Source organism: Cyclobacterium salsum (assembly GCF_010119245.1).
Taxonomy (GTDB): domain Bacteria; phylum Bacteroidota; class Bacteroidia; order Cytophagales; family Cyclobacteriaceae; genus Cyclobacterium; species Cyclobacterium salsum.
In genome coordinates this window covers 1-115,343 of sequence record NZ_WNKG01000006.1, presented here as the reverse complement: position 1 = coordinate 115,343, position 115,343 = coordinate 1, and the positions used below count along the sequence as shown (strand labels likewise).

The window sequence follows — 115,343 nt, the reverse complement described above, 5'->3', positions numbered from 1 at the left end:
ACCCGAAGTGGACTGTGCCGTGGATTGCGTGGGATTCGAAGCCAAAGGCCATGGAGCGGATGCAGATAAGGAAGCACCTGCTACGGTACTCAATTCGGTAATGGATGTGACCCGTGCCGGTGGCGGTATCGGTATTCCAGGCTTATATGTGACAGGCGATCCCGGAGCGGTCGATGAGGCGGCCAAAAAAGGAAGCCTGAGCATCCGCTTGGGATTGGGCTGGGCAAAGTCCCATAGCTTTCATACCGGACAGTGCCCCGTGATGAAATACCACCGGCAACTGATGCAGGCCATTTTGTACGACAAGGTGCAGATTGCCAAAGCAGTGAATGTACAAATTATATCGCTGAAGGAATCTGTCCAGGGATATAAGGATTTTGACGGGGGAGCGGCCAAAAAATTTGTGATCGATCCCCATGGGCTGATCCCAAATTGATCCAATCGCCTACCGGGCGGCATTGCGCCTGGTAGGTTTTTTTTTAAAGAAACAGAATAGCCGCAATCCAGGTGATTTTTTCGATCCGGGTTTTTAAACCCAACCAAATAGCCGCTCACACCCATGCGCTGTGCTTTCCGTTAAATTGTAACCAAATTGCTTTACTTTAGCACGAAAACCGACTAATAGGAAATTATGAAAATACGATTACTCCTAACCAGCCTGCCGCTAGTTGCGCTCACTTTTTTTGCTTGCGAAAATCCGGAGGCAAAAAATGAAAAACTCAACGTGCTGTTTATTGCGGTAGACGATTTACGCCCGGAACTGGGTTGTTACGGCGTTGATTACGTCCATACACCGAACATCGACCAATTGGCCTCGGAAGGACGGACTTTTTTCAATCACTTTGTCCATGCGGCCGCATGCGGGCCATCCCGGTCCACCCTGCTTTCGGGCACGCGGACCACCGACTGGGACATTTTCAAAACCATCCGGGAATCCGGAACGAAACCGACCGGAATTTTTTCCCTGCCCCAACTCTTTAAAGAAAACGGGTGCCGTACCGTAGGTATCGGTAAGATTTCCCACCAGCCCGGTGGGGTGATGGATTCACTACAAACCCTGCACGAGGTTCCTTATAGTTGGGATGAATCCTATGCGCCGGTGGGAGAATGGAGGGAACCTTGGAGTGCCTTTTTCTCCTACGCCGGAGGGAAAGCGCGAACAAGCTATTACGACCGGCCAACCAACCGCAGCCTGCCCCCCTTTGAAGCTGCGCCGGTGGACGATGAGGGCTACGCGGATGGGCACAACGCCGCAGCAGCCATCCAACAATTGCGGAACCTCAAAGACTCCACGTTTTTTCTGGCTGTGGGATTCTACAAACCCCACCTCCCCTTTAATGCTCCCAAACACTACTGGGACTTGTACGATCCCGAAAGCATCCCCGCTTCCGACTACCAGGGCATGCCGGAAAATGTTACCTCCGACCTAAGCCTTCACTACGGCCGCAGCAGCTACGAACCCCGGGGAACCTACACCTGGCCGGGCGATACCCTGGGCTGGAAGATCACACCGGAACGGGAAAAAATCCTCAAACACGGCTACCTGGCAGCGGTTAGCTATGTCGATGCGCAAATAGGTAAAGTCTTAGATGAGTTGACACGGCTGGGACTGGATGAAAACACCATTGTGGTTTTGTGGGGGGATCATGGCTGGCACCTGGGGGATTACGGCATCTGGGGCAAGCATACCAATTTCGATATCGCCCTCAATAGCCCGCTTATTGTCCGGCAGCCCGGGATGACTCAACCCGGTGTGGCAGCTCATGGGCTGGTGGAGACCGTGGATATATTCCCTACACTTGCCGATTTGTGCGGAATTCCGACCCCTGTGCATCTGGAGGGAAAAAGCTTCAAATCCGCTATAAAAAACCCGGAGGCCCCACTCAAGGAGTACGTGGTTGGAGAGCGAGATGCCTGGGGGGTGCTTGGAAAAACGGTTCGCACCCGGGATCACCGATTGATGGTATGGATCGACAAAGCGAGCGGAGATACCCTGGGAATCAATCTGTTTGACAATCAAGAGAAACCGCTACCCCATCAAAATATCCGGGAAAGTCACCCCCATATTGTCAGCGACCTGGAAAAAAAACTAACGGCCATCGACCAGGAAAAATCGGACTTATTCTCCGGGCTATAAACGGGTCGGGATTCAATCCAACAGGGAAGGGTCACCCAATTTCCCCATAAAAAGGATGGCCCCACTGTGGTTTTCCTGAATGAAAAACACGAACGGTTTATCCAGCTTATACTCTGAAAAAGAGGGTCCTCCGCCGGCACTTGTTTCTCTAATTTCTACAATGGTAGCTGCTGCCGCTTCACTTCCTTTTTCATCCACTTCAATCAGCGCCTCGTGGATTACCCGGCTTATTTCCAAGGGACCGGTAGTATTGGCAAACAGACGGGTAAAATTACCTGGATGACTTTCAAAAGGAAGTGTAAGCCCCATGCTTATCAAATCTTCTTTGAGATTAGCCACTTTATAGCGCATTTTAAATTTCGGCATGTGCAGCAGAAAATTCATTTCCCTGGCCTCTTCCCGGAACTGCCCCAACGATTCCAGATCCAGCCCTTCCAGCTTTTCTTGCAACCCTTCATCCGTTGTCAAAATCCCCAGGCTATACTGCCCGGTGCTGTAGGGGATTTCCAGGTAATCCATCCCATTTCTCCTCCGGAATTTTAGGGTAGTGGCCTCCGCTAATTGCATCATATCGACCTGCACCTCAGACCCATCGGAGGTGGTGAAAGGAGCTTTTTTGGTTTGCTTCTCATCGAATCGGTACTTCCAGTCTGCCTTAAAGTAGATGGCATTGACCAGGTACATGACCGCACTGGCCGGAACCTGATCCAACATATCCCTGATCAGTCCTTCCGTATTCGTTTCAATCCACTGATTGATGATGTCGGCTGCCTGAGGATTGGACATGTCCAGGGAAGCCAATTCGGCATCATAAGCTTCACGGAGCCTACTGCCAAAACCTTCATCAAGGGTATAGCCTTGCTTGTACCAAATGGCATTGGCTATGGATAAACGGACCTTTGGATCCAATTCCATCAAAAACCGGGTAAGGGTACCGGCCGCCTCATTTGCCTCTTCTATGTCCATCCCCTCAAAATGGAGAACTTGTCTGAATTGCTCCAAAGTCTCTCCCTCATTCCCGTTCATCGCCATGGCAAGTGCCAGGTGAATGCTGAAAGGACTGAAAAATTGGTTGGGTCCTTCCTGGATTTGTAGCTGCTGAAAGAGGTCCATTGCAAAAGCAGAGCTGCTGTTTACCAGAGAATTCTCTGCCAGTTGAAGGGTCCGAATCCTGGGTTCCAGTGGTTCATCTTCCCCGGTCAAACTGTTACAGGACCAAAAAAACCAGCAAAATGAAGCGAAAAGAAAGCAGTAATTTTTCATGGTAACATCGGGTTTTGGTTATTCCCGAGACGCAAAACGAACCTCATGTGCTACAATGCTTACCGGAAAAAGTAACGTTCATGGTCATTTTTTTCCCTGGAAGGTATAAATGGGCTGCCGGAATCAGGAAGGCAAAATTCATTTGAAAGGCCTACTTTTCCCCAGACTCCAAAGGCTTCACGGTTAATTCGATGGATTTATTCATCAGTTTTTCAGCCATCCATCTTAAAAATAACCAGACCAAAAAAAATCCTACTGCATCAGCCAACCCGTTGAGCATGATAAAATCAAGCTGCTCATGCCAATCCAGGTGGCGTTGGTGGAGAAACCAATCGTAAATCCCTGTACCCAAAGAAAAGAGGACCAAAACCCAAAGGATAGTACTGATAGCTGACCAATAAGGTAACTTTCCGGTATTAAATTTAAAATGCATCATTTTGTCATCCACTTAGTTAGATACAAAATAAAGCATGCCCATTCACTCCTGCATTGACCTATGTTAAGTTTAGAAAATAACTTTTTACCGGCCTTGATTGATTCAGGCCTTCTTTAAAAAAAATATCAGGCCAACTTTATGATCTCAGCATTTAAGTTAATCCTGGATTTAATTCAGCAGGGAAGGATCACCCAGTTTTCCCATAAAAAGAATGGCGCCGCTGTGCTTATCCTGGATTAAGAAAACAATTGGCACAAGTCAGATGGCGTTATCTGTTCATCATCAGCCGGATTTGGTTTCTTTGTCCATATGTAGAAAATCAGGAAAATGTGACAAGTCCGACCCTATTTTTTATGATTTTAATACAGCAATGAGGCCTATCGGGTATTGCCTTTCAAGTAGGAATTTGATCAGCCATAATTTTTTTTACAGAAAAAACCAATTATCTAATCTATTCGTATAGTTTATAATATAACGCTATCCCCTAAACCATTGGAAAACATGAACGTACGGCTATTCTTATTCGTCCTCCTCTCCATTTCCTTTACCATTCAGAAAGGGAATGCGCAGCAATTAATGGGTGGCATCCATCTGAAATCAGGTATTCCCACCGGAACATTCGACAGGGAGTCAGGGATAAGTGTTATACCGGAATGGAGTGCCAGCGGCTTGCATCGCATAAAAAGCACTCCACTTTTCATTGGTGCAGAACTAGGGTATGGGCGCTATGGAACGGCAGTGATCAAAAGAAGGGATATTTTCCCTGGCGTAAACCAACGATTCCGCATCCGAAGAAACAACAATTATGTCAACCTCATGGGAGTAATCAGGTTGATGCCGGATTTGAATTGGAAATTCCGTCCCTTTTTGGAAGGGCAGGTTGGAGGAATGCATACGTTTACCCGGTCACGCATCCGGGAAAACAGGTTGGCCGATCCCATAACCTCGGGGACGGAGCATTACGATTGGGCCATGATGATGCAGGCAGGTGCTGGGGTCATGGTTGCGTTGAATTCCAGCAGGGATACGTTTCTGGAGCTAAAAGTGAATTATGTGAATTCGGGGGAAATAAATTACCTAACCAGAGACAGTGCTACGTATACTGAGCAGGGAGATTTAATGCTCGCTCCTATTAGGTCAGGGTTCTCGCTTATTCAGCCTTCTCTGGCATTGAGATTCCAATTTAACTGAATTCACGCACAGGCACCTATTGGCAGTGCCGGGTTTACTGTAATCCGGGAATTAGAATAGAAGGCTTCCCTTCTTTTCACCGCATTACATTTGCATTTTTGAGGATTTTTTAGAAGATTATACGAAATTTACCCAAATAACCCATGCAACGAAGACAGTTTTTAAAACTGGGTTCCCTTGGGACCATGGCCACCTTGTCTGGCCTTCCCTTTGTATCCCAGGCCCGCTCTGATTTTAAAATCAAAAAAATCCGCTACTACGCCGCCCCCGGTTACAACAAACCGTTATTTAATCAGGCAAGAGGCATCGTGGAAGTAGAAACCGACTCCGGCCTGATAGGTATTGGGGAAGGCGGTACTCCTGATATGGTACGGCAATGTGCAGAAATGCTGATCGGGGAGGACCCTTTCCGCATCGAACACCTCTGGCAATACCTGTACCGGGGCATGTTTTATCCGCCCGGAAAAGAAAAACTTCATGGGCTGGGTGCCATTGAAATGGCCCTATGGGACTTGAAAGGTAAGGCCTTGGATGTTCCTGTCTACGAACTACTGGGCGGAAAAACCCGAAATTACGTGGAATGTTATGCTACGGGTTTTCGAAGATCCAATGCCCCTACCATGGAAGGAAGAGCACAGGACTGCCTGGAGGCCGGACTGAGGTGCTACCGCATCGGGCCTACCGGAGGCAATGGAGAACTGCCCTTTGATTTCTACGAACACAGCAAAAAGACCATCGCCCTCTGTGAGCAACTGGACAAGGCAGTCGGAGGCAACGGCAACTGGGCGGTGGACCTGCACACCCGGTTTGATACCCCGGAAGCCATCAAAATCTGCGATGCCCTGGAAGAATTGGAGCCCTATTTTGTGGAAGACATCATCCGATCGGAGAACCCGGAAGTGTACCGGACCATCCGTAACATGACCAAAGTGCCCATTGCAGTGGGTGAACAATTTGGCGACCGCTGGGACAGCAATGTACTGATGGAAAACCACCTGATCGATTACAGCCGGGTGACGCTTCCCAATACCGGTGGCATTTCGGAGCTGAAAAAAATCATCGCCATCGGCGAAACCCATTACGTGGGTATCATCCCCCACTTTACCGGCCCCCTTTCCACGGCGGCGCTGGTGCATGTGCTGGGCTCCTCCAGTCCAACGCGCTGCATGATCGAACTGGCTGGCGGAGAACCGGAAAAAGCCGCTTATTTTAATGAAGATTTCATAGATTTCAGAGAAGGAAAAGTGCACCTCAATGACCGACCCGGATTGGGGGTCACTTTTGATCCGGAAAAAGCCGATTTCCTGTTTGAGGTTAGCAAAAATACCGAATTTACTCATCCTTATTTAAAGAGTCCGGACGGAGCCATTCATAACTGGTAAATATCGCGTGCACTGAACCAAACATTTCCCAACCCTATGAAACACCCACTAAACAAAACCAGTAGCAAAAATCCCAACTCCGTGTCCCGGCGGACAGCTATACAGTCGGTGCTGGGGCTGGCCGGTACCGGCCTGATGCTTCCCCTATCCTCCTATGCGCGGCAGCCCGATCCACAGAACCTGCGAAAAAATGAGGTAAGGATCACCAAACTGGAAACCTTTCTGGTCAAACCCCGGTGGATATTCCTGAAAATCCATACGGATGCGGGCGTTACCGGACTAGGTGAACCTTTGCTGGAAGGACGGGCCCTGACCATTCAGACGGCCATCAAGGAAATTGAACCCTACCTGATTGGGAAAGACCCCCGCCGGGTGGTACATCATTGGCAGGCCATCTACCGGCATGCCTTTTACCGGGGTGGTCCGATCCTGACCTCTGCATTGAGCGGCATCGACCAGGCCCTTTGGGATATCAAGGGTAAATTGCTGGGGATCCCCGTTTACGAACTATTCGGTGGCCCAACCCGGGACCGGGTGCGGATTTACGGTCGGGCCAGCAATGCCAAAGAAATGAAGAAACGCAAGGCCGAAGGCTACACGGTCATCAAAACCGGGGTAGCCAAAAAACAGCCCGCCCGGATGGTGGAAAACCCGGCGTTTATTGACCATGCCGTGGATAATTTTGCCGCACTCAGGGAAGCGGGTGGACCGGAAATGGACATTGGCATTGATTTTCACGGGGCCATTTCTCCGCAGACCGCCAAAGTATTGATCAAGGCCCTGGAACCGTACCAACCCATGTTTATCGAAGAGCCCTGCCAGGCCCAAAATGTAGATGTATTGGTGGACATTGCCCAAAGCACGCATTTACCCATTGCCACCGGCGAACGAATCTTTACCAAATGGGGCTTCCGGGAATTGTTGGAAAAAGGGGCTGCCGGCATTTTACAGCCGGACCTCTGTCATGCAGGGGGGCTTACGGAAGGCAGGTTAATTGCGGGAATGGCAGAAGCCTATTATGCAGCTATCGCCCCGCACAATCCCATGGGCCCCATTTCCCTGGCCTCCGGGATTCAATTGGCCGCCAGTATTCCCAACTTTCTGGTTCAAGAGCAGGTTTCCTTGGGCGAAGGATACCTGAAAGAACCGTTTCAACTTGAATCCGACGGCACGGTTTTGCTTCCCCAGGGACCGGGACTGGGCATAGCCTTGGACGAAGATGCACTGGCGGATAAAATCGGACACAACTGGACCAATCCCGAAACCTACGATCCGAGAGACGGATCCGTGGTGGACTGGTGAAATTAATCGCTGCAAACTTAGCATTTTACTCTATTTGAATAAACCCATCAACAACATGTTTCAGACAAACACTACCCGAAGAAAATTACTCAAAGGACTGGGCCTGGGTGCTGCCGCTGGATTACTAGGCATGCCTCCGAAAGCGAATGCCCGGACAGACAGCGAAAGACCGGCTTCTCTAAATGGTCTTCCGCCCTTAAAAATCACCAATGTACGCGCCATCGGTACGGCTCCCAGCGGCTCTAATCTGATTGTGGTAAAGGTAGAAACCTCCGAACCCGGCCTGTATGGATTGGGTTGCGCCACCTTTACGCAGCGGGCCTTTGCTGTCATTACAGCGATTGAAAAATACCTGCAGGATTTCTGCGTGGGCAAGGATGTAGACAATATTGAAGACATGTGGCAATCCGCCTTTGTCAGTTCCTACTGGCGCAACGGCCCCGTCCTGAACAACGCCATCAGCGGTCTGGACCAGGCCCTTTGGGACATCAAAGGCAAGCGGGCCAATATGCCTGTTTACCAACTATTAGGTGGGAAATCTCGTTTCGCAGTTCCCTGCTATACCCATGCCAGTGGCAATACCCCGGAAGCTGCTGCCGACCAGGTATCCGGTTACATGGAGGAGGGATACCGCTATGTACGCATTCAGCAAGGAGGCTATGGTGGAACCGGCCTTACCGGAGAGCCGGATTTCAAAAAACAAAGTTATGGGCGGGAAAGCGACCAGTACATGGATCAGGGCAAATACATTCGAGATGTACCGAAGCTTTTTGAGACCGTGCGCCGGCAATGTGGTGAAGAAGTAGAATTGCTGCACGATATCCACGAGCGACTGGAGCCCATGGATGCCATACGGGTGGTCAAAAGTACCGAACCCTACCATCCCTTTTTTATCGAGGACCCCTTTTCTCCGGAGCAGATGGAGTGGTTTGAAGCCCTTCGCGAAGCTACGACGGTTCCGCTAGCCATGGGCGAACTCTTTAACAATATCAACGAATTTAAGGAGCCCATTACCAACCGGATGTTTGATTATATCCGGATCCACATTTCCCAAATCGGAGGCATCAGTCCGGCCATGAAAGTAGCGCGTCTGGGAGAATTTTACGGAGTAAAAACTGCCTGGCATGGCCCGGGGGATGTATCGCCCGTAGGGCATGCCGCCAATGCACACATTGACCTGGCGGTATGGAATTTTGGCATTCAGGAAGCGGCGCGTATTTCCGACCTTTCCCGGGAAATCTTCCCTGGTTCACCGACCATGAAAGACGGCTACATGTGGGTAAACGAAGCTCCGGGACTGGGTGTGGACATCAACGAGGACCTGGCCAAAAAGTACCCCATGCATACCCGCTCCAACTGGACGGTAAGGAAGTTTGACGGGACGATTATACGGCCTTAGATTGAGGGGAGATTGGCCTTCGACAGGCTCGGGCGTCAGATTGAGGGGAGATTGAAAGGGAGATTGGGCCTTGTTCGGTGCCGGGTTGAGGGGATTGCCTTCGACAGGCTCAGGTGTCAGATTGATGGGAGATTGAGGGGAGATTGGCCTATTTTTCAATCTTGTTCAATCTATTTTCTTCAATCTATTTCAATCTCTTTTCTCCAATCTTTATCAATCTATTTCAATCTATTTTCTTCAATCTTAAATCCGATTAGGATGGAAAACAGCAATTGGGTCAACTACAAAATCCTTTCAAATTTGGTTGAAAATTTCGAATTGTCGGCTAACTTGCAGGGGTTCTTCGCTGCAGTAACCCTATAAATCTATGTCTTCCTCAAACATTCACCTGAACCCCATCAAACTGGATATTCAGCTTGAAAACATGCCTCATGGGGTGTACAGAAAACTATTGGTTCCCGATTACATCAACATGATGCAACTTCACGGCATCCTTCAAATTGCAATGGGCTGGACATTTAGTCACCTTTTTCAATTTGTAGACACCCGGCAGCGACCGAAACTTATTGCCAGCTTCGGAGAAATCGATGGTTTTGAGGAACTGCCCCCGAATGAGTTTGAGGCCCACAGGATTCTTCTTAAAAGAGATTTCATGGAAATGCTGGGAAGAAAAAACCTTTGGTACTGGTATGATTTTGGGGATGATTGGTGGCATAAGATCAGCCTTTTTAAACCTACCAAACAGGAGCTTCTGCATTTTGAGGGATTTCCCGTTTGCCTGGATGCCTTTGGTAAGTGTCCTCCGGAAGATGTAGGCGGGCCCTGGGGTTATCAGGAATTTTGTGATGCCATTGACAATAAAAAACATCCGGAATACCGTTCCTACCGGGAGTGGCTGGGACTGGACATGAAAACGCCCTATGAAGTGGAAAAGGTGTCTATCTCTCCGATAAACGAAACATTAAAGGCCTATTTCCATTCCAGTGAATGGAGTCGGGATACCCGCCAATCGTTTGAGGAGGGATGGATGGAATTTTTATGAAAGGATAGCCCTATTACTGAAAATAGCTACGGATACACCCGGTATTCAGCAGGAGGCAGCAGACCTGGCAACAAAGATCTATTCCACTTACTCCAGATTAACTGCGCTCAGGGCTGAATTAAGGTCCGCCGGTTTAATCAGCGTTTAGGAAATCTTCGGACTTTACAACATGTTATTTCCTTCGTAAAAGGATGGCGACCTGATTTAAGACAAAAAGGTTGTAACAAATCAATTTGATAGCGCCTACAAAACAAAATAACCTATCGTATATAGTCTTCGTGAATTCCAATAGTGTATCATCCCAATATTTCCTATTCCCTTTCCTATCATGATGCGGATATTGGTAGTATTGGGGAAAGCTTTTTTATAAATCAGCTATCCGTACATCATCCTAATGAGTATTCCACTGCCGGTGATTTCAGGATAGGTAAGCAACTATTTGAAATCGGCGGAAAGTCTAAAACTCAAAAACAAATTAGCTAAGAACAAAATGCCTATATTGTAGCAGATAGTATTGAAATTGGCCACAAAAATAAAATTCCCTTGTGGTTATTCTGATTTCTATATTGAGCCATGAACATCACCGGTACCCATATTGCCTACCTGCACACCTGTCAGCGCAAACTCTGGCTATTTGCAACCCTAAGGCCTGCCCTTGCACTCTTTCTTCCCAAACCGTAGTTTTACCTCATGCAAACCCGTCCCTACACTTACCTGTTTCGGATACAGTATCTGGGCCTGCGCTACCATGGCTGGCAGGTCCAAAAAGGAGTGAAAACCATACAGGGCACCCTGCACCGAAGGTTCCGCTACCTGCTTGGCCATGAAGATTTCACGCTGCTGGGAGCCAGCCGAACGGATAGTGGCGTTTCTTGCCTTAATGGAGCCTTTGAGCTTTTTTTAAAACATCCACTCGACACAGCTTCCTTCCTGTTCCATGCCAATGAAAACCTACCTCCGGATATTCGGCTGCTGAGTTGCCAGCCTGTACCTGCTTCTTTCAACATCATTCAGGATGTGTGTCGCAAACAGTACGGTTACTTTTTTTCGGTCGGCGAAAAACCCCATCCCTTTCTGACCGGAACCCTGGCCTACGCGGGCAAAAACCCGAACTTGCCCCTAATGGAACAAGGGGCGTCGCTTTTTCAGGGCCAACATGATTTTCGCCGCTTTTGCAGCCCCGGGAAAAATACCGAAAATTTTATCCGGCAAATCGATTACGCCGCTATCCATCCTGTAAAGGAGGATTTACCCTGGCTTCCAACAGAAAACACCTGGGTATTTAGGGTAAAAGGAGCGGGTTTTCTGATGCATCAGGTGAGAAGAATGGCAGCATCCCTTTTTATGCTTGGCAACGGTGAACTTAGCCTGGATAGGCTTGAAAAAGCCTTGCAAAGTACTGAAAAAAGTCCCTTATGCCCAAAACCACCTGCCGTAGGACTGGTACTGGAGGAGGTGACTTTCAGAACCGAAAGCCTGGACATTTCTTAAATTCTCAGCGGTATTAGGCGAATTCATGACCTCAACGCACATATACCCAATAAATCAGCGAATAGGCAGCAATCCACAGCAGTAGTATTGCAAGCAAATTCAATACAATGCCTACTTTCATCATTTCCCGCATGCCAATATACCCGCTACTAAACAGAATGGCGTTGGGAGGAGTGGAAATGGGAAGCATAAAGGCAAAACTACTTGCCATGGTCACCGGTATCGCAAATAACAATACCTCCTCCCCCAACCCATTAGCAATCCCCATGACCACCGGAAGGAAGATGGTTACCAGTGCTACATTACTCATCACTTCGGTTAGAAACAAGGAAACGGCTGTGAGGGCCAGTACCAGTACCGCGACGGAAAACCATTGATTTTCGGAAATGTACCCACCAATTCCCTGAATGATCCCGGCAGCTTCCATGCCCTTAGCGAGCGACATCCCTCCTCCGAAAAGCAGTAAAATCCCCCAGGGAAGCTGCTGCATGCTCTTCCAATCCAGCAACCGCCTTCCTTGAAGGCGCGATGCCGGGATTAAAAACACCAACACGCCCCCTATCATCGCAATAATGGTATCGTTTAAAAAAGCATTTGGCAAAAGTTTGTTTAAAGGATTCCGGAGAATCCAAAGTAGTGCCGTCATCACCAGCACGCCCGCGGTCCGGATTTCGGCAGTGCTCACCGGCCCCAGCGCCTGCAACTGCTCCTGAATGACTTTCGCTGACCCGGCAATATGTCCCAGTTTATTGGGATAAGCCACTTTCACCAGTAGCACATACATCAGCAAGCCCATGATAAGACCGATCGGCAAACCAATCAGTAACCAGCGGCTGAAATCAATGGAAACCCCGTACAATTCCTGCATGTATCCTACCAATACCACATTGGGAGGAGTACCGATAATGGTGATCACTCCGCCAATATTGGCAGCATAGGCGATGCCCAACATCAGGGCAAAGGCAAAATTGGAAAAGCCCTTTTTCCCGGCCAGATCCGGATTGGTAGACTGAATTAACTGCAAAATGGACAGGGCAATGGGCAACATCATCACCGCAGTGGCCGTATTGCTAATCCACATGCTCAAAAACAGGGTTGCCAGGTAAAAACCCAGAATGATCCCATCCGGTCGGGTTCCGGTGAATTTGATCAAATTTAGTGCAATCCGCAGGTGCAATTGGTTGCGTTCCATAGCCAGGGCAATGATGAACCCTCCCATAAACAAATAAATGATCGGATTGGCATAGGGAGCGGTAGCTTCGCTCATTTCGAAAACGCCCATCAAGGGCAATAAAATCATGGGCAATAGGGCCGTAACAGGTATGGGTACCGCCTCTGTAACCCACCAACACAACATCCAAACTCCAAGCGCAATGACGCTTCCGCTGTCACCCAAGGTCCAGATCGCAGCATACTCCCCGACAAAAAATACAGCAAACAGAAAAGGTCCCAAAAAAAGACCGAAATTATTGGCAGCAGATACGCCACTGGCATTCCCTGATACATTCATCACTGGCACTTGGTGGTTGGAAAAGCACCAAAATAAGCTGAATTTTCAAGAACTACTGTAAAAAAGCGAATGATTTGGCAATAAAGTAAAGGATTTAATTATTAGGAAGGGTTGCAAACGATTTGAAAAAAACCTTTTTTTGTTTTAGGGATTTCGGTTTACCTTCGTGGCTCCAAAGCAATTCTGAAGCGAACGAATTATGAGAACCTGGTTTTTGTGTAAAGTAAAATATGCCAAAGAAAACGAGCAGGGCTTGCTCAAAAATGTATCCGAACAATACCTGGTAGATGCTGTCTCCTTTACGGAGGCCGAAGCCCGCATATACGACATGCTCGGCAGCGTTATCCGCGGTGACTTTCAGGTAACGAGTATCGGTAAAAGCAATATTGTGGATGTGTTTTTCTACGATGATATTGACGTTTGGCACAAATGCAAGATTACCTACATCGTGGCGGATGCAGATAGTGGCAAGGAAAAAAAGGTGACCCAATACATGCTTGTCACTGCCCACCATGTAAAAGAGGCCTACGAACGAATTTACGAGAGCCTGAACAACATGCTGGTTAGTTTTAATGTGCCTGAAGTAAGCGAAAGTCCGATCGTGGAGATATTTCCCTATGAAAAAGACGATGAGGAACTCAATCCTGCTATCCCGGATAACTTAAAACCATTGGAGAACCGGAATCCTGAGGAAGAAGAGGGGCAATAGAAACCATGTGCCTCAGTTTCCTCTGAACCCTTATTTTAAATCCTCCTGGTATTTGGCCAGGTAAGCTTTAATACCTCCCTCCAGATTAAACAGATTGGAAAACCCAAAATTATCTTCCAGCTGCTTGATGGCCTGTTCACTCCTCCCCCCCATTTCACAGTGGACGATCACTTTGTTATCCCTGACAATCTGTTTCGCGTAGGAATCAATGCGTGCCAAGGGCACCAACTCACCCCCTAGGTTGGACCGTTCGTATTCATAGGGTTCCCTAACGTCAATTAGCTGATATTTTTCGCCTTGGGCTTGTAACGACCGAAAGGCCTCGACGGAAAGTTGCTTCACTTTGTATGCTGTATTTACCCCACAAAATGCTTCGTAATCGATCAATTTGTTGATCGTGGGCCGTTCGCCATTCAGGGGGTTTCCGCTCTTCCTCTTGATGGTAAAGTTCCTGCTGACTAAGGTTAAGGCATCGAAAAGAACTATTTTCCCACTACTAACCTCTCCGACTCCAGTTATGATTTTGATCACCTCCAGTGCTTGTATGCTCCCAATAATCCCCGGAAGCACTCCCAGTACACCACTTTCTGCACAGTTGGGCACCAATCCCGCCGGTGGGGGGCTGGGATATAAATCCCGATAATTCGGTCCCGTATTCCCCTCTTTATCCCGGTAATTAAATACCGCCACCTGGCCTTCAAATTGATAGACCGAACCGTACACATTCGGTTTTCCAGTCAATACACAAGCGTCATTTACCAGGTACCGGGTTGGGAAATTATCCGTCCCATCGGCCACCACATCGTATCCGGATATGATTTCCAGGGCATTGCCCGAGGTTAGCCGCTGTTCGTAGGTTTCAATCCGTATAAAAGGATTGATGCCTTCAAGCCTCTTTTTTGCTGCCAGTACCTTGGCATCGCCAATCTGAGATCCATCAAAAAGCACCTGCCGGTGTAAATTAGAAGGGTCTACCCGGTCGAAATCTATAATTCCGATCTGTCCTACTCCTGCCGCGGCCAGGTACAAGAGCAGGGGACTTCCCAAACCGCCGGAACCAACGACCAACACCCGGGATTTTTTTAGCTTTTCCTGGGCCTCAATTCCGAATCCGGGCAAGGCAAAATGCCGGCTGTAGTGTTCAAATTCCTTATCAGAAAAAATGTTGTTGCTCATAAGCCAATTTTCAATGCTAAATTTCTCCCTCACCTCAACCAATCTGATTAAAGAATGTACTTTAAATCTTACTTGGGATAGGAAATCCAAAATACATCGAACCACGTACCTATCTATACGCAATGAATGGGTAGAAATTCACTTAAAATTAAACCAAAAATTCTATTTCCAGGTTTCAAATACAGATTCTTTTATACATTGAGGTGATTTTACTAACTTGCGTGTTAAAACCGAAACTCGAATGAAAACAATTTTATTAACTTTTGTCGGCATCCTATTCTTTTTTTCGCTATCCTCCTTTGCTCAGGATAATAGGACGGACAGATTGGGCATTGGTATCGGCCCCGCTAAGATGTACGGAGACAATACGGGCGTTCACAGCAAGTTCAAATTTAAGGTGCTTCCTGTTCTGAGTTTGGATTATAGCAAAAAAATTGAAACGTTCTTTGATGTGAAAGCAACGGTTGGCTGGCAAATGATAAATAGTGGTGATTTTTACAATGCGGAACAAATAGACAAGATAGCCGAATCAAATTTGCCTCATGCCTTCAAAGGAAACCTCTATTTTGCGGATATCATGCCCATTTACCATTTCAACCCTAATCAGAGCGGTTACCTACCTTCATTGATAAAGGTATATACGGGATTAGGCCTGGGGTATTACTATTCCCAAAGAACCGATGAGAAATTAATACTAAATGATCCTTCCAGAAGAACCGAGACCTATTCTGCTTCCGACGCTGGAATCTACATTCCCTTTAGGGTGGGTATTTTCAAGGATTTGAAGTCAGATGCGGACATCGGAGTAGAAGCAACACTAGTAGTAAGCCCCTTTTCTGAACTGGAAGGGAATAATCAACAGCAGAAGAGAATCAAGGCCGACATGCTCATGCAGCTCCAATTTTACTACCGGATTTTTATTGGTAAGTAAAAACCAGCGGCAGCAATACTGACCAGCTTCTCTTTTTGTTTTCTATTTCGAGATAAATTCTGTTTTCTCTTTTTAAAAAGCACATATCTGTTTAGATTTAAAAGTTATTATCGTTAGTAATTACTTTATGAAAATCAACAGTTATGTACTATTTCTTTCCGTTGTTGCGGCATTGGGAGGATTTTTATTCGGTTTTGATACCGCCGTTATTTCAGGTGCTGAAAGACAGATTCAGGAAGTTTGGGCACTGAGTGACTGGAGCCATGGCATGGCGGTGGCCATTGCCCTGTACGGCACGGTGATCGGTGCTTTATTTGGAGGCATTCCTGCCGATCGTTACGGGCGAAAATCATCGTTGATAGGTATTGGTGTCTTGTACTTCATTTCTGCCCTCGGTTCCGCACTGGCACCGGAAGTCTATTCTTTTATGGTATTCCGTTTCATCGGAGGCATAGGGGTGGGAGCTTCTTCGGTAGTAGCCCCGATGTACATCAGTGAAATATCACCGGCAAAAAATCGAGGTCAGCTGGTGGCCCTGTTTCAATTTAATTTGGTTTTTGGTATTCTGGTAGCTTATTTTTCTAATTACCTGATTGATATAAGCATAGCAGTAGATAGCTGGCGCTGGATGTTGGGTGTGGAAGCCATTCCAGCTCTCATCTATACCTTGTTGGTATTAAAGGTACCACTGAGTCCCCGTTGGTTAATTGCTAAAAGGGATGACTTTGAAAACGCCGAGCGGATTTTGAAACGCACGGATCCGGAAGGGGTTTCAGAAGCCATTCGGCTAGCGCTGGAAGAGAAAAAGCTCAATAGGCTAAAAGTGAGTTTTTCTGCCTTGTTTCATGCTAAATACCTAAAAATAACCTTACTAGCGATCTTCATTGCGATGTTCAATCAGCTATCAGGGATCAACGCCATCATTTATTTTGCCCCCAGGATATTTGAAATGGCCGGTATTAGTGCCGAAAGTGCCTTGCTTTCCACCGTAGGTATCGGTGCAGTTAATATGGTGGCGACCATGCTGGGTTTATTTTTAATTGATCGGATCGGTCGTAAAAAATTGATGTACACAGGATCCGTCGGATACATCATTTCCTTGTGTTTGATCGCGTATTCATTTTCAGGTGGTCAAATAAATAGTAGTTATTTGCCAATCTTTGTTTTTATGTTTATCGCCTCTCATGCCATCGGACAAGGTGCAGTAATCTGGGTATTTATCTCCGAAATCTTTCCCAATGAAATACGAGCTTATGGCCAATCCATCGGATGTTTTACCCATTGGATTCTTGCTGCCCTAATTGCCAATGTATTTCCATTCTTTGCCAACCAATTTGGCCCGGTAATCATCTTTGGTTTCTTTGCCCTGATGATGGTATTGCAGCTATTGTGGGTGCAATTTAAAATGCCTGAAACCAAAGGCAGATCCCTGGAAGAAATTCAACAAGAATTTAGTAAAGAAAATGCCTAAAAAAATTATCTGTTTCGGAGAAATGCTGTGGGATATTTTTCCAAAAGAAAGTATCGCCGGAGGAGCTCCCATGAACGTAGCCCTCCAATTACACCATTTAGGAATGACCGTGGAAATGATTTCTAGAATTGGTGATGACAAGCTTGGAAATAAATTGATCAGCTTTGTTAAGGATTTCGGGCTCTCGGATCGCTTTATTCAGAAAGACCCTGTCCACCCCACAGGAACCGTAGTCGTGAACGATCAGGACAAGGAAAACATTCGGTACGAAATCGTAAAGCCTGCTGCCTGGGACTACATTCAATGGACCGAAAGCATGGAGAAGGGGGTGAAAAATGCCGACGCTTTTATATTCGGCACCCTTGCTGCAAGAGGGGAGGAAAGTAAAGCCACCCTTGATAAATTGCTGGAAACCCCAGCCCTAAAAATTGTGGACATAAACTTAAGGCCGCCTTTCTATACTGCCGATTTAATCGAGCATTTGTTAACGAAGGCCGACGTATTGAAGATCAATGAAGACGAACTTACCCTTTTGGCTGATTTCTATGACCTTCCCAGCAAAATGGAGGCCGCATTGGAAAAATTAAATGAGCTTTTTGATTTTGAACTAATTTGCATCACATTGGGCAGTAAAGGGGCTGCCCTTTATCAGGACGGAGAAATTATCAGCCATCCGGGGTATCCCGTTACGGTTAAGGATACGGTAGGTGCAGGAGATGCCTTTCTGGCTGGCTTCGTGTACAAATACCTGGCGAATGATTCTCCCGAAAAGATATTGGACTTCGCCTGTGCATTGGGTGCTCTCGTTGCCACCTATTCCGGGGGTACGCCCGTTTACAAAATGGAGGACATCCAGCACATTCAAAACCTGTAACTGCAAGCCCTCCCTTAGCTTTGTCTGGGGATTAAAAACTGATTCCTACACTTACTTTAAACCCCCTGTTATATACATTGGCATCCGAATCTTCAAATACCGGCACTAACCCAAAATCATAACTTGCCTGAAAATTCAGTCCTTTTGGGGGATTGTAACCTAGCCCGACGACCACTCCTGCATCAAAGTCATTGATTGCATCGGTTTCCCAGCCATAGGTATTCCCGAGCGCATCTGCCTCAAAAGAGGAACCTAGCAGTAACGATGCCTGTGGCCCTAAAAACAAATTAACGCCGTCAGTGGCATAAAGCCGAAACAATATAGGCGCATCCAGGTAATTCAATACTGCTCTGGAATTAACCATGTCGTCATTCTGCGTTCCCTTCACGGAATAATACAAGCCTGGCTCTACAGAAAATCGATCCCCAATGAAACTGTTGCCATATACACCGGCATGAAACCCCGTGCGGTTGGTGTAATCATTACCAGTGATATCCTCGCCACCCCAGTTAAAAAAGCTGGCACCGCCACGTATTCCGAAACCCGAATCCATTTTTTGGCTGGTTTGTGCCATTCCATGTACTTGCAGACCAAGTACGGCTATGATCATTATGATTCCTATTTTTCTCATGATTGGTATAAAGTTGGTTTGTTCAATAGCATAGTAAACCAATTTTATGCCAAAAAGAGCCGACCCTAAGAAAGCCTTTCTTCTGAGTTGTCGAAATACGATCTCCGGACCCTATTTCGGAAAGTCGTATTCCTCCCCAATTAGGTCAAACCACCCGTTTTTCGATGTAGCTGGAGTTAAGAATGGCCAACGCTCCCATGTATTTAAGTCGGAATTTGATTAAATCACCTACCTTGTATTTTTCCGGATTTTCTCCCAGGTTGATGATAAGCATATCCGAACTCGCTCCCAATATTTCAAATTCGCCGTCATCGGCAATCATGTACTTGGGATCCACGTCTAGTAGACCCAAATCCAAAATGGCTCTAAACGAAGATTTTCCATACAGCGACTCATCAATATCTACCGTTTCACCTTGCGGATTGTTCGCCAGATTTCCGGAAGGTAACAAGGGTTTCTCCTGCATTTCGATAATCTCCGCAAAAAGTTCAAAAACATCCGGATTCATGCCTTCGATGGTTTTTTCCTCGAAAAGGTCTACTCCAAAATACAGGGTTTCCCCCACGCGAAAATGATTAACGCCCTTTGGCAGCTGTTTGTGAAGCATGAGCGGAATGGTAACAGAAGTACCTGCTGACACCCAGGGAATCTTTTTATTGAATTTCAATTCAATAATCTGTTTGTACAAGGACAATTGGATCAATTTATCAGCAGAGGGCATCACTCCGTTCAGGCAATTAAGATTGGTGCCCAAACCAATAATTTCCAGATTGGGCAGTTCAAATACTTTGGCATAAAAGTCTATCAGGTGATCTCCCATGACGCCCTCCCGGAGGTCGCCTGTTTCCACCATAATAATGATCTTATGCTTTTTATTTTGCTTAACGGCTTCCTCACTTATCCACCGGATGGTATTTAGCTCACTATTTAGGCTGACATCCGCATACTTGACCATATCCGCCAAGTTTCGCTTGGACGGAGGCTTGATGTAGACGGTTTGAACCTCGGGATTGATTTCCTTTACCTTTGCCAAATTACTGATCCGGGAATCATGAATTTCGTCTGCTCCCATGTCTATCAACTCCTTAATGTATTTACGGTTGCCGCAGAGAACTTTCGAAACCACTCCCCACGATACCTCATTGGTGTCAAATTCCTTTTTCAGGAAATCAAAATTCTCTTTAAGTTTATTACGATAAAGGTTTAAGAAAGCCATATTATTTTTTCAGTCTCATTTCCAGGTATTTATTAGTAAACCCCAGTTTTTCGTACAGTATTCTAGCCGGATTATCCGGCTCCACGTGAAGGGCAATGTCTCCCTCGGCCATATCAATGGCCCTTTTCATGAGTTTTTTGCCCAACCCTTTTCCTCTTTGGGAGGCATCTACGGCAATGTACACCAGAATATTTTCCGGTATATAGCCTGCCATTCCGGTCCGATTTAACACGGCCGTTCCCACTATCTTACCATCCTCCCTTGCCAGGACTGCAAAACCTCCTTTTTCATCCGACTGATCCAATGCATAATCCAGACAACGCATGATATCCTCTTTCGGATCTCCGTATTGATCCAGGTGTTGAAACAAAAAATCGGCTACTTCGTGCTTTTGTGAAGCCGTGGCATGATCTGCTGCTGAAAGTGTTTCTATTGTAGACATTTATCCGATCGCGTTTAGTTTATCTTTTCATTTTTTTCTAACCTATAAATAAGCAAAAACACTGCTAAAGATGCTAAAACTCCAAAAAAGTTGGGATCCAGACCTAATGGCAGTTCCAGGTTTAACATGGAGAGAACCGCAGTGGTTCCGCCACCGAGGATCATGGATGAAATCGCTGCCAGTGGAGAGCGCATATTCCAAAACAACCCTGCAATGATGGGCACCAACAGCCCGGACACCATAAAGGCATAAGAATAAAGCATCAACTCTAGCACGTTTGTCATCTGTATGGCAATGATCAGCGCCACAATACCAATTAAAAGGGTAAACAACTGACTTATGCGCATCACAAACCCATCCTTCTTAGTCTTCAGGTACCTGCCAAAAATATCGGTGGTGAGGTTTCCGGACGCAGCCATCAGACAGGAGTCCGCTGTTGAAAGAACGGCGGAAAAATAAGCCGACATCATCAAACCCATAATCCCGGGAGGAAGCACCGTACTCAACAAAATGGGAAGGCCCATTTCCGGGTCCAGGTTTTCCTGACTCACTGCAATAAGCCCTTGTTCGAAGGCTACTTTGGCCAATAGTCCCAGGGAAACGCCCATAAAAGCCATGATGGGCCATTCAAATAAGCCCGCGATAAACCAGGCTTTTTTGGCAGATTTCACATCCGTGCTGGCAAAAATCCGCTGGTAGAGCGTCATTCCCACAAACCAAATCGGTAAGATGGTAATTCCCCAATTAGCCAGATCCTGCCAGCGCAAATTTGTCAGTGAGAAGTATTCTGCTGGCAGCGTGTCACGAATGGCCTCCCACCCTCCTACGTGAAAATAAGATACCGGCAGCCCAATAAAGATAAATCCCATCATCAATACGATCCATTGTACCGTATCCGTGTAAATTACCGCCTTAAGTCCTCCCAGCACCGTATACACCACTGCAATGATCCCCATGATCAGCAGGGCAAGATCCAAATCCAGGGGTTTAAATGTTCCAGCTGCCAGTTTGGCACCTGCCAGCAGTTGTGATGAAGTAAAACCCAAATACCCGGCAAAACTGATCACCGCGGCTACCACACCCACTTTTCTATCAAACAAGTATTGGAAAATCTGTGGGAGTGTATAAAAGTTTTTAAATGCGGGGTCGGCCCGAACTCTGGGGATTAGAAGAACCGCTGCCATCCAGGCACCCAAAAGGCCGGTGAACAGCATCCAACTGCCTGAAAGTCCCATCAAAAAACCCAAACCACCCAGACCTACCGAAAAGCCACCTCCTACATCCGTGGCTACTACCGAAAGACCAATGTGCCAGCTCCCGATGTTTCTTCCCCCCACGTAATAATCATCCTGACCGGTATTTTTTCGCATGAAGTAAAAGCCTACTCCAAGCATTAATATCATGTAAATGATAAAGATGGATAAATCTACTAAAGCCATTTTTTACTGGTTAAGTCAAGAAATTGCTTCCCATTAATGTAATAAAAACTGAAAATTCCTAATCTTTTGCTCATGTTTGACGATTGGGAAAAGCAATTGTCATTGGAAAGTGAATAAAAAAAAAGACCGGTTACCCGGTCTTTTTAAGTTTTTATCTGAGAATCTCACACTTCTTCTGTGCTTACAGAAGCGGAGAAATATTCCCTGTTCATTCGTGCAATATTACTTTGCTTAATTTCCTTAGGACACTCAGCCGAACATGCTCCCGTGTTGGTACAGGCACCAAAACCTTCTGCATCCATCTGTGCCACCATTTTTTCAGCACGTCCTCTTTTTTCCACCTTCCCTTGAGGCAATAAGGCCAGTTGGGAAATCTTGGCAGATACGAAAAGCATGGCAGAAGCATTTTTACAAGCCGCCACGCAAGCACCACATCCGATACAGGTAGCCGAATCAAACGATTCGTCCGCAATTACCTTTGGTATCGGAATTTCGTTCGCATCCGGCACCCCCCCGGTATTCACCGAAACGTAGCCGCCCGATTGAATAATCCGGTCAAAGGCACTTCTGTCCACCACCAGGTCTTTTACGATCGGAAACGCACTGGCTCTCCAGGGTTCAATCGTAATGGTTTCTCCATCTTTAAAAGAACGCATATGCAATTGGCAAGTGGTCGTCTGCTGGGGGCCATGTGGTTGCCCGTTTATGTACAAGGAACACATACCGCAGATTCCCTCCCGGCAGTCATGATCAAAATGAACCGGATCTTCTCCCTTGCCGGAAAGATCTTCGTTCAGCACATCCAACATCTCCAAAAAGGACATATCTGCCGAAATACCACTAATTTTATATGTTTTAAAAGCACCTTTGTCAGAGGTGTTTTTCTGTCTCCACACTTTTAACGTTAGATTCATGTTGTAATGAATTTTTTAGGTTCAATGAATTATTTATAGCTTCGTTGGGTAAGTTTGACATTTTCGAATACCAGCGCTTCTTTATGAAGTGCTTCGTCTTTACCCTCTCCCAAATATTCCCAGGCAGCTACATAGGCAAAGTTTTCGTCGTCCCTCAAAGCTTCCCCTTCCGGAGTTTGGTATTCGTCCCTGAAGTGACCACCACAAGATTCGTTTCGGTGCAAGGCATCGTCTACCATTAATTCTCCCAATTCCAGAAAATCGGCTACCCGATGAGCTTTCTCCAACGAGAGATTTAATTCTTCCCCGGTTCCCAGTACGTTTACATCGGACCAGAATTCTTCTTTCAGAGCCCGGATCATTTCTTTGGCTTTCGTCAGGCCGGCCGCATTTCTAGCCATCCCACAGTGATTCCACATGATTTTCCCCAATTTCTTGTGGAAGTGATCCACTGTTTTACTCCCATTGATCTCCAAGAGTTGCTTCACTCTGGATTTTACCTCTTCTTCCGCTTTTTGGAATTCCGGATGGTCTTCCGGTACCTTATCATAGGACAATCCTGCGATGTAATCACCAACGGTGTAGGGGGCTACGAAATAACCATCCGCCAATCCCTGCATCAAGGCAGATGCTCCCAAACGATTGGCACCGTGGTCTGAAAAATTCGCTTCACCCAAGGCATACAGGCCCGGAACGGTGGTCATCAGGTTATAATCTACCCATAGCCCGCCCATGGTATAATGGACCGCCGGGTAAATCATCATGGGCGTTTTATAGGGGTTTTCTCCGGTAATTTGTTGGTACATATCGAATAGATTACCATACTTCCCTCTTACGGCATCTTCTCCGTCTCTCAAGATAGCGTCTCTAAAATCCAGAAATACCGCCTCACCCGTCTCATTTACTCCCCTACCGTCATCACAGACATGCTTCGCGTTTCGGGAAGCCACATCTCTGGGAACCAGGTTTCCGAAAGAAGGATATTTTGTTTCCAGGTAATAATCCCGATCCTCCTCTTTGATATCCTTTGGTGCCATTTCTCTTTTCCGCAGCTTTTCTGCTACCTCAACGGTTTTAGGAACCCAAACCCTTCCGTCGTTTCTCAAAGACTCGGACATCAATGTCAATTTGGATTGGTGATCTCCGGACACGGGGATACAGGTCGGGTGGATTTGCGTGTAACATGGATTGCTAAAAAAGGCTCCCTTTTTGTGTGCACGCCAGGCGGCAGTGACGTTTGAACCCATCGCGTTGGTAGATAAGAAAAAAACATTTCCATACCCACCGGTGCATAGCAACACTGCATGGGCACTGTGAGATTCAATGGCTCCGGTAATAAGGTTACGGGTCACAATACCCCTGGCCTTACCATCCACTACTACCACGTCCATCATCTCTGTTCTTGGGTATAGCTTTACCTTTCCGTTGGCGACCTGCCTGCTCAATGCGGAATAGGCTCCCAGAAGCAATTGCTGTCCGGTTTGGCCTCGGGCATAAAAGGTCCGGGATACCTGAGCACCACCAAAGGACCTGTTGGCCAATAAGCCGCCATATTCCCTGGCAAAGGGAACCCCCTGAGCCACGCATTGATCAATAATATTTACCGATACTTGCGCAAGCCGATACACATTTGCTTCTCTGGAGCGGTAGTCTCCTCCCTTAATCGTGTCATAAAACAAACGAAAAACCGAATCTCCGTCATTTTGATAATTTTTGGCTGCATTAATCCCGCCCTGGGCTGCAATAGAGTGGGCTCTCCTGGGACTATCCTGAAAACAAAACGCTTTCACATTGTATCCCAATTCGGCTAATGAGGCCGCTGCAGAAGCTCCCGCCAAACCCGTTCCAACGACAATTATTTCGTATTTTCGCTTATTGGCTGGATTGACCAATTTTACATTGAATTTATGACTCGTCCATTTTTCGGCCAAAGAACCACTGGGTATTTTTGAATTAAGCTTCATTAATATTCAAATTTAAATTCCCTTTAATTTCAATTTTTTAGTCACCTTAATTGTTTTGTAAAAACATGATGATAGGTATTAGTGCAAATAACGCCGGAACAATAATGGCAAACCCCAATCCCAATTTCTTGATGAAGGGAGTGTACTTGCTGTGATTAATGCCAAGCGTCTGGAAGGCACTGGCAAACCCATGAGATAAATGAAAAGCTAATACGCCCATACTTACCACATAAAAAATAACATACAAAATGTTTTCAAAGGCAGCCGCAACTATCGTGTAACCATCTTTGTAAGTCACGCCGTCATACGTCACATATGGAATTTCACCAAACTTAAACTCATACCAAAAACCTCGTAGGTGTACCAAAATAAATATGAGAATGAGGGTTCCCAAAATACCCATATTTCTGGAACTCCAGCCGCTATTAGCAGAGGCGTTTGTAACCGCATATCCCACTGGCCTTGATTTTTTATTATGTCGGGTCAAGATGGCAGAATAGATAGCATGTAACGCGATAAAGCCAAAATTCAAAATCCCTACCACCCGGATCAACGGGTTGGAAGCCATTGTTTCTGCGTAAATATTAAAGGCTTTCCCATCGTCTGGAAGAAGTAATTGCAGGTTTCCGGCTAAGTGAACCACCAAAAACAAAATAAGGAATAAGCCGGTAAGGGCCATTAATAATTTCTTGCCAAGTGTACTATTCAAGGTTTTGGATACCCAACTCATAGAATTTTTCGTTATTACGGTCTGATCTAAATTATTCGATCCAAATTTACATTTGGATTCAATAGTAAACAATCAAACCACAATCAATGCTCTTATTTTAAATAGTTCTAAATAAATCGCTTAAATTTAACTGTAGAATTAACCAGTAGCTAGGTTTCTTTGTTTGATAAAATATATAAACTTCCGCAATGAAGCGTTAAAGGGTTTGGGGGAGAGGATGTACGTCTTCAAACGTTTACTTTTGAGACAACAGACACCAGAATCCCGTTACCTGGCATTTCGGGATTTAGCATGGATCAATAGACAGCACATTGCATACAGAAGGTTCTCCTGTCCTTGCCAGATCGGGAGGGCAATGGGTAATAATATCGTCCGGAAAATGAAATATTCCTAAGAAAGATATAATTTAGGGTAACCATTGAAAAAATAAAAACGTTTTGTTGGTATATCCCTGCATTAGCGTAAAAGAGACTTTGTATAAACGTAACCCTAATGATTGGAAATCAACCTCGGATTAACTTGCGCAAATCCACCGAAATAATGAAATACGTTCCGTTTATTGTGGGGCTTTTTGTCCTCATGATTGCCTCGGTTACCACCTCCCAGGCCACCCACATCCGGGCTGGGGAAATCATTGCTGAAAGAATTTCCACCCAAACGCTGACCTACCGGATCACAGTGGTGGGATATACGGATACCCGATCTACAGTTGTTTTTGGTCCGGGGGAGATCGATTTTGGCGATGGCCGCTCAGAAGTCCTTAACACAGAAAGTGACATCACAGAGGTTGAGAACCTTGGAAACAATATCGAGAAAAACACTTTTGTGATCACCCATACGTACCAGGGTCCCGGCAATTATACCATTCGGTTTATGGAATTTAACCGAAACGCCAACACCTTAAACATGGACCAGTCGGTGGACACTCCTTTTTATATAGAGACCATGATCAGCATTGATCCATTTTTAGGTGTCAATAATTCCCCCATACTCACCATCGCTCCGGTAGATAATGGTGCGGTAAATCAAACCTACATCCACAATCCGGGAGCTTATGATCCGGACGGGGATAGCCTCGCATACGTTTTGGATGTCCCGAAACAAGCTTTCCAACGAGAAGTTAATAATTACCGGAGCCCGGCTTCGGGAGAATTTAGCTTTACACGGCAGGACGGTACCACCCCTCCTTTTCTGGAACTGGACCCCGTCACGGGCGACCTGATCTGGGATGCCCCCGGAATCGCAGGTCAATACAATGTGGCTTTTCGAATTGAGGAATGGCGCATGGTGGCAGGAGAATGGCAGCGCATAGGTTATGTACTACGGGACATGCAGATCATCATTGAAAATACGGATAATCGAAGGCCCGAATTGATCATGCCTGAGGACATCTGTGTAGAAGCAGGTACCGAGATCACTGAAATCTTCCAGGGAATGGATCCGGATGGGGACCCAATCATGATTGAAGTCTTTGGGGATCCGGTAGAAATCACCTCTTCACCAGCTTCATACAGTCCCGAATCGACGTTCCAACCCTCGCCTGGTATTATTAGTTTTGAATGGCAGACGGTATGTAATCATGTTAGGGCAAGAACGTATCAAGTCCGCGTCCGGATAAAGGATCAGCCGGATTCGGGACCTGCATTAGTGGATATTCAAACCTGGAATATCACGGTAGTGGCCCCTCCCCCCACACCTTATGCCATCGAGCAGCAGCAAGGCCGCTCAGCTCTTCTGGAATGGGATCCCTATGTTTGCTCTAATGCAGCCGAAACCATGCAGGTCTGGCGCAGGATCAACAGCGACCCCTATGAGCCTGATTCCTGTGAAACGGGCATTCGCGAGGGATATACGCTGGTAGGAGAGACGAACATGGAAACGTTTGATTTTCAGGATACCAACCAGGGGATGGGATTAAGTCCAGGCAATACCTACTGCTACCGCCTGGTAGCTGCCTTTCCTTCTCCCAGATCGGGTGAAAGTTACGTTTCTGAAGAAATATGTATTACCGTAGACGTGGACGTACCCTTGATTACCAATGTGAGCGTAGAAGAAACCAGCTCAGAGTCCGGTGAAATCCTGGTGAGATGGACTCCACCGTACGATATTGATACCGACATCTATCCGGGACCTTTTACGTATGAGCTAATTCGTAATCAGGGTTTTGCCGGAACAAGTAGCACCACATCATTGATTACCACTTCCGATACCGTATTTAGGGATAGTCAGTTAAATACCGAAAATCTGGTCTATAACTACAAAGTCATCCTCCTTTCGGATGGGGAAAAAATAGATACCAGCAGTGTTGCTTCTTCGGTTAGAGTTGATCCTACGATCATCAATGAAGCCATCGAACTTCAATGGGAATTTCAGGTTCCGTGGAACAACGAGGATGCAAGTTTTCCCCATTTGGTATACCGAAACCGTACCGATGCAGCGGGTGAAGACACTGAAAATTTCACGCTTATAGCAGAAGTAAATGTAACGGAAGATGGGTTTGTTTACCTGGATGACGGTAGTCATAATGGCATTCCGCTGGATACCGAAAAGGAGTATTGCTATTACGTGGTAACAAACGGGAGTTACAACCTGGATATTCTGGAATATCCATTGGCAAACAATTCCCAAATCGTGTGTGCCCGGCCTGATGACGACCGGCTTCCCTGTCCTCCGGTACTGAGCTATGAGGGCCCCGAATGCACTGATTTCTTAGCGGACAAACCATGTAATTTTAGTGATTTTTACCACGACCTGAGTTGGGAACCCGATTTTACCGGGGAATGTGATTCGGAGCTAAACGGTTATCGCATATACTTTTCCAACACCGGTGAAGATGGAACGTTTAATTTGGTATCAACTGTTCCGGTAATTCAAATGGAAACCCGCATTGAAGGACTGATGGAATTGAAGGGTTGCTATTACATCACGGCAGTCGACAGATCTGGTAATGAAAGTGAACCCAGCAACGTCGTTTGCATAGACAATTGCCCTAATTATGAATTACCCAATGTATTTACTCCTAATGGGGATAATATTAATGACACCTTTCAGGCATTTGACAACCCGTATGACAAGTGTCCTCGATTTGTGGAGGCGGTAGAAATCAATATTTACAATCGCTGGGGTACCTTGGTACATTCCTATAACAGCACGCTGGCAACTGAAAACGATATTTACATTAATTGGGATGGCAGGGATACGGAAGGCAATGACTTGCCATCAGGAACCTATTACTATGAAGCGACCGTTTACTTCAATGTGTTGGATGAAAACCTTCGCCAAAAGAAAAGTAAAGGTACTATTCAGTTGATGAAATAACGCAAAATCACTAATTTAGTGGTTATTGAAAAAAATCAATTTAATTAAATTTTAGACCGATAAAGTAACAAGGATTTTATGAAAGCCCATACTAAAACGACCCAAGATAGCCTTTCCCCACAAGATGCGCTGACTTTTTTAAAGGAGGGGAATAAACGATTTATCAGCAATCTGAGCACCAATAAAAACCTGCTCCAAATGGTCAACGAGACCCGGGATGGCCAATGGCCCTTCGCGGTTGTGTTGAGTTGTATCGACTCCAGAACATCTGCGGAGTTGATCTTTGACCAGGGATTAGGTGATATTTTTAGTGCCAGGGTAGCCGGTAATGTCGTCAACGAAGATATTTTGGGTAGCATGGAATATGCAGTGAAATACGCTGGTTCGAAATTGGTATTGGTATTGGGGCATACCAAATGTGGTGCCGTTACCAGTGCCTGTAAAAAGGTGAAAGACGGAAACATAACGGCACTTCTGCATAAAATCAAGCCAGCACTAGACAGGGCTACAAAAGAGTCCAATGGGGCCACAGACGATCCGGTTTTCATAGAGAAAGTGGCTACCTTTAATGTGCTCGAGGCGATGGAAGAAATTAGGGAACGAAGTCCGATCATCAATAACCTGGAAAAAAAGGGTGAAATAATGGTGGTAGGAGCCGTTTACGATGTAGAAACAGGCCAGGTGCAGTTTTTCGAAAATTAAGCAGCTAAGCGAATTGATTTTAAGGCAGCTTCGGACCATCGGTTGAAGCTGCCTTAATTTTTTGATTACCTTTGTACCCTTAACCAACAAAACCGCCTTTTATCATGGTAGCTTACGTATTTCCGGGCCAGGGAGCCCAGTATCCAGGAATGGGAAAAGAACTGTACACCCAAAAACCCGAAGCAAAAAAACTATTTGAACTGGCCAATGAAATTTTAGATTTCAAGATTACAGATATCATGTTTGAAGGTACTGCCGATGCCTTGAAACAAACCAATGTCACCCAGCCAGCGGTGTTCCTTCATTCGGTAATAACAGCCTTGACATCTGAGAAATTCCAGCCTGACATGGTTGCCGGGCACTCCCTGGGTGAATTTTCCGCATTGGTGGCCAATAAGGCCTTGCGGTTTGAAGATGGATTACGGTTGGTCCATCAGCGGGCACTGGCCATGCAAGAGGCTTGTGAAATTAACCCGTCCACCATGGCAGCCATTCTCGGACTGCCCGATGAACAGGTAGAAGCCATTTGTTCCTCGATTGAAGGACAAGTAGTCGTTCCTGCTAATTACAACTGTCCCGGGCAGCTAGTCATCTCGGGAAGCCTGGAAGGAATACAAATCGCCTGTGAGAAAATGAAAGCTGCCGGGGCGAAACGAGCCCTTCCACTACCTGTAGGCGGTGCTTTTCATTCGCCACTGATGGAACCAGCCCGGGTCAAGCTCGAATCAGCCATCCATTCCACACTTTTTTCAACTCCTAATTGTCCCATTTACCAGAACGTTAGCACTACTGCCGTAAAGGATGTGGAAACCATCAAAAGAAACCTTATTGCACAGCTCACAGCACCTGTCAAATGGACACAATCTGTGCAGCAAATGGTGCAAGATGGCGCAGTGAAATTTATCGAATGCGGACCCGGAAAGGTCCTCCAGGGGTTGGTTAAAAAAATACACAAAGAAGCCGAAGTCGACTCAATGGAGTAGATCGAAACCAAACCATTAACCGTCGGAATAGACACCGACGGTTAACGGATCCTTACACCTTTTCAGTAGTTCTTTATTGCTTCTTTTTTCCAACGGGTGAATATACTCGGGCAGTACCTCTGCCAAAGGCACCAATACAAACTTTCGAAAGCTCAACTGAGGATGGGGTACCTGCAATACCTCTGAATGGATAACCGCTTCATCAAAATAAAGGATATCGATATCCATGGTCCGGTCCCCCCATTTAGTTTCCCTTTTTCTACCCAGGTGCCCCTCTATTTGCTGGATACATGCGAGGGTTTCCTCAGGATCCATTTTTGTTTGGAGCACCAGTACCTGATTTAGATAAGGGCTAAGTGATTCCCCTCCCCAGGCTTCTGTTTCGTAAATAGCTGAAGCGCGCACTAACTTCATCTCTTGTAGCAACCCATTTACTGCTTCATTCAATAAAAACAGCCTGTCGCCCTCATTTCCACCCAAGCCCAGAACCACTGTATGCATAACCAATTTAATTAATTCAAAATACGCAGTTTTGGCAAAAATAGGTTATTTTTGGAACTTACTAAAACAGAGGGTGTCTATGAAATTTTTAAGCAACGTTTTAGCGGTGATCGTCGGAATGCTGGTTTTTTGGGTCCTTGCCTTTTTTATTATGGCGGGAATCATCGCCGTCAGTGCCGGTTCTGGTGAAATAGAAGTAGAAGAAAATTCACTCCTTCACCTTAATTTAAATGGCGTAGTGCTGGTAGAACAAGCTCCGGAGGACGACATGTCCCTACCTCCCTTACCTTTCGTTGGAAATGTTTCCAATGTTGGACTAAATCAGGTCATCCGTGCCATTGAAACGGCCAAAGAAAATTCGGATATCAAAGGGATCTACCTGGAAAGCGGCATTCTTTCCGCCGGTCAATCGCACATCCTCGAAATTCGAAATGCATTAAAATCATTTAAAGAAAGTGGAAAATTTATCGTCGCTTATGGCGAATATTTTTCAGAAACGGGCTATTTCCTATGTTCCGTAGCGGACGAAATTTACCTCAATCCCATCGGCGATCTGGAGTTTAATGGCTTTTCCGCCAACCCCATTTTCCTAAAGGGCCTGCTGGATAAAATCGAAGTAGAACCGGTGATATTCCGGGTGGGGGAATTTAAAAGTGCTATTGAACCCTTCATCCTGGAAAAGATGAGTGAGGAAAACCGCTTGCAAACAAGCGTTTACTTAGAAGACCTGAATCAGGTAGTCGTGAAGGAAGTGGCAGAAAGCCGTTCACTGGAGCTGGAAACCGTTCAGGAAATCAACGACAATATGTCCGTTCGCACCAGCCAGGATGCCGTTACCCTGGGATTGATAGATGCTCTTTGGTACGACGATCAGGTCAAAGGAAGGCTCCGAGAAAAGCTGGGCCTGGAAGAAGAGGAAGATATCAATAGTATAAATATAAGCGGAATCAATCAGACAGCGAAAGAGAAAAACAGGCTTTCCCGGAATCAAATAGCGATAATCATGGCGGATGGTGAGATCGTTGGTGGCCAAAATCCAGACCAGATCAGTTCAGACCTCTTCCTGAAGGAAATCCGAAAAGCACGAAAAAACGAGGACGTAAAAGCCATCGTATTACGAATAAATTCTCCTGGAGGCTCCGTAGTAGCTTCCGAAGTACTCTGGAGGGAATTATCCGAAGCGCAAAAGGAAAAACCCCTCATCGCATCCATGTCTAACTATGCCGCTTCCGGTGGCTATTACCTGGCCGCACCAGCCGATACCATTGTAGCGCAGCCCAATACCATTACGGGTTCTATTGGTATTTTTGGCATTCTATTTAATACACAGGGACTACTCAACAACAAACTAGGAATTACGACTGATGTGGTCAGCACCGGGACTTATTCCGACTTCCTGAACCCTACCAAGGCCATGTCCGAAGAAGAAAAAGCCATCATGCAAAAAAAGGTGGAGGAAGGCTACGATACGTTTATTCAACGCGTGGCTGATGGCCGAGAAATGAGCCGGGAGGAAGTCATTGCCATTGCCGGTGGCAGGGTTTGGTCCGGATCCATGGCCAAAACGATTGGCCTGGTAGATGTCATCGGCGGCTTCGAAGATGCCATTCTCATCGCGGCTCAAAAGGCCGGTCTGGAAGATGATTATCGGGTCGTTCTTTATCCCAAACAAAAAACCCTGCTGGAACAACTTCTGTCCGACTTTGGCACCGATGTACAAAGCACCTACAATCGCGTAAAATATGGGGCTTCCTACGAGGTATTCCAGATGATGGAACGAATGAAAAGACTGGAAGGGAGAATGGCCATCCTCCCATTCTTACTGGAGATTGACTAATTAAATCTAAATCATCAACAACCTAAGCAATTAAAATACCGGTATACATCTCACTTTATCCATGTCATTCCCCTTATCAAAATATTACCTGTTCTTGCTGCTGCTCCCCTATTTAAAGATCACCGGACTATGGGCTCAGGAATCGGATTCCATCGCTACATACAATGTCAGGTTGGACATCCCATCTGATTCAGGCAATCTCTGGGAAGATCGGGTCTCTCAGCTTATTAACCTGATCCGAATCCACGAAATGGATATTATCGGAAGAAACGGAGGCTTGTACACGCAGGTGGAAGACTTTAACAGGGACCTCGATTTCCCTTCCATAGGTGAAGGCAGGGAATCTGGAGATTCTTGTGCCGTTTTTTACAATCCTGAAAAATTTCAGCTTTTAGATAGGGGGACGTTCTGGCTTGCTCCGACTCCGGAAAAACCTGTGAATGGCGGGGATGTCGCACTTAACAGAACCTGCTCCTGGGGTAAATTCAAAACGTCAAGCGATGAATTATTTTATGTGTTTAACGTGCACTACCATCCCATCGATCCATCTGCCATAGAGGAAAGTAAAAAGCGACTACATGAAAAAATCACCGAGATAAATAAGGAGCACCTGCCCTGCATCCTGACAGGAGATTTCAATGGAGAGGAATACAACCCTGCCTACCAGAACTCAATAGAGGACACCATTCAAAACGACGAAGACCAGTCGTACTCCCCTCCCCATTCCGGTACCAGAGGAATTTCCTTTCCGCTTCTTAGGGCCTTCTATCCGGAAAAGAGCATCGGAACTGTTTTTTTCAATGCTGATTTTTCCGTTGAGCAACTTGTCCCTGGTGGTTTTAATTGCGGCAAAATATCACCAAGCGCACATTTCCCGCTACTGGCCCATCTGAAATAGCTAAGGCGGCGCTAGACAGTGCCTGCCCTGGATCCGCTCAATTGGTGGATTTTTTGGAATTCAGAAGGTGAAAAAGTATACCTTCAGCCTTTTTTGTATTATTTTTGCCCCCTAAAATAAATCAGCATGTCACTTTCTACCAAATACGACTCCCAAAGCTCTGAATCCAAATGGTACCAATACTGGATGGATCACGGCATGTTTCATTCCGAACCGGATGATCAACGGGAGGCTTATTCCATTGTCATACCACCGCCTAATGTAACCGGTGTGCTCCACATGGGCCACATGCTTAACAATACCATTCAGGACATCCTGATTCGAAAAGCACGGATGGAAGGTAAAAACGCCTGCTGGGTGCCGGGGACGGACCATGCTTCCATAGCTACTGAAGCCAAAGTAGTGGCGATGTTGAAAGAGAAAGGAATCGAGAAAAAATCCATCAGTAGGGAAGCTTTTTTAGACCATGCCTGGGAATGGAAAGAAAAATACGGGGGGATTATCCTGGAGCAACTAAAAAAATTAGGAGCTTCCTGTGACTGGGACCGAACCCGATTCACCATGGACCCCTCCTTGAGCGAAGCCGTTACCAATGTATTTGTAGATTTACATCAGAAAGGAAAAATCTATAGGGGAATCCGAATGGTCAATTGGGATCCCAAAGGAAAAACGGCCCTTTCCGACGATGAAGTTATTTTTAAGGAAGTGCCATCAACCCTTTACCATATTGCCTATAAAATTGAGGGTTCGGACGAGTCGCTGACCATAGCCACCACCCGTCCGGAGACCATCATGGCAGATGTTGCCATATGCATCCACCCGGAGGACAGTAGGTACCGCCATCTAAAAGGAAAAAAAGCATTGATTCCCTTGATCGACCGGGCGATTCCGATCATCGAAGATGAATACGTGGATCCAGAGTTTGGAACCGGGTGTCTTAAAATCACGCCCGCACACGATATCAACGATTATGAAATTGGCTTAAAGCACAAATTAGAAGTCATTGACATTTTGAACGATGATGGGACTTTGAATGAAAAAGCCACTATTTTGATCGGCGAAGACCGTTTTGTTGCCCGAAAAAAAATAGCGAAACTACTCAAGGAGGCCGGACAGCTGACCCGGGAGGAGGCCTATGCTTCCAACATGGGGCATTCCGAGCGAACCGATGCCGTCATCGAACCGAGGCTTTCCCTGCAATGGTTCTTGAAAATGGAAGAAATCACCCAACCAGCCCTGAAGGCGGTGATGGACGATACGGTTCAGCTTTTCCCTCCCAAGTTCAAAAACATGTATAAGAGCTGGATGGAAAATGTACGAGACTGGTGCATTTCTCGCCAACTTTGGTGGGGCCACCGAATTCCGGCCTATTACCTACCCAATGGGGAGTATGTCGTTGCCAATAGTCCTGAAGAAGCCCTTACCCTTGCCAGGGATACGTTTAATGAAAAGTTTACCAAGGAAGATTTAAAGCAGGACGAAGATGTACTGGACACTTGGTTTTCGTCTTGGCTGTGGCCCATTTCCGTCTTTGATCCTGATTTCTTCAAAACGGGCAAAAAGAACCAGGATCTTGCTTATTATTACCCGACTAATGATCTGGTAACTGCCCCGGAAATATTGTTTTTCTGGGTAGCCAGAATGATTATTGCAGGCTACGAATATACCGGTGAAAAACCATTTAGGAACGTTTACCTGACCGGAATCGTACGGGACAAGTTGGGTAGGAAAATGTCTAAATCGCTGGGTAATTCTCCGGACCCTCTCGCCCTGATAGCTACCTATGGCGCTGACGGGGTACGGACAGGCATGTTGTTTAGCAGCCCTGCGGGCAATGACTTGCCTTTTGATGAAAAATTAGTGGAGCAAGGCAGAAACTTTTGCAATAAAATCTGGAATGCCTACAGACTGATCGAAGGATGGGAAGTAACCTCCAACCCAAATCCTACAAACGAAACCGCTATCGCCTGGTTTGAAAGTAAATTTCAGCAGTCATTGGCGGAGCTCACTGACCATTTTGAAAAGTTCCGGATCTCTGATGCCCTGATGACGGTATATAAATTGGTTTGGGATGACTTCTGCTCCTGGTATCTGGAAATGATAAAGCCTGCCTACCAGGCACCAATAGATGCTCACTCAAAAGCACGCACCGTTGCTTTTTTCGAGGATTTATTGAAAATTCTCCACCCTTTCATGCCCTTTATTACGGAAGAACTTTGGCAGCAAATTGGAGAGCGGAGAGAGGGAGAAGCAATCATGCTTTCTCCATGGCCAAAAAGCAGTCCCTATGACGGACAAATTGTTTCCGAGGCACAACAGATTTTTGAAGTAATTTCACAGATCAGAAATATCCGCGCATCGAAGGGACTCTCCCCCAAGCTGCCTTTGCAACTATACATTCACACGGAAACGCAAGGTCTGTATACCCGATTTGAAGAAATCATAAAAAAATTGGCCACTATTTCGGACATAGATTTTAGTGATCCCGAAGGAAATGCCGTCAGCTTTGTAGTGAAGGCGGATGAGATCTACGTTCCACTGGAGGAGGAAATAGATCTGGCGCAAGAAAAGGAAGACCTGATGAAAGAATTAGATTACACCAAAGGGTTTTTGAATTCCGTTTCGAAAAAGCTGGCCAACGAAAAATTTGTTTCCAACGCCCCGGAAGCGGTAGTGGAAAAAGAAAAGAAAAAAATGGCAGATGCTCAGTCTAAGGTGAAAGCACTGGAGGAAAGTTTGAAGAAATTAGAAAACTAACCATAACGATGTAAAATCAAAGGAAAAGGGGCAAGTTGCGTCGTGAATGATTACAAAAAAAGAGCCGGTAAATGCCTGCTCTTCAAAATAATACTTCTTAAAATAGGTGGTTCCGATTACTTATTTATTTTTTATAGGTCTAATGGTTCGGTCGTAAAGGGCGATCGCATCATTGATGATTCTCATGGCATCTTTCTTACCTAGAAAATCCTCCACCTTTACTTCTTTGTTTTCCAGCTTTTTATAATCTTCAAAAAAACGGTGCGTTTCCTTCATCAAATGGGGAGGCAACTCTGAAATATCGTCTATGTAGTTGACCGATTGGTCGTCCGCAGCTACGGCAATAATCTTATCATCGGCTTCTCCCCCGTCTACCATTCGCATTACTCCTATGACTTTTGCCTTCACCAACGTCATGGATGGAATGTCGATTTGGGAAATGATCAAGATATCCAGCGGATCGTGATCCTCGCAAAAGGTTTGGGGTATAAACCCATAATTAGCCGGATAATGAACCGCAGAAAAAAGCACCCTGTCGAGCAATAACATTCCGGATTTTTTGTCCAATTCGTATTTTCCCTTACTCCCTTTGGGAATTTCTATTACTCCCATTACGTATTCTGGAGAATCTTCACCTATGCTGACATCATGCCAAGGATTAATCATATAAAAAACAATTTAATTAACATTATTGAGCATGCAAATTAGCTCCATTTTGCCGGTCAACAAAGTAAACCGGATAAAATTTCAGGACAACCAATATTAATATTGAAGCCAGTACTTAGGAAGTCTATTTTCACCAAAAACCCCTTTGAATTAATTCAAATGAAGATAATTGCTACCGATCTGCTTCAGGTGTATCTGATTCGGGGGCTCCCAGGTTGGGTAAGTCCACGCAAATCACCGTACCCTTACCCACATCGGAGGAAAGGATTACATTTCCCTTGAGTTGCTCTACAGATTCTTTCACCATATACAACCCCAACCCGGAGCCTACATTGCGCTGGGTGGCACGATGAAACAGGTTAAACACGTCGGTTTGATGTTTTTCTTCGATTCCAATTCCATTATCGGCCACTTCCAAATTCGCATTTTTGGTACCCGCTTTAATTTTGATTCGAATCCACCCTTTTTCACCTTCTTTTTGAAACTTATATGCGTTACTAAAAAGATTATTGATGATCACCCGTATTTTTGACTCGTCTGAATAGAATAACCCTTGCTGGGCTACATCGAGCTTCATTTCAAGTAAATTCAAGTCCCATTTTTCTTTATATTCCGTTACTAATTGATCCAGGATATCTTTGAAATTTATGGGTACTACTTTATTCTCGATTTTGGTAGACCGGTAAAAGTCCAGCATTTTATAAATAAAATCGTCTAGTTTTAGGGTAGCCGAGTCGATCATTTCAAAATATTCTATAATTCCCGGTTCGAGGACTTCCGTTTTTGCCAGCTTGGAAATACCGGAAATGCTCATCAATGGGCCTCTGAGTTCATGAGAAAGACTATAAACAAACTGGTTCATCTCGGAGTGCAGCTTTTGCAAACGCTGGTTTTTTTCCTTTAGCTCTTTTCGCGCAAAATAAATTTCGGCAGCATTGATTATCGCATTTTTGATTTGTTCCAGATTCCAGGGCTTATCGATAAACCGGTATACTTCCCCCCTATTAATGGCATCAATTACGCTGGAAATATCCGAATAGCCCGTTAGCAATATGCGAATGGGATCCGGATTAATCTCTACCAGTTTTTCAAAAAACTCCACTCCCGTAAGGCCTGGCATCCGCTGATCGGCAATGACCACTTCAATTTCTTTGGTTCTGGCTATTTCCAGTCCTTCTTCTGCATCCAGTGCGGTATAGACTTTAAACTCCCTTCTCAATGCTGCCTTAAACGAATTCAGATTATTATCTTCATCATCAATGTACAGCACATTGATTTTCTGTTTCATCAGCTGTTATTTTTGATCTATCGGTAAATCAATTATAAAAATAGTCCCTACATTCTCTTCTGAATCAACTTTTAAAGTACCCTTATGGTTTTCGATAATCGTGTACACAATGGACAAACCCAGCCCCGTTCCTTTTCCAACCGCCTTGGTTGTAAAGAAAGGTTCAAATATTTTGTCCTTTACATGCGGGGGCATACCCGGTCCATTGTCCTGGATTTTGATGATCACCCGTTGGTTTTCGAAAGCCGTACTGATGGTAAGTTCGGGTTCTCTGCCTTCGATGGGATGATCCATAAGGGCATGGATGGCATTACTAATAATGTTCATAAAAACCTGGTTAATTTTCCCTGCCAGGCATTCTACCATGGGAATCGACCCATAATTCTTCGTCAATTTAATCCTCCCGGACATGTTGCTGTTCAATAGAATCAAGGTGCTGTCGATACCGTCATGCAAATCGACTTTTTTAACATCCTGTTCATCCACTCTGGAGAACAACTTCAGCCCCCGTACGATTTCAACGGTCCGCCTGGCACCATCTTCCATGCCATTGAGCAACTGTTCGACTTCCTCCAACAGGTATTCGATTTCAATGTCCTCCTCCAACTCTTCAATTTCAGATTTGGTTTCTTCAGTAAACTCCTCTTTTCCTTTCTCCCGGTAGGTTTCCATTAATTCCAAAATATCTTTCAGATCCCGTTTTAAGGGAGAAATATTGGAACTCACGAAATTAATTGGGTTATTAATTTCATGGGCAATTCCGGCGGTTAGCTGACCTAAGGATGCCATTTTTTCCTGATTGACGAGCTGTGTTTGAGTATTTTGCAAGTTTTTCAGCGTTTTTTCCAATTCTTCGGTCCTGGATTTTACCATTTCCTCCAAATAAAGATTCTGCTCTTTAATAAGGCGCTCGTTTTCTTTCAGCGCTTCCAATTTGTCCAGCTGCTCGTGTTCCTTTTCCTTTTTTAATAAATTGATCTTGTCAGCCAATGCAAAGGAAAGTAACAAGGCTTCGATTGCGGTACCTGCCAACAGCGGGAAATTAGCATAGGAACCCAAATCAATGACACGCTGATTATGCAGGATGAATACCACTAAACCAAAAAGTAAAAAACTCCAGGCCAGCAAGAAAAAATAGGCAGACCGATACCCCTTTCTGGCGGCGATTATCCCAATGGAAAAAAAACAAATGGCCAATACCATCCCATTAAGGTCCGTCAGGGAATAACTCCACTGAACAAATCCAAAAACCCTAAAGATCAGGGCTAATACGTATGATAATGGAATAAGGTAAAGAAATTTATCGTATTTGGGGATATAGACATCCGTTTTTAAAAACAATTGAATGAAAGGAATGACGAAGATGCTCGAAAGCGCTGTAAATCCAATGATACTTACCTCATACAGAAAGGCATTTTCCATCAGGAAAAAATACGAATACCCCGACAGCGACAGTTGGGCCAGGGCGATAAAAAGAATGTAAAAACAATAAAAAAGATAAACTTTATCCTTGACAGAAAAATAGAGGATCAGATTATACAAAAATAAAGCGATCATGATCCCAAAATAGGTGCTGATGATAATCAGTCGCAGGCTGTAATTTTGAAAAAAAATAATGGAGGGAGAAATCGAAACATCAAATTCTACTGGAACGCTGGATCTGATTTTAAAAACCAGGGTGGAACTGCGTTCTTCACCCGGAATAATTCTAAAGAACGGATTAGGGTTCTTTAAGGGATTCGTTTTTGAAAATCCGGTTCCTGCCCTATTTCGGGAGGTGATTTCACCCAAAGCATTAAAACGAAGCAATTCTACCTCTCGAAATGAAGGATTACTGATTTCAACCACATAGAGACTGTCTTGAATGAGTCCATCTATTTCGTTCAAATCCATTTTTACGTACAAATCTTCTTCCAAAACCCCCAAATCGATGTTTTGAAAGGCTTCTTTATCAAACAATTCCCTCTCTAATGAGGAATAAGTAAAATCCTCCTCAGCAGTGAAATAACTGAAATTCTGGAAACGCATGCCCTCATCCTGGCTAAAGACTCCCAAATAATAGATAATCGGTAGGGTAACGAACAAAATCAGAAACAGGGACAAACCTATACTCCTGAGGTAATTGTATAAATGTTTCATTTATCAGGCTTTGGTATCTGTAGTTCAAACTGCAATTCCATCTCCCCTTTCGGACCACTTTCGATCGTATTGAAATTTATTTTTTTTCTTAAATCAAAAATATAGGATCTTTCAGTATCCTGAGCGTGTGAAAGCTCGTTAATATCGTTAATTTCTAACGCAGTGGCAATGAGCCCCTCTTTAGGGTAGTAAAAGGAACCATTGTCTCCTAAAATGGAAATCACCTGGTATCCGACACTTTTGGAAATACTCAGGGTCACAGGCGAACTCAGTCCAAAGAGTTTTTTCAGATTCAACTGCGGAAGAATCGCAATTCCTACCCTCACCAGGTAAATGCTACCTATCCCGTATCCGGCGACCTCCCGGCTATTCCACAATCCGCAATATTCGGCCACCTCCAAATCCTTAAATTCCGAAAGGTAATCATTGATTTGAGGATCAATTTCTCTTATTGCCAGTTCAAAAGGAAGGGGAAAGTTTTCGGTTCTGAGCTGAATTCGTCCGCCACCCAAAATTCTCAAATCCTCCATGGACTCAAACAAAATCAGGTAAACGTGCGGATTCAAGGCCCAGGAACGATCCGCAGAAGTCACTTTTGTAATCCCGTACGACTCCAGGACCTTATGATGCCCAAATATATATTTTTCCGTGGCTTCAATGTCGTCAATAGCCCTGACTATCCTAACTCTAACCTTCATTCAGATTGATTATTTGGTCCAAATCAACATAAAACCTTCCGGATGCTACGGGTAGCCCGAGTAGTATCATTCTGGCATAATGGCAGCAAGCCGCTCCTCCCAACACAACCGAGGAGGCAAGTTGAGGCCAGGAAGTTATGGATTTTCCAAGTTCCGAAAAACTGTACTGTACCCGTTGGGATAGGTTATCAAATTGCAACAATGCCATCATAATGTCCTTACCTTTATCCGGAAGCTTTGCTATTAAATCGGCTTCCTTACCAAAATCGGCTAAAAGGCCATGAAAAATGGGCCTTTCCGGCTCCTTGTCGAATCGTTCTATGTCCATCATTCCCCTATCACTGGTATCCATTATTACCGGTATACCCAAACTTTTTGCTTTCATTCTACTTTGGATTTTTACCGGCAAGCTATCGCATTCTTCGATCAGTAAATCTAGTTTCTTTCCGTTCCAGGTAAGAAATTCCTCCAAATTTGCTTCAGAAATGCCGTCATTAAACAGACTGACTTTCAAGTAGGGATCTATTTCCGCAATTTCCCTGGCCACAATCCAGGACTTTTTCAGTCCCAGATTAAATAGACCTGTACGGATCCGATTCATATTACTCAAATCCAGCGTATCAAAATCAGCGATGCGCAACTCTCCAAAACATCTTTCCATCGCCAGACAAAGCGCTACACTTTGACCTACCGACAGACCAATTACTCCAATAGACTGCTCCTGAAGCTTCTGTTGTTCTTCTTCTGTAATTTTATACTTATTTCTGACGGTACGTAACCGGATAAAGTCTTTTTCCTCTAAAATGCGGACCAGCGTTTTCCTCCAGGGATAGTATATCCAATTACCGCTTTCCTGAGCACTATTGCCAGAAGCAGTGTAAAATTCCACCTTCTTCTCCGACAACTCCTCTAGGCTCAAACTCCTTTTGGGATTCGAAGTTTTTATCAGCTCGGTCAATTGCAGTTCAAAAGTATCAAAAAACATTACTTTACCTGTATCCTTCAGTTTTGTTACTACATCCTTATCCACCTGGTCTCTAGGTGATAATATTACAGGTTTCCATGCATGATCTAACTCATTTTTATCAGTTGAGTCGTCCATAATTTTATGACTAAAATAGGTGATAATATTGGTAAAGTTATATTTTTGCGTTCATAAACAATCAAAAATACAGAATTAATTTATTATATTATTTTTTGTATTTTAGGTTTAAATCCTTAATTTATAAAATAAACTTTTGAATATAAATAAATTACGATTAAACTAATGAATAATATTTGAAAAAGACCGTTATTTTATTTAAAATTAAAAATCAAATTTTTATTCTTTTCAAATTTCAGAGCAATTACGATATTTAAGGCATGGAAAAAGACAAGATCACGATACTATATGTGGATGACGAGGTAAATAACCTTAAGGCGTTTAAGGCTACTTTTAGGAGGGATTATAAGATCTATCTGGCAGAATCGGCTGATGAGGGGAGGGATATATTATTACAGCAGGACATTGATATTATAATTACCGATCAACGCATGCCAAAAGAAAACGGGGTGGATTTTTTGGAATCCATTATCCCGATGCACCCCGATCCCATGCGGATTTTACTCACCGGCTACACCGATATTCAGGCAGTTATTGATGCCATCAATAAAGGTAAAGTCTACCATTACCTGACCAAACCCTGGGAAGAGGATTATTTGCGTACCGTGGTGAAAAATGCTTTTGAGGTCTACTCCCTGAGACGGGAAAACAAACAGCTTACCGATAGTTTGCTCAAGGCCAATGACCAATTAGAATTTCTACTCCGACAGAACTTACTCTCCTAAGCCTGTCAAGGCTAATACCTCGCTGCCAGTAACAATTGAAGCTCTTTGTGGGCCATTTGAAACTTTCTCCCCAGATGAGCATTGGTGAGGCTACCCCGGTAGGTATAGACTCCTTTCATAAACCACTTGTAATTGAAAATCATTTCTTCAGCACCTCCCAAATCTGCCATCTGAAGCAAAATCGGGGTGAAAATATTGCTTAAGGAATAAGAAGCTGTTCTGGAAACCCTGGCGGCAATGTTCGGCACACAATAGTGGATCACCCCGTGTTTCTCATATACCGGATCGCTATGATTGGTCATTTCTGCAGTGGCAATACAGCCCCCCTGATCAATACTCACGTCTATAACAATGCTGCCATCCATCATTTGGGCAACCATTTCTTCTGAAACGACTACTTTTGGTCTACCTTTTTCCGCCCGAAGCGCACCGATCACCACGTCCGATTCCTTTAAGGCCTGCCCTAGTACAAAATTATCGATGGTAGATGTAAAAACCTGTTGTCCCAAGACTTGTTTGATCCTGCGCAACTTATAAATGTGGTTATCAAAAATTTTGATATTGGCTCCCAGGCCCAAAGCGGCTCTTGCAGCATATTCTGCCACGGTACCCGCTCCTATAATCACCACCTGAGTAGGCGGCACACCGGTGATACCTCCCAATACCAGCCCTTTCCCTTCGCTTACACTACTTAGGTACTCAGCAGCGATGAGCATCACCGTACTTCCCGCGATCTCACTCATAGCCCGAACTACGGGCATTCCACCTACCTTATCTTCCAGGTGCTCGAATGCCACCGCCGTTACCTTTTTTCGATTCAGTTCCTGAATAAATGCGGCCTTTTGCTTGCCCAATTGGAGCGCGGAAATCAGGCAGGAGCCCTGGCGCATGTAATCGATTTCTTCGAGCGTTGGTGGCTCTACTTTTAAAACCACGTCCGCATCAAATACCTCCTTAGGGGAATAAACCACCGAAGCACCTGCCTCCGAATAATCCTTATCCGAAAACTTGGCCAGTTTACCAGCATTGGTTTCAACTTTTACCCGTTGGCCGTTTTGAACCAGCAGGGAAACTGCTTCCGGAGTCAATACCACCCTTTTTTCCTGGTCGGCTACCTCTCTGGGTATGCCTATTAATACCTGCGAACCCTTCTTCTTTACCCTGGCTACTGATTCCTGGGTAAACACTCCCGTTTCCTTAGCTATTTCAGAAAATCCTGATCCCGTTATCATTGATGGCTGATTTTTACCCTTAGATGCCTCATTTCTTCCATTCCTTTTTTGATTTCTATTAATGCAAAGGTATCGGGCAAAAAACCAGGAATTTTTTCCGCCCATTCTACAAAACAGTAATTACCACTGTAGAAATACTCCTCCACGCCTATTTCGATTGCCTCCATAGGGTCTTCTATTCTATAAAAGTCAAAATGATAGATGATTTCTCCATTTTTGGTTTCGTATTCATTTACCAGGGAAAAGGTAGGACTACTTACCGGATCTACTACCGCCAGCAAGTGGCAAATTTCCTTAATCAAGGTCGTTTTGCCTGCCCCCATCTCCCCCTTGAATACCCAAACCGTGTAATCCCTGCATAAATCTAGGATTAATTCGGCGGAATTTGAAATTTCATCCAACTGTTTGCATTCCCAGGATTCCAAATGATCGCTATTTTGGCTGTAAATGAACGATGGGAATAATCATCTCTTCAAGAGAAACCCCACCATGTTGAAACGTATCCTTATAGAAGTTTACGTAATAATTGTAATTATTCGGATAAGCAAAGAAGTAGTCTTCCACAGCAAACACATAGCTGGAGGAAATATTTAACTGAGGAAGACGGGCTTCCTCTGGTTTTTTGATTTCAAATACCTTTCCGGATTCAAAATTAAGGTTTTTCCCTTGTTTGTACCTCAAATTTGTCGTCACATTCCGATCGCCCACAATCTTGTAGGGCTTATTAACCCGCTTGGTACCATGATCGGTAGTCACAACCACTTCTGCTCCCGCCTGGCTGATTTTTTTAAACAACTCAAACAGCGAGCTATGCTGAAACCAACTGGTCGTCAACGAGCGATAAGCTGACTCATCAGGGGCTAATTCCCGGATCATTTTCATGTCGGTCCTGGCATGAGACATCATGTCCACAAAATTATATACCAACACGTTCAGATCATTTTTAATTAAGTTTGGAAACTGATCGAGCACTGCTTTACCTTGATTGGTTTGCAGGATCTTGTGATAGCTGGAGCGAATGGAAAGCCGGTTTTTCTTAAGGTTTATTTTCAAAAATTCGGCTTCCTTGTTATTCTTACCTTCATCCGTATCTTCCTCCTCCCATAAATCAGGATGGGATTTGGCCATATCCAATGGCATCATGCCACTGAAAAGGGCATTTCTTGAAAACGCGGTGGTAGTTGGTAGAATACTATAATAGGTCTCGTCTTCCTTTACCGTAAAGTAATCCCGCAATTGATTTTCAATCATTTCCCATTGGTCAAGTCGTAAGTTATCGATGACAATGAAAAACAAGGGCTTCCCTTCTGCCAATTTAGGGAATACGTGCTGTTTCATCACCTGATGAGACAGTACGGGTTTGCTTATATTGGGTACATTCAACCAATCCAGGTAATTTTCTTTGATAAACCGGGCAAAATTGACATTGGCTTCCACTTTTTGGGATTCCAATACCTCCTGCATGCTTTTATTCTCCGTCTCGTCAATTTCCAATTCCCAATAGGTCAACTTCTTAAATATATCCGCCCATTCTTCATGATCAATGGCATCGTTATAGGCCATGCTGATATTCCGAAAGTCTTGCTGGTAGGAAAGGTTGGTTTTCTCACTAATTAACTGTTTGTTTTGGAGGATTTTTTTTGCCGACAACAGAATCTGATTAGGGTTAATGGGTTTGATGAGGTAATCAGCTATTTTTCCGCCAATCGCATCATCCATTATATGCTCCTCTTCACTCTTTGTGATCATTACTACCGGAATTTGAGGCTTTAAACTCTTGATCTGTTGCAAGGCCTCTAAGCCTGTCATCCCAGGCATCATCTCATCGAGAAAAATAAGATCGTAGTTTTCCTCTTCTACTTTTTCCACTGCGTCCAGACCACTATTTACGGTGACGATGTCATAGCCCTTTTGTTGTAAAAATAAAATATGGGGCTTCAGGAGATCAATCTCATCATCGGCCCATAAAATTTTGAAGTTTTGCATATCAATTGGTTTAATTCTTTTTAAGTTTACTTAACTTTTAGCACGTTGTCTTAATGAACAGGACATTGAAGAGCCATAAAATAATCAATGACCCGGTTTACGGGTTTATCAACATCCACAGTGAACTGATCTTTGCCGTTATTGATCATCCCTATTTCCAAAGGTTACGCAGAATCAAACAGCTAGGTTTGACAGATATGGTGTACCCGGGAGCCCTACATACCCGATTTCACCATGCCATAGGTGCCATGCATCTGATGAGCATTACACTGGACCAATTACGTAACAAAGGGATTGAAATCAGCGACAATGAGTATGAAGCCTCCCAAATTGCCATACTGCTTCATGACATTGGACACGGGCCATTTTCCCATGCGCTGGAATCCATCCTTCTGAAAGGGTTTCACCATGAATCCTTATCACTCTTGTTTTTTGATGAGTTAAACAAGCAATTTCACGGCCAGCTTTCATTGGCTAAAGCGATTTTTGTCGGAAGTTACGAAAGAAAATTCTTTCACCAATTAGTTTCCAGCCAGTTAGACATTGACCGCCTGGACTATCTGCAAAGAGACTGTTTTTTTACCGGTGTTTCGGAAGGTACCATCGGTGCTGATCGCATCATAAAAATGATGACCATAGTGGATGATCACCTGGTAATAGAAGAAAAGGGAATTTACAGCATCGAGAATTTTCTAAATGCCCGCAGGCTGATGTACTGGCAGGTTTATTTACACAAAACCACTGTCTGCGCAGAAAAAATGCTAATTAACCTCATTATTAGGGCAAAAGACCTGGTGTACTCGGGTGAACAGCTAGCAGGCTCGGTCGAATTGCTGGAATTTCTTCAACGTGACCTGTCGGTAGGACCGGCCGCAGGAATTCCCGATTGGCTGGAAGATTTTTCCCAATTAGATGACTATGATGTATGGGGGGCTATCAAATTATGGAAAAACAGCGGAGATCTGGTCCTTCGGGAAATTTCCCACATGTTTTTGACTCGAAAATTATTCAAAATCCAGCTCGTAAATAGCGCCTTCTCGGAGGATGAGATCCTCCGAATGAAGTCCGGAGTGCAATCCAAACTTGGCCTCTCTGATCGCGACATGCCGTATTTTTTTTCATCAGGAGAAATAAGCAATTATGGATACCTGGCGGAAGACAAAATCTATATTTTAACCAAAAAGGGTGAGGTAATGGATGTGGCACTGGCTGCGGATCTGCCAAACATAAAGGCTATGAGTAAAATTGTTAAAAAATATTATGCTTGTCATGCTAAAGATTTAACTTTACGGTAAAACAAACTAAACCTCATGGAATTTACCATCGATCAAATTGCGCAACTTTTAGATGGAAATGTGGAAGGAGATGGTTCGATAAAAATCAGCCGCCTTGAAAAAATACAAGAAGGGACAGTAGGAAGCATCGGGTTTTTATCCAACCTGAAATACGAGCAATTCATCTATACTACTCAATGTTCCGCAATCATTGTTTCGAATGATTTTACCCCTCAAAAAAATATACAAACGACTCTTATACGAGTAAAAGACCCCTACATTGGTTTTACGAAACTATTAGAAGCTTACAAAGAAATAACAACGTCAGAACTGATAGGCACGGAAATGCCTAGCCATATGCACGAAAGCAGCACGATTGGCAAAAATTTTTTCCGGGGCGCTTTTTCCTACATAGGCAAAGGATGTTCCATCGGCACTAATGTCAAAATTCATCCTCAAGTATACATCGGAGACCAGGTAACGATTGGAGATAATTGTGTTTTTTATCCAGGAGTAAAATTATATTCCGGGACAATCATCGGCAACCATTGCGAAATTCACGCCGGAAGCGTCATTGGTTCGGATGGCTTTGGTTTTGCCCCACAGGAAGACGGGACCTATAAAAATATTCCACAGTTAGGAAACGTAATCCTGGAAGACAATGTGAGCATTGGTGCCAATACGACCATTGACTGTGCAACAATGGGATCAACCCGAATTGGCAAAGGAGTGAAAATAGATAATCAGGTTCAAATTGCACACAACGTCATTCTGGGTGAAAATACGGTAATCGCTTCTCAGGCTGGTGTAGCTGGATCTACCACCCTGGGAAAAAATTGCGTTCTGGCTGGAAAAAGTGCTGTTGTGGGCCACATCCAGCTTGCAGACCGAACAACCGTCGGCGGAAACACCGGTGTTATGAAGTCTATTACAGAACCGGGACAAACTATTTTTGGTTATATAGGCTTTGATATTAAAGCATTCTTAAAATCATACACTATATTCAAAAAATTACCCATACTTCAGGACAAATTAAGAGAGCTGGAAAAAAAACTATAAATTTGTCAGTCGTTCGGCAGATCTCAGTTACTAGTTAGTTATTTTAATGAAAGTAAAACAACATACCATAAAAAAGCAGGTGACCATATCCGGGGTAGGATTACATACCGGGATAGAGGCCAACATGACTTTTTTGCCAGCAAATCCGAATCACGGATATAAATTTCAGCGAATGGACCTGGAGGGGCAGCCAATCATAGACGCAGATGTAGACAACGTGGTGGATGTTTCGCGAGGCACCACCCTGGAGCAAAGTGGTGCGAGGGTTTTTACAGTAGAACATGTATTGGCAGCTTTGGTTGGTATGGAAATAGACAATGTGCTGATCCAACTGAGCGGACCGGAACCACCTATATTAGACGGCAGCAGCATCCAGTTTATTGACATCTTGGAAGACGCAGGCCTGGAAGAGCAAAATGCGCTGCGTCGTTTCTTTGAGGTACCGGAAAGCATTCATTATAAGGACAGTGCCAGAGAAGTAGAGATGGCTGCACTACCCCTGGATGATTTCCGGGTAACGGTCATGGTGGATTACAACTCCCCTGTCCTGGGAAGTCAGCATGCTTCCATCACAGACATTAGCCAGTTTCGGCAGGAAATAGCTTCCTGCAGGACCTTTTGTTTCCTCCACGAATTGGAGATGCTTTACAACAACAATTTAATCAAAGGGGGAGACCTGAACAATGCCATTGTGGTAGTGGATCGGGTGGTAGAAGAGGCGGAATTATCCAATCTTGCCAAAATGTTCAACAAGCAGAAAGTGGAAGTCAAAAAGGAGGGAATCCTTAATAATGTGGAGCTGCGGTATAAAAACGAACCCGCACGCCACAAGCTCCTGGATGTTATTGGTGACCTGGCGCTGGTAGGCAGGCCGCTAAAAGCTCAAATACTGGCAGCAAGACCCGGACACGCTGCCAACGTAGCATTTGCCAAGAAAATTAAGCGTGCCATGGAAAAAGCCGGGCCGATGAACATCCCTTATTACGACCCAAAATCTCCCCCAGTTCTCGATATTAACCAAATTAGCAACATTTTACCGCACCGGTATCCCTTTCAGTTAGTGGATAAAATCATCTATCTCGACAGCAAGGTGGTAGCGGGAGTAAAAAACGTCACCATCAACGAACCGTTCTTTATGGGCCATTTTCCTAATAACCCGGTCATGCCAGGCGTACTTCAAGTGGAAGCTATGGCGCAGACGGGTGGAATTTTGGTTTTGAGTACCGTAGAAGACCCTGAGAATTATTGGACCTATTTCCTTAGCATCGAAAACTGCAAATTCAGAAAAATGGTGCTGCCCGGTGATACCTTAATATTTAAATGTGAATTGCTGAACCCCATTCGCAGAGGAATCGCAAAAATGAAAGGCGAAGCGTTTGTTGGTAACGCCCTGGTTTGTGAAGCCGTAATGACCGCCAGTATCGTAAGAAAAGACGCATGATCAATAAATTATCCGAAATAAGTGAAAAGGCCCAACTAGGGAAGAACGTTTCTGTCGAAGCGTTCTCCTCCATCCATGCCAATGTGGAAATCGGGGATGGTACTTGGATTGGTTCCAATGTGACCATTTATCCCGGGGCCCGAATTGGAAAAAATTGCCGGATTTTCCCAGGAGCCGTAATCGCGGCCATTCCGCAAGACCTTAAATTCAAAGGAGAAGATTCACTAGTTGAAATAGGTGACGAAACGACTATCAGGGAATTTGTAACCATAAATCGGGGCACCGCTGATAAGCAAACCACCAAGATCGGAAAACAATGTCTTTTAATGGCTTATGTTCACATTGCCCATGACTGCCTGATCCATGACCGGGTGATCATCGCCAATTCGGTACAAGTTGCCGGGCATGTGACCATAGATGATTGGGCCTTTATCGGTGGAAGCAGTGCCATCCATCAATTCGTTAAAATCGGCATGCACAGTATGGTATCCGGTGGTTCGCTGGTCCGAAAAGACGTACCCCCTTTTACCAAGGCAGCACGGGAACCGTTGAGTTATGCAGGTGTAAACTCCCTGGGCCTTCGAAGGAGGGGATTTGAAGGAAAAACGATTAGTGAAATTCAGGAAGTTTACCGATACCTTTTTTTAAACAGCTGGAACAACAGCCGGGCACTGGAAGAGATCGAGATCAATCTACCCGCAACCAAGGAGCGGGATGAAATAGTGAATTTTATCCGATCCTCCGAAAGGGGGGTCATGAAAGGGTATATTCAATAACATGTTTTCTGTAGACCTTAGCCTGGGAGGGAAAAAATTTCAAAGAGAATGGATTTTTAAAGGCTTAAGCCTGCGGGTTTCCAGCGGAGAAAAATTGGCTATCACCGGTGCAAATGGTTCTGGGAAGTCCACCTTGGTCAAATGTCTTTCCGGCCAAATGCCGCTGACAGAGGGGGAATTGAGCTTCACTTCTGGGGTATCACGTATAGCAACGGATGATATTTACAAGCATTTAGTGATCAGTGCTCCTTACCTGGAACTCCCTGAAGAGTTCACCCTTGAAGAATTTCTTCGCTTTCATTTTTCCTTTAAATCACTGGATGCCCCGCTTCGGATGGAAGAATTAGCGGATTTGCTCCATCTTAGAAAAGCCGTCAACAAACCTATTTCCCTCTTTTCTTCCGGGATGAAACAACGATTGAAGCTTGGAATATGCTTTTTTTCACGAAGCCCGCTGGTGCTGTTGGATGAACCCACCTCCAATCTGGATGAAAAAGGAATCCAATGGTATCGTAACCTGATAGCTGATTTCGGAAAATCAAAATGCCTGCTTATAGCATCCAATGACTCCAGAGAGTATGACTTTTGTGAACAAATCCTTTGTCTTGAAGATTATAAAAAGCAAGGATTACTTTGATTAATTTTGGAATTGATTAATTTTACTTCTTTAGGAATAGTCTATGAAAATGGTAGTGAAATTTTATTGGACAGCACTGTTTTTAGTCGGGTTGATGGCATGCAATGGTAACGGTACCGATGAACCGGAAAAGACAGCCGAGCAACTTGCAATCGAAGAACTAGCCGGAACCTCCGGCAGCGAAACCTGGACCGTAAGAAACGGAGGCTCGGTTTCAAAAGACGGAACACTGCAAAACGACACCTACACGGATTTCGAGATCCAATTTATCTCCAACAATACCGGGAAAAACTACCTCACCGAAAACAGCAACCTGCTATTTGACAGCAATGGCAACTGGGCCTTCGAGGGTGAAAATTACGATAAAATCATCCTTTCCGGCATCCAACCCGCCGCTAACAGAGAGATATCTTTTACCCGAACTCAAAACCGACTTCGGCTGGAATGGAATGTACCTGCCCCTCAAAATGCCCGGGTAAGTGCTTTAGCCGGCTTCTATGTGTTCGATCTGGTTTTAATGGAGTAATCCCTACCTTAAACAACTAAACCCATGCACAAATACCTGCTTATTGTTTTTTTCTTTTCCCTTTCTGCATTATATGCCCAGAGTAAAGAGGTGGTAGCCGTAGAAAAGGCGGTGGATGATCTAATGGAGGCCATGGTAAATGCCAACGAATCTCAGTTAAGAAAACTGACAGATCCCCAATTGACCTACGGGCACTCAAATGGTTTGATCGAAAACCAGTCCGAATACATCCTCGCATTGAGTTCCGGAGAATCGAATTTTACGGAAATCAATATTGAAAATCAGACCGTCGACCTTAAGGGAAACATCGCATTGGTCAGGCATTTTCTCATCGGAAAAACTCACAATCGAAACAGCGACCCGGCTCCTGTAAACCTGGGGGTTTTGACCGTTTGGCACAAAAAAGGTAAAAACTGGACCTTATTGGCCCGGCAGGCTTACAAACGGTAAAAAAATACCAACCATTATCCCTTAAGTTGGACAAGGGTGATCCCAGATCCACCCCTATCGGCATGCTCATCGGAAAATCCAACTACCGAGGGCATTTTGCTGATCAGGTTTCGGGTCAATCCCCTTAGAATCCCATCCCCTTTGCCGTGAATGATCTTGAGATCATTCATGCCAAGCATATATCCTTCGTCAATGAAATTTTGGATCAAGGGAAGCACCTCTTCCCCCCTCTTTCCGCGAATATCCAAATTAGGGGAGAAATCCGCCATTTTGGACATGGTATCATAGCTTATCCGCTTCTCAACCGCTTTCTTTTCCTTTTTCAAGGAGGTATTGGAAATCTTTTCCAGACGATTCAATTTAACTTTAGATTTAAGATCTCCAATAAGAATGGATGCCTGCGTTCCCCGGATATCCAACACTTCAGCCAGTGCACCATTGTCTTTCACCCGCACCTGATCTCCTGGCTTCACGTCTCCTTCCAGCACTTTTATTGCTTTTGGCGGCTCCACAGCCTGCTTTTCGGGTTTAATGGTAGTCTTGTGTGCCTCTAGCTCGTTTCTTAGCTGACGGGTAGCAGCTTTATCGGCCTGAGATTCCTTTATGGACCGAATGGTATGTTCAATCTTTCTATTCGCATCGTCCAAAAGTAGCTTCGCCTGAGCCTTGGCTTCGTTAATAATGGCCTTTCGCTGATCATCCAGTGTCGCTTTGAGTGAATTGTATTCTTGAAGTCTTTGGCTGAGAAGCCGATCTTTCCGTTGGGCTTCGGCCATCAGGGTTTCGTATTTGCTCTTTTCACTTTCTACCCTAAGTAAGAGTTTGTCGTATTTTACGCGAGTTTCCCCTACCTGTGCCTTGGCATGCAGAATTATCTCCGTTGGTATTCCAATTTTCCCGGCTATTTCAAAGGCAAACGAGCTTCCCGGTTTTCCAATCTCTAGTTCATACAAGGGCTCCAACTTGTCCACATCGTAGCGCATGGCCCCATTGACCATCCCCGGACTCTTGGAGGCCAGTTGCTTCAGGTTTCCATAGTGAGTGGTAACAATTCCATAGGAACCCGACTTATTAAGATCTGTCAATATTGCCTCGGCGATCGCCCCGCCAAATTGCGGTTCGGTGCCGGTTCCAAACTCATCTATGAAAAACACCGTTTTCTTATTCGCATGAAACGTAAAATGTTTCATATTCATTAAATGAGAACTATAGGTACTCAAGTCATTTTCGATATTTTGCTCGTCTCCGATATCGATAAAGAATTGGTCAAAAATACTACAGGTTGAGTTGGCCTCCATGGGTACCAACAGTCCGCATTGGTACATGTATTGTACCAATGCTACGGTCTTCAAGGTAACGGACTTCCCCCCTGCATTGGGTCCGGATATAACCAAAAGCCGATGATTGGGGTCCAGTCGCAAACTGACCGGAACGATGGCCTTTTTTTGTTGGTTAAGAGCCATTTCCAGCAGCGGGTGTCTGGCTTTTTCCCAGGACATTTCCCTGACAGTAGCCATTCTCGGGTTCACTCCATTAATTTTTAAGGCGAATTTTGCTTTAGCCCGTATAAAATCGACCATCCCTAGAAAATAAAATGCCCTGCGGAGGGCCGGAATGTAAATCCTCAACTCGTCGGTGAGTTTCGTCAGTATCTTCTGCACTTCGCGACGCTCCATGTATTCGAGGTCCCGGATCTCATTGTTAATATCCAAAACCTCTGCTGGCTCCAGGTATACCGTTTGACCCGTAGCCGATTCGTCGTGAATAAAGCCCTTGATGCGTTTTTTATATTCTGCCAATACCGGAATGACCATGCGACCACCCCGGATCGTAACCGAAGCATCTTCAGGAGTGAAGCCCTGGGCCTTTACGGAACGGTATATTTGATCCAGCACTTTTCGTATCCGGCTTTCCTCATAAGCCAGCTGTGTTCGAATCAGGTTCAATTCCTGTGAGGCGTTATTTTTAATCTTCCCTCGCTCGTCCAGCACCTGCCCAATACGCTTTTCCAGGGGAATGTCTTCCTCCACCATTCCCAGTAATTGTGATAGCTGAGGGTATTCTTCCTGAAATTTAGTCAAGAATGAAACACATCCTTCCAAGGTATTCAGTCCCAAACGGACTTCATGAAACTCATCTTCAAACAGGAAGGTACCTTCAATTTTAGCCTTGTCCAGGTAAGGATATATATTGATAAAATTGGAAGCCGGAAAGGGTTCTCCCGAAACCAGGATTTTCCGGAATTCTTCCGTTTGAGCCAATAGTTTCGTCAGCAGCTTTCGATCTTTGGAAAAGGAGACTTTTTTTACAAAATCAGCGCCCAGACTACCAGTGCATTCTTCCCTGATCAATTCTTTAATTTTATCAAAATCGATCTTTTCTTCCAGATTTGCAGGGTATAATTTCATTAATTATTGTACGATTTTTTCTCTTAAGGTTAGCGAATCAATCGTTCGCTCGTAAAGGTATTCCATTTTGGCGGCATCCAGCAGGTAATGTTCCAGACTGTTGATATACACGGTATCGGCAATTCCGTGTTTTTCAAAAATTTGCTTTTCGAGAACAGGATAAAGGACTTTTGAGGAATCATAGGGAATGGAAAGGGATTGGACAAAACCCTCTGCCAAGTGAATGTCTACTAATATTTCCACCATCTTATCCTCTGACAAGAGTTCCTCGGGTTTCTCATCGCCTCCGCAGGAAACCAGCGCTATGAAAAGGGCAACTATACTATAATTAAATCTCACAGCACAAAATTACCCAATTCCTTTTACAATTGGCAATAAGTAAAGGCGAAGTCGTTTTATTATTCAAGGGAGACTGCTAAATTAGGCTTTTCATTGAAACTGAAAAATGAACCAACTGATTAAAAAATTGAGAAGGTATGAAATCACCTTGAGAAAAGTGGCCAATAGCCACCTCCAGGGTGACCATCAGTCCATTTTTAAAGGGGCCGGTCTGGAATTTGACGATCTCAGGCCCTATCAGTATGGTGACGATATCCGTACAGTGGAATGGAAGGTCTCTGCCAAAGGTCACGGAACCTTCGTGAAGACCTTCAAGGAAGATAAAGATCAATCCGTCTACTTTCTTTTAGACACCAGCGGATCCCAGGACATCGGCAGTAAGGATCGAAAAAAAATCGACCAGGGCAGAGAAATTGCCGGGGTTCTAACGCTTGCGGCCGTACATGAGGGGTCTCAGGTAGGATTAATAAGTTATTCGGACGAAAAGGAGAAAATAATACTACCTGGAAAAGGTAGCAGGCAAGCAGTAAAAATCATCAAGGGGATCTTTGACCAGGAAAAAAAATCCCAAGGCACTGACCTCAATGGCATGTTTACCTTTTGCCTCAACCTGATCAAGAAGCGAAGTATTCTTTTTGTGATTTCCGATTTTATTGATTCAGATTACGAACGGCCGCTCAAAGCATTGGCCAAGAAACACGATTTAGTGGTCTTGCAAATGACCGATCCGATCGAATCAGCCCTCCCTTCTTTGGGAATCATTCCCGTATTTGACAAAGAGGGTGGAAAGACCACTTGGGTAAATACTGCTTTTGGCGGTTTTTCCCGAAAAATAGCATCCTCTTTTGGTTCCGAAAGAGACCATCTTAGGGAATTTTGTAAAAGAAACCAGATCAATTACCTTCAGATAGACACCCGGCAGGATATCGTCCTTCCATTAATGGAATTATTCAAGTTGAGAAACAAAACCATGAAACGTGGATAAAATAGTGAAGCTGTTTGTCTTGGTGGTATTCCTGATGGCGCAGCCTTACCGGATACAGGGCCAGGAAATATCCGTTGAAGGGTACTTTATGGAGGATTCGGCCAGATTGGGGGAAAGAGTGGGCTACGTGCTCAAAGCTCGATACCCAAGCGACTTGCCGGTATTGTTTCCGGATTCTACTTACCGTTTCGAGGATTTCGAGTTGCTGGAAAAACAATCCTTCTCCTCCATTTCTGACGATCAAACCACGTTGGATAGTGCTGTTTATTGGCTGGCTAACTTTTCTCTTGATTCTGTTCAAAATTACCGCATTCCGGTATTTGAGATTCTCAGATATGACAGCATAAGCCATTTTCCAGAAGCCGCTTCGTTGAATCTGAAGTTGACTATTGATGAAATTCCGGAAGAGTTGGCCTTTCGCCAAAACGACAGTTACCAGCACCTCCCTTCCTTTTTTAACTACCCTTATCTCATTATGGCCTTGGTAGCAGCCTTGATTCTTTTGGCTGGGGCTATCTATTTCTTTGGCGATGGCTTGAAAAGACGCTGGCAAGTTCGTCGGGAGAAAAAGAAATGGAAACGGTTCTTGGATAATTGGGAGCTTTCCATGAAAAAATTAGTAGAAAATCCCCAGATCCAGGAAGCAGACGAACTGCTGGGACTTTGGAAAAGTTATTTGGAAACCCTTACCGGAAGGCCTATCAAAGAGTGGACCAGTACCGAAATTTCTATCTTCCTTCGGCAACCCGGCGTTATTAAAGACTTCCGGAAGGTCGAATTAATCATTTATGCCAATCGGGTAGATAGCAATATCCGGGAAGCTTGCGAAAATTTACTTCAGATTTCAAAGCGGCAATTGGAAGAAAAAATTGAAAAAATTCAACATCATGAATGACCTCTCTTCCTATATCTCCTGGAATTGGTTTTTACCAGAAACCCTCCAGTCATTTGAATGGGAGAATTTTTTCCTGCTTCATTTGATTTGGGCGATTCCCTTGTTTTTTCTACTTCGAAAATTCATCAAATTTCTAAAAAAACCTGTACTAGAGCTTTCTCTTCCAAAAAAGGCTTCGCAGAAAAATTTCTGGACCTATTTAAGACTCATCCCTTCCCTTTTCTTTTTGTTTGCCCTATGGATGGTAGTGATCGCCCTCGCCCGCCCTCAGCGCACCAATGAAAAAGTGGAACAATACACCGAAGGGATAGACATCATGCTGGTATTGGATATTTCCGAATCCATGGATCTACAGGATTTTTCTCCCAATCGCCTGGAAGCAGCAAAAGAAACCGCTATTGATTTTATCAACGGCCGCATCGCTGACCGGATCGGCATGGTCATCTTTTCCGGTGAAGCCTTCTCCCTGGCTCCGCTTACCACTGACTACGAACTGTTAACGGACCTGGTAGGAAGTATTACTTTCAATATGATGGATGCGAAGGGGACAGCCATTGGTAGTGCTGTCTCCACTGGTACCAACCGAATGAGGGAATCAGAAGCCAAATCAAAGGTTATGGTGCTTCTCAGCGACGGTGACAACAATGCCGGTAACGTAGATCCGGTTTTTGCAGCCCAGCTTGCTGAGGCCATGGATATTAAAATTTACACCATTGCGGTTGGAAAAGACGGAATGGTCCCCTACGGAACAGATTTTTTTGGCCGGCCCCAAATGATTGAGAGCTACCTGAATGAAGAAACCCTCCGGAACATCGCCCGCATTACCGAAGGAGAGTTTTTCAGAGCTTCTGACGATGGTGCCCTGGAAACCATATTTACTAAAATCGATGAATTGGAAAAAGCAGAAATCATCGAGTCCCGGTACAAAGAGACCATGGACTATTACAGGCCTTACCTCTTTTGGGGGATCTTGTTCTTCTTTGTATGGATGCTTTTAAAAAGCACCTTTTTAAACAACTTTTTGCTGGACTAAGAAAAAAACCGGGCTTTCTAAATAAACGAAGCCCGGTCCAATTCAGACCGGGCCTGATAGGTGCCTGATAGGCAAGGCATTAATTAACCCATCTCCCAACCGGGACGGACCGATTCGCGGATGTATGGGTCTGCCACGTCTAATCCTTTTGCTTTGATATTTTCGGAATCCCAATGAATTTTCTGTCCCCCCATTCTCAGAGACAAGACTCCCAGAAGGGTGATCTCTGTAAGATGGGCCCCGTATTCAAAATTGGCACTGGCTGCCGGGCCACCTTTAATGGCATCCACCCAATCTCTAAAATGACCATTCGACCTGGGAATGAATTCTTCTGGTACTTTCATGCTTGTTGCCAGGCTTTCCGGAAATACCTGGGGTACCCGGTCACCGCCGTTAACAATGATTCCCTTATCCCCTACAAACAAGGTTCCTCGGGAAGGCCATTGATAGCCTGCTGGAAGTGAAGGGTGTAACGGAGGTTTTACTCCGCCCGAATACCAGGTTAGCGTTATGGGTTTCCCCGTATTGTTCTCTGGGAAATGATAATAGCCAATCTCTCCATAAGGAGCTATGTGCTCGTTACTAAATCCTGCCGGAAAAACTTCGATGGTTTCCGGATAACCCAGTTCGAATGCCCAGGTAGCCGCATCCATGTCGTGGCAGCCAAAATCCCCTAAAGCACCGCAGCCAAAGTCCCAAAAATCCCGCCAGGTAACTGGCGAATACCACTCGTGATAGGGCCTGTTAGCAGAAGGACCTAGCCAGAGGTCCCAGTCCAAACCGTGGGGTTTGGGCGTACCTTCATCAGGAACACCTTTCATCTCGGGAATCCAGCGGGATGCAGGTACCCAGGAATGAGTTTCCCTTACCTTTCCGATCACCCCGGCTCTTAAGTACTCTACCGTCTGCCGGATACCATCTGTACTATGGCCCACATTTCCCATTTGGGTGGCCAAACCGGTTTCTTGCGTCAATTGCTTGACCATCCGGGCTTCCCAAATATTATGTGTCAGGGGCTTTTCGCAATAAACATGTTTTCCGGATTTCATCGCAGCATAGGTCACATAGGCGTGGGTATTGTCCGGAGTGGAGCAACAAATGGCATCCAATCCATTTTCTTTTTCCAGCATTTCCCGAAAATCCAGGTACTCACTGAGTTTGTAATTTTCCGTTTTATCTTCGTAATGCCCTTCTACCAATCGCTTTACTGGCCCTCTGCCCGCAATGGAGCGGTAATAAAAATTCGCCAAATCCCAATATTCTCCCGGGTCGGCAATGGAAGTAATCTGAACATCATCCAGTTTCATCAGGTCTAGCGCATTTTGACGGCCCTTTCCCCCTACTCCGATCATTCCCACATTGACCTTATCACTGGGTGCCACATGTCCCTTTCCTCCAAGCACAAACCTTGGAACGATAAAAAAACCGGCTGCACTGAGAGAGGCTGCTTTGACAAATTGCCTCCGGGAATCATTCGTTTCGCCTTTATTCGGTTGTTTACTCATCTTTAGCTATTTTTCTGTGAATTAAAATTAAAAAAACAATTCTTATTCTCCTTATATTAAAGTAGATTCCATCCCTCAATTTTAACCAAAGCAGCTACTCATTTTAAAGATCATAGACTTTTTCAGCGTTTCGATAGTATAATTTTTCTTTTTCTTCCGGAGATAAGTGTTGAGACAAAGAATAAAAGGCTGCCATCCAATCGCTATAGGTGCCCGCTCGAAGTACCACCGGCCAGTCGCCACCGAATACTACCCTATCCGGACCAAAAACCTCCATAACAGTATCAAAATAGGGTTGCAGGTCGCTCAATTCCCACCCCGCCCCTGCCTTGGTGAGCATGCCGGAGACCTTGCAGTAAACCTGGTCCATGGAAGCGAAAGGAGCCAGGGCACGGGCCCAGGTTTTCCAGTCTCCCTTTGCAATATCGGGATTAGCAAGATGGTCTACTACAAATGTCTGATCCGGATAACGTTTTACCAGCGCTAATGCATCCGGTAATTGCCTGAAATTTACATTCAGGTCGTAGGACCAATCAAAACGCTTCAAAAGTTCAAGACCTCTTAAAAAACCGGAATGTCCGAATATGGGGCTCCTCCGTATGCCCCGAACAATTTTCCTTTTGGCCAATAATTCTATGGCCTCCAGACCATTATCTCCTTCTTCCAGAGGAAAATAAGCGACCATTCCTGCTATTCGCGAATCTTTTTCAGATTGGTCGACCACCCAGTCTACCTCTTGCAAATACTGTTCGGGAATCCTGCCACATTCTACAAAAACCATTTTCGAAATGGGAAAAGCGTTGCCTGCCTGCCGGAAGTCCGGCAATAAGAAATTTTTCGCTAACGGATTGTCCGCCCCCTGTAGCCAGGGATAATCCATCGCTGACAAATCCCAAAGGTGAAGGTGAGTATCCACCAGCGGTATATCCGAAGGATTTTTGCATCCTTGGTCAAAGGGAAAAAGGAATGTGGGATCCGCTACCAACGCACCGGATACCGCCATTCCTTTTTTGCAAAAACTCCTTCTCTTCATGATCTTCCTGAAAGGATCATGCCGGGATGGTAGGCGTTCCTAATTTGGCAATGGATGCATCAATTTCCTCCTGGCTCAATTCGTGTTGCCGGATCCTTCCTGCAAAATAATCGTCATACGCTTTCATGTCAAAATTGCCATGTCCGCAGAGATTAAATAAAATGGTTTTGGACACCCCTTCCTCTTTGCATTTTTTGGCTTCCTGAATGGCCGTTGCGATGCCATGGTTGGCCTCCGGTGCGGGTATAATTCCCTCAGCCCGGGAAAAAAGAACGCCGGCTTCGAAAATCTCCAGGTTATCATGAGCCCGGGCTTCGATCAGCTGATCTTTAAGCAATTGGCTGACAATGACACCAGCACCATGGTAACGAAGGCCTCCCGCATGGATCGGCGCCGGAATAAAATCATGCCCCAGCGTATACATGGGCAAAAGGGGAGTCATGCCGGCCGTATCCCCAAAATCATAGCGAAAGATTCCCCTGGTCAATTTAGGACAGGAAGAAGGCTCACTGGCAATACACCGAATCTTTTTGCCCTCTTCCAGATTCAGTCGCAGAAAGGGGAAAGATAATCCGGCAAAGTTTGATCCGCCGCCGAATGGCGCAATGACAATATCCGGCAGATCACTACCTGCTTTTTCCATTTGTTTGATGGCCTCCAGGCCTATAATCGTTTGGTGCAGCTTGACGTGGTTTAGCACACTACCCAGCGCATATTTGGTATCGTCCCTGGTAGCTGCCATTTCTACCGCCTCCGAAATCGCAATCCCCAAACTTCCGGGAGAGTCCGGATTTTCGGCGAGGATTTTTCTTCCCGCCTCCGTCCGGTCCGAAGGAGAGGGATAGACATTGGCCCCCCAGGTATTCATCATCATCTTCCGGTAGGGCTTATCATTATAGGAGAGTTTTACCATGTACACATCGCAGGCAATACCGAAGTGTTGGCAGGCAAAACTCAAGGCAGAACCCCATTGCCCTGCACCGGTTTCGGTCGTGATTCTTTTAATGCCTTCTTGCTTATTGTAATAGGCCTGAGGGATGGCCGTATTGGGCTTATGCGAACCGGAAGGACTTACACCTTCGTATTTATAGTAAATTTTGGCAGGAGTGTCGAGGGCCTTTTCAAGTCCATATGCCCGGTAAAGCGGGGTAGGTCTCCAAATGGAGTACATGTTCCGCACCTCATCCGGTATAGGTACCCATTTATCGGTGGTTACTTCCTGTTTGATTAGTGCTTCGGGAAACAAGGGTGCCAAGGCATCGGGACCAATAGGTTCCAGGGTGCCCGGATGCAGCGGCGGCAGCGGCTTGTTGGGCATGTCCGCAATAATATTGTACCATTTTTCCGGAATCTCCTTTTCTTCTAAGTTAATTTTTCTAATTTTCATGTAATAGTTAAGCGTTACGATTTACTGATTTAAATTACACTTTTTCGGATGATATCCCAACAAAACACAAACATTCCCCTCCTATTAGCAGCAATAAGTATTCACAGGCTATGAATTTTGCCAGTAGGCAATTTCACCTAAAATCTTACTTTTAGCCCCAGCCCGGAGGTACTAAGATTCACATTTTTTACCCAGGGTTCAAATTTTTTTCCGTTCTTGGATTGCAATGCGTACAAGATCCCATCAAAAACCATCAAAAATGCCCCTTGAAGAATAAGGGAATTTCCAAATCCACTCAACTGGTCGTTTTTCAATCTTTTACCCCTTTCTTTTAAATACATACCCGTTGCCATGTATCCCAAATCCAAGGCGGCATTGACCAAAAGAATTTTTTCTGTTTTTTGCTGAGCTCTCAAACTCTCCCACAAGCCAGCCTTCTCCCGCGATTTTTTGGCGTTGAAATAACCCAAGCCAGCAATCGCCAGGTTCACCGAATTCCAATAAAGGTTCATTTGATGAAAAGCCTTTGTTTTTCCTTCCTGCCTGGAAGCCTCGATCCCTCCCCATACCATGTTTCCAACTGCCCAGGTTCCCAATACCAGCATCCCTCTACTTTCAAGTACCCTTCGGTCCTGATCTATTTCACGAATGGATGCACTCTCCTGTCCTTTACAATAGCCTCCTGACACCATGCCTCCCAGCAAAAGCAATACTTTCCATTTCATACGTTTTAAGTTTAATTCAAAATTGCTCATAATAAAATTATTGATTTTCGGATCCTGGCATTCTAACTCACAAGTCGGTAAAAAGTGTGTTTTTATCAATATACCCATATCTTTGTTTCCGAACAAAATAGGAAAGCTTAGCATATGGAAAAACCGACCATCACCACTAACATCTCGGCCATTACCCGTTCGTTTGTTAACCCCGCCTGCAGGCTCGTAGCTGTCAGTAAAACCAAGCCCAGCTCAGCCATTAAAGAGGCCTATGATGCCGGAGTGCGGGACTTTGGAGAAAACAAAGTGCAGGAATTGACCGAAAAAGCGGAAGCATTGCCTACAGACATCCATTGGCACATGATTGGCCATTTGCAGCGAAATAAAGTAAAATACATCGCTCCTTTTGTTCACCTGATTCACAGCGTAGATTCCCTGCGCTTACTTAAACAAATAAATAAGGAGGGACAGAAAGTGGATCGGGTTATACCTTGCCTGCTGCAAGTACATATCGCCACTGAAGAAAGCAAATATGGTTGGGATGAAGAGGAATTAACTGCTTTTCTAAACGGAGACGAAATAAAGGAGATGCAAAATATCCGCATCATGGGCTTAATGGGCATGGCCACCAATACGGAGAATACCGAAAAGATTAGATCTGAGTTCCGGGGCCTTAAAGCCCTCTTTGAGCAGCTTAAAAGCATGGACTTACCCGATCAGGTTCAGATGAGCGAACTTTCCATGGGCATGAGCGGAGACTACCGGATTGCGCAGGAAGAAGGAAGTACCATGGTGCGAATCGGAAGTGCCGTTTTTGGAGAAAGAAATTACCATTAAATTAACTAGGAAATGAATACAAAATCCATGCTGCAACTGGCAGCCATTTTCGGGGCTTTGGCAGTTATTTTTGGGGCATTCGGGGCTCATGCCCTGGAGCCCTTATTGGTCAAAACAGGAAGGATTGATACGTACCAAACTGCCGTTGATTATCATTTCTACCACAGTCTTGCCTTGTTAATGGTGGGAATTCTTTATCAACAAAATCCTCAGCTAAAAGGTCTTCGGCTAAGTGCCTGGTTTTTCTCAGGAGGAGTGATCGTTTTTTCCGGAAGCCTCTACCTGCTCTGCCTGAGTCAAGTCACCTGGCTGGGAGCGATCACCCCGCTTGGCGGCATTGGGTTTATTTTAGGGTGGATAATGTTATTTGTCAGTATTAGCAAAAAAAATCAGTAATCACCTATGCGTAAAAGAAGCCTTCTGGGGATTTTTATTCTTTGTCTATTCGTCCATTCCTCCCATGCCCAGGAAGCCAAGGCTAACTTTTTGGGCCTGGACAAGTTGTTGGGGGATGGTTCTTTTTTTGATAATCACCTGACCGGATTTATGCTTTACGATCTGGATAGCCAAATGGTGAGGTATGAAAAAAATAGTCATCTGTACTTTATACCAGCTTCCACCACTAAATTATTCACGTTTTTTGGCTCTTTAATGGTGTTGGGAGACAGCACCACCTTCCTGAGGTTTATTAATAAAGAAGAAAAACTTGTCTTATGGGGAACGGGTGATCCTTCCTGGAAATATCCGCCGCTCCCTTCTCCAGACCTAAAAGAATTTTTGTCTGACTACGATACCGTGTATTTTTCTCATAGCAACTGGAAAGACGATCCTTTTGGCTATGGCTGGCAATGGGACGATTACTACCATTCCTATTCTCCGGAAAAATCCCCCACTCCCCTGTTTGGTAACTTGATTCGCTCCCGAAACATCAATAACCGACCCGTCATAAGCCCCACCTATTTTTCAATAGAAACGTCGGAAAAGACTCTAAAAAACGTCCAAAGGGACTGGCACAGCAATCGGTTCTTTTACAACCCCAGAACCTACAATGGTAGAGAGATGCGCCTGCCGTTCATCACTTCACACGAAACATTTGCCAGCCTGGCATCCGATGACTGGGGGGTAAAGGTGATTCTTTCTAATGAAAAACTTCCTCCGGATCACTACATTTTAAAAGGGATTCCCACGCTGTCCCTTTACAAGGAAATGTTGCTGGAAAGCGATAATTTTATCGCCGAACAGCTGCTCCTTCAAATTTCAGATGAGGTCCATCGGGAACTAAACAGTGAGAAAGCGATCGAATACATAAAAGAAACCTATTTGTACGATCTGCCCGATGAGCCACAGTGGGTAGACGGATCAGGATTGTCCAGGCACAACCTCTTTACTCCCCGAACCATGGTGACCCTGGCGGAAAAAATCTACCGCTTGTTTCCGGACGAAGACCTCTTCCGTCTATTACCTACCGGCGGCCGGACAGGCACCTTGAAATACAATTACCAGGCTCCTGTGCCTTATGTAATGGCCAAAACGGGCACGATCAGCAATAACCATAGCATGGTAGGATTTCTTAAAACCAAGAAAAACAAAGTGTATGCATTTGCTTTTATGAATAACAATTACCCCCACAAAGCTTCTCTGGTGCGTAATGAAATGGAAAAAGTATTGCTTTATATCCGGGATAATTTCTAAATTCTGCCATGAAAAAAAGAACCTTTATCAAAACGCTGGGTATGGGAATGGGATTTAGTTCTGTCGCAGGCATTCCTTCCTTTGCCAAGGATCTGCCTGCCACTAAAATGTTACTTCCCCATAGACTACGGACCGGCGACAGGGTTGGTTTGATCAGCCCCTCGGCAGCAACCGGGGACATCATGGAATTTACCTTTGCCAGGGAAGCATTGGAGGCCTTGGGGCTACAGGTGCAAGAAGGGAAGTACCTCAACAGCAGGCGAGGGCATCTGGCTGGCACGGATGCAGAAAGGGCGGCTGATCTGAATGAAATGTTCGGGAATGAGGCAATCAAAGCGATCGTTTGTATAAGAGGTGGATCCGGTGCCGCCCGAATACTACCCCTCATAAACTACCAGGTGATCAAAAACAATCCAAAGCCTATTCTCGGCTACAGTGATATCACTGCCCTGCACAATGCCATCCATGCGCAAACCGGATTGGTGACTTTCCATGGCCCCAATGGTTCGGGAAGCTGGAATCCATTTAATGCCGATCAGTTTCGAACCGTCTTTTTTGGCGAACAGAATAAAATCACCTATCAGAATGAGCAGGAGGATACCGATGATCTGGTAATTAAGAAAAACCGCATCCGGACCATTTACCCCGGCAAAGCAAGCGGAGAATTTGTGGGCGGAAACCTGACCGTTCTTACTGCTTTGGCCGGATCACCCTACCTGCCTGATTTTAAAGATAAAATCTTATTTTTGGAAGATATTGGGGAGGAGCCTTACCGAATCGACCGAATGATGAGTACCCTGATGCTAATGGGGGTTTTTAATGAAATAAAAGGCTTTGTGTTTGGGCAATGTACGGATTGTGATCCCAGCGGGGGCTATGGCAACCTCACCATAGACCAAATTCTGGACGATTACCTCCTTCACCTGAAAATTCCCGCCTACCGGGGAGCCATGATCGGACATGTTCCCAAACAGTTTTTGCTACCCTTCGGAGCAAAGATGACCATGGATGCGGAAACAGGAATTCTGGAAACCAATGGACCGATTTTTCAATAATAACATTAATGAATTTTGCTAAGTCCAGCAGCCGAATTGGCCCCGTTCCACGCTGGCTAATAGCTTACCTTTGCCTACTAACTTCCTGTATCCATCAAAACGCTATGCAGCCATTACCCCCAAAAACCGAAAATTCCGAACCGCCCCAAGAAATCAGGTATCTTGCCCTGGGAGACAGCTATACCATAGGAGAGGGAGAAAAGCGGGAATATTCTTATCCGGAACAGGTGAAAAGGATATTGGAAGTGGAGGACTGGGCATTTTCCAACACTCAGATCTTAGCCAAAACAGGATGGACAAGCGGTGAATTGCTGGAAGCCACCCTTAACCAGGGATTGAAAAAAGAGCGGTTTGACTTCGTTAGTTTGCTCATAGGAGTAAATAATCAATATCGGGGTGAATCTCCGCAAACGTTTCATACTGACCTAAAGGATCTATTGGATTTGTGCCGCACGTTAGTCGACGGTAATACCAAACGAGTTGCCGTACTATCTATTCCGGATTGGGGAGTAACTCCATTTGGTCAAAACGGGCCGCAGGAAGTGGATCGCATTGCTGCGGAGATCGATAGGTTCAATCAAATCATCGAAAGAGAAACATTAAAGAGGGGGATGGCCTTCCTGGAAATTACGGAAAGCTATCGAAGTAAAGGAGGCCTGTCGGGGCACCTGGTAGCAGATGGGCTGCACCCCAACAAATACATTTACTCGGATTGGGCCAGGGCCCTTGCTCCCATTATGAAAACGGGAATCCTTAACGATACGGACCAAAAAAAACCTGACGAAAAGTAATCGCCAGGCCGTTTTATCAAAAGCAATACTTGCTTACCTGCTGCTCTTTGGAAGCACATTGGAGATCATAGACACTTTTTCTATGGGCTCACTAGCATTGGAGTAAATGCGTACTACGCTATTTTGCTTTCCCATTTTGCCAGCCGAGTTAAAGGATACTTTAATCTCCCCTTTTTTTCCAGGTGCGATCGGCTCCTTTGGCCAGCTGGGTACCGTACATCCGCAGGTAGCTGCCACGTTGGATATAATTAGGGGTGCATTTCCTGTGTTTTCAAATTTAAACACGTTTTCGACCTTATCTCCCTGGGTGATGTCTCCAAAATCCTTCGAGGATTCTTCAAAAGAAATGACGGGCCCGTCGACGGCCTTTTCCTGTGCGATGGCGACTCCAGCGCCAACGACCATTGCCAATACGAGTGTTACTAACCTTTTCATAGCTGTTTATTATATTTAATCAATTCATTCATTTTCAAAACCTGTTATTAAAGGAAGAAATTTGGATGAAAGTTCACCAAATATAATTCTTTCTTTGCCCTGGTCACCGCCGTGTATAGCCAACGGAGGTAAGTGCTGTCCACTTGATCCTCCTTTAGGAAGCCCTGATCCACAAATACGGCATCCCATTGCCCTCCTTGAGATTTATGACAAGTCAGCGTATAGGCAAATTTCACTTGCAGCGCATTCAGGTAGGGGTCCTTCCTTAAAGCCTCTCTGATTTTGGACCTGCTGGATAAATCCAGGTAATCCTCGGTCACCAACTTGTATAATTCTTTCCATTGCTCATAACCCAACGACGGCGTGTCCGTGTGAAGGGTATCTAAAATCACCTTCGCCTCAAAAGGCAGCTCTTCCGGATAATCTATGAGCCTAAGTTCCAGCGTAGCAAACCTCAGGCCATATAATTCCTCAAATGAACGAATTTTTAGTATTTCCACAAAATCTCCATTCGCCAAAAAGCTGACCTTTTCAGACGATTCCATGTAAGTATAGTTGTTTTTAACAATCATTAACCGATCCCCGGCACTCAATTCATCCTCGTAGAAAAATAGTGAATTCCGAATGTAACGGTTGTATTGGACGGCTGCTTTGTTGGATCGGGTGATGATCATGGTATGGTCCAGTCCAAATTTATCGTAAGCATACCGCAACCCATCCTCCAACCTTTCGCCGGTCATTCTAAAAAAATCCCCAAATCCTTTCGTTCGGAAAGAGATTTTCGGAACCTTTTCCTGAATTTGTTCCCGCAGTGCGGTGGCATTTACCAGGATACCCGAATCCAATTGTTGCCGGGTAACTTCTTTCAATTCAACCTCATTGGCTTCCAGGTTAAAGCGTCGCACCAGGTAGTCCTTATCCAATGCCGGACTGGCTTCACTTCCGACCGGTGGAAGCTGGGCAAGGTCCCCGACTAATATTAGTTGGTTATCCGGGTTTTGAAAAACAAAATGGATCAGGTCTGACAGCAGCGAATTACCCGTAGATTTATCGTCCGAAAGCATGGATGCCTCATCAACGATAAAAACTGAATGCTGGTAATAATTTTTTTGAACCTCAAAGCCATACAGTCCATCGCCGGATTTCTCCTTCGGTCTGTAAATAATTTTATGAATGGTATACCCTGTTTTCTCAGCATAGGAGCTCATGACTTTGGCCGCCCTACCGGTAGGTGCCAGCATTACAGGTCTCAGTCCTAATCCGGGTAATGCACGAACCAGCGCCGCAAGGACGGAGGTTTTGCCTGTACCAGCATAGCCTTTAAGAATAAAGGATCTACCCGTACCTTTTACCAAAAGAAAATCATCCATTGCTTCAAAAAAACTATGCTGATCACGGGTAGGCTCGTGGGGGAAAAATTTCTTTATGGATTCAGAGGGCTTTGGTACCACTTGGTTATCTTTACAGATGGAGGACGAAGCTAAATGATAAATGGCGAACATAAAAAAAGATATTGCGGATAATTTCGGAAACCGGTTGAGGACCCGGGTGAATGGAATATTAATACAAAATGACAAGCTGCTCATGATCAAACACCGGATGGGCGAAAACGTCTCTTTTTGGAATGTCCCAGGTGGCGGAATGATCTATGGCCAGGATGCCCGGGAAAATCTTCGCAGGGAATTCCTGGAAGAAACCGGATTGGAAATTGAAGTCGGGTCCTATCTTTTTGTACACGAGTTGCTCGCTCCGCCCCTTCATGCCATCGAACTGTTTTTTGAAGTGCAGCTAATGGGAGGCAGGTTAGTTCTAGGAAAGGATCCGGAGTTGAGGGATGAACAGCAACTGATTGAGGAAATCCGCTTTTTAGACCTGGATGAAATCAAAAATATTCCTTATTTTGAAAAACATGCCGTGTTCCGGGGAATAAATTCACTCAATGATGTAAGAATATGGAAAGGATATTTTAATTTTGAAAATAATTCCATAAAATAGCGTTCTGGAAAAAACCATCTAACCTTCATAAATTTAATCAAGCTTTAAAAATATTGACATGACATTGAGTAAAATTTTATCGATTGTGTTTCTCCTTGCGGCTCTGGGCCTTGGTTATAGACTATACTTGGGAGTGGACGAAGTAGTGGAAGAAGAGAAAATGCTTGAGAGAACCGAAGACAGGATCATTGAGAAATTGGAAATGCTGCGGGATGCGCAGATTGCATATCAGGGTTCCAATGGTGAATATGCATCCAACTGGAACGAGCTCAAGGAGTTTATTGAAGACGGGCGGATTTACATCGTTCAAAGAACTGAAACGACTGAGCTGCTGGACTATGGCGAAGAGGTAACTACTGTTTCTGTAGATACCCTGGGTTCTGTCAATGTTCAGGACTCCCTCTTCAATGAGAATAAATACCCTGATTTTAACCTGGACCTATTGAATGTGGTCCCTGGTTCAGGAGGAAAAACGTTTGAGTTTTTTGCTGATAAAATCGAACGAAGCAATCGGGAAATCGCTGTGTTTGAAATCAGAGACCCAGCACCCATCAATCCCGAGCGAAGAAGGAACAACAATGAGAAGGCATTGAGGGTAGGATCAAGAACCGATTCTTCTACCTCAGGAAACTGGGAATAAGATTGGATAAGGATACTGCTCATACCCAACGAAAATTTATTAGCGATAAATTTGATAGCGAAAACCTATCAAGTTTATCGCTTTTCTTATATGAAAGCCTCCTGGTCGTCATCGCTCATAGCAAGTCGGGTAATGCCATATCTGCCGCTAATCTGTACACCCTTTCCGGTCAGGACGATTTGGAGCAATCCCTTGCTTCCGATGAACTAATCAACGCTCCCAATACTGCCGGAAAACTATATCATCACCATCAGGGATTCACCCTGGTGCCGGGAATGGTTTTTAACCCGGCGCATAGTAGCCTCTACCTGGGCTTTTCTACCGAGGTGGACCTGGAAAAGGACGAAGTTACCTATACAGGCATTCAAAATAACAGCATTCAGGTCCTGGGTACCAGTTCAAAACTCCTGCTCCGGCAATTGGACAGCAAGCTACCCGAACTAGAACTAGCTCACGGGGCAGCCCATGTATTGGATTTTTTTCTGAGCCATACCAAAGATTTACTCGATCAGGAACTATTTATCCATGCAGCACCAAATAGCATCTACATCGCCGGATTTAAAGCAGGAGAATTAGTGGTATTCAACCGATTTGTCGTTTACGAAGAGCCAGCTTTCCTGCGCTACGTATTTGTCGTGCTTAAGCAACTCGCTTTTGACCAGGCTCACTGCCGAATCAATCTTTATGGAAACCTGGATTGGGTTCATACCTCACTGGAAAACCTGCGTAACTATTTTAAAAATATCCACCAACCAACCCCAGCACAACAGGTGAGTTATGAAAAGGGGGCAGAAAATTTTAAGAACACACAGCTTTTGGAAGCTTTTTGGCATCAACATTAGGCCTTATGAAAAAAACCGCCCTTTTCCCGGGCTCATTTGATCCCTTTACCAAAGGACACCATGATATCGTCATGAGAGGGTTAAATCTCTTTGATGAAATCATCATAGGGATCGGGCATAATACGACCAAAAAAAACCGGTATTTTGACATTGATTTAATGGTAAGCAAAATTGAATCGCTGTATACCGGAATTTCTGGTGTAAAAGTAGTAGTATACAATGAGCTGACCTCATCACTGGCCAAGGCCCATGATGCTCAATACCTACTAAGGGGACTTCGAAACACCACGGATTTTGAGTATGAGAATACCATCAGCCAAATGAACCGTTACCTGAATGAAGAATTAGAAACTGTCTTTTTAATCACCAGCCCGGAATTTGCTGCCATAAGCTCAACGATCATCCGGGAAGTCCACCGCTATGGAGGCAATGTTGATACGTTTCTTCCTTATAAAGTCTGATAAATACCCGGATGCAGCCTTAAAAACTGCTGATACAAATAGCGCATGGAAGGGTATGAATTAATCAAGGCCACCTTGGCTTCCTGGTGATTCATCCACTTGGTGTCTACAATTCCCTCGTCCAGTTGGGGTTTCATCTTCGAATCATCGACACATTCCATACTGTACCAATAGGTCTTTTTTAAAATGCTTTTTCTGTTTTGAGTGTAGGTATGCCAGGTTTTGCAAATGGGGCCGGTTAGCTTTACCTTCACATTACATTCCTCTTCCACTTCCCTGAGGGCGCAGGCTTTGGGAGATTCCTTTTTTTCAAATTTACCTTTCGGCAAATCCCATTTCCCCAATCGGTGTATAAAAAGTACTTTTTCCCCTTTGGTTACAATCCCCCCAGCCGCCTTAATAATCAAGAACCTACTTTTTATAAACGATTTCAACGCTTTCTTTTCCTTCGTCACCAGGGTGATGCTATCCAGATTCTTCAGCTTTCGATGCCGCATCAGATATAATAAGCGTACAATAATATCCCGGGAGGGGTCTATAATCAAGACATCATCATGAAAATCCGCCGTGGCTGGCAATTCGGAGGGGTTTTCATACACACATTCAAATGTTTTCTTTGGCAGGAATTCGGAAGCGGCTACCAAATCCAGGGGCTTATCATTGATGAAAATTTTCATAATCAACGCTTATTTTTTCAAAAATGCATTTTTTTTCAAGGCCTCACAACCGTGAGTATGCATTTATTGGTTAATTTTAACTTATGGAAATTTATGATAAAGGCACTGCCCCCCTTATTGCTAAAAAGCTTTTGGAGATAAAGGCCATTAAACTTTCTCCTAAGAAACCTTTTTCCTGGGCATCTGGATGGAAATCACCTATTTACTGCGACAACCGATTGTCGTTATCCTACCCGGAAGTTCGTACGCTTATTCAGGAAAAATTAACGAAAGCCATTCAGACTCATTTTTTGAATGTAGAAGTCGTTGCTGGTGTTGCCACTGCCGGTATTCCACAGGGTGTTTTGATAGCAGACAAACTAAACCTTCCCTTTGTTTACGTGCGTTCCAAACCAAAAGATCATGGCATGGAAAACATGATTGAAGGAAAAATTACTCCGGGGCAAAAAGTAGTCGTTGTGGAAGACCTGGTATCCACCGGAGGAAGTTCGCTAAAAGCGGTACAGGATCTGCGAAACGCAGGATTTGAGGTTTTGGGAATGGTGGCGATTTTTACCTACGGCTTCGATATAGCAGCCCAAAACTTTGCTAAAGAAAAGGTGAAATTGGTATGCCTTTCCGACTATGCCTCCATGTTGCCGCAGGCATTGGAACAAGGATATGTCTCCGCCGAAGATATGTCCGCCCTGGACAGCTGGCGAAATGAACCGGATACCTGGCCGAAAAAAAACTGATGATTACTCATTAACAGGGATAAATCTAAAGAAATCGTTGCCTATTTTTCAGCAATCAGGTGCGGCGGGAATGCTCCCTGGTGCTAAGGAAGCCTTCCCCAACGAACCGGTTGCCTACAATTGTTTTAGGCTGATTAAGCTCACTTTTTATTGGTCACTTTTTCCATTACCCCCATTCCAAAGAGGGCAAAGTCATATTTAACAGGGTCTTCCGGGTCAAATTTCCTCAAATTGCGTGTTAACTCCAGGGCTGTTTGCCAATCGGTTGCTTTCCTATGGATCAGCCCGAGGGAACGTCCTACCCTGTCTACATGGAGGTCACAGGGACAAACAAGCTGTGCGGGTGAAAGGCGGTTCCAAATGCCAAAATCCACTCCACGATCATCCTTTCTCACCATCCACCGTAAGAACATGTTTAATCGCTTGCAGGCGGCCTTTCGCTTTGGCGTGGCGACATGTTTCCGGGTTCGGTGGGGAGCGTGAGCGGCATCAAAGAATAATTCATGAAAGTTTCCTAAAAGTCGCTCCATAATATCCACTTCCCCGGTCCACCCCTGGATAAAGGCGGCTTCCAGACTTTCGTGCTCCCGGTAGTGCCTGGACAAAAAATCAATAAAATACAGGGTATCCAGGTCGTTAAACGTTCGGTGCTTGAATTTCAAAAATGGCTTTAGATCACTAAGTGTATGGTGACAGAGAAAGTCGTGGGGGCAATTATCCATCATCGCCATAAGCTCCAGGCTTTTATTGATGATGGTCTTTCGTTGTCCCCAAGCCAGTGTGGCGGCAAAAAAACCAGAAATTTCGATGTCTTGTTTTTTTGCAAACCGGTGGGGTACAGATATGGGATCGTCTTCTATAAAATCGGGGCGGTTATACAAGCTCACCTTTTCTTCCAGAAATCGTTTCAGCTCTTTCATCAGGTCAGTGCCACTTCCACCTCGCCACCCTGGGTTCCGTCAAACCATTTTAAGTAGACAATGTCATCCCGCTTATCAGAAAGGTGCCAATCAAAGCACTTGATATGAGCTAATTTAACCAATTTATCCGATTCCGGCTGATACAGGCAAATATCAAAATCAGGTATTTGAGCCATTTCTGTGGTGTTCCACTTTTCCAACAGCAGGCCCTCTTCCAATACAATCACTTTTTTTCCAAAAATAAAATCATCCATCACGGAAGGTATTCCATCTTTTCTCCTGAACTGATAGCACTCCGGCCCGAAAATAATCTGCTTAAAAAGCTTCCCTTCAATCAGGTCCGACTCGGGGGATAGCTGCTTCCATTCGGACTTATTTTCCATCTCGGGTGAGGAGGTGCTAAATCTGGCCAAAAGGGTAGATATAAATGAAAAAAAATAGGTCACTCCAATGAATAATATACCAAAGGTAGCCAAAACCGGATAGGTTAAAACAAAGATGGCATTCCAAATGAACTTGAAAAACCTATGAAAGAAATGTTCGATTGTGTTCATGCATTGCCAAAGACGGAAGCAAAATTAAAGTAAATAGGGCAAACAAACAAAAATACCCCCAAGGGTCATAAAATTGGCCACCAACTGGGTTCCGATCACACATTCTCGACTGATTTACCTACCTTTGCAGCCTGAAAACACCTTTGCCCCATGAGTTTGATTCAAGAGATTGCAAAAAGAAAAACCTTTGGTATCATCGCACACCCCGATGCAGGAAAAACCACCCTCACCGAAAAAATGCTGCTTTTTGGAGGAGCGATAAAAACGGCCGGTGCTGTTAAATCCAATAAAATCGATACGGCTACCAAATCCGATTGGATGGAAATTGAAAAACAGCGGGGAATATCAGTGGCAACCTCAGTGATGGGTTTTGAATACAAAGGACAAAAAATAAACTTATTAGATACACCCGGTCACCAGGACTTTGCGGAGGACACCTATCGGACCCTCACCGCAGTGGACTCCGTCATCATGGTCATTGACTGTGTCAAGGGGGTGGAGATACAGACGGAAAAATTAATGGAAGTCTGCCGGATGAGAAATACGCCGGTCATTTGTTTCATCAATAAGCTGGACCGGGAAGGACAAGACCCCTACGACCTGTTGGATGAGGTGGAGCAAAAATTAAACATCAAGGTGCGACCCCTTTCCTGGCCCATTTCCATGGGTAAATCTTTTAAGGGCGTTTACAATCTCTACGACAAGCAACTAAACCTATTCACCCCTAGCCAGCGAAAAGTAAGTGATGACCGAATCATCATAGAAGACCTTAGCGATACCCAGTTGGACGAAATAATTGGCAGTAACCTGGCGGAGCAATTGCGGGAAGACGTGGAATTAATTGAGGGAGTTTATCCTGATTTTGACCCCAAGGAATACCTGGAAGGCAAGGTTGCGCCCGTCTTTTTCGGCTCTGCGGTCAATAATTTCGGTGTACAGGAAATGCTGGATACCTTTATTAAAATCGCCCCCGGGCCCAAAAGCCGGATAACCGAGGAAAGAGAAGTAAAACCGGAAGAAGATCACTTTAGCGGGTTTATATTTAAAATCCATGCCAATATGGACCCCAAACACCGTAACCGAATCGCTTTTTTAAGAATTTGCTCGGGAAGGTTTGAACGTAACAAGCCCTATAACCACGTAAAGGGAACCAAAGCCCTGCGCTTTTCAAATGTGACTTCCTTTATGGCACAGGACAAGGAAATCATAGAGGAGGCATTTCCAGGGGATATTGTCGGGCTTTACGACACCGGCAACCTGAAAATAGGTGATTCCCTTACGGACGGCGAAGCATTACAATTTAAGGGAATTCCCAGCTTCTCACCGGAAATATTCCGGGAAGTGGTGAATAAAGATGCCATGAAAACCAAGCAATTGGACAAAGGTCTGCAACAGTTAATGGAGGAAGGTGTGGCACAATTGTTTACCTTTGAAATCGGTGCCCGAAAAGTAGTAGGTACCGTCGGTCAACTCCAGTTTGAAGTCATCCAGTTCAGGCTCAAAAACGAATACAATGCCACGGCGGATTTTGTACCCATGAATCTATACAAAGCCTGCTGGATCCATAGTAGCGATAAAAAGAAATTAGATGAATTTGTACGATCCAAACAACGGCATATTGCCCGGGATAAAGATGGGAAATTGGTATTTATGGCCGAAAGTAAGGCGTGGCTACAAATGGTTCAGGATAATTTTCCGGATATCGAATTTCATTACACTTCCGAATACTAACCAAACGGTCCACTATCATGAAAAAACCATTCAATGTAATTTTTGAGGACAATCACCTCCTGGTAGTCAATAAGTCCGCTGGTGTATTGGTACAGGGTGATAAAACCGGTGACAAGACGCTAACGGATTATTGCAAGGACTACATCGCTAAAAAATACAACAAGCCAGGCGCCGTCTTTCTACACCCCGTTCACCGTTTAGATCGACCTGTAAGTGGCATCGTGGTTTTTGCCCGTACCTCCAAGGCTCTTGAACGCATGACAGCCCTCTTCAGAAAAAGAGAAGTACATAAAGTATATTGGGCCGTAGTCAAAAGAAAGCCGTCCGAGGAAATGGCCAAACTGACTCATTGGCTGGTAAAGGACAGTGAAAAAAACCTGTCAAAGGCTTACGATAAGGAAGTACCTGATGCCAAGAAATCCGAACTAGGCTACAAAAGAATGGGTAAATTAAATGACCACTGGCTGGTAGAACTTCGCCCGCAAACCGGCCGTCCCCATCAGTTGCGTGTCCAATTGGCGGCCATAGGATGCCCCATAAGAGGAGATGTCAAGTATGGTTTTGCCAAACCAAATCCCGATGGAAGTATAAACCTACATGCCTTTCACCTGGTTTTTGTTCACCCCATAAAAAAAGAAAAACTATTTCTCAGAGCCGCGCTTCCGGAGGAGCCCTTTTGGGAACAGTTTTTGGAGTTTGAGCAGCTAAAGACCGGCGACCGCCATCTGGATCAGACTTTTAGTGGTTAATAAGGTGGCCCATTAAATAATTTCTTATGCTAAAGCGATTCATACTATGCATTTATTTTTCCCTGGTGGCAGTTACTGTTTTTTCACAGGATGAAGGGGTCTTTTGGAAGATATCCGGCAAGGACCTGGAAACCTCCTCTTACCTTTTTGGTACCATCCATCTAATGTGTGAAGACGATTTTCAAATCAGTCAGCAGGTAAGCAAGCGCCTAGGACTTGCGGAAGCCTTGGTCATGGAGGTGGATTTGGATGATCCTGCCCTTTACGGAAACATGATGGAAAACATGTACAATGAAGACGGTCAAAAGATCACGGATTTTCTGTCGGAAACCGAGTACGAGAAAATCCGAAATTTTCTTAAAGAAAGAACGGGAATGGACATGGACCGAATGCAACGCATGCGGCCTATGATATTGATGTCTTTGATTTACCCAAACTTGCTCGAATGCGAAACCATGGCATTTGAAAGCGAACTGATGAAGTTGGCCAACGCTGAAAACATTTCGGTACTCGGCCTGGAATCGGTGGAGGAGCAGTTGGCTTTTTTTGAGCAAATCCCATTAAAGGAACAGTACCGAAGTTTTTTTAATTACACAGAAAACCTGGAACAAGGAAAAGAAGAGTTTCGAAAACTTCTGTCTAGCTACCGGGAAGAGGACATAGCACAATTATTGGAATTGGTCACCGAAAGCCCTGAATATATGGATTACAAAGATGTCCTTGTCGATCAAAGAAATGAAAACTGGATCAAGACGATGGGCGCGATGATGCAAAAGGGAACGATGTTTTTTGCGGTGGGTGCCGGACATTTGGCCGGAGAAAAGGGACTGATCCGCTTGCTTAAAAAAGAAGGGTACTTTCTGGAGCGTGTTTACCTATAACGATCGATTAGCCATGCTTTACCGCTTAAAAAACGAATAAATCCCCCAAAGGCTAATTACTAACAAAAGACCAATTGCAGGATAGTGCCAGGAATAGGTACCGGAGGCCAGGGCCTGTTGGATGCTACTGGCAAGGGTTCCCGTAAAAAAGGCCAGAAAAGTTCTTGGCAGCATTCCCAATAAGCCGAACCAGACGACCCGCAAAAGCCCACTACCCAGCAAAGCAAAAATCAGGTTGGAAATGGCAAAGGGAACTACGGGGCTAATCCTGACAAAAAACACCAGTTTGCCCATTTGATCCTTTTTTCGTTCGATGATATCTTTTGCTTTTGGATAGGGTTTCAGTAAATGCTGCAGGCTATCTTTGTCTAAGGCTCTCCCCCCAAGATACCCCAAAACACTGGCCAGGCTGTAAGCCAGTACCAACAACAGAAACGCCTGCCAACCGAAAAGGAATCCGCTGAGTATCGCAAACAAGGTGGTGGGTATCAAGGCCAGCCCCATCAGGAGTGCGCCAGCGATTCCATACAAAAATGCGGTATCTGCTGCCCACAAAGACGGAATGACAAACTCCCCCCAATTCTCATACAGCCAATGTACGATCAGCATACTTCCCAGGGAAGGGACCGTAGCGGTCCATAAAAAAGCAAGCAACACCCAGGGGTTTCTACGATAGATAACGGTCAATTGCTTGAAAATAGTGGGTTTTTTATTCATCTTTGGGCAAAGCTAAAAATAATACCAACTTTAATTCAATTCATCTGGAGCTTATACACCTTCGGGACAGCAATAAGTGCCAGCAAATTGGAAAATCATTCGCTACTTATGAAATTTGGAACCAAAGCCATTCATGCAGGCATTGAGCCTGATCCCAGTACCGGGGCGATCATGACCCCAATCTTTCAGACATCCACCTACGTTCAAAAATCTCCGGGCGACCATCAGGGTTATGAGTATTCCAGAACCCAAAACCCGACACGAAAAGCATTGGAAAACAATCTGGCTGCACTGGAAAACGGCAAACATGGCCTGTGCTTTTCCTCAGGTATGTCAGCAATAGATGCTGTTCTTAAACTTCTCAAACCTGGAGACGAGGTCATCAGCACCAATGATCTGTATGGGGGAACCTACCGGATTTTTACAAAGATATTCTCCAACTACGGCATCCGCTTCCATTTTGTCAATATGGAAGACATGGAGCAGGTCAAACCCCTTATTAATAAAAACACCCGGCTGATCTGGGTCGAAACGCCCACCAATCCCATGATGAACATCATTGATATCAAGGGGTTGGCAGGGATCGCCAAAAATCACGGTATCCTATTTGGTGTTGACAATACCTTTGCCACTCCTTTCCTTCAAAACCCCCTTGATCTAGGTGCAGACCTGGTCATGCACTCGGTCACCAAGTACCTGGCAGGGCATTCGGATGTCATCATGGGGGCCCTTGTGATGAAAGATAGTCAATTAGCAGAAAAGCTGGCCTTCATTCAGAATTCCTGTGGAGGGGTACCTGGACCTCAGGATTGTTTTCTGGTCCTAAGAGGCATCAAGACCCTGCACCTGCGCATGGAACGGCACAGTCAAAATGGGAAAACCATTGCTGCCTACCTTAAAAATCACCCCAAAATAGACAATGTATACTGGCCGGGCTTTGAAGATCATCCCAATCATGCCACCGCCAAAAGACAGATGCGGGATTTTGGAGGCATGGTCTCCTTTACCTTGAAAAACAATCGGATAGCCGATGCCATCAAGGTGCTCGAAAGTTTTAACGTCTTTGTATTGGCGGAATCTCTGGGTGGAGTCGAGTCACTATGCGGGCACCCGGCCACCATGACTCATGCCAGCATTCCAAAAGAAGAGCGAGAAAAGGTGGGACTATCGGATTCGCTGATCCGATTAAGCGTGGGAATAGAAGATGCCGAAGATTTGAAAAATGACATCGCCCAGGCCCTGGACACCATCTAAGAAATTAATGGAGCATTTTGGTGAATAATTCGCGGCATCTTTCCGCTACGGATTGCGTGATTTCCTTATGGTCTTTTTGAACCTGAGTAAGTACCAACTGGTATTTTTTACTTACCTTTTCTTTCTGCCCCAGAAAACTCCCCAAATGCTGTAGCAGCAACTGATTTCTTTGCCAGCTTTCCAATTGCTGAGACAATTCGCTGATTTGTAGGTGTACTTTGTCGGTAAAAATGGTGTTTAACCCAATACTTAAACGAATTTTTTCCAGAGCTGTGACCCTTTTTAAACCGTTGAAAATTTCATAAATGGTTTGTGGGTCCAGCCTTGATTTGGTGTCAAAATAAAAAAAATCAACCTCTTCGTTGATAATTTGGGTGGTAGCGGTATTAATAGTCAGTACCGACAAGCCTTCTGAAAAATGCCTGACCTGATGGTAAAGGTCTTCCCAGTCCTTCAAGGTTATGGACAGTATGATTTCGTAAACCTGGGTGTATACCTCCTTTTTATTTTGGGCGATCTGTTTCTCATAATCCCCATAATCAGCCCTATTCTCTCCGAAATAAGTTTCAAATCCGTCCGCAATCAAACGGATATGGTGCACCTTGCGCAGGTTTTTATTTAAATACTTGAATGGCGTGAAGGCCCGGGCTACTTGTTGCTTATTCTCAAAATGAATCTTTTCTAAAACCTGCAAAAACAACTTGAAAAAGAATAGCTCCTCCTGTAAATCCAGTGCCTTCCTGGATTTAATCTTTTTTGACAATTCACCAAAAACCGACTTACCGGCATCAAAGTGCCTGTCGAAAACCTGCATAATGAATGGTAAGGTAGATTCCATCGTTATTCATGAATTTTAACAGCGGTTGCACCATAGCCAAAATTTGTTTTCTGGCTATCTTTAAAATATTTTATCCCTTTCATCTGGCTCAGGTAACGGTGAATTTCCTTTCGAAGCACCCCATTCCCTATCCCGTGAATAAACGTAATTTCATCCATTCCGGAGGCGATGGCATCGTTCAGGTTTTTTTCAAAAACCGCCAACTGCAACTGTACCATTTCTCCATTACTCATCAAATCGTGATCCTTCGTGAGTTTTTCGATGTGAAGGTCAATGGATGCGGCCGGTCGGCTTACCTTCTTTGCCGGAAAAGTACTGGCATCGGTTGGATTCAGTTCTTCATTCAACTTTTTGACATCCAGTAGTTTTTCCTGTTCGTTCAATTTAAAAAAATAAGCCTCTTTTTCGATCAACGGTGCCTTTCCTTTGTGTTTAAAAAAGGCACTGGCTTTAAATTTCACTTTTCTTTCAATGGGTTTCGGGCTGGCCTCCACCTGTTTATTCAAGGGCACCATTAGGAATTTTAATGCAGGCCATTGTTCAAAATCCCGAATCATTTTTTCGGCTACCTTCGTGGAACTACCGGGCAGCAATACGCCCGCCGCTACATTTTTTGAAGCTTCACCTTGTAGCTCATCCACCGAAAAAAGGTATTCTTTTATTGTCGTGTTGATGAGCAGGACATCATGAACCTGATCATTATAGGGGACATAGGCCAGAAAAAACCCGCCTTTGTGAACGTTTTCTATTGGTTTGGGCCTGTTTTCTCCAGTATAAATAGCGCCGGATGAGGAAGGTGTGTCAAAATATTCTTTTTCTGCTTTGTCAATGACGACCACTTCCGATTTCATGGCTGGAATCCGAAAACCATCTTCGATTTCAATTTCCACCTGCCCACCGGAAGAAAGCCTGGTAATGACACCCTCTTCTTTTCCGTGAAGCAATCTGACCCTATCCCCTATATTCATAGCCTAAAATTACCAAATAGAAAGGGGAAAAGCACCATTATTTCGCAATCCCTACCAAAAATCAGTCAGCGCGCAGGGAAAGTGTCCGCAGGCATTATAAAATAACAAAATGGTTTTTTCAAATAACGATATTTACAACGTGATTCAGCTTGGAGACGGCGGGCATTCCGAGCCGTTCGCTTCCAACCTACTCATAACCTTTTCAAAATAGCAAACTTTCAATTTACTCTAAACCGCCCGCTGTATCCAAGGTGATGTTGTGGCATCGATTTTTTCACCTGGTTGAAGGATTTATTCTTAATTGACCACCAACAGCTTTTAATACTTTCATTATTGTTTCAAATTGGGGCTTTGATCCTGTTGATAAGGCTTTATACAAACTTGGCCTACTCATCCCTGTTTCTTCCGCTATTTTGGACATCCCAATTGCTTTTGCAATGTGCCCAAGCGCAACAACTACATCATCATTATCCCCTTCCTCCAAAACTGAATTCAAATATTCAGCAATCATTTCTTTGCTATCCAAATAATCTGCAATATCAAATTTTGACGTTTCCATTTTTTTATTTTTTTATCCTTTTCGAAATCTCCTTTGCTTTTTCAATATCCTTTTGTTGGGTTGATTTTTCTCCACCTACAAGTAGAATAATGATTTTCCCTTCTCTTTCCTTAAAATAGATTCTATATCCCTTAGCATAGTCTATCCTCAATTCATGAACACCTTCACCAATGGGTTTACAGTCCCCGAAATGTTCGTCAATTTCAAGTTTTTGGATCCTGAACAAAATTTTCGCTTTTGCTCTTAAATCCTTCAATTTTCTCAACCATTTGTCAAATTCAACAGTCTTTTCAATAAAATACATCTACCTACTCGTCTTCATTTGGATACAAAAATACATGTTTTTTCTAGATTTAAAAAGTTACTCCGTATATACTTGGGGTCTTTAAAAATGTGCCACAACTACTGGCTAACCGCAACCCTTGCGGTTATTTCGCTCTTGGCAAGGTAAGTAAGATCTCCTAAAAATAAGAAAAATGCAAGTATCACCGACTAGGTTTTTCATTTCTATTCAGCTTATCTGACGGTAATCGCGGCGCAGGGGGGTAATTCCAAGGGCCTTGCTCCAATTCCAGCCCTAAAACGGCTGAAATTAGCGCCTGATATTACCTATCCAGTCCCTTTTTCTGTGATGGATCTATTCGTAATCCCCGTCCTAAACGCATTATAGGCAATATTTCCGTTGATCCGCTGATAAAAACCCGGGTCGGTATTTTCGCTTTTTTCCACAAAAAATTTTCTACCGCTATTCCGTGCTATTACACGTGTAGCAAGGGCTATACCTATTGAAAATGTAGCTAGTAAACGATTCTTGCCGGAAAGCTGAAAATGACATCCTTCCTCTTTACCGATCCACTGACTACTCCATGGCATGGTGCTCCATTTCGGAATTCAATTCTGCTCCCAGGAGAATGATAAATGTGCTGATAAAAAGCCACAGCATCAGAAAAACAACCGCCGACAGAGAGCCATAGATTTCACCTAAATTCCAGAAATGGCGGATGTAAAATGAAAATGCCCAGGAAGCCAAAAGCCACAAAAGGGTGGCTAAAACGGCACCGGGAATGACCCGATGGAACTTCGGCCGCTTTCTTCCCGGTCCAAACCGATAAATCAGGCCAATACTCCCCACCAGAATAAGCCCCATGATCAACCATCGAAGCCAACTGATAAGGCGTTCCATATTATCGGGTAAACCTATTTGTTCTATGATGGAAGGAAAGGCCACAATCAAGGCAGCACTTAGAATGATTAGAATAATAGCCCCAAAGGTAAATAGTAACGTAAGCCCATTGTGTTTTAGGATCCCCCTGTGACTTTTGGTCTCATAGGCAATGTTTATTCCCCTAAACAATGATTTGGTCCCTATATTGGCAATCCAGATGCCCAGCAGAATGGCGAAAACGGTACCCCAGCCCAGGGATTCTCCCGTGGATTTGATAAACTGATCCACCCGGTATTGGAGGATTTCATGGGTCTGCTCTGGCAGCATGGAACTGATTTTGGATACCTGTTCCTCGATTTCCTGAGGATCCATGACGAAACCGTAAATGGAAATCAGGGCCATAATGGCAGGGAAAATGGCCAAAAAACCAAAAAATCCCACACCGGCCGAAACAATTATCACATTGTTTTCACCAATCTGGTCTTTTACTTTTAGCAATATGGCCTTCCATTCGGAGAAGGATAGTTCGAAAATGGATTGAACCTTTTTGTCCATCATTTCTTTGGGCATGTGATTTGGAGTTCAATAGCTTTAAAGAAGCCCCGATCTGGAGATGGAGCTGCCTCTGACAAAATCTTTTTCCAATATACCGTAATTTACTGTGAATCGAACCAAGGTACCCCCCACTTCGCAAGTGGGGGGAGGGACTTCAAAGTGACAAGCTCGAGGTTCGGAACTCGAACGTTGCGGTTCGGAAGTCCCCCATTGATGTTCAGAACGGTGCATTTTGACCCAAAAATCTAAATTTTCCGGTTAAAATATAAAAAACCTGACAGGTTGACCGAAGCTTTTCGAATTTTCTGCTGGAAGAGGGTACTTCGGAACCCGGCCTGTCCCGTTCCGAACCGCAAGCTTGCGGTTCGGAAGTGGGTCATGGCAGTTAAAAGTTGGAACGGTATGCCATTTTGGCGGCTGATCCGGGTAAAAAGGTGCCTTTTTGCAGTTAAAAAGCGGATCGTTTCAGTTCTGAACTGCAGTATTGAAGTACGAAATCACCTCTTTGAGGCAGGAATCGAAAAATGGAGGCTTTAATTGGGGACAGACAAAAATACGGAACCTTTTCTGTCTGTAAAAATGTACCAGTTCAAGTTCACCCCGCCTGACGCAAAACCCGTCTTATGCCCTGTGTTTTACTTCACTCGCTCTTTTGACTTTCTGGTTATTGGCTTTCTTTGCTTATTGGCTTTTTGTTTAGCAAAGTATTCTTTTAATTCACGCTCTTCTCGCTCGGTAAGTGCTTCACCACCAATAAAGTCAACATCGAGTTCTTTATTGGATTTGCTCATATTCATCATGGAAATATCTGTTTATAAGTTTTAAACAAACACCATCTCCCGCCTCACCAAATATCCATCACAATACGATATTCACAATCTTGCCGGGGACCACGATGACTTTTTTAGGTGTTTTTCCGGCTATCCATTTTTGCAGGTCCTCGTGCTGCAGGGCTGCTGCTTCGATTTCGGGCCTGGAAAGGCTTAGTGAGAGCTTGATCTTTGCCCGCATTTTGCCATTGATGGAAACAGGGTATTCATGACTGTCCTCGGTAAGGTATTGCTCTTCCGCCTCTGGGTAACGCTCATGTATGATGGATTGGGCATGGCCCAGCTTCTCCCAAAGCGCTTCCGCTATATGGGGAGCATAGGGGGAAAGGATGACCAATAAAGGCTCCAAAACTTCCCTTTGCTTGCACTTGAGTGCAGACAGCTCATTGACACAGATCATAAAGGAAGAAACCGATGTATTGAAGGCATGACGTTCCACATCTTCCTCCACTTTTTGGATGGTCTTGTGAAGGGCTTTCAAAGCCTCTTTGGAGGCCTTCTCCTCACTCACCTGCCAATTTCCGTTCTGATCGTGGAAAAGCCGCCACAATTTCTTCAAAAATTTAAATACCCCATCTATCCCATTGGTATTCCAGGGCTTAAACTGTTCCAAGGGGCCCAAAAACATTTCGTACAGGCGCAGGGTATCTGCCCCATAGCTCTCGATCACATCATCTGGATTGACCACATTGTATTTGGATTTGGACATTTTTTCCACCTCAGCACCGCAGTGGTACTTGCCTTCTTCCAGAATAAATTCCGCATCAGCCAGGTCCGGACGCCAGCGTATAAATGCCTCTAAATCTAATTGGTCGTTATGTACTATATTGACATCCACATGCATGGGAATCACTTCGTGATCGCCGATCAATCCATGGCTGATAAAGGTATTGCTGCCTTTTTTCCGGTACACAAAATTTGACCTGCCCTGAATCATGCCCTGGTTGATCATTTTCTGGAATGGCTCGGCTATGGGCACAAGGCCCCTGTCATAGAGAAACTTGGTCCAGAACCTGGAATACAACAAATGCCCGGTAGCATGCTCTGCGCCACCAATATACAGGTCCACTGCTCCCCAATAATCTGCCGCTTCCTTACTGACGAAGGTTTCTTTATTGGCAGAATCCATGTACCGGAAAAAATACCAGCTGGATCCAGCCCAGCCTGGCATGGTACTCATTTCCAATGGAAACGTTCCTTCAGGAGTAGTATAGGTCCAGTTCTTTGCCCTTCCCAGGGGAGGTGCCCCATCTTCTGTGGGCAGGTATTTATCCACTTCCGGCAAGCGAAGCGGCAATTCTTTTTCATCTACCAGATAGGGAAGCCCTTCCTTGAAATAAACGGGTAGCGGTTCTCCCCAATAACGCTGCCGGGTAAAGATGGCATCCCTCATTTTATACTGGATTTTACCTTTACCAATTCCTTTTTCTTCCAGAAAGGCAATGGCTTTATCCATGGCTTCTTGCATCTCCATACCAGAAATAAATCCGGAGTTCATGATCGTTCCGCCCTTGCCTGGAAAGGAACCGTTCTCCATGCTCCCCTCTATCACCTGGCGGATTTCCAGATTAAAGTGTCGGGCAAAATTAAAATCGCGCTCGTCATGAGCCGGCACGGCCATCACGGCTCCCGTTCCATAGCCCGCGAGGACATAGTCCGCAATCCAGATAGGGATCCGTTCTCCATTAAATGGGTTGGTGGCATAACTTCCGGTAAAAGCACCTGAAATGGTTTTTACGTCCGTCATCCGGTCTCGTTCCGACCTGTTTTTTGCCTGGGAAACGTAGGCTTGGGCCTCTTCTTTTTGATCCTCCGTGATCAATTGACTTACCAACTCGTGCTCAGGAGCCAATGCCAGGTAGGTGACCCCATAAATGGTATCAATTCGGGTGGTAAAAACCTTGATGGTTTCTTCCAATCCTTCTACCGTAAAAGTCATTTCCGCTCCAACGGATCTGCCAATCCAATTTCGTTGCATTTCCTTGACCGGATCGGGCCAGTCCAGCGCATCCAGCCCTTTTAGTAAACGCTCGGCGTATGCGGTAATTCGCATGCTCCACTGCATCATTCGCTTTCGCTCTACCGGATGGCCTCCCCGCTCTGAATAGCCATCTTTCACCTCGTCGTTTGACAAGACTGTCCCCAAGGCTGCACACCAATTTACCGTGGTCTCTGCCAAAAAGGTGAGCCGGTATTGTAACAGTATCTTCTGGCGCTCTGATTCTGAAAAATGCTGCCAATCTGCTTCGCTAAAGTCAGTAGCATCTTCATCACAGACTGCCCTGACAGTACGGTTGCCTTCTTTCTCAAAAATGGACACCAAATGGCTTATGGGTAGGGCCTTATCCTCATCCAAATCGTAATAGCTTTCAAAAAGCTGCATGAATATCCATTGGGTCCACCGGTAATAATCCGGATCGGAAGTTTGCACTTCCTTTTCCCAATCAAATGCAAAACCGATATTTTTGAGTTGCTCTGTATAACGTTTTATATTTTCTCCGGTCGTAATAGCAGGGTGCTGGCCTGTCTGTATGGCATACTGCTCGGCTGGCAGCCCAAAAGAATCATAGCCCATCGGGTGCAAGACGTTGAATCCCTTCAACCGTTTATATCGCGTTACTATGTCGGAGGCGATGTATCCCAGGGGATGTCCTACGTGGAGGCCTGCTCCGGAGGGATAAGGAAACATGTCCAGGGAATAAAATTTGGGTTTTCCAGGATCCGGTTTTGCATTAAAAAGCTTATCTTTCTCCCAACGATCCTGCCACTTTTTTTCTATGGCGCGAAAATTATACTCAGACATGTGCTGTTTTGGTCAGTTTTTTGGTTATTTCAAAGTCAAAATTATAAAAAATATCCGTATTCATTTTGAATATAGCAGGAGATCTGTGAAAATAGTACCATCAATGGTAGTTAAACCGAAAGAATCTTACCAGAACCTAAATCCTCTACCCCGATTTCTAAAAATCCAATTGTCCCAAATGTCCTGAGAAAAGTAAATTTCGGCTCCGAAATTTAAGGTAAAATACCCGTCGTACCGTGCTTCAGGTTCATTGAGTCTGGGATCTCCGCTTCCTCTTCTGGGGGCTCCCCTGCTATTTCGTATCATTTCCACATTGGGTTCGCCATTCGGAAGCAGGTATCGCTCCTGTCTGACAGATAACCGAAGCCGATCTGGATTTTCTCCGGAAATATAATCCGCTATCAGGTCTTCGTGATATCCTGATATGTTGAAAGTACTGATGTCATCCAGGTAATCGGAGAGGGTAAAACGATAGTTACCCTCCATAAAAAAATCCATGTACACATTAACCTTGTATTTTAGTCCCAGGCCCATAGGAAAAACCACGACGATGTCCGAATACAATTCATTTTCGGTTCGCAAGGGCCTTAAATCTACCCATTGATCCCTGAATTGGGTTTTTGGCTGATTGGTGGTAGCCCCTACCCCAAAAAACACATAAGGATTTAGAAATTCTCGGGTAATGTTGTACACCTTTACCGGTTTGTAATAGTACTCTACCAGAAACGCGGCTTCCCAGTTTCTACTTCTGAAATGCAAATCTCTGGGAATCCTGCCGCTCCTGGGATCTGCCTTAACGTCCTGCCCTGAAATTTCAATAAAGGTGATGTCGGTTCTGGCCTTTAAGTTCGTTCCGAAGGTATACCGCGCACTAAAAGCAGCATTGTAATCCGGCTGTATACCTTCATAGTATTGCCAAAGGGCGTATAAGTCACCAAAATACTGGGAAGGTCCTGCCTGCAACGAAAAAGACCAGGGCTCTTCGAATCGAAATCGATACATGCTTTGCGAAAGCAGTTCTTTGGAAGACACAATTAAAAATAAGGCTAAAAAAAATACGGTTCTTATCATATCATAAAACTACTACACCAGATTCCAACCCGAATAATCCGTTGATATTTAACGGCCTAAAGATAAATGAAAAGGGCATAATAAAAAAAATTAGGAAGAGGTAAATTTTTCAAGACCGGAGCGGATATGCAGGTCTCGCTGGGGAAAGGGGATTTCTACCTGTTCCTCCCGAAATTTTGCGAAAATGGCATAGTAGAGTTGGCTTTTCAGAACCCTGGGTTTATTAATGTATTCCGAAGTCCAGATCCTGAGGTTGAAATCGATACTGCTATCATTATATTGTTCGAAGAGTACATCAGGCTCCGGATATTTTAGCACGCCCGTGTTATTTCTCACAACTTCCATCAGGATTCGCTTGATTTTTTTGGGATCCTCTTTGTAAGAAACCCCTACCGGTATGTTGAATCTGATGTTTCGGTCGTTATGAGACCAGTTAATCACCGGATTGTCGATAAACTGGCTATTGGGTAAAATGATAGAAATGTTATCATTGGTAAGCACCATGGTGGATCGGGCAGAAATTTTGATCACATCTCCGTTTACATCATCTACCTCTATCCGGTCACCTACTTTGATGGGCCTTTCGACGAGAATTATCAAGCCACTGATAAAGTTGTTAGTGATATTTTGCAGTCCAAAGCCAATCCCTACACCAATGGCTCCGGCGAGTATTCCCAACGCACTCAGATCTACATTGCTATTTTGAAGGATCGTTACCAGGCCAAAGATAATAACCAGGTATTTGAAAATGGTAGCAATGGACTGCCGGATCCCCAAGTCTAGGTTATACCGCGCTAATATCTTATTAGCCAGAAATTTTCTGGCTATTTCGGAAAGAACAAACAAAAGAATGATGGAAAGGGTCAGCCCCAAAAATAACCCAATGGTCAGTTTGGTCTCCCCGAGCATTAGTAATTTTAGGTTTAAAAACTCATTGAACTTTTCCAAAAAGGCTCCAAAATCGCCATTTTCTATATCTTCTATTATCTCATCCATATATAAAGAAATTAATTCGTTAGCCAATCAACTCCTACCTGCTGAAATGGTTGTCAGACCAACTCGTACCATTTTCAAAGTCTTTATCCGGGAAAAAGCATTCCTGGAATTTTATCCGCGTAAATTAGCCTTTTTGTTGAAAAAAGAAGGATAAATTCGCGGTGTAAATACAGCTTTGGCAGTCAATTTAGGTAAATTTGTGCTTAATTTTACGATATGAGTAAGCAAAAAGAAGAACTCGAACACCGACTAAAACTCCGAAACATCAAACTTTCCGATTTTGATGATATTCGTAAAATCATGGTTTCAGCCTATAAAACCCAGGGAATGACCTGGACAAAGGAGGAGTTCGAGAATCAGTTAAATGCCTTTCCAGAGGGTCAGATTTGCCTGGAAGACAATGATAAGGTCGTCGCCGTTGCTTTAAGCCTTATCGTGGATTACTCCAAATACGGAGATAATCATAATTATGACCAGATTACCGGTTACGGGAAATTTGACACCCATGATGAAGATGGAGATACCTTATATGGTACGGATGTATTTGTAGACAAAGAGTACCGTGGCCTTCGTCTGGGTAGAAGACTTTATGATGCCCGTAAAGAACTTTGTGAAAACCTTAATCTCCGATCCATCATTGCAGGAGGCAGAATACCCGGGTACAGCAAATATGCCGACCAGATGTCGCCCCGGAAATACATTGAATTGGTAAAAAATAAGGAAATTTTTGATCCGGTTCTTTCCTTTCAGCTGGCAAACGAATTTCACGTCCGCAAGGTGATCACTAAATACCTACCGGAAGATACCGACTCCAGGGCCTATGCCACCCTCCTGGAATGGATAAATATCTATTACGAAAAGGACGAAAAACTTATTGGTAATAAAAAAACCATCGTCCGGCTGGGGCTGGTACAATGGAAAATGAGGCGGTTTAATGACGTAGACGACCTCATGCAGCAGGTAGAATTTTTCGTAGATACGGTTTCCGATTACAAATCTGACTTCTGCCTCTTTCCTGAGTTTTTTAATGCCCCGCTATTAGCTGAATTTAATAAAATGGATGCTTCGGAAGCCATTCGAAACCTGGCTGATTATACGGAGGAGATTGTCAACCGCATGCGAGACCTGGCACTTTCCTATAATGTGAATATCATCGCAGGTAGCATGCCGGAATACGATAACAAAAAACTTCGGAACGTCAGTTACCTTTGCCGAAGAGATGGCACCATGGACAAGCAATACAAGCTGCACATCACTCCGGATGAACAGTCCTATTGGGGCCTCCAGGGTGGAAACGGGATCAAAGTCTTCGATACCGATGCGGGAAAAGTTGGAATCCTAATCTGCTACGACATTGAATTTCCTGAGCTAAGTCGGATTTTGGCTGAAAAGGAGATGGATATCCTGTTTGTTCCTTTTTGGACAGATACAAAAAATGCCTACCTTAGAGTAAGCACCTGTGCCAAATCGAGGGCCATCGAAAACGAATGCTATGTGGCCATTACGGGTTCGGTTGGTAACCTACCAAGGGTAGAAAATATGGATATCCAGCATTCGCAAGCGGCCATCTATTCGCCTTCTGACTTCTCCTTCCCTCACGATGCTATTATTGCGGAGGCATCGCTAAATACGGAAACCACCATTGTAGCGGACGTTGACCTGGATTTATTGACCAAACTCCGCAAAGCAGGCAGTGTGAGGAATCTGGCCCAACGAAGATTAGATCTTTATTCCATCCAATGGAAAAACAAAAGGTGATGGACTATTATCAGCATGTAAGCAGAGATACCTTGAATCGGGCAAAAAAAATCAAACTACTACTTACCGATTTGGACGGGGTTCTCACAGATGGGGGAATTCTTTTAGATGACCTGGGTATGGAGTACAAAAAATTTCAAGTAAAAGACGGACAAATTATTCGCTACCTACAGGAAACCGGCATAAAAGTCGGTGTCCTTTCCGGCAGGGAAGTAGCGGTCTCCAAAAAGCGTTGTGATCAAATGAAGGTGGATTTTCACTTGCATGGCGTAAGGGACAAGTGGGGCACGGTGGCGGAAATTTTAACAAAAACCAATACTTCCACTGCGGAGGTGGCCTACATAGGAGACGATCTGATCGACCTGGAGTTATTGCAAAAAGTGGGCTTATCAGCCGCACCGGCAGATGCCATGAACTACATATGCGATCAGGTCCATTATGTCACCTCGAAACCCGGAGGCAGGGGATCCTTTCGGGAATTGGCAGACCTGATCCTGTTTGCCCAGGGCAACCTGCACGAAATTATTTCCTCCATTTCCCAGCCTGACTCAGGCCATTAACCCAAGCACTAGCTATGAAAAGAAGTTCTTACACCATGACCATTCGGAATCAACTGATTTTAGGGGGAGATAAGCCGGTGTTGTTTTCCGGTCCCTGTGCGGTGGAAAGCCTGGACATTTGTCTGGAAATCGGAAGCAAGGTGAAAGCGTATGCCCAAAGTCATGGATTTGAATACGTTTTCAAGGCCTCCTTTGATAAGGCCAACCGAACTTCCGGTAATTCCTTTCGGGGCATTGGCTTTGATCAGTCCCTGAAGGTACTCGAAGAAGTAGGGAAGCAACTGGAAGTCCCCTTACTTACGGATGTACACGAAAGCTACCAGATAGAATCTGTGGCTTCTATCGTAGATGTCATCCAAATCCCAGCGTTTTTGTGCCGGCAAACCGATCTCTTACTGGCCGCTGGAAATTCCGGAAAAGCAGTCAAAATAAAAAGGGGGCAATTCATGGCCCCGGAAGACATGCAGTTCGCCGTGGATAAAATTCGCTCCACGGGCAATCAGAACGTATGCCTGACAGAGAGGGGTTTTGCCTTAGGCTACCATAATTTGGTGGTGGACATGCGTGCGCTACCGATAATGAGGCAGTATGCACCGGTGGTGTTCGATGTGACCCACAGTGTGCAGCAACCCGGAGCCAACCTGGGAAGCAGTGGCGGACAGCGGCAAATGGCTCCCTACCTGGCTCGTGCAGCCGGAGCTGCGGGGGTAGATGGTTTTTTTATAGAAACCCACCCCGAACCTTCCAAGGCGCTTAGTGATGGCCCTAACATGGTTCCGCTTTCCCAAATGGAAGCATTTCTCGCTATGATCAGGGAGGCCTGGGAGATGGGGGACCGATATAAAGATTTTTCACTGATATGAGTACAGTTATCGGTTTCCGGATACTCCTTCTTCTCCTGCTATCAACCCTGTCAGAAGTGACCTTTTTCCCGATAAAGGCTTTTTCAAACGATGCCCCTATTGCGTTGGAAATCAGATCCCTGCTGGAAGGAAACGAAACCCAGCTAAGCGTTGCGAACAACCCAACCCCTATCCATTCCAGGTCTACTCTGCTCACCTTCTACTCCGAGAGAGCCTTTCTTCCCGGATGGTCGGGTGCACAACAACCCACCTGTAAGGCTAGGGAACTTCTGTATTTAATCCGCCAGGCGAGGTTCGATGGGTTGGTGCCTGAGGATTATCACCTTGAAGCTGTCAACGCCCTTTTTGATAAAGACATGGCAGGAACATCCCTCTCGGAAAGAGAACTTGCCCTGTTGGATATTCTTCTTAGCGACGCATTTGTTTTGTATTCCCATCATCTTTTTAAAGGAAAAGTCCACCCCGAGCACCTCAGGGGAACTTGGGATATCCGAAGCAAGGAAAACGAACCCGGTATTTTGGGGAAATTGAACCTTGCGTTGGCAGGCGACAATGTTCGGGACGTGCTTCAAAGTCTGAGACCCCGATTTCCCGTATACGAAAGAATGCGGCTATCGATGAAGAAATACCAACGAATGGCAAATGCCTACGAAGGGAAAAACTGGATGCCATTAGCTACAGAAGAGCCGGTGAAAATCAACCAACGACACGGACAGATTCCCATCATTCGGGAGAAATTAGTTTTTTGGAAGGATATGGTAGGTCTCCCCCTCCCGGAGGAGGAATTGCATGTATACGATAGCGTCACAGCAGAAGGCGTGAAAAATTTCCAATTGAGAAATGGGCTTCAGCCAGATGGGGTACTTGGCCGGGCTACCCTCGAAGCCCTTAACCAGAGTCCGCAACAATTAATGGATAAGGTAGCGGTGAATTTGGAGCGCATAAGGTGGCTGCCGGATACCACGCTACAGAAATTTATTCTGGTAAACATTGCCAACTATTCCATGGATCTAATCCGCAATCGGGACACCCTGCTTCATTCCAATGTAATTGTCGGTAAATCCTACCGGAAAACACCCGTGTTTAATGCAGACATGAGCTACCTGGTTTTTAGTCCTACCTGGACCATTCCCCCCACTATCCTAAAAAATGACGTGCTACCTGCTATCCGGAAAAACGTCAATTACCTGGCCCAAAAAAATATGCGGGTGATCGATCCGTCAGGACAGGAAATCAACCCTACCACCGTGGATTGGCAGCAAATGACCGGAGCCAATTTCCCCTACCTGATCCGGCAGAATCCCGGCCCCCAAAATTCCCTGGGATTGGTCAAATTCATGTTCCCCAATTCCTACAGTGTTTACATTCACGATACCCCTTCCAGGGAATTGTTTTACAGAGAAGACCGGGCACTGAGTTCCGGCTGCATCCGCATAGAGAAGCCTTTTGAATTGGCCCAGTTATTATTGAAAGACCAGCCTCTTTGGTCGGATGAACGAATCCGGAGTGCTATGCAGCAAAATACAGAACAAATCGTCAGACTAAATCAAAAGATTCCTGTTATCATCCTTTACCTAACCTTTTGGACCGATTCCAACCATAATGAAAATATTCGAAAGGATATTTATGATCGTGACAGTGAACTTTTAAAATTGCTGCAGACCCCTGTCGCTTTCAGCGTTGTGGGAGAGGAAAATTGACTTCTCCTTATATGATTCCTGGCTGGCATGAATGTAAAGACAGCTTTTGTCCCGAATCAGGTCGATCACCTCTTCGTGATTTTCCTTTGGAAGTGCCGGACAGCCCAGGCTTCTGCCTAACCTTCCGTGCCTCTTAACAAACGTTTCCGTTGCATAGTCAGCCGAATGGATTACGATAGCCCTGGTTCGGGCCTGATCATTGATTCCCTCTTCCAATCCATCCAGACGTAATGAAGCCCCGTGCTTGCCCACATACCTTTCTCCTGTGAGGTAAAAGCCCAGACTACTCATAAAACTCTCCGATTTATTGGAGAATTTTCTGGCTAGTAACTCCCCGGAATTCCTACCGTGTGCAACCAGCGATTCATGAGTCAGGCTTTTAGTATTCATGTCGATGATCCATAATCTCCGTTCGGTAGAAGGCAAATCAAAATCGATAATGGTAAGGGGTTTGCCCTCAGGTAATATCCCTTTTTCGATCAGAATGCGGTAGCCCTGAACCGCTACCTTCAAAACCTCTTTCCGTAATGCCGGAGCTTGTTTTCTTACATTTGTCCAAATGCTTTCTGCCAATTCAGGGGGGCTGTTGGGTTCAGGAGCCATTAATTGCGTGGAAGCCTTTAAATCCGACACCGACACGTTTGCATCGCCAGAAGAAAACACTGAGCTGGCGAAAAAAAGAAGAATGATTACAAGTTGTTGCATGGATTAAATTTTAGTTTCATGCCGGATCAGGATGAAAGGATCCGCCGCCAAAGGTAACTTAATAACACCATTTGATTTAGGTTAAGTTTCACTCCCCTAATTTATTTTGATGCTTTTCTTTCGGTTAATATTTTTTTTATTTTGAACCCAACAGGCTTATTTTCTTGTTGTTTGGCTTGAAAAATGCTTAACATCAAACGATTTGTTGTCCTTTTTCCTTTGAGAAGCCAGCAACTCCAAAGATAAACGTGGAGTTTTTGTTGAGTTTTTTGAATTAAATAATAAACAAAGAAAGGGAAATCCCTGTTAGTGAATCTATGAAATTAGCCATCTACCGAAAAGAACATTTCAATGCGGCCCATCGGCTCCATAATCCTGCCTGGACAGCAGAAAAGAACAAACAGATTTTCGGAAAATGCAATAATCCGAACTATCATGGTCATAATTATGACTTAATTGTGAAGTTGGAAGGACCAATTGACCCGGAGACGGGGTATGTATATGATATGAAACGATTGAAAGACGTTATCCGGGAACATATAACTGATAAATTCGATCACAAAAACCTAAATTTAGACACAGATGAATTTAAAGCACTTAACCCAACTGCAGAAAACATTGCTGTGGTTATTTGGAATATTTTGAGGGAAAAAATAGAAAAGAAATACGACTTAACAGTTCGATTATATGAAACAGAAAGAAACTTTGTTGAATTCAGCGGGAATTGATCTTAATCAGACCATTGAAGAATTGGGAGATGAACACCTTTCATCTTCTCACGATACACCATTAAGAGAGGATGCATTCGAAATGGATGATGATCTCAAAATGGAATTAATAGAAAAACATTTTAAAGAAATCATGCATGTTCTCGGCTTGGACCTCTCAGATGACAGTCTGAAAGGCACCCCAAAACGAGTGGCAAAGATGTTTATAAAAGAAGTTTTTAGCGGCCTTGACCCAAAAAACAAGCCTGAAGCGAAGCTTTTTGAAAATAAATTTCGCTACAATGAAATGTTGGTTGAAAAAGACATCACCTTCTATTCTCATTGCGAGCATCATTTTGTTCCGATTTATGGCAAGGCACATGTGGCCTATATTTCTAATGGCCATGTGATTGGTTTATCCAAAATAAATCGCATTGTCCAATATTTTGCCAAAAGGCCCCAGGTCCAGGAACGATTAACGGTACAAATTGGAAACGAACTGAAAGCTGCCTTAAACACGGAGGATGTAGCGGTAATATTGGATGCCGATCACATGTGCGTATCCAGTAGAGGCGTTCGAGATACGAGTAGTAGCACGGTAACGTCCTTTTACAGCGGTCGATTCGAGAACGAAGACCAGAAGCGAAACGAATTTCTCAAATACCTGGAATTGCCCAGGTAATCTTACCGAGAAATCCGTTTATTGCGGTTACCATCTTGATTCTAAATAATTACTCCGTCGATTAAATATCGGGGGAGTTTTTTTTGAAATGGATGAATCCTCTTTTTCGCTACTTTTAATAAAACAATTTGAAGGTTTATTCATTATTATTTACGTAGCAACTACATATTATGAAAAATAGTAACATAGTAATAATCGGAGGAAATAGTGGAATCGGAGAGAAAGTTAACGCATTGCTTCAAGCTGAAGGAGCCAATGTGTTTTCTTATTCCCGATCTCAGGAAGGTGAAAACAAATTGGATGTGACGGAAGACTTTGAAGAAATTGCGGGTGTGCCTGAAAAAATTCACGGAGTGGTATATTGTCCAGGAACCATTCAATTGAAACCCTTTCACCGCTTCAACCTGGCCGATTTCAGGAATGATCTAGAAATAAATTACCTGGGGGCGATAAAGGTCTTGCAGGCCCTTCAGCGACCACTAAAAAAATCAGGTGCCGCATCCGTGGTGCTGCTTAGTACTGTGGCCGTTCAGACGGGTTTGGGTTTTCACGCATCCATCGCAGGGGCGAAAGGAGCGGTGGAAGGACTGGGGCGTTCTCTTGCTTCCGAATGGGCGGCGGCAGGCATTCGGGTAAATATCGTGGCCCCTTCGCTTACGGACACTCCCCTTGCAGAAGCGTTACTTTCCAGCCCTGAAAAAAAAGAAGCTGCTGGAAAAAGGCATCCTTTGGGACGGTTTGGCAGGGTGGAAGATATGGCAGAAGCCATTTTATTTTTACTTTCTGAAAAGTCCTCCTGGATGACCGGACAAGTAATAAAGGTCGATGGAGGTATGTCCGCCGTAAGATAAAAGTTTCGTTTCTTTAAAACCTTTATGTTGAACAAAGTGTAACGATTAGGGTATTGTCCCTGAAAAAATAATTGCATACTATATGAGGACTCCACCTGAATCATTTTTGATCTTTAAAGCAGAGCTTAAGAAAGCGCAGCTTGAAAAAGAGCGGTTGAGAAAGGCATATGAGGAAAAATTAGCCGAAATGAATCGCGAACTCTCTCGTTTAAAAGAGCAAATTGGAGCGCAGCAGGAATTGATGAAAACAACCATCAATTACGCGATCAAGTTAGAAGAAGACCTGGGTAATTTTAAAGAAGAGGTGGAAAATGAAAAAAAACATCGGAAAAACTCTTTTCATTAAATCCATTATTCAAAAATTCCGTAAATTAAAAGGTATTTGATTTAAAAAGAGGCAAAAATGAACGACACCCTAAATAAATCAGCGATGGAAAACTTTGACCTTTCTTTTGAAGGAAGGTATGCCAAAGTATATGTCGATGAATCCCGTGGAATAATCATTTGCGAACTGCTTGTGGATTATGTTCCCATTGAAGATTTTAAAGACACATTCTACAAAATAGCATCAGTCGTTAAAAAGGGTTCTTACCATAAATTTATTTTTGACAAAAGAGCATTGCGTGCCTTCCACCAGCCCAGTATGGAGTGGTATTTTTTAGATTGGAAAAAGGCAATGTATTTTGAGGGCATTACCGTACACCGTAAAATCCTTCCGCCGGAAAAATGGTTTGAAAAAATGGTGATGATTGCCAAAAAGCAAATCCTTGAGAATAATCCGGGAAACATTATCGAAAATCTGGACATTAAATATTGTGATTCTATGGAGGAAGCAATTCTAACCTGATGAAGCACTTTACCCAGCAAGAGATCCTTCAGACAGACAAATCCTTCCGCAGGGATTTTGTTAATTGCCTGAGTGGCTACAAAAGTCTTAACCTCATTGGAACGGTTAATCTGCAAAACAACGAAACCAACCTGGCACCTTTTTCCCAGGTTTTCCACATCGGAGCCTCGCCGCCAACGGTAGGGGTTTTATTCAGACCACATACGGTTGAAAGACACACCCTTGAAAACATCATCCAAAATGGCTTTTTTACACTAAATCATGTTACTGAAGCCATTTACAAACAAGCCCATCATTGCGCTGCACGTTGGCCCATTTCAGAATTTAAGGGCACCGGACTAACAGAAGAGTACAGAGACGAATTCCCTGCCCCCTATGTAATGGAAAGCCCCTTGAAGGTGGGTTGTACGCTCCTGGATCGGCAAACCCTCTCTGTAAGTGATACGGTACTGGTTATTGGAAGCATCGATCAGGTCTATGTTCAGGAAGATGCTCTAGGGAAGGAGGGTTTTATTGACCTTGAAAAACTCGGTACGGTTACGGTGTCCGGACTGGATGGTTATCACTTAGGCAAAAAATTAGCCCGACTAGCCTATCCCAAACCTGATCAACCGGTCAAAGAAATAGGTAACTCTTAAAAAGGATTGGAATAAGTCAGGGAAAACCAGAAAACCGGGATTAGATTAGATAAAAATCTTTTAATAGTGTGTCCGGTCCCGATACCATTCCCGGTCTCCACCCATATTTTTGTGCTTGACTGTTCTGACGTATTTATTATTGCGGCAGAGCTTACAGCTACATGGCTTTCCCTGCGCCTTGAAGGCATAACTCTTCTTGGGGTCATATCCCATGGCTTTGCACCTTCTGATGTACTTGAGCTTTGTCAGTTCTTCGCGTCTTCCTTTGTTCATGTAGCGAGCGATTTTCTAATTTCCATTACCTGGCACCTGAGAGTTGGGGCATTTTGTTCATCAAGGAACATTGTTGGGCTACATTAAATCCAAATGACACTTAGCTTACTTTTTAGTCTACCTGCCAGCTGATTTCCACCTTCTTTTTGCCCCACTCTTTAGCTTGCCCCACATTTTCCCCCATATAGATATCAATCTTCTGTTTCCACCGTTTGTTCATTTTATCCAACACGGTGAATTTTCCTGGCAAGCCCGCTATCGATACCTTCGAGCCATGTTCAATGCCCTCAAGCTCCAGCAAATCCCTTGAAACGGCGATCGCTTTCATACCTGGCTGGAGTTGATCTCCCCAGGCGGCTGTCACGGCATCTCCCTTTTTGGTCTGGCTCTCTAATGAATTGTAGGCCGTAGCCGTTACTTTCATTGTTTTGGTTTCCGTGCAGGATACCAGAAACAATAGACAAGAAAAAACGATAAGGTGATGATTTTTGGTACGATACTTCATGATTCAATGTGATTAACAGCTATAGCTCCTGGAGATTCCATTTTCCCCATTACTAAATGGAGCCCATGCACATGTAGTAGGTAGAAAATGCGCGGACGCAGCGAAGGTTATACCGGTGTTTAGGCTTGCAGAATTGGCAGATTACCAGGTCACTACACGTCGTTTATAAGTACAAATATACAAAAAATACATCAAATCCCGGCGCGGGAAAGGACCCATCCAATCAAGGTCTTTGTCGAAACCTTGATAAGGGGAACAAAAACGCGTCGGTGAGTTAACGATAAAACCCCATAAACTGTAACTACTGAATGGTATATTCTTGCACAAATGGCCGACCACCAGCTGTCATTCCTTCTATTCTTAATCGCCCGCTGAACGCTTCAAGATACTGGCCTATTTCCTCCGGGTCTTCTGCCGGTTTCTCATTAACTTGGGTAAGGATGAACCCTTCTCCCATCCCTAAATCCCTAAGGTAGCCTCTGGTCAGCCCCGTTATTTTCACTCCATATTCCAAGCCAAAACGATCCATTTCAATTGTATTAATGGATTCTAGTTTTGCCCCAAGCAAAGGGGAGGAGTAAAAAGATTTTTCAATAATTCCGGTTCCTCCTAATAGATTTTGGAGCGTTAATTCTGATTCTTGACGGACGTTATCCCTCAGGTAGGCCACCTTTACCTTATCCCCTGGATAATAGTAAGACAATGCTTCTTCAAAACTACCTTTTCCTGAAATGGGATTTCCATCTATACTCACGATTACATCGTTTTGCTGAATACCGGATCTTTCTGCTGCACCATTTCGAATGACGTGGGAGACCACCACTCCATCCAGCGATTTCAGATTCATTTCTTCGGCCAGCTCCGGCGTAATTTCACCGACTTCCAGCCCAGGAATGGCCTTTTGAACCTCTCCAAACCGAATCAGGTCGTTGGCAATTTTGGTCGCAATATCCACCGGAACAGCGAATCCATATCCGGTGTAAGATCCGGTTCGGCTCAAAATAGCCGTATTGATTCCCACCAATTCTCCGTTGACATTTACCAGCGCACCTCCCGAATTTCCAGGATTGATCGGTGCATCTGTCTGAATGAATGACTCCAATGGAAATTCTCCTCCCATGATATTGATTTGTCTCTCCTTTGCCGATACGATACCTGCGGTCACTGTGGAAGTTAGGTTAAAGGGGTTTCCAACTGCCAGCACCCATTCCCCTATTCGTAGAGATCGGCTACTGCCAATTTCTATGGCTGGCAGACCGTCGGCCTCAATTTTTAACACGGCAATATCCGTATTGGCATCGGCTCCAATCAAGCTGGCTTTATAGGTTCGTTTTTTATGGACCACCTCGATGGTTTCTGCCCTTTCCACTACATGATTATTGGTAATGATGTATCCGTCCTCAGAAAAAATCACCCCTGATCCGGTACTTACGGTCGGCTGTGGAACTCCCTGACCGAAGAAATAATCAAAAATACTGTACCTCCGGGAGTCTGTTCCAGAAAAGTTTTTTATAAACACCACTGATCCGGTACTTTTTTCAGAAGCGTCTACAAATGAGTCCGGAACCCTCTCCGTTTGATTTTTATCGGTTTCTTCCCTTTCATTTGACCCTTCCTCCACATTGGAGGTGCGGTAGCCCAGGTTTTCCTGCCATTCTTGATCTGGAAGGTTATTCTGAGGGACATCCAGTTGAGTAGCAAAAAACCACGCTCCCAAAATTCCCCCTATAAATGAAGTGATGATGACAACCAAATATTTTTGCATAACTTTGTGACTAGTTTTTCTGTTTTACGAAAACCTCCAATATCCCATCGGTTAATTTAACACAATTTAGTAAAGAAACCGGGGCCACCTTTTAGGCCGATGTAATTTCTAATTCTATGCCAAAAAAGGGGAATGTGTAAAAAGGTCAAAAAAATCAGGGAAAACTGTTTTTACCTTGTAAATTTGTCAGTAGTTTTAATTGAAGCTGCCGGATTTAGCAGTGTACTTTTTTAAGAAAGTAAAACGACCCCATGTCAACAATCAAAAGAGTGGCTATCCTGGGTTCCACGGGAAGCATTGGCACCCAAACCCTGGAAGTCATCCAACAACATCCGGAAAAATTTCAGGCCGAAATTCTGACTGCCCAGAACAATAAGGAATTACTTATTGAGCAGGCCATCCGCTTTCAGCCCAATGCGGTGGTGATCGGGAATGAGGCCTTGTATGCCGATGTCAAGCAGCGACTAGCGAAGTATCCTATAAAAGTATTTGCAGGTCAAAATGCAATTGCCTCCATAGTAGAAATGGAAACGGTAGACATTGTGCTGACTGCCCTGGTGGGTTATGCCGGACTTATTCCGACGTTAAAAGCAATCGAGGCGGGAAAACCCATTGCACTTGCCAACAAGGAAACCATGGTAGTGGCGGGAGATCTGGTCACCCGTAGAGCCCGGGAAAAAGCAGTCAATATCTATCCGGTAGACTCCGAGCATTCTGCCATATTCCAATGTTTGGTGGGTGAATTCCACAATCCCATTGAAAAAATAATTCTGACTGCATCCGGTGGGCCTTTTCGGGGAAAAGATAAAAAATTCCTGGCGGGTGTCACCAAGGAACAGGCCCTAAAGCACCCCAATTGGGACATGGGAGCCAAGATCACCGTCGATTCGGCCTCGCTGATGAATAAGGGTTTGGAAGTAATTGAAGCCAAGTGGCTTTTTAATTTGAAAACAGACCAAATTGAGGTAGTGGTCCACCCGCAATCCATCATTCATTCACTGGTTCAGTTTGAAGATGGGTCTATAAAAGCGCAACTTGGTCTACCCGATATGCGTATCCCCATACAATTTGCATTGTCCTACCCGGATCGGATTAAATCCTCATTCCCCAGGTTTGATTTCAAAAAATACCCGAACCTGGAATTTGAAGAACCCGATAAAGAAACGTTCCGAAACCTAGGCCTGGCATTCCAGGCCCTGGAAAAAGGAGGAAACGTGGCTTGTTCTCTAAATGCTGCCAACGAAGTAGCCGTGGCAGCATTTTTGCAGGATCGAATAGGATTTCTTGAAATGTCCGACTTGATTGAACAGAGTATGGAAAAAATTGGTTTTATTGAAACGCCGAGTTTGGATGATCTCATTCAAACCGATCAGGAAACCCGGAAATTATCAGAACAAATCATCAGTAGATTATAAAGAATGGATACATTAATAATGGTAGCACAATTGCTACTGGGCTTGTCACTATTGGTAGGTCTGCACGAAATGGGACATTTGCTGGCAGCAAAATTATTTGGCATGCGGGTAGAAAAGTTTTCCATCGGTTTTCCTCCCAAAATCGCCGGTTTTCAATGGAAGGGCACTGAATATTCCCTTGGAGCCATTCCTTTGGGAGGCTTTGTCAAAATCTCCGGAATGGTCGACGAGTCCTTGGATTCAGAACAAATGTCCGCCGAGCCACAGCCCTGGGAATTTAGATCCAAACCAGCCTGGCAGCGCTTAATCGTTATGTTAGGAGGTATTTTCGTAAACGTTGTTACGGGTGTGTTCATTTTTATTTTTTTGGTATACGATAGAGGGGAAACCTTTTATTCCAGAGACCAGGTGATGGAACATGGAATAGTGGCGTATGACATTGGAGAGCAGATCGGTTTGCAGGACGGAGATAAAATACTGGATATCAACGGCATTCCTTATGAATCTGTGAACGACCTCAGTAGTGGCGATGCCTTGTTGAGTTCTGATGGGTTTTATACCGTGGAACGAGGGGGTGAACGCCTGCGTGTGGACATTCCCAGAGGATTCATTAACTCCTTTTCTAACGAAGAAAGCATGTCAAACTTCGTGCAGATCCGGTTTCCCTTTGCTGTATTGGACGTAAGTCCTGATGGCAATGCAGAAAAAGCCGGATTGCAGCCCGGAGATAAAATACTTGCCGTCAATGAGACGGAAGTTTATTATTTCAATGAACTCCAGGCGGCCTTGGAAGAACAAAAAGGCCAGGACGTGGAGCTTATCATAGAAAGGGAGAAACAGGAATTGATAACCCAAGTGGATGTCAGCGAAGAGGGTACGATCGGTATTGCAGTAGAAAACCTGTTGGAACCGGTGAGAAAAACCTATTCTTTTTTGGAGTCAATTCCTATAGGAACCGAAAGAGCCTTTAGTATCGTAATTATCAATGCCCGGGCCATGGGCAAAATGTTTACCGGAGAGGTTTCTGCCAAGAATGTCAGCGGTCCCATCGGCATGGCAAAAATTTATGGTTCTACCTGGGATTGGACTAAATTCTGGTCTATTACCGGTCTGATTTCCATGATTCTGGCATTTATGAACCTCCTTCCCATTCCCGCCCTGGATGGTGGACATGTCATGTTTTTATTATATGAAATGATTTCAGGCCGAAGTCCTTCGGATCGCTTTCTGGAAAATGCACAGAAAGTAGGAATGGTATTGCTTCTGGCAATCATGGTATTTGCCATCGGCAATGATATACTTAAAATATTCACAGGTGCCTGACCCTGACTCACTGGCAAAGTGAAAGCTTTTCCAGCAGGACGCAAGGCTTGTGACACGTATTACTTTACTACCTGACAATTTGTTCGTAGTACCAAGTTGGCACAAGCCTTGGTTACTTTTACCGTAATCTCTGGCTTACCAGAGGTTTTTTCAACATCAAAAATTAAACATGGCATTACACCTGTCATTCTGTCTGTATGAACAATAACGACAATCAACTATATCATTCATTAATGTTAGGCGATTATTCGGGAGAAGGAGATCTGATACAACTGATTACTGATGACGAGGATGAGAGCGCATTACAAGAAGAGAACCTGTCCAAAGAAATACCCATTCTTTCGGTAAGAAATACGGTCTTGTTTCCCGGAGTGGTAATCCCTATAACGGTAGGCAGGCAACGGTCTATTAAGCTGGTCAAGAAAGCTCAAAAAGGAGATAAACTTATTGGGGTTTGTGCGCAGAAAAATCCCAACATGGAAGATCCTTCCTGGGAAGACATTTACCATGTGGGAACATTGGCAAAGATCATCAAGATGATTGTCTTGCCGGATGGAAACACAACCATAATCATTCAGGGGAAAAAACGCTTTGAGATCGATAAAGAACTTACGGAGGATCCCTATTTTTTGGCAAATGTACGCTACCTGGAAGAAACCTTTCCCAACAATAGCGAGGAAATCGAGGCCCTTGAGCAGTCCTTGAAAGAGGCCGCATTTAAAATACTACAGTTAAATCCAGAGATCCCGCGAGAGGCTCAGGTAGCCCTGGACAACATTGACAGCACGCCCTTTCTAACGCATTTTCTCTCCTCCAATATCAATGCCCCGGTGGAATCCAAGCAAAAACTGCTGGAAATAAACGATGGTATTGAGCGGGCGACGCTATTGCTGGAATTCATGATGAAGGACATACAGATGCTGGAGCTCAAAAGCGAAATCCAGAAAAAAGTCCACACAGATATCGACCAGCAACAACGGGACTACTTCCTTCGACAGCAGATGAAAGTGCTGCAAACGGAATTGGGCGAAGAAGGACCGGAAAAAGAAGTGGAAGAACTTCGCTCCAAAGGAAAGCGGAAAAAATGGCCTAAGGAAGTGGCTTTGCAGTTCAATAAAGAACTGGATAAAATCCTACGGATGAATCCCGCAGCAGCGGAATACCCAATCTCCCTTAATTACGCTGAGGTGTTGGTAGAACTTCCATGGAATGAATATACTACAGATAATTTTGACCTCAATCGGGCCAAAAAAATCCTTGACAGGGACCATTCTGGCCTGGATAAGGTAAAAGATCGGATAATTGAGTACCTGGCCGTTTTAAAGTTAAAACAAGATTTGAAAGGACCCATCCTTTGTCTTTATGGACCTCCGGGGGTTGGAAAAACCTCCCTTGGCAAATCCATCGCTAAAGCTCTGGGAAGAAAGTACATCCGTATGTCTCTTGGAGGACTTCATGATGAGGCGGAGATCAGGGGCCACAGAAAAACCTATGTGGGTGCTATGCCTGGAAAAATTATCCAGAATATGAAAAAGGGTAAGTCCTCAAACCCCGTATTCGTACTGGATGAAATTGACAAGTTGAGTTCCGATTTTAGAGGGGATCCTTCCTCTGCATTTCTGGAGGTTTTAGATCCCGAGCAAAATAGTGCTTTTGTAGACAATTACCTGGAGGTAGATTACGATTTATCAAAGGTCTTATTTATAGCTACTGCCAACACCCTTGAAACCCTACAACCTGCTCTTCGGGACCGTATGGAGATCATTGAGGTGACAGGGTATACCATGGAGGAAAAAGTAGAAATCGCTAAAAGACACCTAGTGCCCAAACAACGTAAAGAGCATGGCTTAAAAGCCAAAGACGTCAACTTCGCCAGAGAGGCACTGGTCAAAATTATTGAGGACTATACGAAAGAATCGGGAGTTCGAAGCCTGGAGCGGCAAATCGGGAAAATGATACGAAATATTGCCAAATCGATCGCTTTGGAAGAAACCTACCAGAAAAAAATAACGCCCCAAATGGTGCGTAAAGTGCTGGGCGGTGAAATCTTTGACAAAGAAATCTATCAGGACAATTCGCTGGCGGGAGTAGTCACTGGACTGGCATGGACCTCCGTAGGTGGTGAAATCCTTTTTATAGAGGCAAGTATCAGTCGTGGAAAAGGAAAATTGACCCTTTCCGGTCAATTAGGAGATGTCATGAAAGAATCAGCGATGACGGCCATTTCCTACCTTAAATCGCAGGCAGACACCCTGAATATTGATCACCGGGTATTTGACCAATACGATCTGCATATACACGTTCCCGCAGGGGCGGTGCCGAAAGATGGCCCTTCTGCCGGGATTACCATGCTCACGGCCATTGCCTCCGTTTATACCCAGCGAAAAGTAAAATCCAAGCTGGCGATGACAGGTGAAATTACCCTCCGAGGAAAAGTAATGCCGGTTGGGGGAATCAAGGAAAAAATTCTGGCTGCCAAACGGGCAGGAATCCAGGATATCCTGCTTTGTAAGCGTAACCAGCGGGATATTGAAGAAATAGATGAAAGCTATCTTAAAGGAGTTAACTTCCATTTTGTGGACCATGTAAGTGAGGTATTGCGCATCGCGCTGCTTCCCGAAACAGTGGACCATCCGGTGACGTTTACCTTTAATACAAAATCCCGGGAAAACGGGGGAAACTAAAGACAGGAACACCATGAATCATTTGACACCAAAGCAGATTGTTGCTGAGTTGGATAAATACATTATTGGGCAAAATGATGCCAAAAGAAATGTAGCCATCGCACTTAGAAACCGGATCAGAAGACTGATGGTCAAGTCCGAACTTCAGAAAGACATCGTCCCCAATAATATTCTAATGATTGGATCCACCGGGGTAGGTAAAACAGAAATCGCTCGAAGACTAGCCAAAATCGCCAATGCTCCTTTTACCAAGGTGGAGGCCTCTAAATTTACCGAGGTAGGTTATGTGGGCAGGGATGTAGAATCCATGGTCCGGGACCTGGTAGAACATGCCATCAATTTGGTCAAGGAAACCAAAAACGAAGAAGTGAAAGAAAAGGCAGCCCTGATTGTAGAAGACATGCTACTGGATATCCTTATTCCTCCGGTAAAAGGAAGTGGATTTACTCCCAGTACTACTTCCAGAGAGAATTTCAACCCGGATCAGGCCTCCGAGCAGGAATTGAATGAAAAAACACGCGAACGGTTTCGGGAAAAATTAAAAGACGGGGAACTGGAATCGCGGAAAATCGAGATCAATGTCAAACAATCTGCTTCTTCGGGAATAGGCATGATTGGCAATGGTATGATGGATGAAGCCAGTATGGCCGGTATTCAGGACATGCTGAGCAATATGATGCCTAAAAAAACCAAAAAAAGAAAAGTAACCATCTCCGAAGCCAGGAAAATTTTAATGGAGGAAGAAGCCTCCAAATTAATTGATTTCGATGAGGTAAAGGAGCAGGCAATTCATCTCGCTGAAAATAACGGCATTATTTTTATTGACGAGATCGACAAAATTGCATCTGGTTCCGGAAAATCCGGAGGAGGGCCAGATGTGAGTCGTGAAGGCGTGCAAAGAGATTTACTCCCCATTGTCGAAGGAAGTGCCGTAAACACCAAGTATGGCCTGGTTCACACCGACCACGTATTGTTCATTGCCGCAGGAGCCTTTCACGTCAGCAAACCTTCGGATCTTATTCCGGAATTACAGGGCCGGTTTCCGATCCGGGTAGAATTATCCAGCCTGACCAGGGGTGATTTCTATAAAATCCTGAAGGATCCCAAAAATGCCCTGACCAAACAATACCAGGCTTTGTTTGAAGCAGAGCAAGTATACCTGGAATACACGGATGATGCCATCCATGAGATCGCCGCCTTGGCCTTCAGCATCAACGAAGAGGTGGAAAACATTGGTGCCAGAAGACTTCATACCGTAATGAGCCACCTTTTAAACGATTTTCTTTTCGAGGTTCCCGACACGATCGGACCCAATAGTAAAATCATGATTACCAAAGAAATGGTTCAGGAAAGGCTAAGCAGTCTGGTCAAGAACCGAGATCTTTCTCAGTATATCCTATAAGGGGAGAGGGCCGTTAACCCATTCATTAAGACCGGGGAACAACCCCAGAGGGAAGCATGGGCAAATCATAAAGTTTGACCCCGACGGCATCGTCTATCGCATTTCGAATCGCAGGAGCAATGCACGTAATGGGCGCTTCGCCTGCTCCGGACGAGGGAAGATCCTTGCGGTTGACCAGCACAACCTTCATTTCTGGAACGTCCTTGAATCGCGGAACCCTGTAGGAGGATAGAAATGCGTTGGAAACATTCCCTTCATTAAATTCAACGGCCTCAAAGAGTGCCCCTCCCAGCCCCTGCAGCACACATCCGGTAATTTGACTCTCCAAATGCCTGGGATTCAGAATTGCTCCGCATTCAAAAGCAGTAACCGCCCCCAAAACCTTCAATTCCCTGCTGTCAGGATCTACCGCCACTTCCGCAAAGGTGGCCACAAAACCTCCCTTTACCGCCGCACAGGCCATCCCAAATCCATGGTTGGCACTAACCTTTTTTCGGTTCCAACCAAAGGACTTGCCAGCAGCCTTGATAACGGCTTTTAAGCGTTCGTCTTCCAGATTATCCAAGCGGAATTGCATTGGGTCCGTCCGGGCCATTCCCGCGAGGTCATTGACGATGGATTCGATGGCAAAGATATTCGCCGTAGATGCCAATGCACGATAGGATCCCTGCCTTAAGGGAGAATCAGAGCGGTGGTATTCCTGGTAGTTGTTCTGTCCGGAATAAGGGGATGAGATTCCGGCTCCCCCCGAATTGAAATTATGAAATTCCCAGGAGGAGATTCGGTTACCAGTTAGGGCTGCCTTTACCCGAATCAACCCCGCCGGTCTGAAATAAGCCCACTTAAACTCCTCTTCCCTGGTCCAATTGACTTTGACCGGTCGGCCTGTTGCTTTGGCTAGTTTGGCGGCTTCTATTCCGGCCTCTCCCGTATGCTTTCCTCCATATCCGGAGCCGGTATCGGGCATGTATACCCTGATTTTTTCCTTGGGAATAGAAAACGCATGCTCAAGCTCTTCCTGAACCCCAAAGGGTCTTTGCGTGCCCGTCCAGACTTCCAGTTGGTCACCGGTCCACCGGGCCAAACCCGCTCTGGGTTCCAGGGGCACGTGTGCGATATAGCTGACCTTAAAATCATGCGCCACTTTTGTAGTAGCATTACTAAAGGCATCCGTAACTGCCGCTGGTACCGGATCGGTATTCCCGGCACTTTCCTCCAAGTGCTCAAATAACTGATTGCCGGGGACCTGTGGGGATTTTTCCCATTCGGCTTCGATCATGGCAAGTGCCATTGCGGCCGTTCGGGAATTTGCTGCCGTCACGCCAATAAAGTCCCCCTCTTTTACCACCTGCACACCAGGCAATTCGGCGGCACGGGTAGTATCTGCCCGAAGCAGTTTAGCACCATATACAGGAGCTCGGAGCACTTTCCCATATACCATGTCAGGAAGTACCCTATCCGAGACATACCGATGCTTACCGGTAATAAAATCTTCTCCATTTATTTTACCCACAGAGGTTCCGGAAACCTTCCATTTATCCGGATGAATGGTCTTTACGTTTTCATCCATAGGTTGAAGCAAATGCTTGGCTTTGGCGAGACTTCCATAGCCCAGTTTCTTCCCATTTCCAGGATGCTGTACAGTGCCTTTTTCTAAGGTCAGCTCCACTTCTCCGAGGTTCCACTCCTTTCTTGCCTCCTGTAGCAATATTTCCCGCAGGCTGGCCGCCGCTTTTCGCAAAATGGGTGCCATCTGCGGGGTAGTAAGACTTCCGTAGGTACCCCTGTCGTAGGGAGTAAGCTGCGTATCCCCCATGACCAGCGTAATAGCCGAAACCGGAACGAAAAGCTCCTCGGCCACCACCTGCGTCAGGGAGGTCCGGATATTTTGCCCTACTTCCACTTTCCCGGTATACACCGTGATGGCTCCCGTTTCGGAAACATGAATCCAGGAAGACAGTTGATCAGGAACCGCCTGTGCATTTTCTCCGGGAAAAAGGGCTTCGGAAGCCAGGTAATCTGTCCAAACGAAATAAGTGGCAATTCCGGTCCCCATATATTTGAAGAACTTTCTCCTGCTGATCCCCTTTTCCGGATCCGGTTTTTTCATTGTATCGGGTTGATTATTCAGGGTATCTTTCATCCTTTAGTCTCTGTTTGAGTTAATTTATGGAGTGCTTTCACAATAGCGGGGTAGGTGCAACACCTGCATATATTTCCATTCATCCCGTCAATAATCTCCTGTTCTCCCATTGCCTTTTGGTTTTCCACCAGTGCGACTGCGGTCATGATCATTCCGGGAGCGCAATAGCTGCACTGAAACACGTCCTCCTCCAGAAAAACTTGCTGAACCGGATGCAACTTCCCTTCGGTTTCCAATCCTTCTATGGTTAGGACCTGTTTTCCCTGTACACTGGTTACAGGAGTAATGCAGGCGGGAGTGGGTGTGCCATTTACCAACACCTTGCAGGCTCCACAAGCTGCTTCCCCACAACCATATTTGGTTCCAGTGAGATCCAGTTGCTCCCGGAGAACCTCCAGTAGGCTGGGGTTCCCATCGACTTCCACAGTATATTCTTTATTATTTACACTAATTTTCATGATATCCTTTGGGTTTCCATCTATATCGATTAATTTAATTAATTCAACGGAGAAATACAATGAACCTGTTCAGTAAAGTGAGACCAGCAGCACAATCTCCATTTATTTTCCATATATCCGTAAAATCTTTGGTGGGCAAGGACATTTTAAATAATTTTGGGATTCTTAATTTAATACTGTCGGGATCAAACCTTAAAATAAACAGTAAAAAACCGGAATTTGCCAAAATTCGCTGTCAGAACCATGGAGACAACTGACAGTCCTGCCCAATTCCTTTTTGAGACAAGATACATCAAATGAAAAAAAGAGCTGTAATTACAGGCGTTCATGCCTGGGTACCGGATTATATTTTGGACAACAAAGAACTGGAAACCATGGTTGATACCAATGACGAGTGGATCACCAGCAGGACCGGAATCAAAGAAAGAAGAATATTAAAAGGAGAAAATCAGGGTACGTCCGTGATTGGCACCGAAGCAGTAAAAGGACTACTTGAAAAAACCAATACCAACCCGGAGGAAATTGATTTAATTATTTGTGCAACGGTGACCCCTGACATGCTTTTTCCTGCCACTGCCAATATTGTGGCGGATAATGTTGGAGCAAAAAATAGCTATAGTTTTGACATCTCTGCTGCCTGTTCGGGATTTTTATATGCCCTGACCATCGCCAGCAAGTTTATTGAAACTGGAGCTCATAAGAAAGTGATTGTAATCGGTGCGGACAAAATGTCCTCCATCGTGAATTATCAGGACCGAACCACCTGTATTATATTTGGGGACGGCGGCGGAGCGGTCCTTCTGGAGCCTACCGAGGAATCATTGGGAATAATGGATTCTTTACTCCATACCGATGGTTCCGGTGCTGATTTTCTGCACATGCGGGCAGGGGGCAGTCGAAAGCCAGCCACATTGGAAACCGTTAAAAACCGGGAACATTCCGTTTTTCAGGAAGGCTCAACGGTATTTAAATTTGCCGTTACCAAGATGGCTGACGTGAGTGCCGAGATCATGAAAAGAAATCAGCTTGACGCAAAGGATGTGGCCTGGCTGGTCCCACATCAAGCAAATAAAAGGATTATTGATGCCACGGCAAACCGAATGGGCATCGGGCCGGAAAAAGTTATGTTGAACATTGAAAAATACGGGAATACCACCGCCGGCACCTTACCGTTATGCCTTTGGGATTACGAATCCCAGCTAAAAAAAGGTGATAATTTGATCCTGGCGGCATTTGGGGGAGGGTTTACCTGGGGAGCGATATATTTAAAATGGGGATACGACCCGCAACGTTAAAAAACTTATAATAACCGTTATATATGGCAAGCACAGCTGATTTTAAGAATGGACTTTGTTTAGAATTCAACCACGACATCATGGCGATAGTTGATTTTCAGCATGTCAAACCCGGCAAAGGCCCCGCATTTGTAAGAACCAAGCTCAAAAGCCTCACCACAGGTAAAGTGCTGGACAAAACTTTCAATGCAGGAGAAAAGGTAGTCACTGCCAGAGTCGAGAAAAGACCTCATCAATACATCTACAATGACGATTTTGGTTTTCATTTTATGGATACCGAAACGTTCGAGCAGATTCCGATTGAAAAAAAGCTGATCGAAAGATCCGAACTGCTGAAAGAAGGGCAGGTTGTGGATATTTTGATTCATGCAGAAACAGAAAAGCCTCTGGGGGTGGAACTTCCGCCTTTCGTAGAACTGATGGTGACCTATACAGAGCCGGGGATCAAAGGAGATACGGCTACCAATACCCTGAAACCGGCCACATTGGAAACAGGTGCAGTTGTCATGGTGCCGCTTTTTGTAGAACAGGATATTCTTATTAAAGTAGATACTCGGGACGGTTCCTACTCGGAAAGGGTGAAATAATGCTGATATTTCAGCAGAAATTAATTATATTACATAGTTTTAATAAATAAAAACAGAACCTCGTCAACAGGGAAATCCTTTTCTCTGAAGATAACCAAATAAACTGATTTATGAAGGCAAAAGAAATACAAGAATTAATTGACTTTATTTCAAATTCCGGGCTGGCCGAAGTCAAAATTGAAACGGATGAATTCAAGCTTTCTATCAAGAAAAATTCAGAAAACCCTGTCGCAAAAAGTGTCGATAATCCCCCTGTGGTCCGACAAGAAGCTCGACCGGCAGCGGATTCGCAGGAAAACACCAATCCCGGCGGTTCCCATTTTCTGGAAGTAAAATCTCCCATGATTGGTACTTTTTACCGATCGCCCAATCCTGATTCTGATTTTTTTATCAATGTGGGTGATAGCATTCAAAAAGGACAAACGGTCTGTATCATCGAAGCCATGAAGCTGTTTAATGAGGTAGAATCTGAAGTTTCCGGAAAAATAGTGAAGGTCTTGGTAGAGGATGCTTCTCCCGTTGAGTACGATCAACCGCTTTTTCTGGTCGAACCTCAGAATTGATCGTTTTTTCCAATTAAATTGACTCAAAACAACGTGTTTAATAAAATATTAATAGCCAATAGAGGGGAAATTGCACTAAGGATCATCCGAACCTGTAAGGAAATGGGCGTGAAGACAGTTGCGGTCTATTCCACTGCCGATAAAGATAGTTTGCACGTGCGTTTCGCAGACGAAGCAGTTTGCATCGGTGCTCCGCCCAGTAAAGATTCATACCTAAATATTCCCCGGATTATCGCAGCGGCAGAAATCACCAATGCAGATGCCATTCATCCAGGTTATGGGTTCCTTTCCGAAAATGCTGAATTTTCACGTATTTGTGAAGAATACAACATTAAATTTATTGGTGCCAGCCCGGAAATGATCAACCAAATGGGGGATAAGGCCACAGCCAAGGCCACCATGGAAGCAGCAGGGGTACCCACCATCCCTGGTTCCAAGGGCTTGTTAAAATCCGTTGAAGAGGGCTTGGTTTTGGCTGAGGAAATTGGATACCCGATCATCCTAAAAGCCACCGCTGGAGGTGGCGGGCGGGGCATGCGAATCGTCAAGGAGCCTGCTGGTTTTAAAAAAGCCTGGGATGATGCCCGGCAGGAATCCGCCGCAGCATTTGGCAATGCCGGATTGTACCTCGAAAAATTTGTGGAAGAGCCTCGGCACATCGAAATTCAAATCATAGGAGATTCCACTGGAAAAGCCTGTCATTTATCAGAAAGGGATTGCTCCATTCAACGGCGGCATCAAAAACTCGTGGAAGAAACGCCTTCCCCTTTTATTACGGATGAACTTCGGGAGAAAATGGGAAAAGCTGCCATAAAAGGGGCAGAAGCCATCTCCTACGAAGGAGCCGGTACCATTGAATTTCTCGTGGATAAAAACCGTAATTTCTATTTTATGGAAATGAATACCCGGATTCAGGTAGAACATCCCATTACAGAGGAAGTGACGGATTTTGATCTTATTAAAGAACAAATTAAGGTCGCCGCAGGGGAGCCCATCAGTGGTAAAAATTATTTTCCAAAATTGTATGCCATGGAATGCCGGATTAACGCCGAAGACCCTTCCAATGGTTTCAGGCCTAGCCCGGGCAAAATTGTAAATCTGCATTTGCCTGGCGGAAAAGGGGTCCGAATTGACAGCCATGTCTATGCCGGTTATGTGATTCCTCCCAATTACGATTCCATGATCGCCAAGTTGATCGTAAGTGCACAGTCCAGACAAGAAGTAATCGTCCGGATGAAACGCGCCTTGGCAGAGTTTGTAATTGATGGCATCAAGACCACTATTCCTTTTCACCTGGCGCTGCTGGATGACCCAGAATTTGTCGCTGGTAATTTTACAACCAAATTCCTGGATACCTTTGATTTTTCCAGCATTTCTCAGGAAAAAAGCTAACTCAAACATTCATCTTTTGAATTCTGATTTTCAGGTATTTTAGGGAAGACCATGGTCTTCCCTTTTTTAATTCTTGCCGCCTAAAGGAGTACTGTTTCCGCCTACCCTTCATTTTTAGGGCTATTTCACTAATCGCTTGTAATTTCAGCGATTAATTATGAAATTGTTGACTATTAGTAAATTAAGAAAGTCTGTAATCGATGCTTAGGTATTCCTTTTTATTATTAATCACCCTCTGCTGTTTGGCCTCCTGTTCGGAGAGTCCTTCGGAAGGAAATGGCCTGAATTCAACAGATCAGATCAGCTATAATTTCCATGTTCGCCCGCTTCTTTCGGACAATTGTTACGCCTGCCATGGGCCGGACGAAAACAAGCGGGAAGCCGGCCTGCGACTGGACCTGGCCGAGAGTGCCTATGCGGCGTTAAAGGAGAACCCCGAAGCCCATGCCATTGTACCCGGCAAGCCCAACGCCTCTGAAGTGATCAAAAGACTGGAGAGCAGCGACGAATCCGAAATGATGCCCCCTCCGG

The 115,343-nt window shown here is 44.7% G+C and carries 109 protein-coding genes (1 of these 109 running past the window's edge); 62 read left to right on the top strand and 47 right to left on the bottom strand.

Annotated elements, in window-relative coordinates; all coding sequences use genetic code 11:
• Both fdhA and GJS45_RS11810 read left to right on the top strand, forming a co-directional pair.
• Window positions 1–436 carry the final stretch of a formaldehyde dehydrogenase, glutathione-independent gene (gene fdhA, locus GJS45_RS11815; RefSeq protein ID WP_162342051.1) on the top strand. The gene continues 755 nt to the left of window position 1, outside the view, so 436 of the gene's 1,191 nt are visible here — the last part of the coding sequence; its start codon lies off the left edge, out of view; it ends in the stop codon at window positions 434–436.
• 195 nt (window positions 437–631) lie between these two features.
• Window positions 632–2,137, top strand: a complete 1,506-nt coding sequence (locus tag GJS45_RS11810; protein ID WP_162342050.1) for a sulfatase — start codon at window positions 632–634, stop codon at window positions 2,135–2,137.
• A gap of 12 nt (window positions 2,138–2,149) precedes the next feature.
• Here the strand turns inward: GJS45_RS11810 and GJS45_RS11805 are convergent, their stop codons facing one another.
• Complete coding sequence (locus GJS45_RS11805; RefSeq protein WP_162342049.1) at window positions 2,150–3,400, bottom strand: serpin family protein; 1,251 nt, start codon at window positions 3,398–3,400, stop codon at window positions 2,150–2,152.
• A gap of 151 nt (window positions 3,401–3,551) precedes the next feature.
• Window positions 3,552–3,836, bottom strand: coding sequence for a hypothetical protein (locus GJS45_RS11800; RefSeq protein WP_162342048.1), 285 nt, complete (start codon window positions 3,834–3,836; stop codon window positions 3,552–3,554).
• Window positions 3,837–4,337: 501 nt separating this feature from the next.
• On the opposite strand from GJS45_RS11800, the gene GJS45_RS11795 reads away from it, so the two are divergent.
• From GJS45_RS11795 to truA, 6 genes are all read left to right on the top strand, one after another.
• Complete coding sequence (locus GJS45_RS11795) at window positions 4,338–5,027, top strand: hypothetical protein (protein WP_235954728.1); 690 nt, start codon at window positions 4,338–4,340, stop codon at window positions 5,025–5,027.
• A gap of 143 nt (window positions 5,028–5,170) precedes the next feature.
• Window positions 5,171–6,409 (top strand): mandelate racemase/muconate lactonizing enzyme family protein, encoded by a 1,239-nt coding sequence (locus GJS45_RS11790; RefSeq protein WP_162342047.1) that lies wholly within the window; start codon window positions 5,171–5,173, stop codon window positions 6,407–6,409.
• A 36-nt stretch (window positions 6,410–6,445) separates the two neighbouring features.
• A complete protein-coding gene (gene dgoD, locus GJS45_RS11785) occupies window positions 6,446–7,711 on the top strand; it encodes a galactonate dehydratase (protein WP_162342046.1) in 1,266 nt (421 codons plus the stop codon).
• A 55-nt stretch (window positions 7,712–7,766) separates the two neighbouring features.
• Window positions 7,767–9,110: an enolase C-terminal domain-like protein gene (locus tag GJS45_RS11780; protein ID WP_162342045.1), complete on the top strand. Its 1,344-nt coding sequence runs from the start codon at window positions 7,767–7,769 to the stop codon at window positions 9,108–9,110.
• A 367-nt stretch (window positions 9,111–9,477) separates the two neighbouring features.
• A complete protein-coding gene (locus tag GJS45_RS11775; protein ID WP_162342044.1) occupies window positions 9,478–10,152 on the top strand; it encodes a plasmid pRiA4b ORF-3 family protein in 675 nt (224 codons plus the stop codon).
• 690 nt (window positions 10,153–10,842) lie between these two features.
• Entirely contained in the window at window positions 10,843–11,643 is an 801-nt protein-coding gene (truA, locus tag GJS45_RS11770) for a tRNA pseudouridine(38-40) synthase TruA (RefSeq protein WP_162342043.1), read from the top strand.
• A gap of 31 nt (window positions 11,644–11,674) precedes the next feature.
• Here the strand turns inward: truA and GJS45_RS11765 are convergent, their stop codons facing one another.
• Window positions 11,675–13,153 (bottom strand): SLC13 family permease, encoded by a 1,479-nt coding sequence (locus GJS45_RS11765; protein WP_162342042.1) that lies wholly within the window; start codon window positions 13,151–13,153, stop codon window positions 11,675–11,677.
• A 199-nt stretch (window positions 13,154–13,352) separates the two neighbouring features.
• Here GJS45_RS11765 and GJS45_RS11760 point away from each other — a divergent pair, with 199 nt between their 5' ends.
• Window positions 13,353–13,862, top strand: a complete 510-nt coding sequence (locus GJS45_RS11760; RefSeq protein WP_162342041.1) for a DUF4494 domain-containing protein — start codon at window positions 13,353–13,355, stop codon at window positions 13,860–13,862.
• Between the two features lie 30 nt (window positions 13,863–13,892).
• Here GJS45_RS11760 and moeB read toward each other — a convergent pair whose 3' ends face one another.
• Window positions 13,893–15,038 carry a molybdopterin-synthase adenylyltransferase MoeB gene (gene moeB / locus GJS45_RS11755; protein WP_162342040.1) on the bottom strand — a complete coding sequence of 382 codons (1,146 nt, stop codon included), beginning with the start codon at window positions 15,036–15,038 and terminating at the stop codon, window positions 13,893–13,895.
• Between the two features lie 241 nt (window positions 15,039–15,279).
• Here moeB and GJS45_RS11750 point away from each other — a divergent pair, with 241 nt between their 5' ends.
• The 3 genes from GJS45_RS11750 (at window position 15,280) to GJS45_RS11740 (ending at window position 18,314) form a co-directional block, all read left to right on the top strand.
• Window positions 15,280–15,969: a hypothetical protein gene (locus tag GJS45_RS11750; RefSeq protein ID WP_162342039.1), complete on the top strand. Its 690-nt coding sequence runs from the start codon at window positions 15,280–15,282 to the stop codon at window positions 15,967–15,969.
• A gap of 127 nt (window positions 15,970–16,096) precedes the next feature.
• Window positions 16,097–17,440 carry a sugar porter family MFS transporter gene (locus tag GJS45_RS11745; protein WP_162342038.1) on the top strand — a complete coding sequence of 448 codons (1,344 nt, stop codon included), beginning with the start codon at window positions 16,097–16,099 and terminating at the stop codon, window positions 17,438–17,440.
• On the top strand, window positions 17,433–18,314 hold the full coding sequence (locus tag GJS45_RS11740) for a carbohydrate kinase family protein (RefSeq protein WP_162342037.1): 882 nt from the start codon (window positions 17,433–17,435) through the stop codon (window positions 18,312–18,314). The genes GJS45_RS11745 and GJS45_RS11740 overlap by 8 nt, the downstream gene beginning before the upstream one ends.
• A gap of 31 nt (window positions 18,315–18,345) precedes the next feature.
• Here GJS45_RS11740 and GJS45_RS11735 read toward each other — a convergent pair whose 3' ends face one another.
• From GJS45_RS11735 to GJS45_RS11705, 7 genes are all read right to left on the bottom strand, one after another.
• Entirely contained in the window at window positions 18,346–18,924 is a 579-nt protein-coding gene (locus GJS45_RS11735) for a porin family protein (RefSeq protein WP_235954727.1), read from the bottom strand.
• Between the two features lie 166 nt (window positions 18,925–19,090).
• Window positions 19,091–20,161 carry an alanine racemase gene (locus GJS45_RS11730; protein ID WP_162342035.1) on the bottom strand — a complete coding sequence of 357 codons (1,071 nt, stop codon included), beginning with the start codon at window positions 20,159–20,161 and terminating at the stop codon, window positions 19,091–19,093.
• A gap of 1 nt (window position 20,162) precedes the next feature.
• Entirely contained in the window at window positions 20,163–20,603 is a 441-nt protein-coding gene (locus GJS45_RS11725; RefSeq protein ID WP_162342034.1) for a GNAT family N-acetyltransferase, read from the bottom strand.
• A 14-nt stretch (window positions 20,604–20,617) separates the two neighbouring features.
• Window positions 20,618–22,042 carry a sodium:solute symporter family protein gene (locus tag GJS45_RS11720; RefSeq protein ID WP_162342033.1) on the bottom strand — a complete coding sequence of 475 codons (1,425 nt, stop codon included), beginning with the start codon at window positions 22,040–22,042 and terminating at the stop codon, window positions 20,618–20,620.
• A 164-nt stretch (window positions 22,043–22,206) separates the two neighbouring features.
• On the bottom strand, window positions 22,207–22,956 hold the full coding sequence (locus GJS45_RS11715) for a succinate dehydrogenase/fumarate reductase iron-sulfur subunit (protein WP_162342032.1): 750 nt from the start codon (window positions 22,954–22,956) through the stop codon (window positions 22,207–22,209).
• A 29-nt stretch (window positions 22,957–22,985) separates the two neighbouring features.
• A complete protein-coding gene (locus tag GJS45_RS11710) occupies window positions 22,986–24,920 on the bottom strand; it encodes a fumarate reductase/succinate dehydrogenase flavoprotein subunit (protein WP_162342031.1) in 1,935 nt (644 codons plus the stop codon).
• A gap of 46 nt (window positions 24,921–24,966) precedes the next feature.
• A complete protein-coding gene (locus GJS45_RS11705) occupies window positions 24,967–25,650 on the bottom strand; it encodes a succinate dehydrogenase cytochrome b subunit (protein ID WP_162342030.1) in 684 nt (227 codons plus the stop codon).
• 579 nt (window positions 25,651–26,229) lie between these two features.
• Between GJS45_RS11705 and GJS45_RS11700 the strand changes: the two genes are divergently transcribed.
• The 3 genes from GJS45_RS11700 (at window position 26,230) to fabD (ending at window position 30,653) form a co-directional block, all read left to right on the top strand.
• Window positions 26,230–28,968, top strand: a complete 2,739-nt coding sequence (locus GJS45_RS11700) for a T9SS type B sorting domain-containing protein (RefSeq protein ID WP_394366589.1) — start codon at window positions 26,230–26,232, stop codon at window positions 28,966–28,968.
• A gap of 78 nt (window positions 28,969–29,046) precedes the next feature.
• A complete protein-coding gene (locus GJS45_RS11695; protein WP_162342028.1) occupies window positions 29,047–29,670 on the top strand; it encodes a carbonic anhydrase family protein in 624 nt (207 codons plus the stop codon).
• 104 nt (window positions 29,671–29,774) lie between these two features.
• Window positions 29,775–30,653, top strand: a complete 879-nt coding sequence (fabD, locus tag GJS45_RS11690) for an ACP S-malonyltransferase (protein ID WP_162342027.1) — start codon at window positions 29,775–29,777, stop codon at window positions 30,651–30,653.
• A gap of 15 nt (window positions 30,654–30,668) precedes the next feature.
• Here the strand turns inward: fabD and folK are convergent, their stop codons facing one another.
• Window positions 30,669–31,154, bottom strand: coding sequence for a 2-amino-4-hydroxy-6-hydroxymethyldihydropteridine diphosphokinase (gene folK / locus GJS45_RS11685; protein ID WP_162342026.1), 486 nt, complete (start codon window positions 31,152–31,154; stop codon window positions 30,669–30,671).
• A 79-nt stretch (window positions 31,155–31,233) separates the two neighbouring features.
• On the opposite strand from folK, the gene sppA reads away from it, so the two are divergent.
• From sppA to GJS45_RS11670, 3 genes are all read left to right on the top strand, one after another.
• A complete protein-coding gene (gene sppA, locus GJS45_RS11680; protein ID WP_162342025.1) occupies window positions 31,234–32,991 on the top strand; it encodes a signal peptide peptidase SppA in 1,758 nt (585 codons plus the stop codon).
• A gap of 61 nt (window positions 32,992–33,052) precedes the next feature.
• On the top strand, window positions 33,053–33,889 hold the full coding sequence (locus GJS45_RS11675) for an exonuclease/endonuclease/phosphatase family protein (protein WP_162342024.1): 837 nt from the start codon (window positions 33,053–33,055) through the stop codon (window positions 33,887–33,889).
• Between the two features lie 126 nt (window positions 33,890–34,015).
• Window positions 34,016–36,646 (top strand): valine--tRNA ligase, encoded by a 2,631-nt coding sequence (locus tag GJS45_RS11670; RefSeq protein ID WP_162342023.1) that lies wholly within the window; start codon window positions 34,016–34,018, stop codon window positions 36,644–36,646.
• A 120-nt stretch (window positions 36,647–36,766) separates the two neighbouring features.
• Here GJS45_RS11670 and GJS45_RS11665 read toward each other — a convergent pair whose 3' ends face one another.
• The 5 genes from GJS45_RS11665 to GJS45_RS11645 all read right to left on the bottom strand — a co-directional run bounded on the left by GJS45_RS11665 (window position 36,767) and on the right by GJS45_RS11645 (window position 42,539).
• Window positions 36,767–37,312, bottom strand: a complete 546-nt coding sequence (locus GJS45_RS11665; RefSeq protein WP_162342022.1) for an inorganic diphosphatase — start codon at window positions 37,310–37,312, stop codon at window positions 36,767–36,769.
• Window positions 37,313–37,484: 172 nt separating this feature from the next.
• Window positions 37,485–38,600 (bottom strand): hybrid sensor histidine kinase/response regulator, encoded by a 1,116-nt coding sequence (locus tag GJS45_RS11660; protein ID WP_162342021.1) that lies wholly within the window; start codon window positions 38,598–38,600, stop codon window positions 37,485–37,487.
• A 6-nt stretch (window positions 38,601–38,606) separates the two neighbouring features.
• The gene (locus tag GJS45_RS11655) at window positions 38,607–40,739 is read right to left on the bottom strand and encodes a 7TM diverse intracellular signaling domain-containing protein (protein WP_162342020.1); all 2,133 of its coding nucleotides are present in this window, start codon (window positions 40,737–40,739) and stop codon (window positions 38,607–38,609) included.
• Window positions 40,736–41,437, bottom strand: coding sequence for a hypothetical protein (locus GJS45_RS11650; RefSeq protein WP_162342019.1), 702 nt, complete (start codon window positions 41,435–41,437; stop codon window positions 40,736–40,738). The genes GJS45_RS11655 and GJS45_RS11650 overlap by 4 nt, the downstream gene beginning before the upstream one ends.
• Window positions 41,427–42,539 (bottom strand): ThiF family adenylyltransferase, encoded by a 1,113-nt coding sequence (locus tag GJS45_RS11645; RefSeq protein ID WP_162342018.1) that lies wholly within the window; start codon window positions 42,537–42,539, stop codon window positions 41,427–41,429. The genes GJS45_RS11650 and GJS45_RS11645 overlap by 11 nt, the downstream gene beginning before the upstream one ends.
• Before the next feature lie 260 nt (window positions 42,540–42,799).
• Here GJS45_RS11645 and GJS45_RS11640 point away from each other — a divergent pair, with 260 nt between their 5' ends.
• Window positions 42,800–43,264 (top strand): response regulator, encoded by a 465-nt coding sequence (locus tag GJS45_RS11640; protein ID WP_162342017.1) that lies wholly within the window; start codon window positions 42,800–42,802, stop codon window positions 43,262–43,264.
• Window positions 43,265–43,275: 11 nt separating this feature from the next.
• Here the strand turns inward: GJS45_RS11640 and GJS45_RS11635 are convergent, their stop codons facing one another.
• Genes GJS45_RS11635 through porX form a run of 3 tightly spaced genes read right to left on the bottom strand, consistent with a single transcriptional unit; the run spans window position 43,276 to window position 46,482 of the window.
• A complete protein-coding gene (locus GJS45_RS11635; RefSeq protein WP_162342016.1) occupies window positions 43,276–44,496 on the bottom strand; it encodes an alanine dehydrogenase in 1,221 nt (406 codons plus the stop codon).
• The gene (tsaE, locus tag GJS45_RS11630) at window positions 44,493–44,921 is read right to left on the bottom strand and encodes a tRNA (adenosine(37)-N6)-threonylcarbamoyltransferase complex ATPase subunit type 1 TsaE (protein WP_235954726.1); all 429 of its coding nucleotides are present in this window, start codon (window positions 44,919–44,921) and stop codon (window positions 44,493–44,495) included. Before tsaE ends, GJS45_RS11635 begins: the two co-directional genes overlap by 4 nt.
• A gap of 7 nt (window positions 44,922–44,928) precedes the next feature.
• Window positions 44,929–46,482, bottom strand: coding sequence for a T9SS response regulator signal transducer PorX (gene porX, locus GJS45_RS11625; RefSeq protein WP_162342015.1), 1,554 nt, complete (start codon window positions 46,480–46,482; stop codon window positions 44,929–44,931).
• A gap of 53 nt (window positions 46,483–46,535) precedes the next feature.
• Here porX and GJS45_RS11620 point away from each other — a divergent pair, with 53 nt between their 5' ends.
• From GJS45_RS11620 to GJS45_RS11590, 7 genes are read left to right on the top strand one after another with little or no spacing between them, the layout of a single operon-like run.
• Window positions 46,536–47,777: an HD domain-containing protein gene (locus tag GJS45_RS11620; protein WP_202928074.1), complete on the top strand. Its 1,242-nt coding sequence runs from the start codon at window positions 46,536–46,538 to the stop codon at window positions 47,775–47,777.
• A 15-nt stretch (window positions 47,778–47,792) separates the two neighbouring features.
• Window positions 47,793–48,815, top strand: a complete 1,023-nt coding sequence (gene lpxD / locus GJS45_RS11615; protein ID WP_162342014.1) for a UDP-3-O-(3-hydroxymyristoyl)glucosamine N-acyltransferase — start codon at window positions 47,793–47,795, stop codon at window positions 48,813–48,815.
• Between the two features lie 46 nt (window positions 48,816–48,861).
• On the top strand, window positions 48,862–50,256 hold the full coding sequence (locus tag GJS45_RS11610) for a bifunctional UDP-3-O-[3-hydroxymyristoyl] N-acetylglucosamine deacetylase/3-hydroxyacyl-ACP dehydratase (RefSeq protein WP_162342013.1): 1,395 nt from the start codon (window positions 48,862–48,864) through the stop codon (window positions 50,254–50,256).
• Window positions 50,253–51,032 (top strand): acyl-ACP--UDP-N-acetylglucosamine O-acyltransferase, encoded by a 780-nt coding sequence (gene lpxA, locus GJS45_RS11605; RefSeq protein WP_162342012.1) that lies wholly within the window; start codon window positions 50,253–50,255, stop codon window positions 51,030–51,032. The genes GJS45_RS11610 and lpxA overlap by 4 nt, the downstream gene beginning before the upstream one ends.
• Before the next feature lies 1 nt (window position 51,033).
• Entirely contained in the window at window positions 51,034–51,669 is a 636-nt protein-coding gene (locus tag GJS45_RS11600) for an ABC transporter ATP-binding protein (protein WP_162342011.1), read from the top strand.
• A gap of 49 nt (window positions 51,670–51,718) precedes the next feature.
• On the top strand, window positions 51,719–52,195 hold the full coding sequence (locus GJS45_RS11595; RefSeq protein WP_235954725.1) for a hypothetical protein: 477 nt from the start codon (window positions 51,719–51,721) through the stop codon (window positions 52,193–52,195).
• 24 nt (window positions 52,196–52,219) lie between these two features.
• Complete coding sequence (locus GJS45_RS11590) at window positions 52,220–52,645, top strand: nuclear transport factor 2 family protein (RefSeq protein ID WP_162342009.1); 426 nt, start codon at window positions 52,220–52,222, stop codon at window positions 52,643–52,645.
• Between the two features lie 14 nt (window positions 52,646–52,659).
• Here GJS45_RS11590 and GJS45_RS11585 read toward each other — a convergent pair whose 3' ends face one another.
• Window positions 52,660–55,053 carry an endonuclease MutS2 gene (locus GJS45_RS11585; protein WP_162342008.1) on the bottom strand — a complete coding sequence of 798 codons (2,394 nt, stop codon included), beginning with the start codon at window positions 55,051–55,053 and terminating at the stop codon, window positions 52,660–52,662.
• A gap of 3 nt (window positions 55,054–55,056) precedes the next feature.
• Window positions 55,057–55,392, bottom strand: coding sequence for a DUF4296 domain-containing protein (locus GJS45_RS11580; RefSeq protein ID WP_162342007.1), 336 nt, complete (start codon window positions 55,390–55,392; stop codon window positions 55,057–55,059).
• 106 nt (window positions 55,393–55,498) lie between these two features.
• On the opposite strand from GJS45_RS11580, the gene GJS45_RS11575 reads away from it, so the two are divergent.
• From GJS45_RS11575 to GJS45_RS11565, 3 genes are read left to right on the top strand one after another with little or no spacing between them, the layout of a single operon-like run.
• Window positions 55,499–56,377: a DUF58 domain-containing protein gene (locus GJS45_RS11575; protein ID WP_162342006.1), complete on the top strand. Its 879-nt coding sequence runs from the start codon at window positions 55,499–55,501 to the stop codon at window positions 56,375–56,377.
• Complete coding sequence (locus GJS45_RS11570; protein WP_162342005.1) at window positions 56,370–57,272, top strand: hypothetical protein; 903 nt, start codon at window positions 56,370–56,372, stop codon at window positions 57,270–57,272. The genes GJS45_RS11575 and GJS45_RS11570 overlap by 8 nt, the downstream gene beginning before the upstream one ends.
• On the top strand, window positions 57,265–58,305 hold the full coding sequence (locus GJS45_RS11565; protein WP_162342004.1) for a vWA domain-containing protein: 1,041 nt from the start codon (window positions 57,265–57,267) through the stop codon (window positions 58,303–58,305). The genes GJS45_RS11570 and GJS45_RS11565 overlap by 8 nt, the downstream gene beginning before the upstream one ends.
• 83 nt (window positions 58,306–58,388) lie before the next feature.
• Here GJS45_RS11565 and GJS45_RS11560 read toward each other — a convergent pair whose 3' ends face one another.
• The 4 genes from GJS45_RS11560 to GJS45_RS11545 all read right to left on the bottom strand — a co-directional run bounded on the left by GJS45_RS11560 (window position 58,389) and on the right by GJS45_RS11545 (window position 62,955).
• The gene (locus GJS45_RS11560) at window positions 58,389–59,810 is read right to left on the bottom strand and encodes a Gfo/Idh/MocA family protein (protein WP_162342003.1); all 1,422 of its coding nucleotides are present in this window, start codon (window positions 59,808–59,810) and stop codon (window positions 58,389–58,391) included.
• 103 nt (window positions 59,811–59,913) lie between these two features.
• Window positions 59,914–60,843, bottom strand: a complete 930-nt coding sequence (locus GJS45_RS11555) for an amidohydrolase family protein (protein WP_162342002.1) — start codon at window positions 60,841–60,843, stop codon at window positions 59,914–59,916.
• A 16-nt stretch (window positions 60,844–60,859) separates the two neighbouring features.
• The gene (locus GJS45_RS11550) at window positions 60,860–62,230 is read right to left on the bottom strand and encodes a TrpB-like pyridoxal phosphate-dependent enzyme (RefSeq protein WP_162342001.1); all 1,371 of its coding nucleotides are present in this window, start codon (window positions 62,228–62,230) and stop codon (window positions 60,860–60,862) included.
• Window positions 62,231–62,367: 137 nt separating this feature from the next.
• Window positions 62,368–62,955, bottom strand: coding sequence for a DUF6992 family protein (locus tag GJS45_RS11545; protein ID WP_162342000.1), 588 nt, complete (start codon window positions 62,953–62,955; stop codon window positions 62,368–62,370).
• Window positions 62,956–63,099: 144 nt separating this feature from the next.
• On the opposite strand from GJS45_RS11545, the gene GJS45_RS11540 reads away from it, so the two are divergent.
• From GJS45_RS11540 to GJS45_RS11520, 5 genes are all read left to right on the top strand, one after another.
• On the top strand, window positions 63,100–63,783 hold the full coding sequence (locus GJS45_RS11540) for a YggS family pyridoxal phosphate-dependent enzyme (RefSeq protein WP_162341999.1): 684 nt from the start codon (window positions 63,100–63,102) through the stop codon (window positions 63,781–63,783).
• Window positions 63,784–63,795: 12 nt separating this feature from the next.
• Window positions 63,796–64,179, top strand: a complete 384-nt coding sequence (locus GJS45_RS11535; protein ID WP_162341998.1) for a DUF423 domain-containing protein — start codon at window positions 63,796–63,798, stop codon at window positions 64,177–64,179.
• A 6-nt stretch (window positions 64,180–64,185) separates the two neighbouring features.
• On the top strand, window positions 64,186–65,475 hold the full coding sequence (locus tag GJS45_RS11530; protein ID WP_162341997.1) for a D-alanyl-D-alanine carboxypeptidase: 1,290 nt from the start codon (window positions 64,186–64,188) through the stop codon (window positions 65,473–65,475).
• An 8-nt stretch (window positions 65,476–65,483) separates the two neighbouring features.
• Complete coding sequence (locus tag GJS45_RS11525) at window positions 65,484–66,530, top strand: S66 peptidase family protein (RefSeq protein ID WP_162341996.1); 1,047 nt, start codon at window positions 65,484–65,486, stop codon at window positions 66,528–66,530.
• Between the two features lie 104 nt (window positions 66,531–66,634).
• Window positions 66,635–67,321, top strand: a complete 687-nt coding sequence (locus GJS45_RS11520) for an SGNH/GDSL hydrolase family protein (RefSeq protein WP_162341995.1) — start codon at window positions 66,635–66,637, stop codon at window positions 67,319–67,321.
• A gap of 33 nt (window positions 67,322–67,354) precedes the next feature.
• Here GJS45_RS11520 and GJS45_RS11515 read toward each other — a convergent pair whose 3' ends face one another.
• Both GJS45_RS11515 and GJS45_RS11510 read right to left on the bottom strand, forming a co-directional pair.
• Window positions 67,355–67,756: a DUF1573 domain-containing protein gene (locus GJS45_RS11515; protein ID WP_162341994.1), complete on the bottom strand. Its 402-nt coding sequence runs from the start codon at window positions 67,754–67,756 to the stop codon at window positions 67,355–67,357.
• A gap of 47 nt (window positions 67,757–67,803) precedes the next feature.
• The gene (locus GJS45_RS11510; RefSeq protein WP_162341993.1) at window positions 67,804–69,258 is read right to left on the bottom strand and encodes an ATP-dependent DNA helicase; all 1,455 of its coding nucleotides are present in this window, start codon (window positions 69,256–69,258) and stop codon (window positions 67,804–67,806) included.
• On the opposite strand from GJS45_RS11510, the gene GJS45_RS11505 reads away from it, so the two are divergent.
• From GJS45_RS11505 to coaD, 4 genes are read left to right on the top strand one after another with little or no spacing between them, the layout of a single operon-like run.
• Entirely contained in the window at window positions 69,248–69,751 is a 504-nt protein-coding gene (locus GJS45_RS11505) for an NUDIX domain-containing protein (protein ID WP_162341992.1), read from the top strand. The genes GJS45_RS11510 and GJS45_RS11505 overlap by 11 nt on opposite strands.
• Before the next feature lie 58 nt (window positions 69,752–69,809).
• A complete protein-coding gene (locus GJS45_RS11500) occupies window positions 69,810–70,391 on the top strand; it encodes a hypothetical protein (RefSeq protein WP_162341991.1) in 582 nt (193 codons plus the stop codon).
• Window positions 70,392–70,393: 2 nt separating this feature from the next.
• Window positions 70,394–71,233, top strand: coding sequence for a DUF3822 family protein (locus tag GJS45_RS11495; RefSeq protein ID WP_162341990.1), 840 nt, complete (start codon window positions 70,394–70,396; stop codon window positions 71,231–71,233).
• 5 nt (window positions 71,234–71,238) lie between these two features.
• Entirely contained in the window at window positions 71,239–71,694 is a 456-nt protein-coding gene (gene coaD, locus GJS45_RS11490; RefSeq protein WP_162341989.1) for a pantetheine-phosphate adenylyltransferase, read from the top strand.
• Here the strand turns inward: coaD and GJS45_RS11485 are convergent.
• Window positions 71,682–72,371 carry an NUDIX hydrolase gene (locus GJS45_RS11485; protein ID WP_162341988.1) on the bottom strand — a complete coding sequence of 230 codons (690 nt, stop codon included), beginning with the start codon at window positions 72,369–72,371 and terminating at the stop codon, window positions 71,682–71,684. The two genes, coaD and GJS45_RS11485, sit on opposite strands and share 13 nt — an antisense overlap.
• A gap of 83 nt (window positions 72,372–72,454) precedes the next feature.
• On the opposite strand from GJS45_RS11485, the gene pyrE reads away from it, so the two are divergent.
• Window positions 72,455–73,105: an orotate phosphoribosyltransferase gene (gene pyrE / locus GJS45_RS11480; protein WP_162341987.1), complete on the top strand. Its 651-nt coding sequence runs from the start codon at window positions 72,455–72,457 to the stop codon at window positions 73,103–73,105.
• Window positions 73,106–73,245: 140 nt separating this feature from the next.
• On the opposite strand, the gene GJS45_RS11475 is transcribed toward pyrE, so the two are convergent.
• Together GJS45_RS11475 and GJS45_RS11470 are read right to left on the bottom strand one after the other, a co-directional pair.
• Window positions 73,246–74,025 (bottom strand): TIGR02757 family protein, encoded by a 780-nt coding sequence (locus GJS45_RS11475; RefSeq protein WP_162341986.1) that lies wholly within the window; start codon window positions 74,023–74,025, stop codon window positions 73,246–73,248.
• Complete coding sequence (locus GJS45_RS11470; protein ID WP_162341985.1) at window positions 74,025–74,579, bottom strand: hypothetical protein; 555 nt, start codon at window positions 74,577–74,579, stop codon at window positions 74,025–74,027. Before GJS45_RS11470 ends, GJS45_RS11475 begins: the two co-directional genes overlap by 1 nt.
• A 150-nt stretch (window positions 74,580–74,729) precedes the next feature.
• On the opposite strand from GJS45_RS11470, the gene GJS45_RS11465 reads away from it, so the two are divergent.
• Genes GJS45_RS11465 through GJS45_RS11455 form a run of 3 tightly spaced genes read left to right on the top strand, consistent with a single transcriptional unit; the run spans window position 74,730 to window position 77,940 of the window.
• The gene (locus tag GJS45_RS11465) at window positions 74,730–76,310 is read left to right on the top strand and encodes a peptide chain release factor 3 (RefSeq protein ID WP_162341984.1); all 1,581 of its coding nucleotides are present in this window, start codon (window positions 74,730–74,732) and stop codon (window positions 76,308–76,310) included.
• Window positions 76,311–76,324: 14 nt separating this feature from the next.
• Window positions 76,325–77,059, top strand: coding sequence for an RluA family pseudouridine synthase (locus GJS45_RS11460; protein ID WP_162342303.1), 735 nt, complete (start codon window positions 76,325–76,327; stop codon window positions 77,057–77,059).
• A 26-nt stretch (window positions 77,060–77,085) separates the two neighbouring features.
• Window positions 77,086–77,940, top strand: a complete 855-nt coding sequence (locus tag GJS45_RS11455) for a TraB/GumN family protein (protein WP_162341983.1) — start codon at window positions 77,086–77,088, stop codon at window positions 77,938–77,940.
• A gap of 18 nt (window positions 77,941–77,958) precedes the next feature.
• Here GJS45_RS11455 and GJS45_RS11450 read toward each other — a convergent pair whose 3' ends face one another.
• The gene (locus GJS45_RS11450; RefSeq protein ID WP_162341982.1) at window positions 77,959–78,657 is read right to left on the bottom strand and encodes a TVP38/TMEM64 family protein; all 699 of its coding nucleotides are present in this window, start codon (window positions 78,655–78,657) and stop codon (window positions 77,959–77,961) included.
• 87 nt (window positions 78,658–78,744) lie between these two features.
• Here GJS45_RS11450 and GJS45_RS11445 point away from each other — a divergent pair, with 87 nt between their 5' ends.
• Window positions 78,745–79,911: a cystathionine gamma-synthase gene (locus tag GJS45_RS11445; RefSeq protein ID WP_262887938.1), complete on the top strand. Its 1,167-nt coding sequence runs from the start codon at window positions 78,745–78,747 to the stop codon at window positions 79,909–79,911.
• 4 nt (window positions 79,912–79,915) lie between these two features.
• Here the strand turns inward: GJS45_RS11445 and GJS45_RS11440 are convergent, their stop codons facing one another.
• The 9 genes from GJS45_RS11440 to GJS45_RS11400 form a co-directional block, all read right to left on the bottom strand.
• Complete coding sequence (locus GJS45_RS11440; protein ID WP_162341980.1) at window positions 79,916–80,749, bottom strand: hypothetical protein; 834 nt, start codon at window positions 80,747–80,749, stop codon at window positions 79,916–79,918.
• Between the two features lie 2 nt (window positions 80,750–80,751).
• Entirely contained in the window at window positions 80,752–81,717 is a 966-nt protein-coding gene (locus GJS45_RS11435; protein ID WP_162341979.1) for a Smr/MutS family protein, read from the bottom strand.
• Window positions 81,718–81,991: 274 nt separating this feature from the next.
• Window positions 81,992–82,276, bottom strand: coding sequence for an addiction module antidote protein (locus GJS45_RS11430; protein ID WP_162341978.1), 285 nt, complete (start codon window positions 82,274–82,276; stop codon window positions 81,992–81,994).
• Window positions 82,277–82,280: 4 nt separating this feature from the next.
• Complete coding sequence (locus GJS45_RS11425; protein ID WP_162341977.1) at window positions 82,281–82,580, bottom strand: type II toxin-antitoxin system RelE/ParE family toxin; 300 nt, start codon at window positions 82,578–82,580, stop codon at window positions 82,281–82,283.
• A 555-nt stretch (window positions 82,581–83,135) separates the two neighbouring features.
• On the bottom strand, window positions 83,136–84,011 hold the full coding sequence (locus GJS45_RS11420) for a YihY/virulence factor BrkB family protein (protein WP_162341976.1): 876 nt from the start codon (window positions 84,009–84,011) through the stop codon (window positions 83,136–83,138).
• A 620-nt stretch (window positions 84,012–84,631) separates the two neighbouring features.
• A complete protein-coding gene (locus tag GJS45_RS11415; protein WP_162341975.1) occupies window positions 84,632–84,796 on the bottom strand; it encodes a hypothetical protein in 165 nt (54 codons plus the stop codon).
• 58 nt (window positions 84,797–84,854) lie between these two features.
• The gene (gene leuS / locus GJS45_RS11410; RefSeq protein WP_162341974.1) at window positions 84,855–87,629 is read right to left on the bottom strand and encodes a leucine--tRNA ligase; all 2,775 of its coding nucleotides are present in this window, start codon (window positions 87,627–87,629) and stop codon (window positions 84,855–84,857) included.
• Between the two features lie 126 nt (window positions 87,630–87,755).
• Window positions 87,756–88,661 carry a hypothetical protein gene (locus GJS45_RS11405; protein WP_449506089.1) on the bottom strand — a complete coding sequence of 302 codons (906 nt, stop codon included), beginning with the start codon at window positions 88,659–88,661 and terminating at the stop codon, window positions 87,756–87,758.
• A gap of 129 nt (window positions 88,662–88,790) precedes the next feature.
• Entirely contained in the window at window positions 88,791–89,696 is a 906-nt protein-coding gene (locus tag GJS45_RS11400) for a mechanosensitive ion channel family protein (protein WP_162341972.1), read from the bottom strand.
• 216 nt (window positions 89,697–89,912) lie between these two features.
• On the opposite strand from GJS45_RS11400, the gene GJS45_RS11395 reads away from it, so the two are divergent.
• Genes GJS45_RS11395 through GJS45_RS11380 form a run of 4 tightly spaced genes read left to right on the top strand, consistent with a single transcriptional unit; the run spans window position 89,913 to window position 94,577 of the window.
• Window positions 89,913–91,454: a bifunctional GNAT family N-acetyltransferase/carbon-nitrogen hydrolase family protein gene (locus GJS45_RS11395; RefSeq protein ID WP_162341971.1), complete on the top strand. Its 1,542-nt coding sequence runs from the start codon at window positions 89,913–89,915 to the stop codon at window positions 91,452–91,454.
• Window positions 91,436–92,014, top strand: a complete 579-nt coding sequence (locus GJS45_RS11390; RefSeq protein WP_235954723.1) for a KdsC family phosphatase — start codon at window positions 91,436–91,438, stop codon at window positions 92,012–92,014. The genes GJS45_RS11395 and GJS45_RS11390 overlap by 19 nt, the downstream gene beginning before the upstream one ends.
• A gap of 14 nt (window positions 92,015–92,028) precedes the next feature.
• Complete coding sequence (gene kdsA, locus GJS45_RS11385; protein ID WP_162341970.1) at window positions 92,029–92,877, top strand: 3-deoxy-8-phosphooctulonate synthase; 849 nt, start codon at window positions 92,029–92,031, stop codon at window positions 92,875–92,877.
• On the top strand, window positions 92,874–94,577 hold the full coding sequence (locus GJS45_RS11380) for a L,D-transpeptidase family protein (protein WP_162341969.1): 1,704 nt from the start codon (window positions 92,874–92,876) through the stop codon (window positions 94,575–94,577). The genes kdsA and GJS45_RS11380 overlap by 4 nt, the downstream gene beginning before the upstream one ends.
• On the opposite strand, the gene GJS45_RS11375 is transcribed toward GJS45_RS11380, so the two are convergent.
• Window positions 94,524–95,282 (bottom strand): murein L,D-transpeptidase catalytic domain family protein, encoded by a 759-nt coding sequence (locus GJS45_RS11375; RefSeq protein ID WP_235954722.1) that lies wholly within the window; start codon window positions 95,280–95,282, stop codon window positions 94,524–94,526. The genes GJS45_RS11380 and GJS45_RS11375 overlap by 54 nt on opposite strands.
• Before the next feature lie 317 nt (window positions 95,283–95,599).
• On the opposite strand from GJS45_RS11375, the gene GJS45_RS11370 reads away from it, so the two are divergent.
• The 6 genes from GJS45_RS11370 to GJS45_RS11345 all read left to right on the top strand — a co-directional run bounded on the left by GJS45_RS11370 (window position 95,600) and on the right by GJS45_RS11345 (window position 99,007).
• Window positions 95,600–96,010, top strand: a complete 411-nt coding sequence (locus GJS45_RS11370) for a 6-pyruvoyl trahydropterin synthase family protein (protein WP_162341968.1) — start codon at window positions 95,600–95,602, stop codon at window positions 96,008–96,010.
• Window positions 95,970–96,671 (top strand): GTP cyclohydrolase I FolE, encoded by a 702-nt coding sequence (gene folE / locus GJS45_RS11365; RefSeq protein WP_162341967.1) that lies wholly within the window; start codon window positions 95,970–95,972, stop codon window positions 96,669–96,671. Before GJS45_RS11370 ends, folE begins: the two co-directional genes overlap by 41 nt.
• A 170-nt stretch (window positions 96,672–96,841) precedes the next feature.
• A complete protein-coding gene (locus GJS45_RS11360) occupies window positions 96,842–97,522 on the top strand; it encodes an SDR family NAD(P)-dependent oxidoreductase (RefSeq protein WP_162341966.1) in 681 nt (226 codons plus the stop codon).
• A gap of 82 nt (window positions 97,523–97,604) precedes the next feature.
• Window positions 97,605–97,868, top strand: a complete 264-nt coding sequence (locus GJS45_RS11355) for a hypothetical protein (RefSeq protein ID WP_162341965.1) — start codon at window positions 97,605–97,607, stop codon at window positions 97,866–97,868.
• A 57-nt stretch (window positions 97,869–97,925) separates the two neighbouring features.
• Window positions 97,926–98,369 carry a hypothetical protein gene (locus tag GJS45_RS11350; protein WP_235954721.1) on the top strand — a complete coding sequence of 148 codons (444 nt, stop codon included), beginning with the start codon at window positions 97,926–97,928 and terminating at the stop codon, window positions 98,367–98,369.
• Complete coding sequence (locus tag GJS45_RS11345; RefSeq protein ID WP_202928073.1) at window positions 98,369–99,007, top strand: flavin reductase family protein; 639 nt, start codon at window positions 98,369–98,371, stop codon at window positions 99,005–99,007. Before GJS45_RS11350 ends, GJS45_RS11345 begins: the two co-directional genes overlap by 1 nt.
• A gap of 60 nt (window positions 99,008–99,067) precedes the next feature.
• Here the strand turns inward: GJS45_RS11345 and GJS45_RS11340 are convergent, their stop codons facing one another.
• From GJS45_RS11340 to GJS45_RS11330, 3 genes are all read right to left on the bottom strand, one after another.
• Window positions 99,068–99,280: a hypothetical protein gene (locus GJS45_RS11340; RefSeq protein ID WP_162341964.1), complete on the bottom strand. Its 213-nt coding sequence runs from the start codon at window positions 99,278–99,280 to the stop codon at window positions 99,068–99,070.
• Window positions 99,281–99,392: 112 nt separating this feature from the next.
• On the bottom strand, window positions 99,393–99,785 hold the full coding sequence (locus GJS45_RS11335; protein ID WP_162341963.1) for a 3D domain-containing protein: 393 nt from the start codon (window positions 99,783–99,785) through the stop codon (window positions 99,393–99,395).
• Between the two features lie 301 nt (window positions 99,786–100,086).
• Window positions 100,087–101,550, bottom strand: coding sequence for a S1C family serine protease (locus GJS45_RS11330; protein ID WP_162341962.1), 1,464 nt, complete (start codon window positions 101,548–101,550; stop codon window positions 100,087–100,089).
• A 251-nt stretch (window positions 101,551–101,801) separates the two neighbouring features.
• Between GJS45_RS11330 and GJS45_RS11325 the strand changes: the two genes are divergently transcribed.
• The 4 genes from GJS45_RS11325 (at window position 101,802) to hslU (ending at window position 108,374) form a co-directional block, all read left to right on the top strand.
• Complete coding sequence (locus GJS45_RS11325) at window positions 101,802–102,965, top strand: 1-deoxy-D-xylulose-5-phosphate reductoisomerase (RefSeq protein WP_162341961.1); 1,164 nt, start codon at window positions 101,802–101,804, stop codon at window positions 102,963–102,965.
• Window positions 102,966–102,968: 3 nt separating this feature from the next.
• Complete coding sequence (gene rseP / locus GJS45_RS11320; RefSeq protein ID WP_162341960.1) at window positions 102,969–104,288, top strand: RIP metalloprotease RseP; 1,320 nt, start codon at window positions 102,969–102,971, stop codon at window positions 104,286–104,288.
• A 197-nt stretch (window positions 104,289–104,485) separates the two neighbouring features.
• Window positions 104,486–106,972, top strand: coding sequence for an endopeptidase La (lon, locus tag GJS45_RS11315; RefSeq protein WP_162341959.1), 2,487 nt, complete (start codon window positions 104,486–104,488; stop codon window positions 106,970–106,972).
• Window positions 106,973–106,985: 13 nt separating this feature from the next.
• Window positions 106,986–108,374 (top strand): ATP-dependent protease ATPase subunit HslU, encoded by a 1,389-nt coding sequence (gene hslU / locus GJS45_RS11310; protein ID WP_162341958.1) that lies wholly within the window; start codon window positions 106,986–106,988, stop codon window positions 108,372–108,374.
• Window positions 108,375–108,399: 25 nt separating this feature from the next.
• Here the strand turns inward: hslU and GJS45_RS11305 are convergent, their stop codons facing one another.
• Window positions 108,400–110,517 carry a xanthine dehydrogenase family protein molybdopterin-binding subunit gene (locus GJS45_RS11305; protein WP_162341957.1) on the bottom strand — a complete coding sequence of 706 codons (2,118 nt, stop codon included), beginning with the start codon at window positions 110,515–110,517 and terminating at the stop codon, window positions 108,400–108,402.
• The gene (locus GJS45_RS11300; protein ID WP_162341956.1) at window positions 110,514–110,975 is read right to left on the bottom strand and encodes a (2Fe-2S)-binding protein; all 462 of its coding nucleotides are present in this window, start codon (window positions 110,973–110,975) and stop codon (window positions 110,514–110,516) included. Before GJS45_RS11300 ends, GJS45_RS11305 begins: the two co-directional genes overlap by 4 nt.
• A gap of 296 nt (window positions 110,976–111,271) precedes the next feature.
• Between GJS45_RS11300 and GJS45_RS11295 the strand changes: the two genes are divergently transcribed.
• The 5 genes from GJS45_RS11295 to GJS45_RS11275 all read left to right on the top strand — a co-directional run.
• Complete coding sequence (locus GJS45_RS11295; protein WP_162341955.1) at window positions 111,272–112,270, top strand: beta-ketoacyl-ACP synthase III; 999 nt, start codon at window positions 111,272–111,274, stop codon at window positions 112,268–112,270.
• Between the two features lie 23 nt (window positions 112,271–112,293).
• A complete protein-coding gene (gene efp / locus GJS45_RS11290) occupies window positions 112,294–112,857 on the top strand; it encodes an elongation factor P (protein ID WP_162341954.1) in 564 nt (187 codons plus the stop codon).
• Window positions 112,858–112,967: 110 nt separating this feature from the next.
• Complete coding sequence (gene accB / locus GJS45_RS11285) at window positions 112,968–113,420, top strand: acetyl-CoA carboxylase biotin carboxyl carrier protein (protein WP_162341953.1); 453 nt, start codon at window positions 112,968–112,970, stop codon at window positions 113,418–113,420.
• Window positions 113,421–113,453: 33 nt separating this feature from the next.
• The gene (gene accC, locus GJS45_RS11280; RefSeq protein WP_162341952.1) at window positions 113,454–114,812 is read left to right on the top strand and encodes an acetyl-CoA carboxylase biotin carboxylase subunit; all 1,359 of its coding nucleotides are present in this window, start codon (window positions 113,454–113,456) and stop codon (window positions 114,810–114,812) included.
• A gap of 242 nt (window positions 114,813–115,054) precedes the next feature.
• Window positions 115,055–115,343: c-type cytochrome domain-containing protein (locus tag GJS45_RS11275; RefSeq protein WP_394366586.1), on the top strand; the 289-nt coding region annotated here is incomplete at its 3' end.

Coding starts and splice junctions, on each gene's coding strand:
- GJS45_RS11810 (WP_162342050.1), top strand. CDS start 632: ATGAAAATACGATTACTCCTAACCAGCCTGCCGCTAGTTGCGCTCACT.
- GJS45_RS11805 (WP_162342049.1), bottom strand. CDS start 3,400: ATGAAAAATTACTGCTTTCTTTTCGCTTCATTTTGCTGGTTTTTTTGG.
- GJS45_RS11800 (WP_162342048.1), bottom strand. CDS start 3,836: ATGATGCATTTTAAATTTAATACCGGAAAGTTACCTTATTGGTCAGCT.
- GJS45_RS11795 (WP_235954728.1), top strand. CDS start 4,338: ATGAACGTACGGCTATTCTTATTCGTCCTCCTCTCCATTTCCTTTACC.
- GJS45_RS11790 (WP_162342047.1), top strand. CDS start 5,171: ATGCAACGAAGACAGTTTTTAAAACTGGGTTCCCTTGGGACCATGGCC.
- dgoD (WP_162342046.1), top strand. CDS start 6,446: ATGAAACACCCACTAAACAAAACCAGTAGCAAAAATCCCAACTCCGTG.
- GJS45_RS11780 (WP_162342045.1), top strand. CDS start 7,767: ATGTTTCAGACAAACACTACCCGAAGAAAATTACTCAAAGGACTGGGC.
- GJS45_RS11775 (WP_162342044.1), top strand. CDS start 9,478: ATGTCTTCCTCAAACATTCACCTGAACCCCATCAAACTGGATATTCAG.
- truA (WP_162342043.1), top strand. CDS start 10,843: ATGCAAACCCGTCCCTACACTTACCTGTTTCGGATACAGTATCTGGGC.
- GJS45_RS11765 (WP_162342042.1), bottom strand. CDS start 13,153: ATGAATGTATCAGGGAATGCCAGTGGCGTATCTGCTGCCAATAATTTC.
- GJS45_RS11760 (WP_162342041.1), top strand. CDS start 13,353: ATGAGAACCTGGTTTTTGTGTAAAGTAAAATATGCCAAAGAAAACGAG.
- moeB (WP_162342040.1), bottom strand. CDS start 15,038: ATGAGCAACAACATTTTTTCTGATAAGGAATTTGAACACTACAGCCGG.
- GJS45_RS11750 (WP_162342039.1), top strand. CDS start 15,280: ATGAAAACAATTTTATTAACTTTTGTCGGCATCCTATTCTTTTTTTCG.
- GJS45_RS11745 (WP_162342038.1), top strand. CDS start 16,097: ATGAAAATCAACAGTTATGTACTATTTCTTTCCGTTGTTGCGGCATTG.
- GJS45_RS11740 (WP_162342037.1), top strand. CDS start 17,433: ATGCCTAAAAAAATTATCTGTTTCGGAGAAATGCTGTGGGATATTTTT.
- GJS45_RS11735 (WP_235954727.1), bottom strand. CDS start 18,924: ATGATCATAGCCGTACTTGGTCTGCAAGTACATGGAATGGCACAAACC.
- GJS45_RS11730 (WP_162342035.1), bottom strand. CDS start 20,161: ATGGCTTTCTTAAACCTTTATCGTAATAAACTTAAAGAGAATTTTGAT.
- GJS45_RS11725 (WP_162342034.1), bottom strand. CDS start 20,603: ATGTCTACAATAGAAACACTTTCAGCAGCAGATCATGCCACGGCTTCA.
- GJS45_RS11720 (WP_162342033.1), bottom strand. CDS start 22,042: ATGGCTTTAGTAGATTTATCCATCTTTATCATTTACATGATATTAATG.
- GJS45_RS11715 (WP_162342032.1), bottom strand. CDS start 22,956: ATGAATCTAACGTTAAAAGTGTGGAGACAGAAAAACACCTCTGACAAA.
- GJS45_RS11710 (WP_162342031.1), bottom strand. CDS start 24,920: ATGAAGCTTAATTCAAAAATACCCAGTGGTTCTTTGGCCGAAAAATGG.
- GJS45_RS11705 (WP_162342030.1), bottom strand. CDS start 25,650: ATGAGTTGGGTATCCAAAACCTTGAATAGTACACTTGGCAAGAAATTA.
- GJS45_RS11700 (WP_394366589.1), top strand. CDS start 26,230: ATGATTGCCTCGGTTACCACCTCCCAGGCCACCCACATCCGGGCTGGG.
- GJS45_RS11695 (WP_162342028.1), top strand. CDS start 29,047: ATGAAAGCCCATACTAAAACGACCCAAGATAGCCTTTCCCCACAAGAT.
- fabD (WP_162342027.1), top strand. CDS start 29,775: ATGGTAGCTTACGTATTTCCGGGCCAGGGAGCCCAGTATCCAGGAATG.
- folK (WP_162342026.1), bottom strand. CDS start 31,154: ATGCATACAGTGGTTCTGGGCTTGGGTGGAAATGAGGGCGACAGGCTG.
- sppA (WP_162342025.1), top strand. CDS start 31,234: ATGAAATTTTTAAGCAACGTTTTAGCGGTGATCGTCGGAATGCTGGTT.
- GJS45_RS11675 (WP_162342024.1), top strand. CDS start 33,053: ATGTCATTCCCCTTATCAAAATATTACCTGTTCTTGCTGCTGCTCCCC.
- GJS45_RS11670 (WP_162342023.1), top strand. CDS start 34,016: ATGTCACTTTCTACCAAATACGACTCCCAAAGCTCTGAATCCAAATGG.
- GJS45_RS11665 (WP_162342022.1), bottom strand. CDS start 37,312: ATGATTAATCCTTGGCATGATGTCAGCATAGGTGAAGATTCTCCAGAA.
- GJS45_RS11660 (WP_162342021.1), bottom strand. CDS start 38,600: ATGAAACAGAAAATCAATGTGCTGTACATTGATGATGAAGATAATAAT.
- GJS45_RS11655 (WP_162342020.1), bottom strand. CDS start 40,739: ATGAAACATTTATACAATTACCTCAGGAGTATAGGTTTGTCCCTGTTT.
- GJS45_RS11650 (WP_162342019.1), bottom strand. CDS start 41,437: ATGAAGGTTAGAGTTAGGATAGTCAGGGCTATTGACGACATTGAAGCC.
- GJS45_RS11645 (WP_162342018.1), bottom strand. CDS start 42,539: ATGGACGACTCAACTGATAAAAATGAGTTAGATCATGCATGGAAACCT.
- GJS45_RS11640 (WP_162342017.1), top strand. CDS start 42,800: ATGGAAAAAGACAAGATCACGATACTATATGTGGATGACGAGGTAAAT.
- GJS45_RS11635 (WP_162342016.1), bottom strand. CDS start 44,496: ATGATAACGGGATCAGGATTTTCTGAAATAGCTAAGGAAACGGGAGTG.
- porX (WP_162342015.1), bottom strand. CDS start 46,482: ATGCAAAACTTCAAAATTTTATGGGCCGATGATGAGATTGATCTCCTG.
- GJS45_RS11620 (WP_202928074.1), top strand. CDS start 46,536: ATGAACAGGACATTGAAGAGCCATAAAATAATCAATGACCCGGTTTAC.
- lpxD (WP_162342014.1), top strand. CDS start 47,793: ATGGAATTTACCATCGATCAAATTGCGCAACTTTTAGATGGAAATGTG.
- GJS45_RS11610 (WP_162342013.1), top strand. CDS start 48,862: ATGAAAGTAAAACAACATACCATAAAAAAGCAGGTGACCATATCCGGG.
- lpxA (WP_162342012.1), top strand. CDS start 50,253: ATGATCAATAAATTATCCGAAATAAGTGAAAAGGCCCAACTAGGGAAG.
- GJS45_RS11600 (WP_162342011.1), top strand. CDS start 51,034: ATGTTTTCTGTAGACCTTAGCCTGGGAGGGAAAAAATTTCAAAGAGAA.
- GJS45_RS11595 (WP_235954725.1), top strand. CDS start 51,719: ATGGTAGTGAAATTTTATTGGACAGCACTGTTTTTAGTCGGGTTGATG.
- GJS45_RS11590 (WP_162342009.1), top strand. CDS start 52,220: ATGCACAAATACCTGCTTATTGTTTTTTTCTTTTCCCTTTCTGCATTA.
- GJS45_RS11585 (WP_162342008.1), bottom strand. CDS start 55,053: ATGAAATTATACCCTGCAAATCTGGAAGAAAAGATCGATTTTGATAAA.
- GJS45_RS11575 (WP_162342006.1), top strand. CDS start 55,499: ATGAACCAACTGATTAAAAAATTGAGAAGGTATGAAATCACCTTGAGA.
- GJS45_RS11565 (WP_162342004.1), top strand. CDS start 57,265: ATGAATGACCTCTCTTCCTATATCTCCTGGAATTGGTTTTTACCAGAA.
- GJS45_RS11560 (WP_162342003.1), bottom strand. CDS start 59,810: ATGAGTAAACAACCGAATAAAGGCGAAACGAATGATTCCCGGAGGCAA.
- GJS45_RS11555 (WP_162342002.1), bottom strand. CDS start 60,843: ATGAAGAGAAGGAGTTTTTGCAAAAAAGGAATGGCGGTATCCGGTGCG.
- GJS45_RS11550 (WP_162342001.1), bottom strand. CDS start 62,230: ATGAAAATTAGAAAAATTAACTTAGAAGAAAAGGAGATTCCGGAAAAA.
- GJS45_RS11545 (WP_162342000.1), bottom strand. CDS start 62,955: ATGAAATGGAAAGTATTGCTTTTGCTGGGAGGCATGGTGTCAGGAGGC.
- GJS45_RS11540 (WP_162341999.1), top strand. CDS start 63,100: ATGGAAAAACCGACCATCACCACTAACATCTCGGCCATTACCCGTTCG.
- GJS45_RS11535 (WP_162341998.1), top strand. CDS start 63,796: ATGAATACAAAATCCATGCTGCAACTGGCAGCCATTTTCGGGGCTTTG.
- GJS45_RS11530 (WP_162341997.1), top strand. CDS start 64,186: ATGCGTAAAAGAAGCCTTCTGGGGATTTTTATTCTTTGTCTATTCGTC.
- GJS45_RS11525 (WP_162341996.1), top strand. CDS start 65,484: ATGAAAAAAAGAACCTTTATCAAAACGCTGGGTATGGGAATGGGATTT.
- GJS45_RS11520 (WP_162341995.1), top strand. CDS start 66,635: ATGCAGCCATTACCCCCAAAAACCGAAAATTCCGAACCGCCCCAAGAA.
- GJS45_RS11515 (WP_162341994.1), bottom strand. CDS start 67,756: ATGAAAAGGTTAGTAACACTCGTATTGGCAATGGTCGTTGGCGCTGGA.
- GJS45_RS11505 (WP_162341992.1), top strand. CDS start 69,248: ATGGCGAACATAAAAAAAGATATTGCGGATAATTTCGGAAACCGGTTG.
- GJS45_RS11510 (WP_162341993.1), bottom strand. CDS start 69,258: ATGTTCGCCATTTATCATTTAGCTTCGTCCTCCATCTGTAAAGATAAC.
- GJS45_RS11500 (WP_162341991.1), top strand. CDS start 69,810: ATGACATTGAGTAAAATTTTATCGATTGTGTTTCTCCTTGCGGCTCTG.
- coaD (WP_162341989.1), top strand. CDS start 71,239: ATGAAAAAAACCGCCCTTTTCCCGGGCTCATTTGATCCCTTTACCAAA.
- GJS45_RS11485 (WP_162341988.1), bottom strand. CDS start 72,371: ATGAAAATTTTCATCAATGATAAGCCCCTGGATTTGGTAGCCGCTTCC.
- pyrE (WP_162341987.1), top strand. CDS start 72,455: ATGGAAATTTATGATAAAGGCACTGCCCCCCTTATTGCTAAAAAGCTT.
- GJS45_RS11475 (WP_162341986.1), bottom strand. CDS start 74,025: ATGAAAGAGCTGAAACGATTTCTGGAAGAAAAGGTGAGCTTGTATAAC.
- GJS45_RS11470 (WP_162341985.1), bottom strand. CDS start 74,579: ATGAACACAATCGAACATTTCTTTCATAGGTTTTTCAAGTTCATTTGG.
- GJS45_RS11465 (WP_162341984.1), top strand. CDS start 74,730: ATGAGTTTGATTCAAGAGATTGCAAAAAGAAAAACCTTTGGTATCATC.
- GJS45_RS11455 (WP_162341983.1), top strand. CDS start 77,086: ATGCTAAAGCGATTCATACTATGCATTTATTTTTCCCTGGTGGCAGTT.
- GJS45_RS11450 (WP_162341982.1), bottom strand. CDS start 78,657: ATGAATAAAAAACCCACTATTTTCAAGCAATTGACCGTTATCTATCGT.
- GJS45_RS11440 (WP_162341980.1), bottom strand. CDS start 80,749: ATGGAATCTACCTTACCATTCATTATGCAGGTTTTCGACAGGCACTTT.
- GJS45_RS11435 (WP_162341979.1), bottom strand. CDS start 81,717: ATGAATATAGGGGATAGGGTCAGATTGCTTCACGGAAAAGAAGAGGGT.
- GJS45_RS11430 (WP_162341978.1), bottom strand. CDS start 82,276: ATGGAAACGTCAAAATTTGATATTGCAGATTATTTGGATAGCAAAGAA.
- GJS45_RS11425 (WP_162341977.1), bottom strand. CDS start 82,580: ATGTATTTTATTGAAAAGACTGTTGAATTTGACAAATGGTTGAGAAAA.
- GJS45_RS11420 (WP_162341976.1), bottom strand. CDS start 84,011: ATGCCCAAAGAAATGATGGACAAAAAGGTTCAATCCATTTTCGAACTA.
- GJS45_RS11415 (WP_162341975.1), bottom strand. CDS start 84,796: ATGATGAATATGAGCAAATCCAATAAAGAACTCGATGTTGACTTTATT.
- leuS (WP_162341974.1), bottom strand. CDS start 87,629: ATGTCTGAGTATAATTTTCGCGCCATAGAAAAAAAGTGGCAGGATCGT.
- GJS45_RS11400 (WP_162341972.1), bottom strand. CDS start 89,696: ATGGATGAGATAATAGAAGATATAGAAAATGGCGATTTTGGAGCCTTT.
- GJS45_RS11395 (WP_162341971.1), top strand. CDS start 89,913: ATGAGTAAGCAAAAAGAAGAACTCGAACACCGACTAAAACTCCGAAAC.
- GJS45_RS11390 (WP_235954723.1), top strand. CDS start 91,436: ATGGAAAAACAAAAGGTGATGGACTATTATCAGCATGTAAGCAGAGAT.
- kdsA (WP_162341970.1), top strand. CDS start 92,029: ATGAAAAGAAGTTCTTACACCATGACCATTCGGAATCAACTGATTTTA.
- GJS45_RS11380 (WP_162341969.1), top strand. CDS start 92,874: ATGAGTACAGTTATCGGTTTCCGGATACTCCTTCTTCTCCTGCTATCA.
- GJS45_RS11375 (WP_235954722.1), bottom strand. CDS start 95,282: ATGCAACAACTTGTAATCATTCTTCTTTTTTTCGCCAGCTCAGTGTTT.
- GJS45_RS11370 (WP_162341968.1), top strand. CDS start 95,600: ATGAAATTAGCCATCTACCGAAAAGAACATTTCAATGCGGCCCATCGG.
- folE (WP_162341967.1), top strand. CDS start 95,970: ATGAAACAGAAAGAAACTTTGTTGAATTCAGCGGGAATTGATCTTAAT.
- GJS45_RS11360 (WP_162341966.1), top strand. CDS start 96,842: ATGAAAAATAGTAACATAGTAATAATCGGAGGAAATAGTGGAATCGGA.
- GJS45_RS11355 (WP_162341965.1), top strand. CDS start 97,605: ATGAGGACTCCACCTGAATCATTTTTGATCTTTAAAGCAGAGCTTAAG.
- GJS45_RS11350 (WP_235954721.1), top strand. CDS start 97,926: ATGAACGACACCCTAAATAAATCAGCGATGGAAAACTTTGACCTTTCT.
- GJS45_RS11345 (WP_202928073.1), top strand. CDS start 98,369: ATGAAGCACTTTACCCAGCAAGAGATCCTTCAGACAGACAAATCCTTC.
- GJS45_RS11340 (WP_162341964.1), bottom strand. CDS start 99,280: ATGAACAAAGGAAGACGCGAAGAACTGACAAAGCTCAAGTACATCAGA.
- GJS45_RS11335 (WP_162341963.1), bottom strand. CDS start 99,785: ATGAAGTATCGTACCAAAAATCATCACCTTATCGTTTTTTCTTGTCTA.
- GJS45_RS11330 (WP_162341962.1), bottom strand. CDS start 101,550: ATGCAAAAATATTTGGTTGTCATCATCACTTCATTTATAGGGGGAATT.
- GJS45_RS11325 (WP_162341961.1), top strand. CDS start 101,802: ATGTCAACAATCAAAAGAGTGGCTATCCTGGGTTCCACGGGAAGCATT.
- rseP (WP_162341960.1), top strand. CDS start 102,969: ATGGATACATTAATAATGGTAGCACAATTGCTACTGGGCTTGTCACTA.
- lon (WP_162341959.1), top strand. CDS start 104,486: ATGAACAATAACGACAATCAACTATATCATTCATTAATGTTAGGCGAT.
- hslU (WP_162341958.1), top strand. CDS start 106,986: ATGAATCATTTGACACCAAAGCAGATTGTTGCTGAGTTGGATAAATAC.
- GJS45_RS11305 (WP_162341957.1), bottom strand. CDS start 110,517: ATGAAAGATACCCTGAATAATCAACCCGATACAATGAAAAAACCGGAT.
- GJS45_RS11300 (WP_162341956.1), bottom strand. CDS start 110,975: ATGAAAATTAGTGTAAATAATAAAGAATATACTGTGGAAGTCGATGGG.
- GJS45_RS11295 (WP_162341955.1), top strand. CDS start 111,272: ATGAAAAAAAGAGCTGTAATTACAGGCGTTCATGCCTGGGTACCGGAT.
- efp (WP_162341954.1), top strand. CDS start 112,294: ATGGCAAGCACAGCTGATTTTAAGAATGGACTTTGTTTAGAATTCAAC.
- accB (WP_162341953.1), top strand. CDS start 112,968: ATGAAGGCAAAAGAAATACAAGAATTAATTGACTTTATTTCAAATTCC.